The sequence below is a fragment of the Sorangium sp. So ce448 genome, assembly GCF_051520915.1.
Lineage (GTDB): Bacteria > Myxococcota_A > Polyangia > Polyangiales > Polyangiaceae > Sorangium > Sorangium cellulosum_B.
The window spans coordinates 2,647,731-2,763,073 of record NZ_CP150343.1; the positions used below are offsets into that span (position 1 = coordinate 2,647,731).

At 71.0% G+C, this 115,343-nt stretch carries 94 protein-coding genes and 3 pseudogenes (2 of these 97 cut by a window edge); 40 read left to right on the forward strand and 57 right to left on the reverse strand.

What is annotated here, in order from left to right:
- From WMF45_RS10205 to WMF45_RS10215, 3 genes are all read right to left on the reverse strand, one after another.
- Positions 1-878 carry the 5' portion of a tetratricopeptide repeat protein gene (locus WMF45_RS10205; RefSeq protein ID WP_437716724.1) on the reverse strand. 187 nt of this gene lie to the left of the window's left edge, so 878 of the gene's 1,065 nt are visible here — the first part of the coding sequence; it begins with the start codon at positions 876-878; its stop codon lies beyond the left edge, outside the window.
- 73 nt (positions 879-951) lie between these two features.
- The gene (locus tag WMF45_RS10210) at positions 952-2,655 is read right to left on the reverse strand and encodes a protein kinase domain-containing protein (protein ID WP_437716725.1); all 1,704 of its coding nucleotides are present in this window, start codon (positions 2,653-2,655) and stop codon (positions 952-954) included.
- 159 nt (positions 2,656-2,814) lie between these two features.
- The gene (locus WMF45_RS10215) at positions 2,815-3,354 is read right to left on the reverse strand and encodes a 2'-5' RNA ligase family protein (RefSeq protein ID WP_437716726.1); all 540 of its coding nucleotides are present in this window, start codon (positions 3,352-3,354) and stop codon (positions 2,815-2,817) included.
- Between the two features lie 407 nt (positions 3,355-3,761).
- On the opposite strand from WMF45_RS10215, the gene WMF45_RS10220 reads away from it, so the two are divergent.
- Positions 3,762-5,162 carry a helix-turn-helix domain-containing protein gene (locus WMF45_RS10220; RefSeq protein WP_437716727.1) on the forward strand — a complete coding sequence of 467 codons (1,401 nt, stop codon included), beginning with the start codon at positions 3,762-3,764 and terminating at the stop codon, positions 5,160-5,162.
- Positions 5,163-5,602: 440 nt separating this feature from the next.
- Here WMF45_RS10220 and WMF45_RS10225 read toward each other — a convergent pair whose 3' ends face one another.
- From WMF45_RS10225 to WMF45_RS10250, 6 genes are all read right to left on the reverse strand, one after another.
- Positions 5,603-6,508: an ATP-grasp domain-containing protein gene (locus tag WMF45_RS10225; protein WP_437716728.1), complete on the reverse strand. Its 906-nt coding sequence runs from the start codon at positions 6,506-6,508 to the stop codon at positions 5,603-5,605.
- A 259-nt stretch (positions 6,509-6,767) separates the two neighbouring features.
- The gene (locus WMF45_RS10230) at positions 6,768-7,778 is read right to left on the reverse strand and encodes a hypothetical protein (protein WP_437716729.1); all 1,011 of its coding nucleotides are present in this window, start codon (positions 7,776-7,778) and stop codon (positions 6,768-6,770) included.
- Between the two features lie 123 nt (positions 7,779-7,901).
- Positions 7,902-8,291 (reverse strand): VOC family protein, encoded by a 390-nt coding sequence (locus tag WMF45_RS10235; protein WP_437716730.1) that lies wholly within the window; start codon positions 8,289-8,291, stop codon positions 7,902-7,904.
- 26 nt (positions 8,292-8,317) lie between these two features.
- Positions 8,318-9,370 carry an NAD(P)H-dependent flavin oxidoreductase gene (locus WMF45_RS10240; protein WP_437716731.1) on the reverse strand — a complete coding sequence of 351 codons (1,053 nt, stop codon included), beginning with the start codon at positions 9,368-9,370 and terminating at the stop codon, positions 8,318-8,320.
- Between the two features lie 151 nt (positions 9,371-9,521).
- On the reverse strand, positions 9,522-10,166 hold the full coding sequence (locus WMF45_RS10245) for a hypothetical protein (protein WP_437716732.1): 645 nt from the start codon (positions 10,164-10,166) through the stop codon (positions 9,522-9,524).
- Between the two features lie 571 nt (positions 10,167-10,737).
- Positions 10,738-11,130, reverse strand: coding sequence for a hypothetical protein (locus tag WMF45_RS10250; protein ID WP_437716733.1), 393 nt, complete (start codon positions 11,128-11,130; stop codon positions 10,738-10,740).
- Between the two features lie 658 nt (positions 11,131-11,788).
- Here WMF45_RS10250 and WMF45_RS10255 point away from each other — a divergent pair.
- Positions 11,789-12,466 (forward strand): hypothetical protein, encoded by a 678-nt coding sequence (locus WMF45_RS10255; RefSeq protein ID WP_437716734.1) that lies wholly within the window; start codon positions 11,789-11,791, stop codon positions 12,464-12,466.
- Positions 12,467-12,551: 85 nt separating this feature from the next.
- Here WMF45_RS10255 and WMF45_RS10260 read toward each other — a convergent pair whose 3' ends face one another.
- The 6 genes from WMF45_RS10260 to WMF45_RS10285 all read right to left on the reverse strand — a co-directional run bounded on the left by WMF45_RS10260 (position 12,552) and on the right by WMF45_RS10285 (position 20,221).
- Positions 12,552-14,186, reverse strand: a complete 1,635-nt coding sequence (locus WMF45_RS10260) for a hypothetical protein (RefSeq protein WP_437716735.1) — start codon at positions 14,184-14,186, stop codon at positions 12,552-12,554.
- Positions 14,187-14,470: 284 nt separating this feature from the next.
- Positions 14,471-14,770, reverse strand: coding sequence for a type II toxin-antitoxin system RelE/ParE family toxin (locus WMF45_RS10265; protein WP_437716736.1), 300 nt, complete (start codon positions 14,768-14,770; stop codon positions 14,471-14,473).
- Positions 14,748-15,002, reverse strand: a complete 255-nt coding sequence (locus WMF45_RS10270) for an addiction module protein (RefSeq protein WP_437716737.1) — start codon at positions 15,000-15,002, stop codon at positions 14,748-14,750. The genes WMF45_RS10265 and WMF45_RS10270 overlap by 23 nt, the downstream gene beginning before the upstream one ends.
- A gap of 1,473 nt (positions 15,003-16,475) precedes the next feature.
- Positions 16,476-17,888: a cytochrome P450 gene (locus WMF45_RS10275; RefSeq protein WP_437716738.1), complete on the reverse strand. Its 1,413-nt coding sequence runs from the start codon at positions 17,886-17,888 to the stop codon at positions 16,476-16,478.
- Positions 17,889-18,122: 234 nt separating this feature from the next.
- Positions 18,123-19,403 (reverse strand): glycosyltransferase, encoded by a 1,281-nt coding sequence (locus tag WMF45_RS10280; protein WP_437716739.1) that lies wholly within the window; start codon positions 19,401-19,403, stop codon positions 18,123-18,125.
- A 14-nt stretch (positions 19,404-19,417) separates the two neighbouring features.
- Positions 19,418-20,221: an OmpA family protein gene (locus tag WMF45_RS10285; RefSeq protein WP_437716740.1), complete on the reverse strand. Its 804-nt coding sequence runs from the start codon at positions 20,219-20,221 to the stop codon at positions 19,418-19,420.
- Positions 20,222-20,435: 214 nt separating this feature from the next.
- Between WMF45_RS10285 and WMF45_RS10290 the strand changes: the two genes are divergently transcribed.
- Entirely contained in the window at positions 20,436-21,848 is a 1,413-nt protein-coding gene (locus tag WMF45_RS10290) for an L-serine ammonia-lyase (protein WP_437716741.1), read from the forward strand.
- Here the strand turns inward: WMF45_RS10290 and WMF45_RS10295 are convergent.
- Positions 21,829-27,804 carry an AAA family ATPase gene (locus WMF45_RS10295; RefSeq protein ID WP_437716742.1) on the reverse strand — a complete coding sequence of 1,992 codons (5,976 nt, stop codon included), beginning with the start codon at positions 27,802-27,804 and terminating at the stop codon, positions 21,829-21,831. The two genes, WMF45_RS10290 and WMF45_RS10295, sit on opposite strands and share 20 nt — an antisense overlap.
- 388 nt (positions 27,805-28,192) lie before the next feature.
- Between WMF45_RS10295 and WMF45_RS10300 the strand changes: the two genes are divergently transcribed.
- Positions 28,193-29,173 (forward strand): response regulator, encoded by a 981-nt coding sequence (locus tag WMF45_RS10300; protein ID WP_437716743.1) that lies wholly within the window; start codon positions 28,193-28,195, stop codon positions 29,171-29,173.
- Between the two features lie 156 nt (positions 29,174-29,329).
- On the opposite strand, the gene WMF45_RS10305 is transcribed toward WMF45_RS10300, so the two are convergent.
- Positions 29,330-29,812: a DoxX family protein gene (locus WMF45_RS10305; protein ID WP_437716744.1), complete on the reverse strand. Its 483-nt coding sequence runs from the start codon at positions 29,810-29,812 to the stop codon at positions 29,330-29,332.
- Positions 29,813-30,206: 394 nt separating this feature from the next.
- On the opposite strand from WMF45_RS10305, the gene WMF45_RS10310 reads away from it, so the two are divergent.
- Both WMF45_RS10310 and WMF45_RS10315 read left to right on the forward strand, forming a co-directional pair.
- Entirely contained in the window at positions 30,207-30,914 is a 708-nt protein-coding gene (locus WMF45_RS10310) for a hemerythrin domain-containing protein (RefSeq protein ID WP_437716745.1), read from the forward strand.
- Between the two features lie 49 nt (positions 30,915-30,963).
- Entirely contained in the window at positions 30,964-31,872 is a 909-nt protein-coding gene (locus WMF45_RS10315) for an AraC family transcriptional regulator (protein ID WP_437716746.1), read from the forward strand.
- A gap of 78 nt (positions 31,873-31,950) precedes the next feature.
- Here the strand turns inward: WMF45_RS10315 and WMF45_RS10320 are convergent, their stop codons facing one another.
- Positions 31,951-32,832, reverse strand: a complete 882-nt coding sequence (locus tag WMF45_RS10320; protein WP_437716747.1) for a VOC family protein — start codon at positions 32,830-32,832, stop codon at positions 31,951-31,953.
- A 284-nt stretch (positions 32,833-33,116) separates the two neighbouring features.
- Positions 33,117-33,521: a VOC family protein gene (locus WMF45_RS10325; RefSeq protein ID WP_437719517.1), complete on the reverse strand. Its 405-nt coding sequence runs from the start codon at positions 33,519-33,521 to the stop codon at positions 33,117-33,119.
- A gap of 311 nt (positions 33,522-33,832) precedes the next feature.
- Here WMF45_RS10325 and WMF45_RS10330 point away from each other — a divergent pair, with 311 nt between their 5' ends.
- Complete coding sequence (locus tag WMF45_RS10330; RefSeq protein ID WP_437716748.1) at positions 33,833-34,354, forward strand: hypothetical protein; 522 nt, start codon at positions 33,833-33,835, stop codon at positions 34,352-34,354.
- 86 nt (positions 34,355-34,440) lie between these two features.
- Here WMF45_RS10330 and WMF45_RS10335 read toward each other — a convergent pair whose 3' ends face one another.
- Positions 34,441-36,282 carry a DUF2169 family type VI secretion system accessory protein gene (locus tag WMF45_RS10335; RefSeq protein ID WP_437716749.1) on the reverse strand — a complete coding sequence of 614 codons (1,842 nt, stop codon included), beginning with the start codon at positions 36,280-36,282 and terminating at the stop codon, positions 34,441-34,443.
- 217 nt (positions 36,283-36,499) lie between these two features.
- On the opposite strand from WMF45_RS10335, the gene WMF45_RS10340 reads away from it, so the two are divergent.
- Genes WMF45_RS10340 through WMF45_RS10350 form a run of 3 tightly spaced genes read left to right on the forward strand, consistent with a single transcriptional unit; the run spans position 36,500 to position 39,468 of the window.
- Positions 36,500-36,718: a hypothetical protein gene (locus tag WMF45_RS10340; RefSeq protein ID WP_272101560.1), complete on the forward strand. Its 219-nt coding sequence runs from the start codon at positions 36,500-36,502 to the stop codon at positions 36,716-36,718.
- Positions 36,719-36,734: 16 nt separating this feature from the next.
- Positions 36,735-37,988 carry a DUF2169 domain-containing protein gene (locus WMF45_RS10345; RefSeq protein ID WP_437716750.1) on the forward strand — a complete coding sequence of 418 codons (1,254 nt, stop codon included), beginning with the start codon at positions 36,735-36,737 and terminating at the stop codon, positions 37,986-37,988.
- Between the two features lie 13 nt (positions 37,989-38,001).
- Positions 38,002-39,468, forward strand: a complete 1,467-nt coding sequence (locus tag WMF45_RS10350) for a hypothetical protein (RefSeq protein WP_437716751.1) — start codon at positions 38,002-38,004, stop codon at positions 39,466-39,468.
- A gap of 262 nt (positions 39,469-39,730) precedes the next feature.
- On the opposite strand, the gene WMF45_RS10355 is transcribed toward WMF45_RS10350, so the two are convergent.
- Together WMF45_RS10355 and WMF45_RS10360 are read right to left on the reverse strand one after the other, a co-directional pair.
- Complete coding sequence (locus WMF45_RS10355) at positions 39,731-39,949, reverse strand: hypothetical protein (protein ID WP_437716752.1); 219 nt, start codon at positions 39,947-39,949, stop codon at positions 39,731-39,733.
- On the reverse strand, positions 39,946-40,428 hold the full coding sequence (locus WMF45_RS10360) for a hypothetical protein (RefSeq protein WP_437716753.1): 483 nt from the start codon (positions 40,426-40,428) through the stop codon (positions 39,946-39,948). The genes WMF45_RS10355 and WMF45_RS10360 overlap by 4 nt, the downstream gene beginning before the upstream one ends.
- A 573-nt stretch (positions 40,429-41,001) precedes the next feature.
- Between WMF45_RS10360 and WMF45_RS10365 the strand changes: the two genes are divergently transcribed.
- On the forward strand, positions 41,002-41,433 hold the full coding sequence (locus tag WMF45_RS10365) for a CBS domain-containing protein (protein ID WP_437716754.1): 432 nt from the start codon (positions 41,002-41,004) through the stop codon (positions 41,431-41,433).
- Positions 41,434-41,445: 12 nt separating this feature from the next.
- Here WMF45_RS10365 and WMF45_RS10370 read toward each other — a convergent pair whose 3' ends face one another.
- The 10 genes from WMF45_RS10370 to WMF45_RS10415 form a co-directional block, all read right to left on the reverse strand.
- On the reverse strand, positions 41,446-42,648 hold the full coding sequence (locus WMF45_RS10370; RefSeq protein WP_437716755.1) for a hypothetical protein: 1,203 nt from the start codon (positions 42,646-42,648) through the stop codon (positions 41,446-41,448).
- Between the two features lie 167 nt (positions 42,649-42,815).
- Entirely contained in the window at positions 42,816-42,956 is a 141-nt protein-coding gene (locus tag WMF45_RS10375) for a hypothetical protein (protein WP_437716756.1), read from the reverse strand.
- 218 nt (positions 42,957-43,174) lie between these two features.
- On the reverse strand, positions 43,175-43,357 hold the full coding sequence (locus tag WMF45_RS10380; protein ID WP_437716757.1) for a hypothetical protein: 183 nt from the start codon (positions 43,355-43,357) through the stop codon (positions 43,175-43,177).
- A gap of 107 nt (positions 43,358-43,464) precedes the next feature.
- Positions 43,465-43,812: an RNA recognition motif domain-containing protein gene (locus WMF45_RS10385; protein ID WP_437716758.1), complete on the reverse strand. Its 348-nt coding sequence runs from the start codon at positions 43,810-43,812 to the stop codon at positions 43,465-43,467.
- 258 nt (positions 43,813-44,070) lie between these two features.
- The gene (locus WMF45_RS10390; RefSeq protein WP_437716759.1) at positions 44,071-45,141 is read right to left on the reverse strand and encodes a DUF2169 domain-containing protein; all 1,071 of its coding nucleotides are present in this window, start codon (positions 45,139-45,141) and stop codon (positions 44,071-44,073) included.
- A gap of 31 nt (positions 45,142-45,172) precedes the next feature.
- Entirely contained in the window at positions 45,173-47,353 is a 2,181-nt protein-coding gene (locus tag WMF45_RS10395; RefSeq protein ID WP_437716760.1) for a type VI secretion system Vgr family protein, read from the reverse strand.
- Positions 47,354-47,699: 346 nt separating this feature from the next.
- Positions 47,700-48,953: a hypothetical protein gene (locus WMF45_RS10400; protein WP_437716761.1), complete on the reverse strand. Its 1,254-nt coding sequence runs from the start codon at positions 48,951-48,953 to the stop codon at positions 47,700-47,702.
- Between the two features lie 148 nt (positions 48,954-49,101).
- Positions 49,102-50,373 carry a hypothetical protein gene (locus WMF45_RS10405; RefSeq protein ID WP_437716762.1) on the reverse strand — a complete coding sequence of 424 codons (1,272 nt, stop codon included), beginning with the start codon at positions 50,371-50,373 and terminating at the stop codon, positions 49,102-49,104.
- Positions 50,357-51,031: an RNA polymerase sigma factor gene (locus WMF45_RS10410; protein ID WP_437716763.1), complete on the reverse strand. Its 675-nt coding sequence runs from the start codon at positions 51,029-51,031 to the stop codon at positions 50,357-50,359. Before WMF45_RS10410 ends, WMF45_RS10405 begins: the two co-directional genes overlap by 17 nt.
- A 247-nt stretch (positions 51,032-51,278) precedes the next feature.
- Positions 51,279-51,839: an NADPH-dependent FMN reductase gene (locus tag WMF45_RS10415; protein WP_437716764.1), complete on the reverse strand. Its 561-nt coding sequence runs from the start codon at positions 51,837-51,839 to the stop codon at positions 51,279-51,281.
- Between WMF45_RS10415 and WMF45_RS10420 the strand changes: the two genes are divergently transcribed.
- A complete protein-coding gene (locus tag WMF45_RS10420; RefSeq protein WP_437716765.1) occupies positions 51,838-52,419 on the forward strand; it encodes a hypothetical protein in 582 nt (193 codons plus the stop codon). The genes WMF45_RS10415 and WMF45_RS10420 overlap by 2 nt on opposite strands.
- A 172-nt stretch (positions 52,420-52,591) precedes the next feature.
- On the forward strand, positions 52,592-53,563 hold the full coding sequence (locus WMF45_RS10425; RefSeq protein ID WP_437716766.1) for an alpha/beta fold hydrolase: 972 nt from the start codon (positions 52,592-52,594) through the stop codon (positions 53,561-53,563).
- A 79-nt stretch (positions 53,564-53,642) separates the two neighbouring features.
- Here WMF45_RS10425 and WMF45_RS10430 read toward each other — a convergent pair whose 3' ends face one another.
- Positions 53,643-54,074, reverse strand: coding sequence for a type II toxin-antitoxin system VapC family toxin (locus tag WMF45_RS10430; RefSeq protein WP_437716767.1), 432 nt, complete (start codon positions 54,072-54,074; stop codon positions 53,643-53,645).
- Positions 54,071-54,376, reverse strand: coding sequence for a type II toxin-antitoxin system Phd/YefM family antitoxin (locus WMF45_RS10435; RefSeq protein WP_437716768.1), 306 nt, complete (start codon positions 54,374-54,376; stop codon positions 54,071-54,073). The genes WMF45_RS10430 and WMF45_RS10435 overlap by 4 nt, the downstream gene beginning before the upstream one ends.
- Before the next feature lie 70 nt (positions 54,377-54,446).
- Here WMF45_RS10435 and WMF45_RS10440 point away from each other — a divergent pair, with 70 nt between their 5' ends.
- From WMF45_RS10440 to WMF45_RS10450, 3 genes are all read left to right on the forward strand, one after another.
- Positions 54,447-54,800 (forward strand): hypothetical protein, encoded by a 354-nt coding sequence (locus WMF45_RS10440; protein ID WP_437716769.1) that lies wholly within the window; start codon positions 54,447-54,449, stop codon positions 54,798-54,800.
- 347 nt (positions 54,801-55,147) lie between these two features.
- Positions 55,148-56,116: an NAD-dependent epimerase/dehydratase family protein gene (locus WMF45_RS10445; RefSeq protein WP_437716770.1), complete on the forward strand. Its 969-nt coding sequence runs from the start codon at positions 55,148-55,150 to the stop codon at positions 56,114-56,116.
- Positions 56,117-56,402: 286 nt separating this feature from the next.
- The gene (locus tag WMF45_RS10450; protein ID WP_437716771.1) at positions 56,403-57,326 is read left to right on the forward strand and encodes a Rieske 2Fe-2S domain-containing protein; all 924 of its coding nucleotides are present in this window, start codon (positions 56,403-56,405) and stop codon (positions 57,324-57,326) included.
- Between the two features lie 23 nt (positions 57,327-57,349).
- Here the strand turns inward: WMF45_RS10450 and WMF45_RS10455 are convergent, their stop codons facing one another.
- Together WMF45_RS10455 and WMF45_RS10460 are read right to left on the reverse strand one after the other, a co-directional pair.
- A complete protein-coding gene (locus WMF45_RS10455) occupies positions 57,350-57,496 on the reverse strand; it encodes a hypothetical protein (RefSeq protein ID WP_437719696.1) in 147 nt (48 codons plus the stop codon).
- A 39-nt stretch (positions 57,497-57,535) separates the two neighbouring features.
- Positions 57,536-57,748: pseudogene (locus WMF45_RS10460) on the reverse strand (NAD(P)-dependent oxidoreductase); the annotation flags it as partial.
- Here WMF45_RS10460 and WMF45_RS10465 point away from each other — a divergent pair.
- The 6 genes from WMF45_RS10465 (at position 57,729) to WMF45_RS10490 (ending at position 64,394) form a co-directional block, all read left to right on the forward strand.
- Complete coding sequence (locus WMF45_RS10465; protein ID WP_437716772.1) at positions 57,729-59,237, forward strand: multinuclear nonheme iron-dependent oxidase; 1,509 nt, start codon at positions 57,729-57,731, stop codon at positions 59,235-59,237. The pseudogene WMF45_RS10460 and the gene WMF45_RS10465 overlap by 20 nt on opposite strands.
- 3 nt (positions 59,238-59,240) lie before the next feature.
- Positions 59,241-59,987, forward strand: a complete 747-nt coding sequence (locus WMF45_RS10470) for a nucleotidyltransferase domain-containing protein (protein ID WP_437716773.1) — start codon at positions 59,241-59,243, stop codon at positions 59,985-59,987.
- A complete protein-coding gene (locus WMF45_RS10475) occupies positions 59,984-61,024 on the forward strand; it encodes a hypothetical protein (protein ID WP_437716774.1) in 1,041 nt (346 codons plus the stop codon). The genes WMF45_RS10470 and WMF45_RS10475 overlap by 4 nt, the downstream gene beginning before the upstream one ends.
- The gene (locus WMF45_RS10480; protein ID WP_437716775.1) at positions 60,963-62,507 is read left to right on the forward strand and encodes a hypothetical protein; all 1,545 of its coding nucleotides are present in this window, start codon (positions 60,963-60,965) and stop codon (positions 62,505-62,507) included. The genes WMF45_RS10475 and WMF45_RS10480 overlap by 62 nt, the downstream gene beginning before the upstream one ends.
- 87 nt (positions 62,508-62,594) lie before the next feature.
- Positions 62,595-63,617 carry a TauD/TfdA family dioxygenase gene (locus WMF45_RS10485; RefSeq protein WP_437716776.1) on the forward strand — a complete coding sequence of 341 codons (1,023 nt, stop codon included), beginning with the start codon at positions 62,595-62,597 and terminating at the stop codon, positions 63,615-63,617.
- A gap of 165 nt (positions 63,618-63,782) precedes the next feature.
- Positions 63,783-64,394: a hypothetical protein gene (locus tag WMF45_RS10490; RefSeq protein ID WP_437716777.1), complete on the forward strand. Its 612-nt coding sequence runs from the start codon at positions 63,783-63,785 to the stop codon at positions 64,392-64,394.
- Positions 64,395-64,711: 317 nt separating this feature from the next.
- Here WMF45_RS10490 and WMF45_RS10495 read toward each other — a convergent pair whose 3' ends face one another.
- The 4 genes from WMF45_RS10495 to WMF45_RS10510 all read right to left on the reverse strand — a co-directional run bounded on the left by WMF45_RS10495 (position 64,712) and on the right by WMF45_RS10510 (position 69,269).
- On the reverse strand, positions 64,712-65,755 hold the full coding sequence (locus tag WMF45_RS10495; RefSeq protein ID WP_437716778.1) for a hypothetical protein: 1,044 nt from the start codon (positions 65,753-65,755) through the stop codon (positions 64,712-64,714).
- Between the two features lie 314 nt (positions 65,756-66,069).
- Positions 66,070-67,116: an alpha/beta hydrolase gene (locus WMF45_RS10500; RefSeq protein ID WP_437716779.1), complete on the reverse strand. Its 1,047-nt coding sequence runs from the start codon at positions 67,114-67,116 to the stop codon at positions 66,070-66,072.
- Between the two features lie 644 nt (positions 67,117-67,760).
- Positions 67,761-67,991 (reverse strand): transposase, encoded by a 231-nt coding sequence (locus tag WMF45_RS10505; protein ID WP_437716780.1) that lies wholly within the window; start codon positions 67,989-67,991, stop codon positions 67,761-67,763.
- A 63-nt stretch (positions 67,992-68,054) separates the two neighbouring features.
- On the reverse strand, positions 68,055-69,269 hold the full coding sequence (locus tag WMF45_RS10510) for an alpha/beta hydrolase family esterase (RefSeq protein WP_437716781.1): 1,215 nt from the start codon (positions 69,267-69,269) through the stop codon (positions 68,055-68,057).
- 118 nt (positions 69,270-69,387) lie between these two features.
- Here WMF45_RS10510 and WMF45_RS10515 point away from each other — a divergent pair, with 118 nt between their 5' ends.
- On the forward strand, positions 69,388-69,543 hold the full coding sequence (locus WMF45_RS10515) for a recombinase family protein (RefSeq protein WP_373372284.1): 156 nt from the start codon (positions 69,388-69,390) through the stop codon (positions 69,541-69,543).
- A gap of 429 nt (positions 69,544-69,972) precedes the next feature.
- Here the strand turns inward: WMF45_RS10515 and WMF45_RS10520 are convergent, their stop codons facing one another.
- Positions 69,973-70,461: a transposase gene (locus WMF45_RS10520; protein WP_437716782.1), complete on the reverse strand. Its 489-nt coding sequence runs from the start codon at positions 70,459-70,461 to the stop codon at positions 69,973-69,975.
- A 1,062-nt stretch (positions 70,462-71,523) separates the two neighbouring features.
- Here WMF45_RS10520 and WMF45_RS10525 point away from each other — a divergent pair.
- Both WMF45_RS10525 and WMF45_RS10530 read left to right on the forward strand, forming a co-directional pair.
- Complete coding sequence (locus WMF45_RS10525) at positions 71,524-73,083, forward strand: hypothetical protein (RefSeq protein WP_437716783.1); 1,560 nt, start codon at positions 71,524-71,526, stop codon at positions 73,081-73,083.
- On the forward strand, positions 73,083-74,267 hold the full coding sequence (locus WMF45_RS10530; RefSeq protein ID WP_437716784.1) for an ARPP-2 domain-containing protein: 1,185 nt from the start codon (positions 73,083-73,085) through the stop codon (positions 74,265-74,267). The genes WMF45_RS10525 and WMF45_RS10530 overlap by 1 nt, the downstream gene beginning before the upstream one ends.
- A gap of 96 nt (positions 74,268-74,363) precedes the next feature.
- Here WMF45_RS10530 and WMF45_RS10535 read toward each other — a convergent pair whose 3' ends face one another.
- The gene (locus WMF45_RS10535; protein WP_437716785.1) at positions 74,364-74,981 is read right to left on the reverse strand and encodes an isochorismatase family protein; all 618 of its coding nucleotides are present in this window, start codon (positions 74,979-74,981) and stop codon (positions 74,364-74,366) included.
- A gap of 156 nt (positions 74,982-75,137) precedes the next feature.
- Here WMF45_RS10535 and WMF45_RS10540 point away from each other — a divergent pair, with 156 nt between their 5' ends.
- The 7 genes and pseudogenes from WMF45_RS10540 (at position 75,138) to WMF45_RS10570 (ending at position 81,442) form a co-directional block, all read left to right on the forward strand.
- A complete protein-coding gene (locus WMF45_RS10540) occupies positions 75,138-76,049 on the forward strand; it encodes a LysR substrate-binding domain-containing protein (RefSeq protein ID WP_437716786.1) in 912 nt (303 codons plus the stop codon).
- 179 nt (positions 76,050-76,228) lie between these two features.
- Positions 76,229-77,137, forward strand: a complete 909-nt coding sequence (locus WMF45_RS10545; protein ID WP_437716787.1) for an alpha/beta hydrolase — start codon at positions 76,229-76,231, stop codon at positions 77,135-77,137.
- Between the two features lie 37 nt (positions 77,138-77,174).
- Positions 77,175-77,297 (forward strand): annotated as a pseudogene (locus tag WMF45_RS10550) (hypothetical protein); the annotation flags it as partial.
- 9 nt (positions 77,298-77,306) lie between these two features.
- Positions 77,307-78,332, forward strand: coding sequence for a cupin domain-containing protein (locus tag WMF45_RS10555; protein WP_437719518.1), 1,026 nt, complete (start codon positions 77,307-77,309; stop codon positions 78,330-78,332).
- Between the two features lie 88 nt (positions 78,333-78,420).
- Positions 78,421-79,329 (forward strand): SDR family oxidoreductase, encoded by a 909-nt coding sequence (locus tag WMF45_RS10560; RefSeq protein ID WP_437716788.1) that lies wholly within the window; start codon positions 78,421-78,423, stop codon positions 79,327-79,329.
- Positions 79,330-79,498: 169 nt separating this feature from the next.
- Positions 79,499-80,764 (forward strand): kynureninase, encoded by a 1,266-nt coding sequence (kynU, locus tag WMF45_RS10565; RefSeq protein ID WP_437719519.1) that lies wholly within the window; start codon positions 79,499-79,501, stop codon positions 80,762-80,764.
- 138 nt (positions 80,765-80,902) lie between these two features.
- Positions 80,903-81,442, forward strand: a complete 540-nt coding sequence (locus WMF45_RS10570) for a hypothetical protein (protein ID WP_437716789.1) — start codon at positions 80,903-80,905, stop codon at positions 81,440-81,442.
- Positions 81,443-81,550: 108 nt separating this feature from the next.
- Here WMF45_RS10570 and WMF45_RS10575 read toward each other — a convergent pair whose 3' ends face one another.
- Positions 81,551-82,396 (reverse strand): class I SAM-dependent methyltransferase, encoded by an 846-nt coding sequence (locus tag WMF45_RS10575; RefSeq protein ID WP_437716790.1) that lies wholly within the window; start codon positions 82,394-82,396, stop codon positions 81,551-81,553.
- Between the two features lie 73 nt (positions 82,397-82,469).
- Here WMF45_RS10575 and WMF45_RS10580 point away from each other — a divergent pair.
- Positions 82,470-82,583, forward strand: a pseudogene (locus WMF45_RS10580) (MerR family DNA-binding transcriptional regulator); the annotation flags it as partial.
- A gap of 52 nt (positions 82,584-82,635) precedes the next feature.
- Here the strand turns inward: WMF45_RS10580 and WMF45_RS10585 are convergent.
- On the reverse strand, positions 82,636-84,030 hold the full coding sequence (locus WMF45_RS10585; protein ID WP_437716791.1) for a DUF2252 domain-containing protein: 1,395 nt from the start codon (positions 84,028-84,030) through the stop codon (positions 82,636-82,638).
- A gap of 422 nt (positions 84,031-84,452) precedes the next feature.
- On the opposite strand from WMF45_RS10585, the gene WMF45_RS10590 reads away from it, so the two are divergent.
- Entirely contained in the window at positions 84,453-84,971 is a 519-nt protein-coding gene (locus WMF45_RS10590) for a hypothetical protein (RefSeq protein ID WP_437716792.1), read from the forward strand.
- A 234-nt stretch (positions 84,972-85,205) separates the two neighbouring features.
- Here the strand turns inward: WMF45_RS10590 and WMF45_RS10595 are convergent, their stop codons facing one another.
- Positions 85,206-85,529 carry an H-type lectin domain-containing protein gene (locus WMF45_RS10595; RefSeq protein WP_437534569.1) on the reverse strand — a complete coding sequence of 108 codons (324 nt, stop codon included), beginning with the start codon at positions 85,527-85,529 and terminating at the stop codon, positions 85,206-85,208.
- 723 nt (positions 85,530-86,252) lie between these two features.
- On the opposite strand from WMF45_RS10595, the gene WMF45_RS10600 reads away from it, so the two are divergent.
- Together WMF45_RS10600 and WMF45_RS10605 are read left to right on the forward strand one after the other, a co-directional pair.
- Complete coding sequence (locus WMF45_RS10600) at positions 86,253-87,743, forward strand: hypothetical protein (protein ID WP_437716793.1); 1,491 nt, start codon at positions 86,253-86,255, stop codon at positions 87,741-87,743.
- 333 nt (positions 87,744-88,076) lie between these two features.
- On the forward strand, positions 88,077-89,264 hold the full coding sequence (locus WMF45_RS10605) for a PAS domain-containing protein (RefSeq protein WP_437716794.1): 1,188 nt from the start codon (positions 88,077-88,079) through the stop codon (positions 89,262-89,264).
- A 13-nt stretch (positions 89,265-89,277) separates the two neighbouring features.
- Here the strand turns inward: WMF45_RS10605 and WMF45_RS10610 are convergent, their stop codons facing one another.
- The 9 genes from WMF45_RS10610 to WMF45_RS10650 form a co-directional block, all read right to left on the reverse strand.
- The gene (locus WMF45_RS10610; protein WP_437716795.1) at positions 89,278-90,015 is read right to left on the reverse strand and encodes a hypothetical protein; all 738 of its coding nucleotides are present in this window, start codon (positions 90,013-90,015) and stop codon (positions 89,278-89,280) included.
- 615 nt (positions 90,016-90,630) lie between these two features.
- A complete protein-coding gene (locus WMF45_RS10615; RefSeq protein WP_437716796.1) occupies positions 90,631-92,133 on the reverse strand; it encodes a reverse transcriptase family protein in 1,503 nt (500 codons plus the stop codon).
- Positions 92,134-92,521: 388 nt separating this feature from the next.
- A complete protein-coding gene (locus WMF45_RS10620; RefSeq protein ID WP_437716797.1) occupies positions 92,522-94,411 on the reverse strand; it encodes an SWIM zinc finger family protein in 1,890 nt (629 codons plus the stop codon).
- Positions 94,408-101,253: a HEAT repeat domain-containing protein gene (locus WMF45_RS10625; RefSeq protein ID WP_437716798.1), complete on the reverse strand. Its 6,846-nt coding sequence runs from the start codon at positions 101,251-101,253 to the stop codon at positions 94,408-94,410. The genes WMF45_RS10620 and WMF45_RS10625 overlap by 4 nt, the downstream gene beginning before the upstream one ends.
- The gene (locus WMF45_RS10630) at positions 101,250-104,075 is read right to left on the reverse strand and encodes a hypothetical protein (protein WP_437716799.1); all 2,826 of its coding nucleotides are present in this window, start codon (positions 104,073-104,075) and stop codon (positions 101,250-101,252) included. Before WMF45_RS10630 ends, WMF45_RS10625 begins: the two co-directional genes overlap by 4 nt.
- A 242-nt stretch (positions 104,076-104,317) precedes the next feature.
- Positions 104,318-105,220: a WGR domain-containing protein gene (locus WMF45_RS10635; protein ID WP_437716800.1), complete on the reverse strand. Its 903-nt coding sequence runs from the start codon at positions 105,218-105,220 to the stop codon at positions 104,318-104,320.
- A gap of 36 nt (positions 105,221-105,256) precedes the next feature.
- A complete protein-coding gene (locus tag WMF45_RS10640; RefSeq protein WP_437716801.1) occupies positions 105,257-105,553 on the reverse strand; it encodes a DUF2288 domain-containing protein in 297 nt (98 codons plus the stop codon).
- A 124-nt stretch (positions 105,554-105,677) separates the two neighbouring features.
- Positions 105,678-106,679, reverse strand: a complete 1,002-nt coding sequence (locus tag WMF45_RS10645; RefSeq protein ID WP_437716802.1) for an alpha/beta hydrolase — start codon at positions 106,677-106,679, stop codon at positions 105,678-105,680.
- A gap of 612 nt (positions 106,680-107,291) precedes the next feature.
- Complete coding sequence (locus tag WMF45_RS10650) at positions 107,292-109,763, reverse strand: TonB-dependent receptor plug domain-containing protein (protein WP_437716803.1); 2,472 nt, start codon at positions 109,761-109,763, stop codon at positions 107,292-107,294.
- Between the two features lie 146 nt (positions 109,764-109,909).
- On the opposite strand from WMF45_RS10650, the gene WMF45_RS10655 reads away from it, so the two are divergent.
- Entirely contained in the window at positions 109,910-110,917 is a 1,008-nt protein-coding gene (locus WMF45_RS10655) for a DNA/RNA non-specific endonuclease (protein ID WP_437716804.1), read from the forward strand.
- A gap of 9 nt (positions 110,918-110,926) precedes the next feature.
- Here the strand turns inward: WMF45_RS10655 and WMF45_RS10660 are convergent, their stop codons facing one another.
- Positions 110,927-111,337, reverse strand: a complete 411-nt coding sequence (locus tag WMF45_RS10660; RefSeq protein ID WP_437716805.1) for a nuclease A inhibitor family protein — start codon at positions 111,335-111,337, stop codon at positions 110,927-110,929.
- A gap of 209 nt (positions 111,338-111,546) precedes the next feature.
- On the opposite strand from WMF45_RS10660, the gene fbaA reads away from it, so the two are divergent.
- The gene (gene fbaA, locus WMF45_RS10665; protein ID WP_437551623.1) at positions 111,547-112,620 is read left to right on the forward strand and encodes a class II fructose-bisphosphate aldolase; all 1,074 of its coding nucleotides are present in this window, start codon (positions 111,547-111,549) and stop codon (positions 112,618-112,620) included.
- A gap of 112 nt (positions 112,621-112,732) precedes the next feature.
- Here the strand turns inward: fbaA and WMF45_RS10670 are convergent, their stop codons facing one another.
- Positions 112,733-113,146 (reverse strand): hypothetical protein, encoded by a 414-nt coding sequence (locus WMF45_RS10670; protein ID WP_437716806.1) that lies wholly within the window; start codon positions 113,144-113,146, stop codon positions 112,733-112,735.
- Between the two features lie 128 nt (positions 113,147-113,274).
- Complete coding sequence (locus WMF45_RS10675; protein WP_437716807.1) at positions 113,275-113,640, reverse strand: hypothetical protein; 366 nt, start codon at positions 113,638-113,640, stop codon at positions 113,275-113,277.
- Between the two features lie 370 nt (positions 113,641-114,010).
- On the opposite strand from WMF45_RS10675, the gene WMF45_RS10680 reads away from it, so the two are divergent.
- Positions 114,011-114,232, forward strand: a complete 222-nt coding sequence (locus tag WMF45_RS10680) for a hypothetical protein (protein ID WP_437551629.1) — start codon at positions 114,011-114,013, stop codon at positions 114,230-114,232.
- Positions 114,233-114,341: 109 nt separating this feature from the next.
- A protein-coding gene (locus WMF45_RS10685; protein ID WP_437716808.1) for an AAA family ATPase crosses the window boundary here: on the forward strand, positions 114,342-115,343 show its 5' portion. Its footprint extends 276 nt past the window's final position; 1,002 of the gene's 1,278 nt are visible here — the first part of the coding sequence; it begins with the start codon at positions 114,342-114,344; its stop codon lies off the right edge, out of view.

Consider the following 115,343-nt stretch of genomic DNA (forward strand, 5'->3'; position numbering starts at 1 on the left):
ACGCCGCGCTCGTCCTCGCACGTGCTGCCGCCCTTGCAGTAGGCCTCCGCGTCGCTGTTCTTCGAGATGGCCTTCACGCCGAAGAACGTCCCGACGCCGAGCCCCACGACGCCCGCGCCGCCCACGACGAGGCCGATCAAGCGCGTCGTGTTGCCCCCGGACGCCGCGGGCGCCTGAGCCGGCGCAGGGGCGCCGGGCGCCGGCGCAGGGCCCGCCGCCTCGGGAGGCCGCGCATCGCCGGGCGCAGGCGGCGGCCCTGCGAGCCGCTTGAGCGCCGGGACATCGACGCTCGCAGGGCCCTTGCTGTCGCCCCCGAGCTTCACGGTGGTCGTCCAGGTCTCGTGGCCCGGGGCGCTCGCCTCGATCGTGATCTCGCCCGGATCCACGGGGATCGCGACGCCGAAGACCGCGGGATCGACCGCCTTTCCGGCGGAGCGCACCTTGAAGCCCTCGATCGCGAGGTTCTCCGCGGCGACGCCGATGCTCAGCTTCGACAGGCCCGGCTCCAGCCGGGCCGCCCTCGCCTGCGCCTTGCGGGCGCGGTCGGCCTGTCCAGCGGCCTGCGACTCCGACATGGCCTGCCGGAACGTGGCCCAGGCGCTCGCCGTGCGGCCGGTGTTCTCGTAACACTCGGCCAGGTAGAGGAGCGTGCCGATGCCCGGATCGATGCGCTGGCTCTGCTCCAGCCTGGGGCACGCCTCCGCGCTGCGCCCCTGCTTCATCAGGTCGAGCGCCGCGTCGAACAGCGCCTCCGCCGTCGCCTTGTCGGCGGCGCTCGGCTCCGCCCGCGCGGGGAGCCCCCCGGAGATCAACGCCGCGCACAGACCCAGGCCGACGCAGTGTGCGATGCTTCGCTGACGACGTTTCGTACGCCTCATACGTCCCGTGTTCTCCTCCAAGCTGGCCACGACGAGCCTCGGGGCCGTCGCCGGATCGACGCGAGCGCCACGCTCAGCGCCGCCCGCCGAAGTCGCTGATCGAATTGCCCCGCGTCGGCTCCTGGCGAGCCCCCGCGTCGGGCTGCGCGCGCTCGACGGGCCGGGTCGAGGCGGTCGCCCGAGGCGCGGCCGGGTGCGCGGCGAGCGGCGCCGCCGGGCCGGAGGACGCCGCCGGCGGCGCCGCGGGCGCGCTGGAGGAGGCCGCCGGCGCGGTCGGGGCCGGCGAACCGCCGGCCACCTCGGGCGCGGCGCCGGGAGCCTCGCGCGTGTCGCCCTTCGCCGTCGCCTCGGCGGTGGGCGCCGCCGTGGCTGCGGTGGGCGCAGCCGCGGCCTCGGCGCTGGGCGCAGCCGCCGCTGCCGGGGGCTGTCCCTGGTCGGTGGCGAGCCCGGAGCGCAGGAAGAACAGGGCGCCGAGCGAGGCCCCTACCAGCAAGGCGCCGGCGGCGATGGCCAGGACGACGCGCGCCCCGTTGCGGACCGTTCGCACCGGATGGCCCGAGTTGCTCCACGAGTTGACCGTGGGCCCCGTCTCCGCGTTGGGCACTGTCGGCGAGGCCGGCACGAAGGACGGCATGCCAGGCGCGAAGGGCGGCGTGCCCGGCGCGAAGGACGGCGTACCCGGCGCGAAGGACGGCGTGCCCGGCGCGAAGGACGGCGAAGACGGCGTGCCCGACGCGAAGGACGGCGAAGACGGCATGCCCGACGTGAACGGCGGGCCCCCGTGCGGTATGGACGGGCGCGAGCCGGTGCCCTGGGCGCCCCCGCTCGGCACGCCGGTCTGGAGGAGCGACGGCCGCGCGATGTCCGAGGAGCTGCCGAGCATGCGGCGCGCCCGGTCGACGTGCATGTGGCCCGTGGCGGGGCCGAACGGGAGCAGCGCGGCCGCCAGATCGCCGACGTTCGCCCACCGCTGCTCGCGCTCCTTGGCGAGGCAGTGCATCACCACGGCGTCCAGCTCGCGCGGGACGTCGGGGCGCAGCTGGGAGACCGGGGCCGCGTTGTCGTAGAGCAGCGCGTGGAAGAGCTGTGCGACGGAGTCGCCGTCGTACGGAGTCCGCCCGGTCAGCATCTCGTACAGGATGACGCCGAGAGACCAGATGTCCGCGCGCGTATCCACGTCCCGCGCGGAGCGCACCTGCTCGGGAGACATGTAGAGCGGCGACCCGAGGAGCGACGCTGTCTGGGTCAGCGCGACCTGGTCGCGCGATATGCCGAGCAGCGACTTCGAGATACCGAAATCGAGGACCTTGATGACCCGGTCGCCGTCGGGCCGGAGCGAGAGGAACAGGTTGGCCGGCTTGAGATCGCGGTGCACGATCCCCGTGGCGTGCGCCTCGGCCATCGCGTCGAGGGCCTGGAGCATGTACCCGACGGCCTCCATCACGGGCAGCGGACCGCGCGCCCGGATCTCGTGGGCGAGGTCGTTCCCCTCCAGGAACTCCATCACCATGTAGGGCATCCCGCCCTCCAGGGAGCCGACATCCAGGACGCGCGCTACGTGCTCGCTCTTGATCCTGGCCAGCGCGCGCGCCTCGCGCCGGAACCGCTCGGCCGGGTCGCCGCCGTCCGCCCGCAGCGAGTGCAGGAACTTCATCGCGACCCGCTGCTCCAGCTCCAGGTGCCACGCGGCGACGATCGTGCCCATCGCACCGGCGCCAACGATCTGCTCCACGCGGTACTTGCCCGCGAGAACGTCGCCCACAGCAACGGGAGCCATCGCCATGGGCCCTAGGCTAGCCGAGATCCACGAGATCACATACTTCGGCGCGCCGCGATCTGCGCGCAGGGCGGAATTCCCTCGTCGACGCTTCCCCTGCGGCGGAGCCGTGCGTCTGGGCGCGTGGTGGGCGGACATGACACCCGCGCCGGCGAGATCTCACCGGCGTTCCAGCGCGACGCCCTCGACGCAGCGCCAGCGCTCGGTCTGCCCCTCCACGGCCCACAGCTCCAGCCGGTCGGCCCACCACACCTGGTGCGCGAGCGCCAGCACCCGAGGATCCGCCGCGAGCTCCTCTCGGCGCGCGGCCGGCAGCTCGCCGTACACGAGGCTCACGTGCGGGCGAAAGGGGGCCTCCTTTGCGTTCGCGCCGAACGCCGCCTGGGCCGCGCGGCGCAGCGCCGCGAGCGGCTCGGACGGCGTCACGTCGAGGAACACGCACCGGTGGCGGGTGTCGCCGGTGGCGGGGCCGCGCGCCTCGAGCGCGACCGGGCGGAGCGTGCCGCCGTCGCCGCGCAGCCTGCCGAGCTTCGCGGCCAGCGCGCCGGCGTCGCCGCGCAGCCCGCCGAGCAGGGTGAGGTGAGGCGCGAACGCCGGGCCCCCGCTCTCCCGGGCGAGCGCCTCGATGAGCTCCTCGAGCCGCGCGGCCGGCGCTCCGCAGGGGATGAGCCACAGGGCGAACGCTGTCTCTTGGGCCATGGCCGGCATCCCTTGCGCCGCCGCGCCTCGCGGGCAAGCGCCGTGCGAAGGAGCCGGCGACGGCGCGCCATTGGTGCCGCGTGTCAGAGATCCCGCTGGCGGATTGCTGACACACGGAACGAGGGCGGCCGCGAAGCGGACGCCGGGGCTCGGAACCGAGCCGCGGGGAAACAAGTCCAGTGCCGCCCGCGCGAAGCGGCGCAGAGCTCGGGCCAACCCTGGCCAGACTTCTGGCGGGCGGGACTCGTCGCTGCGTTCTCATGGCAGGGTTGGTCGTCGTCACGACGGGATCCGCGGAGGCATGCCGCAGCAGTACAGGCTCTCCGCACCCTCCGGAGTGCGTGTAGTGATTTCCCTATGGTGGGATCGCGGTATCCACCGCGCACCAGGTGAGCTACATTCCCCGCATGAACGCGGTGACCCGAGCGCTCCGCTCCGCCAGGGAAGCGATGCGGCTCGACCAGGAAACTTTCGCCGCGCTGCTCGATGTCTGCCTCGCGGACGTGCAGGCGTGGGAGGCGGGAACGCGCAACGCGCGATCGAGCGCCCTCGTGCGCTGCGCACGCGCGTTAGCGCTCACGGTCGATGAGGTGCTGGCAGGAGAGATCGGTCACGCGTCCGTGCCCAGCTTGTTCTTACGGGCGACCGGGCACGAGGGCCGGCTCAGTGACCTACTCGAGTTCTCTCCGGATCTGGCGCTGTTCGTCGAGGTGGCCCGTGCCCTCGATCGCCTTCAGCTCGCTTCGCGCGCGCGTGTTCAGCCCCTGCCGGCACCCCCCGTGGACGCGCTGTGGGGCACTGGCGAGGCGCCCTACCGCGCCGACGAGCTCGCCATCTGGCTACGGACGGAGCTCGACATCACCACGGCGCACATCCCCTCGATGCGCGCCATCTATGAGCGTCTGGGCATCGAAATTGTCTGGGCGCGGCGGGAGGAGATGTCTCCATTCCTGGACGGCGCCTCACTCCGCACGCCACGGCCCACGGTGCTCGTCCATCTGGTCGAGGGCCCGGCGTGCTGGTGGCGCACGCGGATGACGCTAGCGCACGAACTCTGCCACCTTCTCTGCGACTTGACCCACGAGCACCGCAACCTGGCGCTCGTCAGTCCAGCGAGTACCGGTGACGCGGAGGCGGCACCGGACAGCCGGGCCGCGGGGGCGCGTAACTTTCGTCTGTTCCGAAATTTCGCCTGGATAGAACAACGCGCGAGCGCGTTCGCCTCGCACTTCCTCGTGCCGGATTACGCGCTCCGCAACGTGCTCTCCGGGCGCGATCCCGTAGCAGAGGACTCGGTCACCAAGGTGTGTACGGCCTTCGGTGTTGGGCGCATTACGGCCGTGTCGCGCATCAAGCACGTGTTCGGGCTCAGCGATGCTCTCCGGCTTCAGATGCTCCGCAGACCTCATGAGGAGCGACACGCCCGCAGACACCCCGATCTGGCGCCTCCGCGCTGTGGCCTTCGCGCAGGCGCCCTTCTCGACGAGGTCGCTGCCGCGCTCGCGGAGAAACGCATCGACCGGATAGAGGCGCATCGCGTGCTCGGCCTTGCCCTCCACGAGCCGCTGCCGGAGCACCCTAAGCTTCCCGCGTCGCTGCGCGACCCCCTTCGTTCAGTGCGCGACGATGTGCGCGACATCGCCCGTGTGGCGCTCATGCGCACCGGGGCCTGCGATCTGCGGCCGGGGGAGGTTCGCCGCGGTGACACCGGTTGGTGCGTGTCTATCGTCGACGCCTCAGGGAGCGCTGTGCGGGAGGACATCCTCTCCTTCGATCTCGATGCCGAGCGCGCCAAGCTTTCGGCATGAGCGCAGAGGCGCGGAAGCTCGCTCAGGGCTGGCACCGCCTTCAGAAGACGCGCGGTTCGTGCGTGGCCGCGTGCCTCGCCATCGTTGACGCCCAGCACGGCGGCGAAGGCGAAGAGCAGGAGAGTTATCCCGCGCTCGTCGGAGAGCTACTCGACGCTTCGCTCCCGGAGAGCTTCGACGTGCTCGTGGCCCGAGTGAACCGTGGTGCGCTCGCGATCGTGACGGTGAACGGGCCAAACTGGATGGCTTTGGCACGGTCGCGCACTCGACCCGACGGCCCGCGACGTTCCGCCCTCGCGAAACAGTCCCGCCAGGATCTGGGCTCGGAAGGGGAACAGGAAAACGACTGGAGGATGTCAATAATGTACCCCGTTGCTCACAGGGCGTGCGCTGGGTGACGGCTCGCGGCGGATGGTTCGGATCGAGTAACGAGACGCTCCTCAGCCGAGCGCCGCGCGCAGGTGCCGGTAGAACGCGTCCGCGGCCCCGCCCTCGGGGATGCCCGCCGACCCGCCATCGTTCAGCTCCACCAGCATCCAGCCGCCCCCTTCCTTCTCGGCGACGTCGGCCGCGTAGAAACGACTGCGCACGCGGCCGAGAACGGGCGCGAGGACGTCGGCGCTCGGCGGCTCACCCGGATAGGCACCGTCGGCCCAGTACGGCGCCGAGTAGAACGGCCGGCCGTCGAGCACGAAGAAGCGATGCTCGTTCACCAGCGGAAGCCTGCTCTTCGGGTGCAGCCCGATGCGTCGCAGCTCGACGAACTGCCGGAAGACGAGCCCGCCGACGACGTGGTCGTCCTGGAGGCGGAGGAAGTTGCCCACGACGCGCCGCACGTTGGCCTCGTCGTCCGCCGCCGGGATGAAGCAGGCGTCGAACCACTCGTGCTTGCGGGACTTCACATAGTCCTTGAGGATCACGGCGCCCGATCCGAACGCCTCTCGCACGTGGATTACGACGGCTTCGAGGTCGAACGTGGAGCCCGGGATCCAGATCGACCGCGCTGTGTGCTCGGCGCCGCCGATCGCCTCGTACCACTCGGGCAGGTGATAGCAGTGCTGGTACGCCGCCGGCTCCGTGATCAAGCGCCGGCCACGCGCGGCGACGACCTCGCTCATGCATCGATAAGCATCGAGGCCCAGGATCCAGCCGCGGTAGATCACGTCGCCCGGGCCTTCCGGCACCCGGCGGAGCTTCACGTCGCCGCCGAGGAACGCCTCGAGGTCGATGAGGCCGACGTCGAAGCCCGCGCTGGCGGCGTGCCGGGCTTCCTCCTCGAAGGCGCTGTCCGGCGCGGTCGGGTGCAGCGGGCTGCTCGGGAACAGGACGAGCGGGGCGGGGAGCATCTCGCAGACTCTATCCGACGGCGCGATGGTCGTCACGAGGGTATAGATCGGGCGATGACCGAGCGATTTTCAGCTCGGAGGTGGCCCCGTCCGCTTGTCGGGCGGGAGAGAGAGCAAGAGAGAGCGCACAGGGAGACGGGGAGACGGGGAGGAGATATATCGAGAGACCAAGGTGGAGAGGCGAGTGGTGGGGAACATCGTTCGCGTCTGCTTGCCTGGGGTCGATTGCTATCCGATCGCTCGTCCGTGGCCGTCGAGATCAGCTCTGGGCTGCTCCCTCGACATCGATCCACGTTCCGCATAGGGTGCAGAGCTTCGCCGACGCGTCGAGCAGGATCTCACAGTTCGAGCAGTACCTCGTTCCGCCGGGAGGCGGCGGCATCGGCCGGCGGGGGGGCGGCGGATTCCAGTTTGACACCATGGGCTCCGGCGGCAGCCAGGGCGGTGGAGCTCCCTCCCAGCCGTTCAGCGCGATGGGCACGCCTGCCCTGTCGCCCGGCACGCAACGCAGCGCCGGCCCGCCGAGCTGGTCGCGGCGCAACCAGAAATCGCCGTTGATCATCCGGGATTGCAGCTCCGTGCCGTGCGCGCTCGAGGGCAAGAGCGGTCGGTTCGCCCCCGCATCATCGCGGTAATGGACCCGCTGGCCCTCGGGCTTCAGGGCCGAGCCAAAGGCGATGTGGTGATCGACCTCGACCGTCGCCCGGAGATCGGGCGGGTTGCCGTCGTGGGCGTCGAGCGCGGGCGCGAACAGCCACTCCGGGTACCTGGGCTCGTACCACCACAGGAGCGGCTCGGGCTGGAGGTTGCCGTTCCAGCAACAGACCGCCACCGGCCAGCCGGGGTAATAGGCCTCGAACGCCTGAAGCATGCGGTCGTTGAGCGCAGGCCGCTTGGGCTTCGGGACCTGCCTGAGGACGGAGAGCACCGCGCGCGGCGACTCCGCGAGCACCACCGCATAGCTGCCCACGTCGAAGACCACGGCCTGATCGGCATCGAGCGTGCCGCCCAGCAGCGTGCCGTAGCTTCGCGGGACCGGCTCGCGCGTCGCCTCGCGGATGTCCTCGAGGAAGGTGCGGAACGGGCGCGTGTCGACAGCGTTCTGCGGGCCGAGCCGCGTGGCCGGGATCGGCAGGATCATGGCGTTCGGGCCGGAGGTCGACGCCGTGTTCTGGTAGGCGAGGACGTGGACGTAAAGGCCGTTCCACTGCGCATCGCCCGCATAGAGGAGGGTGCTGGAGAGCGTGGCGGGGGAGAAGGTGCAGCACATGGTCGCTGCAGGATACACGAACAGGAGCCGTTCACCCCATGGCCCCGGCGCGGTGCCCGGTCACCTGCCCGCGCGCGGGTCCAGCCGGCGCCCCTGCGCTGGCGGCACGCCGGGAGTGAACTGTCAGGCCGCGGCGAGCGCGCTGACCATGACGTAATACCCATCAGGATCACGGAGCGCGAACTCGCTGGTGCCGGTACCGGGGTTCAGACGGGGTTCCTCTTCCAGTCCGGCGACGAGGGCCCGTGCCCGAAGCAGCGTCTCATCGAAGTCGTCCACACGAAAGAACAAGAGCAGCCCATGGCCAGGCTGAGCGTGATCGGGGCTGGTCAGCGGTGGATGCTCGTGGGCTCCCCACTCGTGAAGGCAAAGCAGGACCGTTCCATCGGAGTCCAGTATTTGCCCGAAATCATCGTGGGCGGGCTTCGTCTCCGGTTGACCAAACAGCGACTGATACCACTTGAAGCTACGAGCAACATCCGCAACACCGATGATTGTCCACGTGCGTTTCATCGCTTCCTCCGGCAGGTCGGGCGGCGTCAGCGTGCACCTGGGAGTGCACCCGCGAGCTGTCGCGTGAGATCGGCCGCTGGCACTTGCTTGCACCCGCTGGCGTTCTGTCCCGCCCAGAGCGGCGAGAAGTCGCCGCTGCCCTGGCTTTCCGCCTTGGCGCGCAGGGGCGCGATGGCCGACGTCGCCAGGGGAAAAGCTGGCGCGGCGCCGCTCATCGGCCCAAGCTCCCTCATCAGGCGGTTCACGATGCCCCGAGCGGGTCGCCCGGTGAACAGGTTGGTGAGCGCCGTGATGCTGGCTGCGCCGCTCGCGAGGGCCGCGCGATGCACCCTGCTCGTGGTGGCCTCCGGGCACAAGAGGTAGGCCGTCCCGACCTGCACGCCGGCCGCACCGAGCGCGATGGCGGCTGCGACACCCCTCGCGTCCGCGATGCCGCCCGCGGCGATGACGGGGATCTTCACGGCGTCCACGATCTGCGGCACCAGCGCGAAGGTGCCGAGCTGGACGCTGAGATCGTCGGACAGGAAGCTGCCGCGATGACCGCCCGCCTCGATGCCCTGGGCGATGACCGCGTCGACGCCGCGCGCCTCCAGCCAGCGCGCCTCGTCGACCGTCGTCGCGGAGGACAGGATCTTCGCGCCCGAGCGGCGCACCCGCGAGAGCAAAGCCTCCGAAGGCAGGCCGAAGTGAAAGCTCACCACAGCAGGCCTGAGCTCGTCGAGCACATCAGCGGCCTCATCGCTGAAGGGCAACCGGCCGGGGCCGGTCGGGATCGCGCTTGCGTCGACGCCGAGCTCGGCGAAGTACGGCGAGAGCCGGGCACGCCAGATCGCTTCTTGCTCGGCGTCGGGCTCGGGCCGCGTGTGACAGAAGAAGTTCACGTTGAACGGCCGCGTGGTCTGCGCTCGGATGGTTGCCAGCTCCTTGCGCAGGGCGTCCGGGCCCAGCACGGCGCCGGGCAGCGAACCGAGCCCACCAGCGCTGGAGACGGCGACCGCGAGCGTGCTGCCCTGCACGCCGGCCATGGGGGCCTGGATGATGGGAAGATCGATCCCAAGGAGCTCCTGCAGCGTCGTCATGAGAATCTCCAGAGCCACGGCCGAGGCGGCGTCCAGCTTTTGTCCCCTTTTCGCCCAACAGAGAGCGTGCGGCCGTGGGACCCGAGCGTAAGCGAAGGGCCCATCGGTGGCAACGCCGAGTTGGACGGCACGTGCTCACCTGGGTGATGCGCTACTCGTTCCTCTGCCAGTACGAAGGTCGGCATGAGGTATCGGGGATGAGCGTGGCTCGTGCATTCGGGCCTGGATCTCCGAGGGCGCGCTGAACACCGTCAGTTCGCTCGCAACGAACCGGGGCCTCGCTCTTGCGGTAGGACTGGGAGCTGGCTTCATAGTCGAGGTGCCACGTGACGGACCACGTCGATCCATGGGTCCTTGCAAGCCAGTCCGGGGCGCCATCCGCCAGATGCTCGGATTCCAGAAAGTAGAGCCGCTTCCAGCCATGTTTCGATTCAGGCAGCGGCACTACATGGCCAACGCCGTCGAATACGGTGCGAACGCATGCCGGAGGCTCCTGGGACACCACCACGCGCGTTCCCATCTGTGTTGGCGACGCGCTGAATGTCACCCTGTGGTCCTCGCGGCCGTCCGCGTTGATGTCGCCGATCGACTCGACGCTGGGCGCTTCGCTGTCGAACGGAAGAACCCCAAATAGTGCGTCTTTCGCGGAGCATGGCGCCTCTGTGAGATACCGCGCCTGGAAGAAGACGGCACAGTTGCTGATGTTTCTGGGGGCAGCCGCGTCTGGCCAGCTGAACCCGAGTTGATAAACGCCCGCCGGGAGCTCAATCGTGCACTCTTCCTCGATTCTCGTCAATTCCGTGCTGTCTTGCCGAAGTGACGGCGTGATACCCGTGGCAGGGCACCCTGGCGCCTTGAGCCATACCAATGCTCGTTCGCGAAGTCGGAACGCGTGGGAGCCGGGGCTGCTCGCGACAGCGGTGATGTGCAGGCTGACAACGTCTTGCGCAGCAGCGCTTGGCGGGCTTGGCTGTCTCGATGCAGGTAAGCTGCTATTTGCTATCTCTTGGGCGGGGGCGGGCGGTCGAGTTGCAGAGCCGTGGGGCGGCGGCGACGGACCATTTGGGGCACAGCCGGCGTGCAACAGCAGTGTCACGAGTAGCGGTGCTTGTGTCGTCTTCATGTGCAAGTTGGTTAGTTTGTCTAACTATCGGTTGATTGGTCGTCCGAAGCCGCAGGGCGAGGTCTGTCCAGTGGACAGTTCGGTAAGTCGTTCAACATGGTCGTGGAGCAGAGCCGTCCGATCGCGGCTCGCCGCCCGGTGTGCGGGTTCGACCGGTCACCGCGGATGATGTTGAAAGATCTGTCGAACAGTCCACCAGCTCGTTGCCTTTCGTGGCCTCTCCACAGCCCGAGCGGCTCGCGACTCAGAAGGTGCCGCCGAGGCCGAAGGTGACGCCGCCGGGCGCGAAGCCGATCTGGGGCTCGAGCCGGATGCGGGTGGAACGATGGCTCTCCGGCTCGCTCTCCTCGTACGGGAGGACGGCGATATCGACGATGTTGGCCGCGAGCAGGCCGAGGCCGCCGCCGAAGATCGCACCGACGACCGAAGGATCGACCCAATCACCTTCATCGGCCTTGCCGGCGGTCTTCGCTCCGATCAGGCTGCCGACCAACGTGCCCCCGATGTTGAAGCCGAGGCTGGCCAGGGCCTTGCCGGAATTGTCGTGACCGCCATGGATGATCGGGCCGCCGACCATCATGCCGCTGAGGCTCACCACGAGGATCTCCGGGGTCTCGGCGGCGAGGGCGACGGGCACGAGCAGGAGACTCCCGCCGAGCACGATGGCGTGCTTCCAGCCATACCAGACGCGCTGCGACGTGCGCTCCGTGCCTGGGCCGTGATTCCCGGGCTGCCGTGGGCCAGCGCGCCAGCCGTCGGGCGGCGGGGCGTACCCGGGCGGCGGGTATCCCGCCTGTGGCATGCTCTTCACGCCGGACGGAGGCTGAGATGGTACGCCCCCCGCCTCGCCCGCAGGCTGCGCGAGCGGCGCGGGCGGGGCGGCGCCAGCAGCCGGCGGCACGACGACCGGCGGCGCCATGGTCGAGTCCGCCGCCGCAGGCCGAGACGGTGGTGCCGGCGAGATCTGCGGCGTCGAACCGGGAGGCGGTTCCATAGCGCCCGCCTGGCCCAGCGCCAACACCACGGCTGCTGCGCAGCAGCCCCCCAGTCCATCGCGCACCCAGATCGTCACCTCGCCGCTCCTCCCTCTTCTCTGCTCCTCTTCTTTTACCCGCAAGCGCGCAGCGTTTGTGCTCGGATGAGGGGCGTATTCATGCTCATGAGGCGAGCGAGCCCGGAGGACCTGATGCGCGATAGACGGCTCGTCCGGCGCCGTCCCTGCGGGGCTTGACACGGCCGAGAGCTCCGCGGTTTCAGATCCGCGGCGCGCGCGGCGCGGCTACACTGCGCGGCCCGTGGACTCCGTGATGGACAGCATCGAGGCGATGGTCGCCTGGCTCCGGCAGCGCCGGTGGGCGCACCTCGCCGTGGTGAACCTGCGCATCCTGATCGGCTTCGCGTTCCTGCCGGCGGGGCTGAAGAAGATCCTCGGCGAGCCGTTCACGGATCCGGGCAATCGCGGCCCGTTCCACGAGTTCTTGCACGCGTTCCACGCGACCGGGCACTTCTACACGTTCGTGGGCGTGGTCCAGCTGGTGGCCGCTACGCTGCTCATGACGCAGCGGTTCGCGACGGTCGGCGCATTCATGGCGCTGCCGGTGACGGGCGCGATCCTGGCGTTCTGCTGGAGCACGGCGGTCGTCCCGACGGCGACGGTCGTCACGCTGATGTTCGCGGGCCTGGTCGGGCTGGCGCTGTGGGACGTCGCGCGGTGGCGCGGCGTCCTCGACGCGCCGGACGCCACGCCTCGGGCCGCGCGTGCCTCGTCACCAGCGCCGATCGACCTGCGGCTGTGGAGCCTGTGCGGGGCGGCCATCCTGATGGCGTACCTCGCGACGTGTCTGCTCAGCGGCGGCATCTACCGGCCGCGGGGGCCCGCGTTCGATGAGCCGGGGTTCTACGTGCTGATGGCGCTGCCGCTGTTTCCGATCGTGACCGCGCTCATCGATCGTCGCCGGCGCGCGGGGCGCTGACGCCCCGGTGCCAGCCCGCCATGCACCGTCGGGTTGTTCGGTGTGCCGCTCATCGTGCCGCAGTAGAGGTGCCCCTGCGGTGGTGTCATGCGCCGGCGGCACCCTCCAGCGCCACGACGATGTCGCCGAGCGGCGCCGCGAGGCGGAGCCACGCCTCGCCGCCCACGCACAGCGCGGCGAGCACGTCGTCCGAGCGGCCGCGGAACGCGCCCAGCGAGCGGGCCGGGCCGCCCTCGTCGACCGCGAGCACGGCCACCTCGTTGTCAGCGCGCGCCACGACGATGAGCACGCCCGTATCGGTCGCGCCCAGCCAGACAGGGCGCCCGCCGAGCGCGACGCTCCGGGGAGCGCCGCGCTTCGGCACCTCGTGCAGGAGCCCGCGCGGAACGTCGCACCCCCAGAACGAGCGCAGCCGCAGCGCGGCCGGCAGCGGGCCGCCGAACGCCTCGTAGGCGTCGCAGGCGTCGTGGCCGGGGTCGAGCGGGAGCAGGTCGGCGTCGTTCGGGACGAAGCGGGCGAGCGCTGCGTCGCGCGCCTCCGCGAAGCGCCAGAGGGCGCGGCGCAGGCGGCCGGATGGCCAATTGAAGAGCGGGCCGACGCGGGCGCGGATCTCTCCGCCTTCCACCGAGATGCTGTGTACGCCGCTGCGCCGGAGAAAGAACAGGCTGCCCTCGCGAGCGGCGAGCGGGCTCCCGGGGGCGAGGAGCCTGGCCAGCTCGGTGGTGCCAAGGCCTCTCTCCAACCGCGCGAGCTCATGACCATCGATGCCGAATGCGCGGGCGCCATCCGTGCAAAGGCGATTGAACCGCCCCCCCGACGACGCTGCGACAAGCTCGGTTCCCGGCGGGGCCAGGTCGCCCTCGCCGAACAACAGGCGCCCGGCGCGAACGATGTTCTCCGGAGCGCCGGAGTCCCGAGCCGCTGCCAGGAGCGCCTCGCGCACCTCCAGCGGCATACGTTGCTCGATGCCCCATCGCGCGCGCCAGGTGATCTGTTCGACCAAGAATCTCGTGATCCCTGTGCGCGCCGCGGCGGGCACACCCGCGAGCGCTGCCTCGAACACCACGTGGGCATCGAGGCTGCGAAGCATCGCCTCAGGCACCGCCTCGAAGGAATACGCCTCGTCCCAGCGACCCCGGCGCGCGCCGTACCAGGCACCGAGCGCCCAGGCCATCTCGGCCGGCTCGCCTCGGGCTGCGCGTAAAGCCTTTAGGGCGGCGCCATACACCTCGGCATCGAACACGGCACGCCCGTCCCGCCAGAACGCATCCACGTATCGGCAGAGCTCGGGCGGCGCGGCGGCACGCCAGGTGCTCAGCACAGAGGCGATCTCGGGAGCGCAACTCCGCTCCTGCGCCCGCAGCGGATCGTCAACACCGTGCGTTGCGAGCCACGCCGCGAGCATCGCAGGCTCCTCCACATCGGCGAACTCACTCCACGAGAGCAGCCGCACGGTGCAATCCCCTTCGATCCAGAGCGTGCCAGACGGCCGACAGGCACGTTCGAACGTGAGGGTCACCCGGCGTGCGCAGGCCGCGAGGCTAGCGTGCGTGCTCTTGCGGAGGCGGAGCAACTGGCGGAGCGAGCCGAGTTCAGAGCGACTGATGCGGATCCAGCGCTGCTTGTCGCGGACGAGCCACGCCGCGGTGGCCTCATCGAGCACGCGATCGATGTCAGCCTGGTTCGGCGGCGGAGAAGGCGCTGTGGGCAACACGGCCATGATTTACCTTTTCGGCCTCACGGGAATGTAGCCCTCCGGACCGCGAAGGGAAATCGGCTTACCTTGCCCGGCGTGGCGCCGTTGCACGCGAGCAGGTCCATGCGCCTGCCCTTTCCTTTGCGGCCTGCGTTGCGTTGCTGCTCTCTCCCTGAGGCTGTCTGCCTGCAGCAAGTTTGCCCGATGCACTGCCGCTGTCCGATCCTGAGTGTACGAGACTGGCATTCACCCGCGGGCGCGTGCGCCTCGCACGCGGCCGTCAGGTGCAGTGCCCAGTTGGACGGGCCTCATCGCTTCCTCCAATAGCCCGGTCTCCTCTTGGCGTGCGCCACAGCCACCACGAGAACGCGCTCTGGCTCATCGCGATATACGACGAGGTACGGAAACCGTGCCAAACGTACGCGCTGCGTGCCGTGCTGGTGAGCGGGCCAGCGACCCGGGGCCTCGGCGATCCGCTCCAGCGCCGCCTCGAGCTCCGCCACGAACGCGCCTGCCACACGCGAATCCCGTTCAGCGTACCACACGACGGCCTCCTCGGCTTCGGCGAGGGCGGCTGGCTGTAGTTCAACGGCCTTGGCCACGGCCACCGGCTGCCGCGAGGAGGCGGCGGCGGGCCTCCGGCCATGGGATCGGCGTCACCGTTCCCGCATCCACCTCGTCCAGGCGGCGCTTGATCTCATCCGTCCAGGCTTCCTCGACATGATCGCCGTCTGCTTCGGCTTGGTCCAGGCTCTGGAGCAGCTCGGCTGCCAGAGCAGCCCGCGCGTGGTCAGGCAGGCGTAGCGCGGCAGCCAGCACGTCTTCCAGGTCGCTCGGCATGCCTGGAGCCTACCACACGGCACGCCGGTACGGCGCGTCGGGGGCCTGGCCTCCGCGCCGGCAGCCGTCAGGACCGGCGCGAACCAGCCAACCGGGGCTGGGGCCGGCGGGGCGAGCAGCGAGGCTCTCATCAGGGGGGCAGCGCCGTACCGGGGGCGCTAAAATCCAGGTTCCGGATTCCGGGGCCGGCTTCGGTCTCCTCCACTTCTCCGCCCAACAAGGGCTTCTGCTGCGGGTGGGTCCGCTGCGCACACCCACTGTTGCCGAGCGATGCCGCGACGGCGGCTGCCCTCTTTCGGAGTGAGGCGGACGGGCCCGGGTCGGGGGCATCCGAAAACAGACGTCGCTGCGCGACGTCGCGCGCCCACCGGCGCACCGTGGCTGGCGGGGCCCCAGACCTGGCGCTCGCGCCTGCCGTGGCCTTGGAGCCGGATGGCGCCGCCCAGCGGACAGCTCGCAGCGCCACAGACGGGGCAGCGCGCCGGCCGCGCTTCGACGACCGTGGGCGGCCGCTGCTACCAGCGCTTGATGTCGATGGCGCTCTGGATAACACTGCGACCGCTTCGATTGCTGGGCACAAGAACCGGAGCACGACGAGGAGGCTGTCCGCCAAGATCAGGTCTCCTCGTCGCCTATTTTGTGGTCGGCACCGCGCCGCTGCTCCGCTCCTGCGAGCGGCCTACCCCTTCGTGAGGCGGATGTGGGAGCGACGAGGGGGGTAATTCGGTCGGTGGACGGAAGGCGGGCGCCCGCGTGAAAAGGGCTTCTCTGAGCCGACGCAACCGTGCTCAGAGGGAACGGAGATGAGAATCCTGAGAGTCCGGAGGCAATGCGTCGTGCGCCGCGGCGCTCCGGAGTCGTCCTCCCAGGTCGCGTACGCGGAGCGAGCATTCTCCTTGATGGCCAGCCTCGTTGGGCGGAACCCCTCCCCTCAAGCATTGTGCTCGATGCGACGGCCTGCGGCATCGATGAGAGCGCGCGGTAATACCGCCCAGCTATCAGTCGATTGGTGAATCGAAACCGCCGGACCAGGTCTGTCTAGTTCGTCGCCTTTTGTGACCTCTATCCACGGAAAATCGCGCGGAGCGGTTCTGCGCCGCAAGGCCCAGATGCTGTCCAGCGCCATAGGATAGATCGGTCTAAGATAGGTGGCAGTCGGCACCTTTTCGAGGGGCCGGGGGCGCCAGGAGGGAGGGCGCGCGGCGGACGAGCAGCCAGATGCGTCGTGCCGCATCGCGCCTGAATGAGATAGCGCGGCCACATCATCAGGAGGGTGCGGGACGTCTACCGGTCCGTTTACAATCTCGGCCGAAGGCCCGTCGAGGGCGGGCAGTGGAACGACATACCTTGCGACGCCGAGCTGCCCTACGTGTGCAGCCTGCCTTGCTGCGCTACGGTTGCAGGCTGCCTTGACGAGGATCACGGCCACTCCATCCGCCGAGGCCGACAGAGCGGCTGCTCACCTCGATCCTCTCATCTGCCCGCGCGCGGCTCCAGCCGGAGCCACACGCCGCCGGACGTGCGCAGCGTGGTCGCGACGTGCAGCCGCGTCGTCCGCCCCGGCACCGCGCTGACGCGGTAGCGCTGGAGGAGCCGGGCGAGGATGAGCTGCCCTTCCATGAGCGCGAACTCCTTGCCGATGCACTGCCGCTGTCCGATCCCGAACGGGATGAACGCGAGCGGGTGCCGGGCGCGCGCGCGCTCGGGCGTGAACCGGCCCGGGTCGAAGCGCGTCGGGGCCTCCCAGTGGTCCGGGTGCCGGTGCAGGACATAACTCATGATGCCCACCAGGGTGCCTGCGGGGATGTGGAAGCCGTCGATCTCGTCGTCCTCGACCGCGGTGCGCGGTATCCAGTACGCCGGAGGGTAGATCCGGAGGGCCTCCTGCACGACCGCGAGCGCGAGCGGCAGCCTGGGGACGTCCGCGAAGGCGGGCCGCCTGTCGCCGAGCGCCGCGTCGACCTCCGCCGCGAGCGCCTGCAGGAGGTCGGGGTTCTCGACGAGGAAGTGGAGCGCCCACGCGAGGGTGACCGAGGTCGTCTCGTACCCCGCGAGGAACATCGACACCGCCTCGTCCCGCAGCTGCTGGTTGGACATCTGCTCGCCGGTCTCGGCGTCCACCGTGGCGAGGAGGATCGAGAGCAGATCGCCGCCCCGCCCCGGCTGCGCGCGGCGCTGCGCGATGAAGCGAAACACGTTCTCATCGATCGTCTTCACCGACCGCTCGAAGCGGCGCCGCCCGGGGGCCGGTATCCAGCTCGGCAGCGCCCGGAGCACGGCCCCGAAGAGCATGTAGTCGATCGCGTACTGCATCGAGCCGCCTACGGCGTCGGCTTCCTCTTTGGTGATCCCCGAGCCGAACATGGTGTTGAGGATGACCTTCATCGTGATGTGCGGGAGCTCCCGCTCGGCGTTGACAGGGCGCCCCGCGGCGGCGGCCACGCCGAAGCCGGCCATGCCGTCGTCGATCGCCTGCACCATGAGGTCGCACATCGCGGCGAGCCGGTCCCTGTGGAACTCCGGCTGGATCATCCGCCGCTGCCGCAGCCAGAGGTCACCCTCGCTCGTGGGCAGCCCATTGCCGATGAGCGCGCGGATGCTCTCCCATAGAGCCCCTCCCTTGCTGTAGTTGCGCGCGTTGTCGCGCAGGACGTGCTGCGCGTGCCTCGGGTGGTTCAGCGCGACGAGCCGCGCGAGCCCGAGATCGATCGTGTACAGATCGCCGAGCTGCTCTCTCGCCGAGACGAGGTAATCGAGCCGATCCTTCAGCAAATGCGGGAGCACGCCGACGAGCGGAAAGCCGCGCGCCGACGGCGGCGCGCCCGCGCGGGGGGCGGCGCCGGCGGTGGCGCGGGCAGGTGTGCTGGAGAGAAGATCCGGCTGCATCGTGGCCTCGTCAACGTAAGGGGCGTATCCGCGCGACGTGCGGTATCCGAGCCGCTAGGCAGCTGGAGCACCCGCCGCGCTGATCGGACGAGAGTACATGAGCGCGGATCCCGGCGACGAGACTTTGGAAAGATGCCTCTTCCCAGTACGCCCCCAACCGCCCACAGTGTGGACGCGCGAGGCCCAAGCGACGACGCGAGCGCCGGAGGGCCGATGTCCTCAGACGTTGTATTCCTACGCTGTCACGCGACCGCGCGCCGCGAGGTGCCGCTCGATGTGGCCTATCGCCGTGCCCACGCCGTCCTCGCCGCGGATCTTGCGTCCGAGCTCCTCGGCGCGCTCTTTCATGCCCGTGTCGGTGGCGGCGGTCCGGATCGCGGCCGCGAGCGCGTCGGCGGTGAGGCGCGGCCGCGGGATGGCGCGCGGGCCGACGCCGAGCTCCTCGACGCGGCGCCCCCAGAAGAGCTGGTCCCCGAGGTGCGGGACGACCACCGCGGGCCGCCCGGCGCGCAGGCACGCGGCCACGGTGCCCGCGCCGCCGTGGATCACCGCCGCGGCGACGCGCAGATAGAGCCAGTCGTGCGGCGCGGCGTCGATCCGGAGGATGCTGTCGGGCAGCGCCATGTCGCCGAGCGCGGCCCAGCCCGAGAGCAGGATGGCGCGCTGGCCGCTCCGCGCGACCGCGTCGACGAGGAGCCTCGTCGTGGCGCCGGGATCGTGGGACGTCATGCTGCCGAAGCCGAGGGCGACCGGCGGCTCGCCCGCCGCGAGGAACCGCTCGAGGGCCTCGGGCGGCCTGTACTCTTCGCCCTCGTCGAGGAACCAGTAGCCCGCCGTGTGGTAGCTGGGCGGCCAGTCCGGCGGGTGCGGGACGACGTGGGCGCTGTAGCCGTGGACGACCAGCATGCGGCGCAGCGCGGCCATGTACGCCCGCCGATCCTGCGGCGGCAGGCCGAGCCTCTGCCGCACGCGGGCCGTCACGCCGCCATACCAGCGCCACACCGTCGGCTCGATCAGGAGCTTGCCGAACAGGAGGTTGAGCAGGCTGTCGCGGCGCGGGAAGGGGGCTGCGACGGCGGTCGGCCCGTGGCGCGTCGCCAGGATGGAGGGCTGGAACGGGATGCTGACCTGCACTGCGCCGGAGGCCTCGGCGATGGAGGCCGCGTAGGTGTCCGAGGTGAAGCTGCTCAGGATGAGCTCGGCGCCCTCGCACGCGCGCAGGGCGTCGTCGGTCATCTCCGCGCCGAAGCGATCGATGAGCCGCTGCAGGATCCGCGACTGGGCCATCGGATCCGTGCCGCGCGACACCCACTCTTTGCCGAGGTCGCTCTCCATGATGTCGACCATGTCGAGGCTCCCCGGGATCGCCGTGAGCCCGTGCGCCTCGATCCAGCGCTGGAAGCTCTTGCCGGCGAGGACGCGGACCGCGTGGCCGCGGGCCGCGAGCGCCTTGCCGAGCGCGATCGCGGGCTGGACGTCGCCCCGGGTGCCCAGCGCGAGGACGGTGGTCTTCATGGGGCCGCCTCGCCTCAGAGCGCCTTCCAGGACGCGTCGCCCGACGGCAGCCGCGGCGGCTCGACCGACAGGATGTAGTCGACCCGGCGGTTGCGCGGCTCGTCCACCTGGTCCGCGGTCTTCACGAGCGGCGCCGACTCGCCGAGCCCCTCGAAGGCGATGGGGAGCTTCACGCCGCGGCCCTTGAACCAGGCGGCGATCGCGCGGGCGCGCTTCCGCGACAGGGTGAGGTTGTGCTCCGCGCCGCCGACGGTGTCCGTGTGGCCGACGATGAACAGCGTGATCTTGCCGAGCTCGCTGGTCTTCGCCACGACCTCCGAGATCTTCTGGAGGCTCGCCTCCAGCTTGGGCACCTCGGGGGCGCGGATGACGTCGGAGTTGGTCTCGAACTGCACCTCTTCGTGGGGGATGCTCACGTTCCAGGGGATGATCGCGATGCCCGCCCAGTACCCCTCTGTGTCGTGGCCGTACACCTCGATGCGCGCGACGGTCTCGTCGCTCGAGGGCGACCAGGTCACGGCGAGCGGCGAGCCGGCGGCGGCCCCGCCGAACGGCTTCTCCTCCTCGGCCAGGACCGCGCCCGACTGCCCGAGGACCTTGATGCGCACCTTGCTGGCGGCGCGCGACAGCTTCACCTCGATCTGGCGGCCCTTGAGGTCGACCTTGGACCTGTCGATCGTCACCTCGAGCGCGGGCGGCCTCGCCTGGGCGCTCCGTGGCGGTGAGGGCGCGGGGCGAGCGGGCGACGCGCCGTCGGCGCGCGCGGCGGCGGGGGCGAGCAGGGAGGCGGCGAGGAGCACGGCCGGGGCATGGCGCATGGGGATCCCCATCTCTGGAGGGTGAGGGAAGTGCGGGAAGACGTCCCCGAGCATACCAAAAGGCGCGCGTGGTGGAGCGGCGGGGTGACTCCTGTGTGTTCGCGGCGCGAGCCGCCCTGCGCGGCGGCCTGCACCGGTGTAGGGTGTACCGTCGAGCGTCGAGCGCGCTCCGGCAAAGGCGCCGGAGATCCAGCTGAACGGCGTTCCACGTCACATGGCAGTCACCATTTTCGACCTCTTCAAGATCGGTATCGGGCCCAGCAGCTCGCACACGGTCGGGCCGATGCGCGCGGCGCGCATGTTCGCGGTGGATCTCGACGAGGCGGGCCTGCTCGCCCGCACCGCGGCGGTGTCGGTGGAGCTGTTCGGGTCGCTCGGCGCCACCGGCCGCGGCCACGGCAGCGACAAGGCCGTGATCCTCGGGCTCCTGGGCGAGACGCCGGACGGGGTGGACGTCGAGCGGGCGGGCGCGATCGTCGAGGGCGTGCGGCAGAGCGGCCGGCTGTCGCTGCTCTCCCGCCACGAGATCGGCTTCCAGGTGAAAGGACACCTCGCCTTCCTGCACCGGAGCCTGCCGTTTCATCCGAACGGCATGCGCTTCACGGCGCTGGACGAGGGGGGCGCGCCGCTGCGCGCGCGCGTGTATTACTCGGTGGGCGGCGGCTTCGTGGTGAACGAGGCGGCGGCGAAGGGGGAGAACCCGATCGAAGCGGACACGACGCCGCTCCCGTATCCGTTTCACAGCGCCGCGGATCTGCTCGCGGCGTGCGCGGCGAGCGGCCTGTCGATAAGCCAGGTCATGCTGGAGAACGAGAAGGTCTTTCGCCCGGAGGCGGAGACCCGGGCGGGTCTGCTGCGCATCTGGGGGGTGATGCAGGAGTGCGTGCGGCGCGGCTTCCGGGCGGAGGGCGTGTTGCCCGGCGGCCTCAAGGTGGTGCGCCGCGCCCCGGCCCTGTACCGCAAGCTCATCGAGAGCCCCGAGGCGGGGCTCCGGGATCCGCTGACGGCGATGGACTGGGTGAGCCTCTACGCGCTCGCGGTGAGCGAGGAGAACGCCGCCGGGGGCCGCGTGGTGACCGCGCCGACGAACGGCGCTGCGGGGATCATCCCCGCGGTCCTGCACTATTACCGGCGCTTCGTGCCGACGTCGACGGACGAGGGGGTCATCCGTTTTCTACTCACGGCGGGCGCGATAGGCATCCTCTACAAGGAGAACGCGTCGATCAGCGGCGCGGAGGTGGGGTGTCAGGGCGAGGTGGGCTCCGCGTGCTCGATGGCCGCGGGCGCGCTGGCCGAGGGGCTGGGCGGCACGCCGGCGCAGGCGGAGAACGCGGCCGAGATCGCGATGGAGCACAACCTCGGATTGACGTGTGATCCGGTGGGCGGGCTCGTCCAGGTGCCGTGCATCGAGCGCAACGCGATGGCCGCGATCAAGGCCATCAGCGCGGCGCGCATGGCGATGCACGGCGATGGGGCCCACTTCGTGAGCCTCGACAAGGTGATCAAGACGATGCGCGACACCGGGGCAGACATGGAGTCGAAGTACAAGGAGACGGCGCGCGGGGGGCTCGCCGTCAACGTGCTCGAGCTGCCGGTGGAGGTGGGGGTCAATTTGCCGGAGTGCTAGCGCTCTTCCTGGACAGCGCCGCGCCCGCGGCATACCCGTCGACGAACTCTTGCAGCTTTCGCATCTGGTACGTCCGCACGAGCGCCCTGAGCTGCTCGATCCACGGGCCGAGCCGCGGGTCGGTCTCCTCCATCCGCACCGCCTCCGCGACCACGTTGCGGACGCGCCCCGACGCCACAAGCCGCGATAGAAGGGCGAGCTCCTCGGCCGAAGGCGGCACCAGCGGACCCTTCTCCCTCGCCGCCGTGACAGGGGCCTTCTCCTCGGCGTGAATCCATTCCACGCCGAGGAAGCGCTGGATCTTCTCGAAGAGCTCGCCCGCTTGCACGGGCTTGTGCAGGAAGTCGTTCCAGCCGGCGCCGACGCCGTCCTGCCGTTCGGCTCCGGATACGTTCGCCGACGAGATCAGGATGACGACCTCGCCGAGCTCGGGCATCTGCCGCAGGCGGCGCGTGGCCTCATGGCCGTCGATGCCCGGCATGACCAGGTCCATCAAGACGAGCGCCGGCCTCCGCTCCATGGCCAGCCGGAGCGCCGCCTCGCCGTCTTCGGCCTCCACGACCTCGAAGCCGATCGGGACCAGCAGATCGCTTATCAAGGCACGGTTATGCGGGTTGTCGTCCACGACGAGGATCGTGCGGCGCTCTCCGCGATACCCGGTGATCGTATGCCATCCGAGGGCCTTGTCGGCGCCCGCGGAGGCAGGCCCCTCCGCGAGCGTGAGCGTCACCGTGAAGGCGCTGCCTCGGCCGAGCTCGCTCTCGACCTCGATCGTGCCGCCCATCTGGTCGACGATCCTCTTCGTGATGGCGAGGCCGAGCCCTGTGCCGGCGCTCTTCGCCTTGTGATCTCCGACCTGTTCGAAGGGATCGAAGATGCGCGAGACGTGCTCCGCGGCGATCCCGGGGCCCGTGTCCTCGACCCGGAACCGCAACGTGCTCGCTTCACCGGGGCCGCGCTTCAGCTCGTCGACGACGAGGGCGATGCTTCCCCGCTCGGTGAACTTGATGGCGTTGCTCAGGAGGTTCAAGAGCACCTGCGTCAGGCGCTTCTCGTCGCCGTGGAACGAGGACGCCGTTCCGCCGCGTATCTCATGGGTGAAGGCGATGCCCTTCTGGTCCGCGCGCACGCGGCACAGATCGACCACCGTGCGCACCAGCGCCTGGAAATCGAACTTCTTCGCGACGAGCTCCATCTTGCCGGCCTCGATCTTCGCGAGGTCCAGCACGTCTTCCAGCAAGGAGAGGAGATGCTCGCCCGATTTCTTGATGACCTGCACCCCGTCACGGCTCTTCAGGGAGAGCTCGGGCGCGCGAGCGAGGACCTGGGCATAACCGAGGATGCCGTTGAGCGGCGTGCGCAGCTCGTGGCTCATGCTCGAGAGGAAATCGCTCTTCGCCCGGTTCGCCCGATCGGCCGCCTCCTTGGCGATCTGGAGCTCGGCCGTGCGTTCCTTGATCTTGGCCTCCAGGTCCCGGTACAGGACGGCGTTCTCGACGGCAATGGCCGCCTGCGAGGCCAGCACCGACAGGAACTCCACGCGCGCGGGAGGGAACGCCGAGGGCACGTCGCGGTGCTCGAGGTACAGCACGCCCACGAGATGGCCCCTGTGGGTCAAGGGCAGGGCCAGCAGCGAGCGCACCACGCGCGACGCGAGGTAAGGGTCGACGGCGAAGCGCGCCTCGCTCGTCGCGTCGTCTGTCACCACCGGCTCGCCCGTGCGGGCCGCGTACTGCACCATGGTCGCCGGCACATCGTGGCTTTGCCCGAGCGGCTCCGACAGCCCCGTCTCGATGCGAGCCCCCTCCACCGACAGCCGCGCCACGACGGAGAGCGCTTCCCCTTCGCGGAGGACGAGGGCGCCGCGCTGCGCCCCCGCGTTCGCCAGCAAAAGCTCCATCAGCCGGCCCACGACGCGCTCCGGGTCCCGCTCGCTCGAGAGCGCCTGCGCCGCGCGCACCGCGGTGTTCACGTCGAGGCTCGCGCCCGTGGAGGCGCCCGTCGTCGCCGTGGTCGCCGCCGCCGCCGTCGCGCGCTCGACAGGCGCCCCCTGCATGGCCGCCCTGAGCAGGGCAGGGTATTTCGCGTTCAGATGGGCGACGACGTTGACCGCGCCCCAGCGCGCATGGGCGTCGCGGGCCTCGCGCAGGTACATGGCGCCGATGTGCCTCTTGCCCGTCTGCAGCCGGAACTCGGCGGCGAGCTGGATCGAAAGAGCCTCGATGTGCAGGAAGCGGTGCTCGCGCGCGAGCTCGATGGCCTCGTCGTACCTGGCGATGGCGTCCTCGGTCTCGCCGCGGACGCGGGCGTCTTCGGCCTCGACGAGGCGCAGCTTGTGGAGGAAGTTCGGCGCGCAACCCTCCGCGAAGTACCGCAGCCGCTCGAGGCCGTGGTCGATGTGCTCCCGCAGCCTCGCCTGCTCCTCGGCGCCGGCGGCGTCATCCCAGCGCTTCGCCGCCGAGAGGGCGAGGAAGAACGGGATATCCGTGACCGGCGGCATGCCGAGGATGTCGGCTCGAGACTGGTCTGCCTCCCGCGCCCGCGACAACGCTCGCTCCCACCTGCCGGTGACACAGAAAAGATAGACTTCCAGGGTACGAGCGAGCCCTCCCGTGAACCCGTCCCCGTCGGCCAGGAGGGAGTGCGAGCCTCGCGAGAGCGGCTCGTCGTTCAGGAGCTTCGGGGCGCCGTCAGGGCTCATCAGCACGTCACAATAGGACGCGATCGCCTCGAAGTGGTGCCTCCCCACGGCGTCGCCCGCGCGCTGCACGAGATCCCAGCGCGCCTTGACCTGCGCGTCGACCTGGCCGAGCGGCAGGCCACGCCAGACGCGGTGATAGAACAGCTCGGCGAGGAGCCCCCAGCTCGTGCCCTGGAACGAACCGAGCTTCAGGCCGGCCGCCATGCCTTGCTCATAGAGGGCAGCCGTCTCGTCGACAGGCCTGGAATAGACCATGTAGATGCCGTGAAGCACCAGGCACTCGGGGAGCATCGGGGACCCCACGCGCTCCGCAGCGCGCACCCCGGGCTCGACCCACCGCAAGACCCGGCGATACATGCCCGTGGCCACCGACCACACGTTGGCGAAGCTGCAGAGCATGAGGGTGGCAGCTGGCGTGAGGGCCCCCCGTCGCACCGCCTCGGAGACAAGGCGAACGATGATGAGCGTGTAGAGCATCGGCCGGCCGCCGTAGATGGAGCAGAGCTGCGTCTGCGTCATCAGGGCGTCGATGAGCCGGTGCTCCGGGGACTGCTCGGGCGGCATTCGATCGAACGCGCCGAGGTCCTCCTCCAACCATCGATCCAGCGCGGCGGACTCCTCGAGGAGCGCCGGCTGACACGCCTCGTCCGTCTCGGGGAAGGCGAAGCCCCGCTCCGCGAGCGCCGCGATACCAAGCCCGATTCCCCGCGCGTACTGGCCCGTCGCCAGGCAGCAGCGGACGCGGATCTCCTGCGCCGACAGCCAGGGCACCGCCCCGAGAGGCCTCGCGAGCAAGTCGAGCGCACGCGCTTCGACGTCCTCGAAATCTCGCAGCAGATAGGCCGCCTCCAGCCGCTCCAGCGCTATCTCCACCGACAGCGCCAGCTCGTCGCTGGCGGCTCGCTCGCCGAGGAGCGCCTGCGCGTTCTCCAGGAGGCTGGCCATCAGGCGGTGGGAGCTCGCGGCCTTCGCGACGCGGGCGGCCTCCAGGTTCATCCGCGCGACGTCGTTGAGCTCCTCCACGGACGTGAGCCGCGCCGAACCCTGGTTCATGTGCCGCGCGAGCTCCAGGAGCTGCTGCGCCGTGCCCCCTTCCGCGCGATACCGCGCCCAGAGCCGCCGGCCGATCTCGAGGTGCGCGAGGACGCGCTGCTCCGGCGAGATCCGCTCGTAGCTCGCCTGCTGCACGCGGTCGTGCAAGAACCGGTACGAAGCGTCCAGCGCTCCGTCGCCCACCCCTCCGAGCGCCTGCGCGGGGCGATACGCCCCGTCGACCGGCACGACCAGCTCCTCCTGCAGCGCCGGCCATAACGCTCCCGTCACCCGGGCGGGCTCCCACCCGCTCAATCGCTCCAGATCATGGAGATGGAACGTGTGCCCCGCGCACGCCGCGAGCCCCATGAGCTGCTGTGTCGCGTCCGGCATTTCTCGCACTTTGTCCGTCAGCAACGACACCACGTTGTCAGTGATTTGCGCTCGCTCCAGGTCTGCTTGATTCCACTGCCATTCCCCGCTCTCCGCGTCCCTCGAGAGGAGCCTCTGCCGGTGCAGGGAGAACAGCAGTTGCTCCAGGAAAAACGGGTTTCCACGCGTCTTTTGCCACTGCACGCGCGCGAGCGGCTCCACGCGCTTCGGCTCGCTCTCGAGCGTGCGCGAGAGCCACTTCTTGACCTGCTCTTCCGACAGAGGGCCCACCGTCAGCCTCGATACCGTGGCCTCGCTCGCCTCCACGGCCTCCACGAGCTTCCACAGCGGATGCTCGGGCGGCGTCTCGTTGTCGCGGTAGGCTGCGATCACGAGCAGCGACCTCCGCTCCACGTCCGTCAGCAGCGTCTGCAGGATGATCAGCGTGGCGCTGTCCGCCCACTGCATGTCGTCCAGGAACATGACGAGCGGCGGGTTCGGTGTCGTGACGGTTCGAACGAAGTTCAACCACGTCAGCTTCTGCCGGTTGAGCACCTGCTCGCCCTCCGCCGGCGGCACCGGCGGCAGCTTGCCCATGACGAGGTCGAGCTCCGGCACCACGTCCGCGATCAGCCGCGCGTTGTCCCCGACCTCGCTCCGGATCCGATCCCGCCAGGTCTCCAGGACCGCCTTCGGGCTCGAGATCCATTGACGCATCAGCCCCCCGAACGCCTGGGCTATCGCGGCGTACGGCGTCGATCGCGCGAGCTGATCGTGCTTGCCTGCAATCAAGAGGCCGCGCCCCGCCTTCGCGATGTCGTGGTAGACCGTGCGCACCAGCGCCGTCTTGCCGATGCCCGACGGTCCGCCGACGAGCAAGAGCTCCGCCGCGCCTCGCTCGGCGCGGGCGAACGACTCGCCCACCCGCTCGACGTCCCGCTCCCGCCCCACGAGCACCTGCGGCAACCGCAGCTTCCGTGAGAAGTCTTTCCTTCCAAGCGAGAAGGGCGCCGCCGTGCCGCGCTGGTGGAGCGCGCGGAGCGCCTCCTCCAGATCCTCGGCCGCGCCTCTGGCTGTCTGGTACCGCCGCTCGGGATCCTTCGCCAGGAGCTTCGATATGATCGCCGACACGCCGCTCGGCACCTCCGGCGCGACCGTGTCGAGCGGAGGCGGGCTTTTGGCCAGATGCGCGTGCACCAGCGAGAGCGGATCGCGGTCCGTGAAGGGCCGCCGCCCCGAGAGCACCTCGAAGAGCGTCACGCCCAGCGAATAGAGATCCGTGCGCGTGTCGAGCGCGCGCGCCGTTCGCCCCGTCTGCTCGGGCGAGATATACGCCAGGGTCCCCTCCAGCGCTTCGGGAATGCTCGCCTCGGTCGCTTCCTGGGACAGCAGCGAGGCGATGCCGAAGTCGAGCAGGGTGACCTGCTCGTACGTGTCATCCACGAGCAGGTTCTGCGGTTTGACGTCCTTGTGCATCACGCCGGCGGCATGCACACCCTCGAGCACCTGAGCAAGGCGTTGCCCGAACCGCAGCCCGGCCGCCACCGACAAACGACCGTGTTTGGCGAGCACCTGATCGAGCGAGCTCGCTCCAGGGTTCTCGAGAACCAGCGCCGCCGTGCCGTTCCGCTGCTCGAACGCATGCACGCGCGCCACGCCTGGCACAGCCGCGAGCTGCTGGAGCACTTGATGCTCGTGGACCAGCCGCCCCATGACGCGAGGGGTGGGCACCTCGGCGAGCGGAAATTTGATCGCCACCTGCGCGCCCGAGGGGAGATGCACCGCGCGACAGACGCGCGTCTCGCTCCCCTCGTAGGCGATATCCCCCAGGGCATACTCCGTCAGTTCCATCACTGAACCCCTCCCGTGCACCCGCACCTCGGCGCGATAGCCGAGTGTTCGCTAAACTAGCCTGGGCGGGTCAACACAAGTCAATGCAATTGTGAAAGATGCTCCCCGACTGCCACATTTGCGCACCCTGCGCGCGTGCGCGGGCACACCCGCGTGCGCCGTTTCCAGATCGTGTTCAGCGTTGCGCAGAGCCGTACACGTTGGCACTCGTACAGTGTAATCTGTCTGGTGTTCTCGGCGTGAAGCACCTTACAGATACGTCGTGTGAGCACTTTGCAGGGAGCGTCGGAACAGCACTCCCGGGGCGACGCTGCCTGCGTGACCCTTTACAGTCGTCACGCTCCTTGATAGCGTCCACGCTGCGTATTTCAGGCACTGGGGGGACGATTTGACGCAATTCAATGGCTTCGTGGTCGCGGTCGACGACAACCCCGCCAACCTCGACACGCTCCTCGACGTCTTGTCGAGCGAGCATCTGGACCTCGCCGTGGCCACGGATGGCAACATGGCGATCAGCTTGATCGAGCGCGAGCAGCCGGATCTCGTCCTCCTCGACGTCATGTTGCCGGATATCGACGGTTTCGGGGTGTGCAGGCGGCTGAAGGCCAACCCGCAGACCGCCGACACGCAGATCGTCTTCATGACCGCCTTGAACAATCGGGAGCACCGGCTGCAAGGGTTGAAGGCGGGCGCCGTGGATTACATCAGCAAGCCCTTCGATACGGAGGAGCTCCTCGCGCGGATACGCCCGCACATCGCCGTCCGGCGCATGACGCGAGCGTTGCAGGAGAAGAATGCCATCCTGGAGTCGGAGGTCCGGCAGCGCGTGGCCGTCGAGGCCGCGCGCGAGGCGCTGCTCGTCGAGCTCATGGCCCGTACGGACGAGCTGCGCGAGGCCAAGGAGGGGCTCGAGCGCGAGCTCGTCGAGAAGGGGCACGTGAACGCGGAGAGGACCGCGCTGCACGAGCAGGTCATCGCCGCGCAGCGCAGCCGGCTCCTCGAGCTCTCCACGCCGCTCATTCCGATCACGGATCGCATCCTGGTCATGCCGCTCATCGGTACGATGGACAGCGACCGGGCTCAGCAGGCCAACCATGCGATGCTCCATGGCGCGAGCAGCCGGGGCGCCGAATTCGTCATCATCGATATCACGGGCCTCAAACATGTGGACGAGAGCGTCGCCGCCATGCTCCTCGTCGCGGCCAGGGGCCTGCGGCTCCTGGGGACGCGCACGGTGATCACCGGGATAGGCTCGGAGGTGGCTCGAACGCTCGTGCAGCTCGACGCGCCGCTGCAAGGCATCGTCACGAAGGGCACGCTCCAGGACGGCATCGCCGTCGCGATGCGCTCCTCCCGTCATCGAGGATAGGACCTCTGCTCCGCCGGGAGCCCCCGGCCGCCTGAAGCCGAATCCGCGTCAGCTGTCGTTCTTCTGGTCTTTCGGATGAAGGCTCGCGAGCGACGCCCAGGCGTCAGATCAGCCCCGTCCAGCGCCGGACCGACGCGGGAGAGGTGGTTGATTCATTCACGGCGGGCTCCGGCGCCGTGCCAGGCGCGCGTCGACGGACCAGCGCCCCGCGCCGACGACCACGAGAAAGAGCGCGCCCAGCAGCATCGCCCAGTCCGTCCTCGCCTCGTGGACCATGCTCCAGAAGCCGTAGTGCGGCAGCTTGCGCACGTGGAAGCCGAGGATGTCCCGGCCGAGCAGGATCGGGAGCTTGGTCGAGACCAGCGCCACGACCATGTCGATGACGAGCAGAGCGGCGGCGAACCGGGTCAGGAGCCCCGCGAGCACGAGCGCCCCGCAGACGATCTCGACCACCCCGACGAACGGTCCCATGGCTTCCGGCCAGGGGATGCCGATCTTGACGAACCGTCCGGCGCCGAGCTCCGCTGGATAGATGAACTTCTGGAGCCCTTCGGACAAGAAGACGGCCCCGACCGAGAGGCGGACAAGGAGCGTCGCCGCAGGCGCCTCGGAATCGAGCATCTTGCGCAGGTGTTTCATACTTCCGTTCCAGCCCTCGTCGAGGGAGTGTGGATGTGGATCTTCCGGAGGTTCACCCGGATCTCACGATCCGCCGTCGAGATCGTGGTTCGAAGCGCGTAGACGATCTTCGTGATCTCGTCAATCTCGACCCGCTGCCGTACGGACGCGGCCTGCGGCCTTCCGGCTCGGTCCTACGATCGAACCCGGCGCTTCCGCATCGGCCGGCTCGGTGCTGCTTGGTATCGTGGTCCATGGCTCGAACCGCTGGCATCGCAGGTCACGGGATGGCGCCGATTGCTGCGCTCGTGACCGGCGCCTCCAGGGGAATGGGCTGCTCGAGCGCACCACGCGCGTGGAGGGGCTGAAGCAAGGGGGTCACGTCGAGGCGCGCTGCGGAAGGGAGGCATCGCCCATGAACAACGACGGATTGTTGCGACGGACGCTGGTGCTCGCGACCAGCAGCATCGGCGTGAGCGCGGTCCTGGCTGCGTGCACCCGGCAGGGCGCTGCGGCCCGCGAACCGAAGCAGGACAGCGGCGCCGGCGAAGTCACCCCCGCGGAGGACCTGATGCGAGAGCACGGGGTCCTGCGCCGGGTCATGTTCCTGTATGACGAAGCGATCCGGCGCCTGGACGCGCGCGAAGAGGTCCCGGGCGGCGTGCTTCTATCGGCTGCGGGCGTCGTGCGCCGGGTGATCGAGGACTATCACGAGAAGCTCGAAGAAGACTTCCTGTTCCCCCGCTTCGAGAGGGCCGGCAAGCACACCGATCTCGTCGCGGTGCTCCGGCGCCAGCACCAGGCGGGGCGCCTCGTGACCGACGACGTGCTCGCGTTCGCGAGGGAGCCGCTTCGCGAGCAAGCCGCCCGCCGCAAGCTCGCCGACAGGCTGCGCGCGTTCAATCGGATGTACCGGCCGCACGCGGCGCGCGAGGACACGGTGCTCTTTCCCGCGCTTCGGGCGCTCGTCGGCGGGAAGGCGTATGCCGATCTCGGCGAGCAGTTCGAGGAAAAGGAGCACCGCATGCTGGGCGACGAGGGCTTCGAGAAGGCGGTCGCCGAGGTGAACGAGCTCGAGGCGGCGTTCGGGATTGCCGACCTCGCGAGCTTCACGCCGACATAGGCGAAGGTGCGACGGGGGTGCTCGGGCCTCGCGACCGCCGCGCGGCGATGTGGCCGGCGACGTGATCGTCGGCCATAGTGTCCACGTGTTGTATGTCCGCCACGTGCCGGGTCCGCCGCTCTCGGCGCACGTCGCCGAGCTCTGGTACCTTTCGGCTGCTCCGCCTCACGCGGCCGAGCGTATCCTGCCCTCCGGTACCCTCCAGCTGGTCGTCAACCTCGACCAGGACGAGGTTCGCGTCTACGACGGCCCCACCATTCGCCGCTACTCCGGTGCCGTCGTCTCGGGCGCGTACCAGTCCGCCTTCGGTGTCGACACACGCGAGCACGCGTCGATGGTCGGGGTCCAGTTCCGCGCCGGCGGCGCGTGGCCGTTCCTCGGCGCGCCGCCCGGCGCGCTGATCGACACGCACGCCGACCTCGCGGATCTCTGGGGGCAGCGAGCGGCGGAGCTCCGCGAGCGCCTGTGCGCGGCGCCGGAGCCGCGCGCTCGCTTCGCGCTGCTCGAGCGCGCGCTGCTCGACCGCCTTTCGAACGCGCGCCCCGGTCATCCCCTGGTGCCGCACGCGATCGCGGCGCTCGAGGGAGGCGAGAGGCGCGTCGCCGACGTGGCGGCCACGCTCGGCATCAGCCACCGCCGGCTCGTCGACGTGTTCACCGCCGAGACCGGCCTCGCCCCGAAGGCCTTCGCCCGGATCACACGCTTTCGGCGGGCGCTCTTGCAGGCCGAGAGGGAGCGCGAGCCGGACTGGGCCCGGCTCGCTGCCGTGTCAGGGTTCTGCGACCAGTCGCACCTGATCCGCGAGTTCGTGGCGCTCTCCGGCAATTCGCCGACCGCGCTCATCGCCCAGTCCTCCCGCGAACGCGTCAAGTTGCACCACATCGCCCTCGCCGCGCCGGAGGGGGCGCGCGGAAGGGACCGGCAACACGCGCGATCCCGAGGCGTCCCGACCCGATGACCGCGCAGGATCAGCGCGGTGTCGGGACGCACCGCGGCGCGACCGGCGATGAACCCGGTCGCCTCCGAGTCGTCATGATCAACCCGCCGATGGCTCGTGAAGCTCGATCGGGTTGCCGTCGGGATCTTCGAGTTGAATCTGTGCGCCTCCCACGCCGCGTTCGATGTCGTTCCGGAAGGGCGTGCCGGCCGCGCGGAGTCGTTCGATGATCGCGGAGAAGTCGTCGACGTAGAGGACGATGCGGTTCCAACCGCCCGCGACCTGAGCGCGGCCGTCGGGCATCGGGCGCGCGCCGGAGCTGCCGGGGCCGCTCAGGAGCAAGCGCAAGTCACCGCGCGAGACTGTCGCGAACGCCGTGCCGGACTGCAGGTTGAGCGTGAAGCCCAGTTGCTCGGTGTAGAAGCGAACGGCGCGATCGACGTCCGTGTTCTGGTAGCGGACGACGGCCGCGGTGGCATCGGGGCCTTCCGCGGCCGAGGTCGATTCCTCGGGCGCCTTGTGAAGCTCGACCGGGTTGCCGTCGGGATCCTCGAGCTGAATCTGCGCGCCCCCCACGCCGCTTTCGATGTCGTTTCGGAAGGGTGTGCCGGCCGCGCGGAGTCGCTCGATGATCGCGGCGAGGTCGTCGACGTAGAGGACGATGCGGTTCCAGCCGCCGGCGACCTGAGCGCGGCCATCGGGCATCGGGCGCGCGCCGGAGCTGCCGGGGCCGCTCAGGAGCAGGCGCAAGTCACCGCGGGAGACCGTCGCGAACGCCGTGCCGGCCTGCAGGTCGAGCGTGAAGCCGAGTCGCTCGGTGTAGAAGCGAACGGCGCGATCGACGTCCGTGACCTGGTAGCGGACGACGGCCGAGGTGGCATCGGGGACTTCCATGGCCGAGGTCGATTCGGTGGTACGGGACATGCAGCCTCCGAGAGAGAGGATGACCAGCATGAGGATGATCTTGAGGATGATCTTCATGCGCCGATCCTGTTGCCCGCGCGCGCCGCCGTATTGGACAAATTGGAAGCCGCGGCGGTCCAGGCTGAGCGGCGGGAACGTGGCTTCGGTGGGCGTCTTCGGAAGCCGGGCGACCCGGCCGGCCCGCGCTCTCGAGCGCGGCGCCGAAGGTCTCGATGGCGCACAGCTAAGCGCGCGCGTCGGCGTCGTTCTGCGACAGGGCGCGACCCCGATCGCCAAGGAGCCGCGGACGTCGGGGGACGACCGCTTCGCTGGCCCACCTCGCGCGCTCGCGCCGGGGCGAATCAGCGCTGCCTGTCGAACTTTTTGATCGCTTCCGGGCTGACGGGAGTGAAATAGTTCACGAGGTTGCCGTCCGGGTCGCGAAAGAGGAGCGAACGGTTGCCCCAGGGCATGGTGGTCGGTTCCTGCACGGCCTTGCCGATGACAGGAGCTAGCTTTCGATAGTCCGCGTCGACGTCGCTCACGCGAAACTCGACGATGACGGAGTGGTTGTCGGCCGGGTGCGCTGCTCCCGCCGCGAAGAGATCCATGGTGCGCCGGTGCGCGATGGCGAGGGTGCACGAAGGCGTCGTCAGCTCGGCGAAGTCCTCGGTGTACCAGGTCGCCGCGACGCCCGTGACCTGCTCGTAGAACGCGACCAGACGTCTGGTTGCATCCGTGATGATGCGGATCGAGACGAAATCCATGATGGCCTCCTTGCGCAGCCGGGCTGCGGGGTTGACGCGCATCCCATGTAGTTCGCGTCTGCTGACAGCGTGGCGTCAGCAGCGGTTTTCCAGGCCTCGTGGGCACGCGCCGCACCGAACGACGCTTCGCCCTCCTCCACGTGCTGTGTGCCAGCGTTCGACCCTGCGGGGAGCCGCAAGGCGGTGGAAGGGACCTGCGCCGTTGTGTCCGCGGTCGCACCCCGGGACGCTCAGATTGCGATTGCCCGGCGCGCCCGGGTGCGCTCTTCTTCTATCCAGGAAGCGGGAGACTCTCCCGCGAGCGCGCCGCGATGAAGCCCTCGTACGAAGCTCGTGCACCAGAGATCGTGACGGAGCCCGAGCAGGTGGACCAGCTGCCGGCGCTGATCGAGCGGATCGCGGAGCAGACGCGGCGCGGCGCCGAGGGCCGGCGGGTGGAGCTGCCGTCGGGGCGCGTCGTCGAGGTGCGACCCGCGGCAGGGGACGAGGAGCGGGTGACGATCCGGAGCGCGTCCGGGGAGATCGAGCTCGACGTCCGCCTCACCGAGCGCGGGCCGGTGCTGCGGATCCGGGCGGCGGAGCTCGAGCTGGAGTCGCCGGGCGCGGTGCGCGTCGACTGCGATCGTTTCCATGTGCGCGCCGAGCACGGGATCGTGCACGAGACCGGGGGCGACCTCGCGCAGACGGTCGCCGGCGACGTGACGACGCGGGCGCGCGGCGAGCTGCGCGCCGAGGCCCGTCAGGTGAACCTCGAGGCCACGCGCGGCGACGTGCAGATCGCGGCGAACGATGACGTGCAGCTGCTCGGCGAGCGAATCAAGCTGAACTGCTGAGGGCCGCGCGCGGACGGCGCGCGGTGGGCGGCGCCCGCGCTCACCGACGGCGTACCGCGGGCGGCGCGAGCAGGGTCGACCGCGCGTCAGAGGGCCGAGAGCGCGCGATCGACCTGCTCCGCCAGCGCGGACTGCGCGGCGACGCGCCGCTGCCACACGCGCTTCAGCCGCAGTCCGAGCGGCGCGTCGAGCCCCTGCTCGGCGATCTCGAGCGAGAGCTTGCCCCGCCGCTCGGCCCTGACGAGGCGGGCGTACTGCTCGGCCCCGAACCGGTCCGGGTGGCGCCGCTCCCAGGTGCTCACGTACGCGTCGTCGAAGCGCTCCCGCAGCGCGCGGTCGCCGTGCTTCAGCGCGCGCTCGAGCTCGTCACGCCAGCGCCGCTCGGCCTTCCGCCAGGTGCCATCGTCGAGGTCGTGCGCGGAGAGCACCTCGCCGCGCAGTGCGCCCCGCTCGGCGAGCGCCGCGCAGACGGTGGCGTACCGCTCGATCGTGACCTGCTCCTCCGGCCGCGCTGCGCTCGGCGCCGGCGGCTCCTTCAGCGGGGCCGGCGGTTGCGGCGCCGGGGCCGGCGCGGGGGTCGGGGCACGCGGCGCGGCGACCGCGGGGGCGGGCGGCTGCGACGGGGCTCCGGCGAGGTCGAGCGCCGCGAGCGCCGCTCCCGCCGCTGGGCCGGGCGTCGTGGCCGCGGGCGGGGTGGCGGGCAAGGTGCCCGACCCCGGCGCGCTGCCGGGCCCGTCGAGCGCCAGCGTGCCGCCCGCGGACCCCTCCCGCGGCAGCGGTCGTGGTTCGCCGGAGCGCGACGGCGCGGCCGGCGCGGCCGCCGCGGGGCGCTGGACCGGCGGACGCCGCGGCGGGACCGCTGGCGCGCTCCCGATGCCCACGCCGGCGACCGCCACCAGGCGCTCCCGCTGCGCCGGGTCGCGCAGCTCGACGTGGGCGCGCCAGGTGATCGTGCAGAGCCGCCGATCCGCGTCGACGTGGAGGCCGTCGGCGTGGAACGCGAGCCGCGCCGGGGCGTCGGGATCGGCGTCGTCGAGCCCGTACACCGCGCCGGCGACGCGCGCGTCCGGCAGCGCGCTCTGGATGCGCGGGCGATCCGGGTGGAAGCCCTCGAGCACGACGACCGTGTCCGGCTGCAGCGCGGAGACCCACTGGTCGCGCGGGGCGCACTGGAAGTACGACCAGTCGAAGGCGCCCGGCACCTCCATCACCTCGGCGTCGAGCCTGGCGCGGGCGCCGGCCGGGAGGCGGCGGCTGCGCGCCGGCCACGCCGCCGCGAGCGGACCGAAGCCGGCGGGCCTCTGCGGATCGACGGGATCGAGCACGTTCGGCAGCTCGCCGTCGCGCTCGCTGCACCCCAGGGGGTTCTCGGGCACGCCGACGCCGCCGGCGGCGCGCTCGTACACGATCGGCATCCGCACGAACGGCTCCGGCGCCGCCCCGGCCTCCTTGCGGCGGCCGACGACGCGCACCGTCTTGTCGAGGCCCTGCCCCTCGCGCTGGACGAGCGCGAACCGCGCGGTCATCTCGGCGACGGGGTGGCCGCCCGGCGCGGCGGCGTGCCCGAGGGCGGTCACGTCCACGTACTGGCGGTACGGCACCCGATCGCTCGCCGCGGTCACGTGGGTCATCGGGCCGCGGCGGTCGTGGACATCCTTCGTCTGGAACGGCGCCGCCACCACCGCAGGCCGCATCGGCGACGCGTCGAGCGAGAAGCTGGCCTTCACGACGACCGTCAGCCGGAGCTTGCCCTCGTGGCGCCAGGGGACCGTGTCCACGGTCGCCTGCGCCGCCGTCGCCGACGCCTCCGGCGTGAGCGACGCGCACGCGACGCCGCCCGCGGTGCCTGGCAAGAACGGCAAGGCGCGCGCCGCGAACTGCGCGGCCTGCGCGTCGTCGACCGGGAGTGTCCCCTTCGGCTCGCTCATGTCCCCGTCGTGCACGGTCGCAACCGCGCCTCCCGAGGTCAAGGGCTCATCCAGCGATCGCGGGCCGCAACGACCATGGGAGTCGTCGCCGGTGTGTGGCGGTGCGCGGATGGCTTCATCACCTGGCCGCCGAGCTCGGCCAGAGGTGCGCGCCGGCGGCGGGAGATCAAAACAAAATACCGAGTCGCCGCCCGCGCGCGCCACGTACCATGACCGCATGAAGAGGCTCACCGACCCCTTTCACGTGCTGCCGGAGGCGCAGCGCCACGAGCTCATGCGCGACACGGTGATGGCGATCTTCGGCCCCGCGGTGGGTCAGGGCTTCTGGGATCAGATGGAGCCGCTGCTCACCGACACACGGCGCCAGCCAGGCGACGCGGAGGAGCCGGAGAAGAACTTCTGGCGGGGCCGGTGGCGCATCTACGAGGCAGAGTGAGCGCGGAGCAGCGGCCGTGAGCAACGACCCGACGCCGCCCGCCGCGCGCGCGCCTGCGCACAGACCGCGCAGGCCGCGCCGCAAGACCGAGCTGCTCCTGCAGGGCGAGCCCGACGGGCGGCGGTGGATCGCCTGGATCTCGAAGCGCACCTACCGGATCCACAACGGGCGCTGCGAGCTCGACGCCCCCGCGCAGCAGGAGGTCCTGCACGACGACGAGATCCCGTACAGCGAGGATCGCAAGCCGCCGCGGGTCTCTCCGCCGATCGCCGTCGACGAGATGCTCCCTTTCCGGCGCGCGACCGACGTCGTCATCCAGGCCTTCGCCCACGCCTACAAGCCCGACACCCGCACGCTCACCGCGGGCGTCCGGTTCGGCAAGCACCACCGCGAGATCGTCGTCCACGGCGACCGCGTGGGGGAGATCGACCGCGCGGGCCGACCGCGCTTCTCCGAGCCTGCGCCGATCGAGGTGGTCCCGATCCGCTACGACTACGCCTACGGCGGCGTCGATCTGACGGCGCTCGGCCGGAACGGCGATATCCTCGGGCAGCTCGTCCAGGATGCCCGCCGAGGCATCGACCGGCTCTCCGATACCGTGTACCACTACCCGAGAAATCCTTGTGGTTACGGGTATTTGATGGAGCTCGACGCCGAGAGCTTCGCGGGGCGGCCGATCCCCAACCTCGAGTTCCCGTTCGACCCGCTGACGCCCCAGCGCCTCGCCGTGGGCAAGCCGTACCGGTGGATCCATGCGCCGCTGCCGGCAGGCTGGGATTACCAGTCCATGGCGTGGTTTCCCCGGCTCGCGTACCTCGGGCTGGCCCCGACTTGCCAGAGCGACGGCAAGCTCCCCGCCGAGGTCGAGCGCGGCTGGGCCGCCCGGGATGTCCTCTCGATTCCGCCGCTCTATCAGGATCCCGGCGGCCCGCTCCGGCCGGAGTACGCGCAGGTCGCGTCGCCCGGGATGAGCGTCTCCGACCTCGCTCCGGACGAGTACTTCGAGCTGCATCACGTGCACCCGAACCGGCAAGTCTACTCCTTCCACCTGCCCGGCGAGGTGCCCCGGGTGATGCTGGAGCTCGCGCCCGGCCGGGCGCTCACCGAGGCGGAGTCCCACCTCTGCTCGGTGGTCGTGCGGCCGGTCGCGGGCGAGGTCGTGGTGGTCTGGAGCGCCCGGGCCCCCGTGGCCCTGGATCTCACCGAGGAGCAGATGATGAACCTGCGGCGCGAGGTGCGCTGGACCTCGGCGGCTCGATCGACCCGATGAAGGAGCGCGGACAATGTCGTACGGCTGCCTGACCGTCACGCGGTGGAACGTGTTCCTCGGCCTCTCGTGGCACGAGGCCCTGTTCTGGTGGCCGATGCCGCCGCCCGGGGCCTACGTGCCCCAGAAGTACTGGCCTCATTTCCAGACGGGGCTCGTCAGCGGCACACACCTCTTCTCGTTCTGGTCGGAGCAGAACAAGCGCGAGATACAGCTCGACGGCGTGCACTGGATGGGGCGGGGGAGCGACGCGAGCCTCGTCGTCCCGCACGTGGATGTGGTCCAGGGGTGGAATCCGCTCCTGCCCTGGACCATCCTCTTCGGGAGCTCCATCTCGGTCTGGGGGACGAGCGGGGTCGCGATCGGATGCGATAACCCGATCTTCGGCGAGACGACCTGCGATCTCGCGTGCTCGCCGTTCAAGACCGTGCCGTTCTCGCTCCACCTCGCGTGCAACAGCCCGATCAGCCTGCCGCTCGATTTCACCATCGTCTGGGGCACCGCCAAGGCCGGCTTCACCTGGACCGATTTCATCGCGTGCCTCATCGACATCGCGATCGAGATCGCGATGGACATCCTGATGAAGTTCGGCGGCCAGATCGCGGGCAAGCTGTGGAAAGGCGCGAAGGCCGCGGGGAAGGGGCTGGTGAAGGGCGCGAAGATGGCCGCCGCCAGGAGCGCGGATCTCGCCCAGCCGTTCTTCAAGCGGGCCGGCAAGGCCCTCGCGCGGGAGAGCGCCGAGGAGACGCTCGCGAAGATCCTCAAGGAGTCCGCCGAGGAGGCGGCCGACGACGTCGCGTCGAAGGTGGGCAAGCAGGCGGCGGAGAGCTTTTCGGACTCGCTCAGCCGGCTGCGATCGCAGAGCGACGAGCTGCTCGAGGAGCTCGCGGAGGCCGCGGACGGCAGCGTGTGGAGGTCGTTCAAGCAGGGCGCCGCGGAGCTCGGCGAGAGCGCCGCCGATCGCATGAAGAAGCTCGGGAAGAGCGTTGGCGCCGCGGCGAAGTCGGTGAAGGACAGGATCATCGCCGTGAAGACGTGGAAGAAGGTGACCGAGGAGAACCTCCTCAAGTCGCGGAAGGTGAGCAGCATCCTCAAGTACACGGCCCTGGCGAACGGGTTCAAATACTCGAAGAAGGTCGGCGGGAAACTCTACAGCTCCATCGACGCGCAGTACCACGACCCCGGGGATCTCGACGCGGGCTCGGACGGGTACAGCTTCGGGCCGTTCGCGCTCGGGAGCAGGAGCGGCGTCTACGACGACCTCGGGGACCCCGTGGGGGACACGGATGATGACGACGACGATGACAAGACCACCAAGGCCGTGGTCGGCGATCGGTTCGGCTGGCGGGGCGACGCGAGCGCGAAGGCGCGCGTGAGCGAGCGCTTCTCGTGGTCGGATCAGAGCGCGGAGAGCGGCGGGAGCGCGGGTGTGGACGACCGCTTTGCCTGGATCGCGAGCGACGCCGCCACGTCCGGCGCGTAGCTCCACCCATCAGGAGTCAGGCCAGGGATCCGGGCGCCGCAGTTGACGGCCACGAACGGGCCCGCGGCGCGCGGTCCCGCGCAGCGCGTTGGGACCGGCTAGAGAGACAAACGGGTTGAAACCACGAGAAAGAGCAGGAATTTCACAGGGAGACGGGGAGGCGGGGAGCGAGAGACGGCAAGAGGGAGAAATTCATTTTTTCTTCCTCCCCGCCTCCCCGCCTCCCTGTGAAAATGCTCCGGGTTTCAACGTGATCGTTGTTCTAGCCGCGGCTCGATCGGGGCGCGCGATCCGCCGGGTACGGACGCACGTTCAGGCCGGTCCAGCGCATGAGGTAACCGAGGACGGCGCCGAACACCAGGTGACCGATCAGGCTCAGAACGAACGTCTTCGGCGTGAGCCGGAAGAGCAGCTCCTCGCCACGGGGCGCGGCGAGCACCGTGATGATGAGGCAAGTCCAGACGAAGACGCCGTACTTCACGGCAGCCTGGACGACCTCACGCCCTCTGGCGAAGATGGGGTAGACCATGAAGAACGCGACCCCCATGCCACCCCGTTTCCAAGCCAGCGCCAGGCATAACCGAGCGGCGCGTGGCCCTCGTGTCGATGGAGCAGCTGCGCGCCGATGTTCGGGATGAAGTCGTTCCATTGTCCGGTGAGGATCGAGAGCGCCCTCGTGACGTCGTACATCCACACCGCGACGAGCGCCATCAGGTACCCGCGGGCGGCGAGCCGCCCGTAGCGCGGGAAGCGGACGCCAAGCGCGATCGCCGCGAACGCTGCGGGGAGCGCCACGCCAGGACCCGAGAGGTGCAGCGGGACGATCTCGAACATCGCCAGCGCCAGGCAGACGATGGGCATGAACCCGAGCACCCCGAAGCTCAGCGGGACCCAGATGTCCCGGCGAAGCTTGACCCGATCCAGGAGCTGGATGTGCTGGTTGTCGCGAAGTCCTGTCAAAAGCCGGTGAGGCTCGTTTCCCTTCTCTCCGCCGATGTATGATATAGAGTCTTGCATCAGGCTACTCCAGTGTTGACGATGGACGTCGCAGGCGCGCGGGCGCTCCGCGTCGCGGCGCCGAGAACGCTGCGGCAAACCGACCCACCACGAGACGCGCAGCGATTCGATGCCGCTTGTGCGATGCGTGGCGCCGCTGCTCGTCTCGAAGGCGCCGCGAGCGCACGTCGAGATCGTTGCCGCTCGACCCTGACGAACCCCGCGTCGGAGGTTCTCGATAGATCCTGTGCTTGCGTAGAATCTTGAACGAATCTCTGGATTTCGTCTTATCCGCGTTCTACGGCCGGCGCACGACGCACGGCCGAGAGCACCTCCGGTGAGGCGTGAGGCGCAGCAATTTCACCGCGTCCGCAGGCCTTGCGCCCGCGGCCAGGCGACGCAGCGACGCAGCGGCTCCGGGGCGCGGGCGCTCGCTGGTCGGCCCCTTGCATGGTCCGTCGAGCGGGCACGGGGGAGCGGAGCTCGCAATGACGGCGGGCGTACTCATGCGTGCCGAGAGCGCAAGGAGTCTGTTCGATGAAGCTCAAGAAGAACTGCAGGGTCGAGGACTACATGAGCACCGCGGTCATCACGCTGAAGGAGGCCGACTCGATCAGCGCCGCAAACCTCGAGATGAAGCTCGCGGAGATCCGGCATATCCCCGTGGTCGACGCGAAGGGGCACGTCGTCGGGATCGTCTCCGATCGCGATTTGCTCCGCCACGTCAGCCGCCTGGACGGCAAGCCCATCCCGATCGAGTCGATCATGACCCGGCGTGTCCGCACCGTGCGAGCGACGACCCCGGCCGCCGACGCAGCCCAGATCCTCCTCGATCACAAGATCGGCTGTCTGCCCGTGGTCGGCGACGAGGAGCAGCTCGTCGGGATCATCACCGAGACGGATTTCCTGAGCATCGCCCAGCAGGCGCTGCGAGGCACCGACGTGACCCACGGCGCCGGAGATCGCTAGGCCAGCGACGCTTCAGAAGGCCGGGGAGCAGCTCTTGCCGTCGGTGGTGATCGGCTTGTCCTCGGGCTCGGCCTGCGTGAGGTCGATGGCGTGGAGATCCGTCACGTCGTCATGGCGCAGGCAGTAGACGAGGGACGTCGCGTCGGGGGCGATCGTCACGCTGTCGATGTAGGTGCCGGGCTCGGCGAGCACGAGGGGGGACATCATGGCCGTGGCCATGTCGTAGACCAGGAGGGCGCCTGTCTCTACCGTGGTGTCGTCGACCGGAATATTGATGGTTCCGGCGAAGACAAAGCCGCTTCCATCGCCGAGCCAGCTCGCCGGCGTAAGCGAGGGCCGCACCTGGCCTGCGCCGTAGCCCTCATCCACGAGCTTCACGGGGCTGGTGCCACCCGCTCTCGGATAGAGAAAGATGCCCTGATCTTCCGAATTCACGCACACGCTGTGAATGAGGAGGATCTCGCCGGTGGCCGGGTTGACCGAGGGCTCTATCACCGTGCAGCTCAACACCGTCGGGAAGGGCTCCGGCAAGCCGCCCCCCGCGGGCACCCGCCACGGGAACGAGCCTCCCTGGAGGCTCGTCCCCTCGTACCACCAGTTGCCAAAATCATAGAGAATGCCGGCGCCGTCGGCCGTGAACATCGGTGCGTCCACCGAGATTTGGAAGTTCGTACGGCCCCCGCCGTCGTTGGGAAACACCGGCGTGAGGCGGCGGAAGTCGGTCCCGTCGGTGGCGAGGCTCCAGAGGCGGCGGGTCGCGAGGTGGGTGTCGTTGTCTTCCTTGGTGGGGCCGTAGAGCGAAGCGAGGACGATGCGGGTGCGGTCGGGCGAGAGGGTGTGACCCCAGATCTCCCAACCTTCGCTGCCGTCGCCGCGCAGATCGGTGACCACGCGCTCGGCGCCGGTCGCGAAGTCTCGCGCGATGAGATGATCGTGATCGGCCGTCTCGGCGCGCACGTAGAGGAACGTGCCGGCGGGGAGGGCACCCGCGCCGGTGGGCGAGCCACCGCTGCCGGAAGCGCCCGTGCCGCCCGATGTGCCGGTGCTGCCGGAGGAGCCGCTCGAACCAGCGCCCCCGGCGCCGGAGGTGCCCGCGCCGCCGGAGGTGCCCGATGTGCCGGTGGACGACGCGGTCTCGATCGTGCACGCCGACGTCGAACTCGCGGCGATCGCAACGAGACTGAGAACTGGCCAACTGTTCTTCGTTGGAATCATGCGACCAGCCTAACAAACTCTACTCACGCGGATTCGCCTTTCGATCCGGCTGGATCTCAGGCTCGATCAGGTGCGCTCGACGCCTCCCCGGCGTTCGCCCTGATGCGGGAATTCCGCACGTCCGGATCTGTGGAGGGCCGGGGGGTAGTCGACCCCGGCCTACCCGACTAGGGGATTTCGGGGTCGGTGTGCCTTCGCCACTCGTCCCGCGCGCTTGAGTAGGCGGTCCGGGCGGCGAGCTCGCGCTCCACGCCGGTGATGGCGGGCATCTTGCGATGGCACAGCTCCCCGGGAAGGGTGATCTCCACCTGCGTTCGTGCTTCACGCAGCGTGCCGGGCCATCCGCCGGCGGCGGGGCGGCCTTCTCGATGGAGGTCTTGACGCCAACGCCTGGCCCACGCCTGGCCCAGCGCGTTTGCGCTCTGCTCGATGAATCGTTGCCGTACGGCCGCCTGCGCCGAGCCGTCCTGGTCGGCTCCTGGCTCTGACGGGGCGCGCTCGGCGCCCTGGCTCGGCGCTGCGCGCTTCACTCGATGACCGTAGGCTGAGGCCCCGGGACGATCCCTGCGATGTCCGGATCCTCTCCCGGCGTCCCGCTGACGGCGGGGCCCTTTTCCATGCGGCGCGCGAGACGGTTCGCGTCTTTCTCGCGCTGCTTCTCTTGCCTTTCGCGTTCCTTCTGACGCTTCAATGCTCCCTGTCTCTGCATGCCGAACCGGCCTTTCGGCGCCTCCAGGCGCGTTCTTCAGCACCTCATGGTGCGTCCTGAAAGCGCAGGCGTGGCGGCGCACGAGCGCCGCCATGCCGCGCCCGTGATCAGTACCGGCCGCGACCGCCGCCGCCGCCGCCGCCGCCGCCGAAGCCGCGCGCCGGACGCTCCTGCGCTTCGTTGACCTTCAGCGCGCGGCCATCGAGCAGGGCGCCGTTCAGCTGCGAGATGGCGCTGTTCGCGGCCTGGGCCGAGCCCATGGTCACGAACGCGAAGCCGCGCGGCTGCCCCGTCTCGCGGTCGGTCGGCATCGCGATCTCAAGGACCTCGCCGGCCGCAGCGAACGCGGACTCGAGGGTCTCGCGGGTGGTGCTGAACGAAAGATTTCCTACGTAGAGACGATTTCCCATGCCATCCTGCTCTTTTACGGCTTTCTGGTGCGCTCTGCGGCGCACTCGGCCTGCCATCCGACCAAACCGTGACGGATCGAACGGAGACGTGCGGCGCGGAACTCCCGCGCGATCACACGGTGCGTCGTCCAGTCGTCCGAGCGAGCTGCAACCTCCCTCACGAGAGGGAAGAGGGAAAGCGTCGTTATAGAGGGCCAGGGACGATCGTGAGGAGGGCATCCTAGCCCGGTGCATCGTCGTCCGCAAGCGCGCCGTTCCGTCTTCCTGGACCGGGGTTAGGCGGCAGGGGAGCGCGCGCCGGCCTCACCGGTCGTGCGCGATCCGGTAACTCGCCGGGATCACCGGCGGCGGCGGCCCGTCGTACAGCGTCGCGGTGCGCCGCTCCTCCTTGCGGACGTGGTACTCGAACACGCAGCGCAGGGAGAAGAACACCCGCCCTTCCCCCGCGACGATCCCTATCTGATCGAGGTGCATGGGAAAGACATACGCCCGCTCCTCGAGCTGCACATGGATGTGCATCCGCAGGTCGGGCATCGCGAACGCGAGGTCCCCGCCGCGCAGGCCGTGCGTGAGCCGGATCCCGTCGCCCGGCCTCGGCTCGCCGCCCGCCTCGATCATCATGCCCGGGTGCCCCATGTTGAAGAACGTGGGGAGGATGTCCCTGTGCCCCACCTTGAATTCAGGCGCCCTGTCGGGCGTGAGCCGGCTCGGGTCCGGCGCGGCGGCGCTCGTCGCCGCCTTCACGCGGAGCGCGCCCTCGCCAGGGTAATACCCAAGGCCGACGGGATCGGGGGAGTCGCCGAACGAGCGGAGCAGCCGGTTCGGGTCCTCGAGGTTGGGCAGCGGCTTCCCGAGCGCGCTCTTCGCGTCGAGGTAGAACCCTCGCCCCGCCGGGTTGGGCGTGAAGGGCATGTCGAGCCCGTAGTCGGTAGGGCAGGTCCCGCCGAAGGCGCGCCCGTAGTCGAGCTCCATCGAGACGAACGACTCCGGCTCGCTCGGGACCAGGGCGCCGCCGGCCCCGGGCACCCAGGAGCGGTCGCCGAAGACGGCGATCCGCCGCCGGAAGCTCCGCCCCACCTCCAGCTCGACGTCGAGGCGCGGCCTCGCCGCGCCGCCGGGCTGGCGCACCTTCCCGCCGAGCAGCACGTCGATCCCGCCCATGTAGAACGGCTTGTCCCCGGGCATCCTGCCGAGCGCCGTCGCGACGGGCTCGCCCGAGATCGGCCACGGCTCGTCGGGCGTTGCGACGAGCGCGCCGCCGGCGACCCGGAAGGTGGGCCGCACGATCGCGCAGCCCAGCATGTGGTCGTCGCTGCGCGCCGACGCTGTCCTGAGGAGCACCGCCGGGCGCCTTGTCTCGTTGCGAAGCTTCACGGATCGAGCCCTCTCCGCCGCGGCGCCGCGCTCAGCAGTTCAGGCGCACGGTGCCGCCGTCGAGCTTCTCCGTGGCGCTCCCGTTGGTCACGTAGATCCCGTCCGAGGTGATCTCGATCTTCGCGGACTTGCCCTCGGCGTCGGTCGAATTGCCGATCTCGAGGACGATCTTCTTCTGGGCCCGGATCCGGATCGTCGAGTCGGCGAACAGGGCGAGATCGGGCCCGCCGATCTGGACCTCCTGCTCGGACTCGACGCGCACCTCGCCGGCGCACGTCATCTCCAGCGCGCCGTCGGTGACCGCCCACTCGAGCGAGCCCGCGCTGAGCGTGCAGTGCCCGTCGACGACCTGCTGCATCGTGCCGCCGACCGAGAGGGTGAGGTTGCCCGCCACGCGCCTCGACTCGTCGTCCAGGGACGAGATCGCGTGCGCCCCGGTGACGAGTACCGTCCGATCACCGCTCACCTTGACCGACTCGTCCCCGCCGACGCACGCGCTGCGGTCCCCGGCGACGATGTCGCGGCGGTCCCCGACGACGCTCGCCGTGTGATCCCCCGCGACCGAGAGCCAGCTGTCGGCGCCGACCGAGGTGGTCTGATCCGCGGTCACCGTCCTGGTCTCGGCCGCGCCCACGGTCACGGTGCGCGCGCCCGCGACCGTCACCGTCTCCGCGCCGCCGACGGTCTTCGTGCGGTCGCCCGTCACCGCGAGCGCGTCGTCGCCGCCGACGTTGCGGCGCGCGTCGTTCAGGGCCTCGACCTTGAGGTCGCGCTGGGCGCGGAGGTAGACCTCTTCGCGGCCCGACTGGTCCTCGAAGCGGAGCTCGTTGTACCCGCCGCCTCCCGGCGTGGTCTGCGTCCGCAAGGCCGACTTGGTCTTCTCGGCAGGGAGCGCGTACGGGTAGGGGCTCACGACCGTGTACACCCGCCCGGTCACGATCGGCCGGTCCGGATCGCCGTCGAGGAACTCGACGAGCACCGCGCTCCCGACGCGCGGGATGTGCATCGCCCCGTAGCCGGCCCCCGACGCCATCTGCGCGACGTGGACCCAGCACGCGTTCTCCGAGGCGCTGCCGTTGCGATCCCAGTGCAGCCTGACCCTCACGCGCCCGTCGCTGTCCGTCTCGATCTCGGCCCCCTGCGTCCCGACCACGGTCGCGGCCTGCGGGCCGGCGATGCGCGGCTTGGGCGTCCTGCACGGGGGCCGGAAGGCGACGCCGGCCGGGACGCACTCGAACGTGCAGCGGTACCCCTCCTTGCTGTCGAACCGGGCCGCGTGCTGGAGCCGGGTGACGAGGTACTCCGCGTTGAAGCTCTCCCTCGGGTGGTCCTCGAGCCGGAACCGCGCGCCGGGCGCGAGCCGCACGGAGAAGGCCTCGCCCTGCCCCACGGCGGCGGTCGCCTGGAGCGCGTCGAGGCGGACCTCCGCCGCGGGGCTGGCCGGGTACGCGAACACGGCGAGGTCCGTGTGCCGCCCCTTCTCGGCCGCCGTGTCCACGACCGATGCGGGGTTCTCGAACGGCACGTCGCGCGTCGTGACCTTCCCCGGCCGGACCCGCTGCGCGAAGCGGAACGTATCGATGCCTTCTCCGGCGTGGATCGACCCCGTCACCGGCCGATACCGGAGCTCCTTCGGGGAGATGGGCGAGTGGACCTGCGCCGTGTCGGAGATCATCAGGGTCGCGCCAGCGTCGGTGTGCTCGAAGTAATAGAAGATGCCTTCTTCCTCCATCAGGCGGCCGAGGAACGCCCAGTCCGATTCGCGGTACTGGACGCAGACGTCGCGCGCCTCGTAGCCGCGCTGGAGCACGATCTGGTAACGCCGGACGCCGCCGAGCTTCAGCACGCGCTCGATGACCTCGGCCGTTGTGACGCCCTGGAAGATGCGGCAATCGTACCGCTGGTCGAGGAGCCAGACCTCCGGCACCAGCGTGGCGCGGTAGGCGGCGTGGTGCTCCGACGTGTGGACCTGCTCGAACCGGCTGACGATCCCGTGCAGGTGGCGGGCGCCGGCGCCGTGATCGAGCGTCAGCACGGCCGACTCGGCGACGAGCGCGTCGAGGTCGAGGTCGGTGTCGGCGCACTCGACGGTGATATCGAAGGCGTACAGCTCCGACATCGCCTCCGCGCCCGAGAGCTCCTTCACCTCGAGCGAGGTCTTGAGTCCATCGATCGTGAGTCGTGCGCGGACGAGGGGCGGTGCCACGGCCATGAGAACCTCGGAAGAAGTTCGGCCATCAGAGCCGATGCCGCGCCGATGTGCAAACACGTTGCGCGGCCAGCCGCGCCGGGCGAGCTGTGCGGTGCAGGTGCGATGTGCCGCCTGCCACCCGACCCTGCTGCGCCGGGCGCATGTCGCGGGCTGCGCATGCCTCGTCCAGCGACGCGGCCCGAGCGGCCGCCGTAGGCCGCACGACCCTGGGATGTACGCACGGCTCGATGGGCTCGCTCGGTACGCTCACCGGCGGCGCCGGCGGGTCACACGATCTGTCGACGGCAGCGGCGAGCGCTCGAGGATCGAGAGCGCTCGCCCGCGGTTCCGCGCTGTCGCGCCGGCGCTACCGAGGGGGCGGCGTCTTCGAGGCGCAGCAAGTGAACTTTGCGTAGCTCGACTCGTGGGCGGCGCAGCGACCATCGTACCCGGTGTCGAACGCCGCGAGCTCCGCGCCGTCGCTCGCGCACGTGGCGTAGGCCCGTTCCTTGAGGGCGGCCATGTCGATGCACGAGGAGCCGTCACCCAGAGAACCACCCCAGCAGGCCTCCGGCGGAGGAGGAGGCGGCTCGTTACCGCAGCACTCGAAGACGGCCTTGCTTGTCTCGTAGCCGGTGCAGCGCGGGTTGTCTTCCTCGTACGTGAAGGAGGTGAACCTGGCGCCCGCGCTCACGCACGTCGCATAGGCCCGATCCTTCATGACCGAGCGGTCGACGCAGGAGAGGCCATCGCCCAGCTCGCCCTTCCAGCACGCGCCGGACGGAGGAGGCGGTGGCGGAGGCGGCTCGCTACCGCAGCACTCGAAGTAACCCCAGGTGGTCTCGTAAGGTGCGCAGCTCGGGTTGTTCCGCTCGTAATCGAAGAAGGTGAGATCTGCGGCCGAGCGCGAGCACGCCGCATAGGCCTGGTCCTTGAGTGCGGAGGGGTCGACGCAGGATTTGCGATCGCCCAGCTCGCCCTTCCAGCAGGCGCGTGGCGGAGGGGGCGGCGGCGTGGAGCCGCAGCACTCGAAGGTGGCCTTGGTGGCCTCGTTCGGACCGCAGCGCCCGGGGTCCGGCACGGCGTCGAGCCAGGTGAGCTGGGCGCCCGCGCTCACGCACATCGCGTAAGCCCGATCCTTGATGGCGCCCATGTCGATGCAGGACGACCCGTCGCCCAGCTCGCCCTTCCAGCACGAGTTCGGCGGCGGCGGAGGAGGCGGCGGCTCGCCGCCGCAGCACTCGAAGACCACCTCGCTGCTCTCGTGCTCGGCGCAGCTCGGGTTGAGGGTGTCGCTCACGAAGCTCGCGAGCTCCGCGCCCATCCTCGCGCACCTCGCCTGGGCGTGATCCCGGAGCGTGGCCGTGTCGTGGCACGTGAAGCCGTCGCCCATGTCCCCGAGCCAGCACGCCGAGGGCGGGGGAGGCAACGTTCCCCCACCGCCCTCCGACCCCGGGTCCTCGCCGCCGCCCGTCCCTTGATTCGCGTCCCCGCCTTCCCCGCCCGTCGAGCCCGCTGGTGGATCGGGATCCGGCGCCAGGGTGATGGTGCACCCCGAGCCGACGAGGAGACTGGATATCGAGACGCTGAGCAATAGACCTATCGCAAGGGAAGTCCGCATCGTGATCCTCCGTGAAAGCCGGCGTTGCGCCGGACAGCTCCGAACGCGCGCCGCTCGAGCTCGGGTCAGCGCGCCCTCTCCGTCGTGTCGCTCTCCATCTATCAACCGCGACGAGGCCGGCGGTTTCCTCGGGCGGGCGATTTCGCGATCAGAAGGGGCAGCAGGTGTAGCTCAGGCTCGTGGCCGTGGCGTCCGTGCAGGCGACGTGTTTGTCCCCGAACACGCGACGGAAGAGATAGTGGCCATTGCCCCTGCAGAGCGCCGTGGCCTCGGCATCCAGCGTCTCGTACGGCTGGCATACCTCACCGAAGTCGATCTCGCTCGTCCAGCACGACGGCGAAGGCAGCGGATCTCCCAGGGGACAGCACTCGTAGTAGACCCTGGTCGTCTCGTGACCGGCGCAGTCCCCGTCCGGCTGCTCCTGATCGAGGGAGCGGAGCTCCGTGTTCCTTTCCCTGCACATCATGTAGACCTCGTCCTTGACGTACGTCGTGTCGAAGCACGTGACGCCGTCGCCGAGCACCCCTTTCCAGCACGTGGTCAGCGCCATCTTCCCGCACGTGTACTCGGCGTCGAGGTAGCTCCCGTGATCGCAGGGATCGAGCAGCGTCAAGTCCGCGACGATGAGGCCCTGCGCCTCGCACCGTGCCCTGGCCTCACGTCGCAACGCGTCCGCCGTCCGGCAGAGCGCCTCGTCCCGCGGGACCGCCGGATCTTCGGTCGCCGGTCCTTCGGCGTCCGTGGCTCGGGTGCCTTCTCCGCTCTCGCCCGCGTGCGCGGCCGCTTCCGCGGGGACGCCTCCGGCGCCTCGGCGAAGGGCGGCGTGAGGGCCGCGCTGCGCGAGAGGAGATAGCCCTTCCTGGCCATCAACCCATCTCCTGCCCAGCGTGTGCGGGGGGGTCAGCGGCTCGACGCGCCCGCGCGCCGGCGGAGGCGAGACGCGGTCGACCGGGAGCCGGCTGTCGTCCAGGAACCCTGGGGAGTCGTTCGCGTCCCGCGGCGGCACGGCGCTGCGCGGAACGGGCGGCGCCGGAGCGAGCCGGCGGGGAGGTTCCTGGAGGAGCGGGGCGCGGATCCGGGGAGGCGCCGCTGTCGGGCCGTGCGCCGGCGTGCGCTCCAGGAGCCCGCCGTCCGCGGGAGGCGGATCGCCCACGAGCTCGATCCCGTGTTCGACGGGGCGCTCTGTGAAGATCGAGCCGGGTGTGAGGCCCTGGAGCGCGGTGCCCAGGGTGACGGCGCCGGCGCCGGCGCCCAGCGCCAGCACGAGCGAGCGCCCCCCGCTCCCGGCCATGAAAGGCCGCCGCCCGCGCCGGTCGAGCTCCGCGACGAGGCGCGCCTCGAGCCGAGGGGACGGCTTCACCGCGGCGAGCTGCTCGTCCACCTCGCGCAGCAACGCGAGCAGATCACGGTTTCGCGTCATGGCCCACTTCCCATCCGGCGTCGCGGAGCTGCGCAACCGCCTTTTGAATCAGCTTGCAAACGTATCCCTTGGAGTGGCCGAGTATCTTCCCGATCTCCTCCTGCTCCTTGCCGTCGAGATAGAACATCGAGAAAGCGACCTGTTCTTTGGGAGGCAGCGTGCCCAGCGTCTCGAGCGCGCGGCGCAGATCGTCGCGCGCGATCGTCACTTCATCGAGGGCGCTGCGCTCGCCCTCGCCTTGCCCGAGCAGCCAGCGGATGGGCGGGAGCGCGAGGAACCGGTCCCGGCGCAGGCGGTTCAGGCAGCGATTCGAGGTCGTCCGGTACAGCCACCCCTCGAGGTTGTCTCGCTCGGTCAGGGTATCGAGCGCCTTCATCAGGTCGAGGAAGACGTCCTGCGTCACGTCCTCTGCCCAGGCCACGTTGCCGCGGCCGTAGCGGAGCGCGAGGCGGTACACAAGGCGATGGTGGTTGCGGTACAGCGCGCCGAGTTCGTGCGCCTCTTCGCCGGAGCGCTGCGTCACGGCGGGCGGGAGCTTCCGCTCCGAAGGCACGGCGATGTCGTCCGGCGGAGCGCTCCGGCCTCCGTCCCCCGGAGGGGGGAGCAGCTCCTCCGCCCGGGTCTGGCCCTCGCAATGAGGTCGCGCGGCGAGGTTCACCGGCGCCTCCGAGCGAGGGTCCCGTCCGCCGTGAAGCCCCACGAGCCGACCAAGGGTTGCGCCATCTGACACCCTACACAATCGAGGTCGGCGCTGGTTTCCTGTCGGCGGTCTCAGGCGCCGATTTCCCCTCCACGGGGTGCTCCTGGTACCCTCCTGCAACGTCCGCGGTAGAATCGGCGAACGCCACGAGAACCGCTGCGGATCGGCGTCGTCGGGCCCGTGAGGCTCCGCGAGCGCGCCTTGCTCACCCGGTGCGCAGCGTCTTCATCGCTCCGGCCCACGCGAGCAGCTGATCGAGCAAGCCGAAGGCCGACTTCTCGTGGCGGGGGCGGGGCTTGAACACGCTGAAATTTTCGAAGTCGTCGAACAGAGAGAGCATGACCTGCGAGCGCACGTCCGCGATCTGGAGCTCGGCCATCACGAGCCGGAGGTGCTCGACGGCGCGTGAGCCTCCCGCGCTCCCGTAGCTCACGAAGCCAGCCGCCTTGTTGTTCCACTCCTTGTACAGGTAATCGATCGCGTTCTTGAGCGCGCCCGATGTGCCGTGGTTGTACTCCGGCGTGACGAACACGAAGGCGTCGAACGAATCGATCTTCGCCGCCCACGCCTTGGTGTGAGGCTTCGTGTACTGACCCATCGACGGGGGCGCCGGCTCGTCGAGCAGCGGCAGGTCGAAATCCTTGATATCGACGAGCTCGTAGTCGGCGCCGCCCTTCTTCGTCGCCACGTCGTGCACCCACCTCGCGACAGCCTCGCCGTTGCGGCCCGGCCGCGTGCTCCCCAGGATGATCGCCACCTTCAACATGTCTGCTCTCCAGGGCAATAGCCCCTCTCCGATCGAGCCAGCGGGCGGCGTGATGCGCATTCCCACGACGCCGCGGTGGAGAGGAGGGGCCGCGCGAGGTTACACCCAGATCGAGGCCCCCACCAGCCTGCCAGGCTTCGGGCGACCGCCGCTCCGGACCGCTGCAGCCGCAGGCGCCGGGGCGGTGAGCCCGCTGCAGACGCCGGCCTATCCGCAGCAGCCCGAGGGCGTGACGGACTCCCTGCCGGACGGGCAGCCGTGGCCCTGGCGCCTCCAGCAGATCGGGTCGCTCGATGCGGCGCACCCGAGCCAGCCTGGCACGCTCTTCTGCCGCGCCATCCCGGGCGGGCTGTTCCGCTCGGACGACTGCGGCGCTTCCTGGATGCTCGTGCGCTCGCTCTGGATCACGGAGGATCAAGGCGATTCATGGCAGCTGATCTCACGCCGCCTCCCACCGATCTATCGCGTCCGGTTCATGGCATGTCACGGCGCGCGCCGTCGCGATCGCGGCGCCGCGCGGCCTGTCTCCTGTGTAGACACACGCCGGCGTCGGAGATTTGCTTGGATCGTTTATAATTAGTATTTACTTGCGGCCCTGGTCCGTTCGTGAACAATCTGCTCGACGGCGCGGTCGAGATGATCGTCAATCCGGGCGATCGCCGCGGTCGCGTCGAGACTCTTCCTTTTGGCCGTGGCAGCGCGTGATCGAGGGGCAGCCTCGCGCGCGGGGCCGGCAGTGGAGATCAAGAGCCATGACCGACAAGAAGCAAGGAGCACCTTCGTCCAGCTCGACCCCTACCCGTCGCCAGGTGCTGAAGCAGGCGGTGGGCCTCGGCGCGGGGCTGGCTGCCACGAGCCTGCTCGGCGGCGAGGCGTCGGCCGCGCCGCGCATCCGCTCCGGGACCTTCACGACGAGCGACGGGGTCGCCCTCAACTACCTGGAGGCGGGGAGGGGGAGGCCGCTGCTGCTCCTGCACGGGTGGTCCCAGTCGGCAGCGCTGTACAGGGCGCAGATCCTCGCCTTCGCGCGGCACCACCATGTCTTCGCGCTCGACTGGCGCGGACATGGCGAGTCGGAGAAGCCCGAGCACGGCTACCGCATCGCGCGCTTCAGCAGGGATCTTCACGAATTCATCTGCGGGATGAGGTTCAAGCACCTCTCCGTCCTCGGGCATTCGATGGGGTGCGGCGCGCTCTACAGCTACTGGGATAACTATGGGGGTCGCGACCTGGACCGCCTGGTCCTTGTCGACGTGGGCCCGGCGATGACGGCCTGGCCCGACTGGTCGGCGGAGGAGGCGGCCGAGGCGGGGGCCCTGTTCACCCCGCAGACGCTCCACGAGACGGCGGCCGCGCTGCGTGGGCCCGACGGGATCGCCACGACCTACGGGCTCGTGGCCACCATGTTCACCCCCGGCTACCCGGCGGATCAGCTCGCCCTGGTCGTCGAGCAGAACCTGAAGCTCCCGCGCGCGTACGCCGCCAAGCTGCTCGTGGACCAGGCCGAGCAGGACTGGAGGGACGTGATCCCGCGGATCGACGTGCCCACGCTCGTCGTCGGCGGAGAGGCGAGCATCTTCAACCCCATCTCCCAGCAGTGGGTCGCCGACCAGATCCCCGGCGCCGAGCTCGTCATCTTCGGCGCAGACGAGGGGGGCAGCCACTTCATGTGGCTCGAGAACCCCGAGAAGTTCAACGACGATGTCCTCGACTTCCTCGGCTGAGCTGCGCCGTCCCTGAGCGGCTGCCGCGCGCGGCTGCGCGGCGGCACCTGCCTTCGCTGTCGATACGATGACTCGGCGCCTACTGCTTCTTTCTGCTCGACCAGTTCTCGATCGGCAGGCCCTGAAATCGCCGAAAATCTCGGGTATTCACCGTTACCAGGATCAGGTCGTTGCTCTTCGCGATGGCGGCGATTTGGCCGTCCACGAACGGTGCCGGCGTTCCCTTTCCATCAAGCCGAGCGCGCTCGTCGGCATGCCATGCCGAGGCCGCGGCATCGTACGGCAGGATGGGAAGAGACAGGTAGACGACCTCGCGCAGGTACGCCTCCAGCGCCGTGCGCCGCTTGCCTGAGGGCAGGAGCCGACAGCCGTACCACAGCTCGTGCCACACGGGGGCGGCGAGCGCGCTCTCGTGCGCGTGGGCCTCGATCTTCGCGAGCATCGCCTCGTCGGGCGCCTGCTTCATCGGCTCCGAGATCGTGGAGGTGTCGAGCAAGAAGCGCGGGCTCACAGCTTGACCTGTCGACCCGGCGAACGGTCGCGAACGGACGCGGCGAAGTCGCGCTCCAGGCCCACCTCATCGAGGTCGTGCCTCTTCCGGAATGCACGGTACGCGTCGCCGAAGCTCGGTCGATCCGAGCGCAGCCGCTCGAACTCCTCCCGGGACAGGACGACCGCCACGGGGCGACCTCTCCGGGTGAGCTCGACGACCTCACCCGCTTCCGCTTGCTCGATGATGGAGGGGAGATGGGCCCGAGCTTCTGCGACGGAGTAGCGATGCGTCATCCCGTAGATGTACACCAACATGTACATCGTCGCCACCCTTCGCGAGCGCCGGCCGTTGCCCCGGCGATCCGAGCCTGGTATGGGTAGGGTGGCTGCCATGAGCTGGACCGAGGATGACCAGAGCAAGCTCGACCGCCTCCGTGACAGGGAGCTTTCCGGCACGCTGACACAGCCCGAGCAGGAGGAGCTCGCGGCGCTCATGGCGCGGATCGAGGCGGAGGAGGCGGCGGTGCTTGCCCCGGAGATGGCTCGGCTGCGTGCCGAGGCCGGCGACCTGACGGCCGAGCTGGTCAGCGTCGAGGGCGAGAACGAGCAGCTGGCCCAGATCATGGCACAGCAACAGGCCCTCGTAGTCGACGCGCGCAGGTTCCTCGAAGAGTTCGACCGGCGCCGCGCGTCCATCCTCGACGGACTCACCCGCGTCGCTGGCGGGCCGCTTCCCGCTGCATGAATGGCCGTCTCGACTGAAGCGCGCGCAATCGTGCGGGCCACCTTCGGTGGACGGTGGGTTACTGCGGCGTTCCCGAAACGTCCGTGGGAGGCGAGCTGGAGATTGATCATTTCCACCCGCTTGCTGCGGGTGGTTCCGACGACATCGGGCCGCGCGCGGCAGAAGCCCAGGTCGTCATGCGGGCGGACGTTGTGACAAAGGGTCCGGGAGAAATGCCTGATTGACCGCGGGTACATCGATTCAGTCAACTCCTCCCCGTGGTTCGAGCCGATCGACCACTGCGCCCGTCCCGGCGCCGCCGGTGGCCGCATTGGACATCCGGTGAGAGAGCGCGCATCGTGGCGGCCATGAAGGTCTTCGTTACAGGGGGCTCGGGGTTCATCGGAGGCCATCTCATCGAGGGGCTCGTGCGCGCCGGTCACGAGGTGAGCGCGCTGGCGCGCTCGCCCAGGAGCGCCGATGTCGTGCGACGTCATGGTGCGACGGCGGTCGCGGCCGACCTCGGGACGCTGAAGGGCGAGGACCTCGCGGGCGCCGAGGCCGCTGTGCACTGCGCCGCGGTTGTCGAGGAGTGGGGGACGCGCGCGCAGTTCTGGGAGGGCAACGTGGAGGGGACGGGGCGGGTGCTCGCCGCGGCGCGCGCCGCCGGTGTGCGCCGGTTCGTCCACGTGGGCACCGAGGCTGCGCTCTTCGATGGCCACGATCTCATCGATATCGACGAGACGCACCCTTATCCCGAGCGGCAGCGCTTCCTCTACTCGGAGACGAAGGCAGAGGCGGAGCGGCGCGTGCTCGCCGCGAACGAACCCGGCGGCATGACCACCGTCTCCATTCGCCCGCGCCTCGTCTGGGGTCCAAGGGACGCGACGGTGCTGCCCGTCGTGCTGCGCATGGCGCGGGAGGGGAGCTTCGCGTGGCTCGACGGCGGCGGCGCGCGCACGTCGACGACGCACGTCGCGAATCTCGTGCACGCGCTGCTGCTCGCCCTGGAGCGCGGCCAGGGCGGGCGCGCCTACTTCGTCGCCGACGACGGCACGCGCACGTTTCGCGAGTTCCTGACGGCGCTGGCGCGGACGCAAGGGGTGGCGCTGCCCGGGCGCAGCGTCCCGAGCGCCGTCGTCCTCCCGCTCGCGGCCGCGATCGAGGGCGCATGGCGCCTCCTCGGCGTCCGCCGGGCGCCGCCGATGACCCGCTTCGCCGCCGCCATGATGTCGCGTTCGGTGACCGTGAAAACCGACCGCGCCCGCGCCGAGCTCGGGTATGCGCCCGTCATCGGCGTGGACGAGGGGCTGGAGCAGCTCTCGGCGGCGCGCTGACAGGGGACGAGCCGCGGGCGGTGAACACCGGGGATCCCGCCGGCGGCGAGCGACAGAGAGCTCGCGGGCGGGCAGGGCAAGCGGCGGACAGGCGGCCTCCGCAGGAGCGCGGCCGTCCGCTCGGGCGCGCGAGGCCTGCAGGAGCCAGCTTGGCAGTACCTCGGCGCGTCCGGGTCTCGTAAGATGACGAGCTCAGGCCGCGATCACCGGCACGATCGAGCCCCTCCGCCCGGCGCTGCATGAGCGCGCGGGCGACCCCGACAGACGCTGAGCCGAGGAGACCCACGTGAGCGCTCGAATCCCTCTGCAGCCTTTCCCCCAAGGCTGGTTCCAGGTCGCCGCCTCGGACGAGCTGTCCACGGGCGCGCCGATGTCGCTCCGCTGCTTCGGGCAGGATCTGGTGCTGTTCCGGACGCAGGACGGACAGGCCCGGGTCCTCGACGCCCACTGCCCTCACATGGGCGCGCACCTCGGGGTGGGGGGCCGCGTCGAGCAGGGCGGCATCCGGTGCCCGTTCCACGGATGGGTCATCTCCGGCGAAGGGAAGTGCGTGCACATCCCTTATGCGGACACGATCCCGCCGAAAGCGAGGATCCGCGCCTGGGAGGTACGGGAGCTCGACGGCCTGATCCTTGTCCACCACGCGCTCGGCGGCGAGCCCGCCGCCTTCGAGATCCCGCCGCTCGCCGAGGCGCGCTCGACGGAGTGGTCCCTGAACCTGATCAAGCGCTGGAGGGTCCGGACGCACATCCAGGAGACCCTCGAGAACATCGTGGATCCGGCCCACTTCGTCACCGTGCACGGCATGCTCGAGCCGCCCCGGACCGAGATCGAGATCGACGGCCACATCCTCCGATCGCGGTCGACGGTGAAGCAGAAGGGCCCGGGAGGGCGGGTGGTCGACGGCACGATCACATGGGAAGGCCACGGCATGGGGTACGGGACGATCCGCTTCACCGGCATCGTCGAGCTCCTCTTCGTGAACACCGTCACGCCGATCGACGACGAGCTCGTCGACATCCGCTTCGCCTTCTGGCTGCGCAACGACGGCGCGCAGCGCCTCGGCCAGGCCCTCGCCGCGGAGGTCTGCCGGCAGCTCGAGGAGGACATCCCGATCTGGGAGAACAAGATCTACCGCGCTCAGCCCGTCCTGTGCGCCGGGGAGAAAGGCATCATGACGTTCCGCAAGTGGAGCAGCCAGTTCCTCTGACGCGCGGGGCGCGGCGGCGGCCTCTATCCGGGCGGGGCCACATCGACCGGGAGCTGGTTCAGGGGCCGCAGCGCCTTGCCATCGAGGAAGGCGCGGATGTCCTCGACCGCCTGGCCATAGACCAGGCGATAGCCCTCCTCGGTGACATAACCGAGGTGCGGCGTGATCACCGTGTTGTCGAGCGCGAGCAGCGGGTGATCCGCGGGCAGCGGCTCGGGCTCGAAGACGTCGAGCGCCGCGCCGGCGATGCGCCGCGCGCGCAGGGCGGCGAGCAGCGCCGCCTCGTCGATGCTACGCGCATGGGTGCTGCCTCTCGCATCTCGGGTGAGCTCGACTTCTAGCCGATCCCGATGGCCTCTGTTCCGAATCCCTCCGCGAGGGCAGACTGAGGCAGGTCCCCGCGTGCTCGTGCCCGCCCCCAGATCGCCCCTCTCCGGCGCCGTCGGCGTTGGATTCCGCCCCGAGCTCGCCGCCGACTTGCTGTCCGCGCCCGGCGCGGTGGACTTCGTCGAGGTCGTCGCCGAGGCGTGCTTCGCGAGCCCGGCCGCGCGGCGCGAGGCTTCGGCCATCGCGCGCATCTGGCCGGTGGTGCCCCACGGCGTGAAGCTCTCGCTCGGCAGCGCCTCGGGCATCGACATGGATCGCGCGCGCCGCCTCGGGGCGCTCTGCCGGGAGCTCTCGGCCCCGGTCGTGAGCGAGCACGTCGCGTTCGTGCGCGGCGGCGGCCGGGAGATCGGGCACCTCACCGCCCTGCCGTACACGCTCGAGGCGGCGCGCGCCGTCGCGCGGAACGTCGCCGCCGCCCGGCGGGCGCTCCCGGAAATCCCCCTGCTGCTCGAGAACGCGGCGTGCACGCTGCGGTTCCCGGGCGACGCCCTCGGGGAGGGGGACTTCTATGCCGAGGTCGTCGCCCGCACCGGGTGCGATCTGCTCCTCGACGTCGGCAATGTCTATGCGAACGCCGTCAACGCCGGCGTCGATCCGGGGGAGCTCCTCGGTTCCTACCCGCTCGAGCGCGTGGCGATGGTGCACATCGCCGGCGGCGTCGTGGAGCACGGCTTCTACTTCGACACGCATGCCCATCCGGTCCCCGCGCCGGTGTTCGCCCTGCTCGCCCAGGTTGTTGCTCGCGCCGGGCCGCTCCCGATCCTCCTCGAGCGCGACGGTGACTTCCCGCCCTTCGCTGCGCTCGCGGCCGAGATCGCGACCGCGCGGGCGATCGCCCTGTCCGCGCCGTCCCGAACGACGTTGACCCGACCCACGTTGGCCGGGCCCACACCGGCCGAACCCACGTTGGCGCCGACCCGACCGGGGTTGGGGTTGGCGCCGACCCGACCGGGGTTGGGGTTGGCGCCGACCCGACCGGGGTTGCCCGCCTCTCGCGCCACCTCGCTGCAAAATTCTTTTGATGCTTCACCCTCCGAGGCGTCGGCGCTCGCCGAGGTCCAGGCCCGCGTGGCCGAGCTGCTCACCTCACCCGTCGATCCGCCGCCGGAGGCCGTGGCTCCGTTCGACGTCGAGGACGTCGCCCGGTCGCGGGCGATCCTCCAGCGCAAGCGCGTCGACGACGCGCTCCCGCTCCTGCCGCGGCTCTCGTCTCACCGCGAGGCGGCCGCGCGCCTCGGGGCCCGGTGTGTCGAGGCGTCGCCGCGGGCCCCGAGCCTCACGGCGGTCGCCGACGCGCTCCGCATCGCCGCGGCGGCGGCGGGCGACGCCCGGCTCGCGCCCGAGGCGATCGTCGACCGCCTGCTGCTCCGCGCCCGCTTCGTCGGGCCCTCGGGCGACGGGAGCGTCAGGCCCAGGCTCCTGCCGTTCATTCGGCGAGAGCGGCTGCCGGGAGGTCGGGTAGTCTGGGCGATCAAGGGGATTGGCTCGAGCGCCGAGGTCCGGCTCATCGAGCCGCGAAGGTAGACAATGAACGAGGGATCCATCGCCACGGGGAGCGCCGTCTCCAGGTTGCCGGCGCCGGTGCAGGCGCGGCTCGTCGAGCTCAAGGAGAGCCTGGAGCGGACGCTCGGCGACGAGCTTTCGTGCCTGCTCGTGTACGGGAGCGCGGCGCGGGGCGGCTACCGCGATGGGCAGAGCGACGTCGATCTGATGGTGGTGCTCAAGGAGGCCTCCCGCCAGAGCCTCGACGCGATCGCCAACGCGCTCCAGATCGCGCGCTACGCGGCCCGCATCGAGGCGATGATCCTCACCGCCGCCGAGATCCCGCGGGCCGCGGACGTGTTCCCGCTGCTCTACGACGACATCCGCCGGTGCCACGTGCTCCTCTCCGGCAGCGATCCCTTCTCGGCGCTCGTGATCGACGGCAAGAACCGCCGCCTGCGCGTCGAGCAGGAGCTGCGCGAGGCGCAGATCCGCCTCCGGCGCGCGGTGGTGGACGGGATGGGCGCGGACGACGCCCTGAAGGGCGCGGTCTCCCGCAAGGTGAAGCAGATCCGCGGCCCGCTCCACGCCCTGCTCGGCCTGCACGGGATCGAGGGCGGCGACGATCTGGGCACGGTGCTCGCGGGAGCGGGCAAGCTCCTCGGCGTCGACGTGGCCCCGCTGCCGCGCGTCCACGAGGCGCCGGGCGCGGCCTACGCGGCGCTGGCGGAGCTGCTCGCGCGCGCGGTCGACGACGTCGACCGGCTGGAGCACCCGGAGGCGGCGCGATGATCCACGAGATCTTCGACTTCTTCCCGTTCGACATGGCGTCGGGGCCGGCGTTCCTGCTCTTCTATCTGGCGCTCTCGGTCGCCGGCCTCATCTTCGCCATCCTGGTGCGCAGCGCCGTCGGCGCCTCCCTGGATCGAGCGGGGCAGGCGAGCGTCCCCGCGGGGGGCGCGTCGTACCGCTCACCGGCGTGGCGGCAGCGGCTCTCGGCGGGCTGGATCCCGCAGCCGGACGAGTACTGGGCGATCGCGTACCTCCGCGACGGGAACAAGGGCGTGGCCGCCACGCTGATCGCGGTCGCGATGGGCGCGGGCTGGCTCGTGCCCGCCGGGGACGCGAAGGACGCGCCGCAGGCGCTCCACCTCCTGGTCGGCTCGCCCCCGCCGGACCGGGTGCTCGCGGCGTTCTTCAGCTCGCTCTCGTCGAGGGGCGCGCACGGCCAGCAGACGGTGACGCTCTCGCTCGATCAGGTGCGCGCCTCCGCCGACCAGATCGCGGCCCGCTTCGAGCAGGAGCTCCGCGGCGAGCTCGCCGCCGCGGGGATGCTCCGCCCGCGGGGGACGATGACGGCCCTCTCGGCCGTTGTGTGGGCGGTCGGCGCCGGCCTGCTCGGCGTGGGGCTGATCCGCGCCATCCGCGCGGAGGAGCTCGACCGGCCCTACTCGTTCCTGGTGGTGGAGATGATCGCGCTGCTCGTCGCCACGTGGATGGTGGCGCGGACCGCGAGCGCCTACAGCACCATGAAGTCGGACTACCTCCGGTGGCTCGACGACTCGACCGTCTCGCTCCGCTCCGACGTCGCGAGCGGCCGCCGCCGGGAGGCGGTGGACATCGGCTTGACGGTCGCCGCGAGCGGCACGGCGGCGCTCGCGATGTCGCCGCTCTTCGGGCCGATGGTCTACGCGATGACCCCGCCCCCGCCGGTCTCGACGGGGGGCGGCTCGTCCGGCGGATCGAGCTGCAGCTCGTCGAGCTGCGGTGGCGGCGGCGGCTGCGGCGGTGGCGGCGGCTGCGGCGGTGGTGGTGGCTGCGGCGGGTGACGCCCGCTTCGAGGTGCTCGACGCCCTCGGCCTGTGCCGGCTCACCCGGCGCACCGGCGATCTCGACGGCGCGGTGCCGCTCCGGGTGGCGAAGGCGTGCGTGCCGCTGCTCGAGGGCAACGCGTTCGGGCTCCAGATCACGCTGGCGCGGCCGATCGAGGTGCGGCGGCGCCTTGGGTCGCTCCGCGCCGAGCCGGCGGGAGAGCACCGCGAGGCGCTCGCCCGCGCCCACCGCGCCGCGCTGACGCGGCTGGTCTCGCAGGGGTTCCTGGCGCCGGAAGGGGCATGGCACCGGGCGCTGCGCGGCGGCCTCGCCTGGACGTGCCGGAAGGGGCTGGGGCCGCCTCGCCTGCGCCTGTGGACGGGCCTCCTGGTGCGCCCCGACCCGGGTCTGTGGCTGCGCGTCGCGGGGGCAGCCAACCGCCGGAACGCGCTGATCGAGGTGAGCGAGGCGTACCTCGCCGACGACGGCGCGTTCGTCCCGCTGGTTGTCGAGCTGCGCGTCCGCGACGAGGCCCCGCAGCGGCTGCAGCTCGAGGGGGAGATCGGCTGCATCGCGCCCGTGCTCCCCGACGTGCAGATCGAGGCGTGCTCGCTCGCGGACGCGCCCGAGGTGGGGCGGGCGCACGCGGAGTTCTACGACGCGAAGTACTTCGCGGTGAAGAAGGGCCAGGTGACCCGCAAGTACCGGCGGCTCGTCGGGGGCACGGCGGGTGGGCGGAACGCGAGCGCGGGCGGGGGGAGCGCGGGCGAGGGGAGTGCGGGCGAGGGGAGCGCGGACGAGGGGAGCGCGGGCGAGGGGAGTGCGGGCGAGGGGAGCGCGGACGAGGGGAGCGCGGGCGAGGGGAGCGCGGGCGGGGAGGGCACGGGCGAGGGGAGCGCAGGGCCGGCGCGCGTGCGGCTGGTCGTCGCCGGGCCAGCGGCGCCGGAGATCACCGAGGTGACCGAGGTCACGACCGCGGCCGGGCCGGATCCGGTCCTCTGGCGCGGGGGGGCTCGGCGGCTCGCGTCGATCGTGGTGAGGAACGCCGTCCCGTTCCGCGCGACGTTCGATGGGCACACGCTCGCCGTCGCGCCGGAGGCGCCGCGCCTCGCCGAAGGGGCGGCTGCGGTGGAGCGCGCGTTCGCGCGGACCTTCGGCGACGATTTCCTCGCCGCGAACCGCGGGGCGCTCTGGTACCTGACGAAGTACTTCACGCCGCATCCGCCGGGCGAGCCTCACTTCTTCGTGAAGCCCTGGGCCTTCACCCGGACGCCGCCGGGCTGGTCGAGCCTGCTCGACGGCGTCAACGGCGACGGCTACGACGTGATGCGCGGCGTTGTCGCGACCGACGCCTTCTTCGCGACCCCGGCGGTGTTCCACGTGCGCCGGCTCGGGGCGCCGATCGAGGTGCCCGAGGGCGCGGAGCTGCTCCGGATCGTGCCCATCCCGCGCGACCTGCTCCGGGCCGGCTTCCGGGAGGCCCGCTTCCTCGATGCGTGAGCGGGGTGGACCGCGCGGCCAGCGGGTCTCTATGTGCTGGATAAATAGGATGATTTTCCCCTTCGAGCCCCCTCGCGGAGCGCGCCCATGAGCGAGCGATGGATCTGGCCCGGGCCGGAGGGCGGTCCGGCGAGGCTCTTCGACGAGCTCGCGGCGCGCGGCTTCTCGGTCCTCCGCGGCGACGCGGCGCTGGCGCCGGAGGAGGCCGCGCGGGCGCCGTGGAGCTTCGCCGAGCGGCTCCTCGGGGCAAGGCCGCTCCTTGTGGAGCGGCAGCCGATCAAGGCCGTGCCGGGCGGCAGGTCGTTCGCCGCGAGCTCCGCGGCGGCGCCGCTCCACACCGACAGCCAGTGCTTCGCTGGCGCGCCTCCGGCGGTGCAGATCATGGCCTGCGTCAGGCCGGCGGAGCGCGGCGGCGGCTGTCTCCTGCTCGACGGCTGGCCGCTGCTCTCGGCGATCGAGCGCGCCGATCCCGGGCTCTTCCGCGCGCTCTTCACGGTGTACAGGCGCATCCCGTTCGTCTTCGGCGACTTCTTCGGGCCCACCGTGTCGCTCCGCGGCGGCGCGCTCGCGCTCACGCACGCGCCGGTCGTGCCGCCGGGGGACGCGCTCGCCGCGCGCCTCGCGCGGTTCGTCGAGGCGTCGCGACGCGAGGTGATCGAGCTGTCGCTCGGCCCGGCGGACATCCTGGTCGTCGACAACCGGCGCATGCTGCACGGGCGGCAGGCGTTCGAGGGGGCGCGCGAGTTCGTGCGGCTGCTCGTCTGGATGGAGGCGCGGCTCCCGTCGCCGCCGGCGTACAACGCGCTCGCCGCGGAGGTCGCCGAGGCTGCCGCGCGCCGCCTCGCCGGAGCGCCGCGGGCCACGCGGCGGCGGCTCGGCCTGGGCGCGCCGCCGCTGCCCGAGGCCCGCCGCCGCCTGGGCCTGGTCCTGGAGATGCTGCGCGGCGTCCCGCCGGGTGTGCTCGCCGCGCGCGAGCGCATCCCCGAGCCCGAGCTCTACCGCCTGCGCGACGCGGCGCTCGCCGCCGCGGAGGAGGCGCTCTCGGGCGACGCGGAGGGCGCGGACGACGGCGCTCTGGTCGAGGCGATCGCGCGGATGAGCTGGGGGTGAGCAGCGCCTGCGCCACGGCCACGACTTCCTCGATCTGATTTCCGCCCTGTGCGCGGTTGACGCGAAATTCATGGTGATCGGGGCCTACGCCGTCGGTGTGCATGGCCGCCCGCGCGCGACCAAGCACGTTGGTGCGGCGCGGCCGCCAGGATAGATTCTCGAGGCATGGCGTCACGTCCTCTCGGAGCGGCCGCGCTGTGCGGGATCGCCGTTGGCTGCGCGGCGTGCAAGCCGGCGGCGCCGCCGCTGCCGGCGCATGTCCGCATCTCCATCGACGGCGCGGTCATCAGCCCGGCCAAGGCGGACGGCCGTCAATGGGACGGCATGGGCGCGGTCCCGGCGGAGGCGCTCACCGCCATCGGCGGCCTGCTCCGCACGAAGCACCCTGTCGCCGCGGCCGCCAGCGTGGCCGGCTTCGCGGCGGAGGCGGCAGGGGCGGGGACCGAGCCGCCGGAGCCCTTCGGCTCGGCGGAGCTGTTCGTGGGCGGCCGATCGCTGGGGAGGCGCGCGCTGGATCGCCCGGGGCAACGCGACACCTGCGCGCCTGGATGGAACGGACCGCCGACCTGGTACCGCGTGCCGCTCACGCCGGATGTCCATCTGAGCGGTGAGCTCATCGACAGGGACCTCGTGAACGACGATTTCATCGGGCGGTTCGCGATCCACCACGGTCATCTCGTCGAGGCGCTCCGAGCCCGCACGGTCTATCCGGTGGCGGTCGACAACCAGGCCGCCGGACAGGTGCTGTTCGTCTGGATCGAGGTCTGGCCGGAGTAGAGCGGCGGTCACCCGCTTCGGAGACGGGCCCACCTCGACGTTTTCGGTGCTCAGCGCACCTTCGTACGCTTGCGCGCCGAAAACGCCGATCTGGGCCCGTCTCCTGTGCGGGAGACCGCCGCTCTGCTCTGCATGGTGCAGAGGCGGGCGGAAACCGCTGTAGGGCGACAAACGGGCTGAGGCTGCCTGAAAAGCGCAGATTTCGGACCGCCAAGGCGCCATAAGACGCCAAGATATTTCTATTCTTCTGGCGTCTTCTGGCGTCTTCTGGCGTCTTCTGGCGGTTCATTTCTCGCTTGAGCAACGTGAACAGTATTCTAGGGCAGCGCGGCGGGCACCGCTTCGACCCGCGTGCTGACGACCCTCCGGCGCTGCGCGCCGATGTTCGCGAGATCGAAGAGAAACGTCAGCTTGGGCAGCTTCACGCCCGGCGACGGCGCCAGATGAGGCGACCTGAAGCGATCGTCCAGCGAGTCTTCGCGGATGATCGACCTGCCGTCTCCAGGTCTCTTCGTCGGCGTCGGGATCCCGTGCGACGTCCCATCCGGCATGACGACCCGGCTGGTCACGTGGACCGTCACCCTGCTCCCGGCGGCAAAGTCGCCGTTCATCGCCAGCGCACGCGCGGAGAAGCGCTTCAACACGGCCTGGGCGACGCGCCGGAAGTCGTCGCCGTTCCCCGTGTTTGCCTCCAGGAAGCGCACCGAGACCAGCCGTCCCTTCGCGTCCAGCGTGAGCTCGAACGAGCTCTCGGAGTCCGGCGGCACGGCGGATGACGACACCTCCTCCGCGACAGCAGAGGCGAGCACGCCCGCCGCGGGGAAGACCAGGACCGGCTGTCGCCCCTCCTTGGCCGCGTCGCTCCGCGCGGAGCGCTCAGGGACGGGGCGCGCCGGGGCGAGGGGGCGCTCGGCAGCGCGGGGACGCACCGGAGGCTCCACCGGCAAGACACCTGGCAATGCCCAGATCGGCGCGCCGCCGAGGCCTGGAGGTGCCGCGGCGGGGGGAGGCGCGTCGGGCGCGTCCGGCGGCGCGTGGGCGGCGTCTGCCGGCGCGTGGGCGGCGTCCGGCAGCGCGTGAGCCGCGTCCGGCGGCGCGTGATCGTGGGTCGCCGCGCCGGAGCGCGATGCTCGCGCCGGAGGCGCCTCGGACAGCGCTCGGCCGCGCTCTCTCGGCGCGGCACGCGAGAAGCCGGGATCGACGCCCGTTGCCCGGGCGAGGACCTGGCGGGGCTCCGTCGCTCGGGCTTCCGGCGTCCTGGGTTCGTCCAGCAAGACATCGGTGTCCAGCACCAGGAGCGGCTCGAGCTGGTCGCTCGCGCCAGCCCGCGCCGGCGCCTCGAGGCCCTCCGGCACGAGCACACGAGCCGCGATGACGCCGCCCGCGTGGAGGAGGAATGCTGCGAGCAGAGAGAGGGAGCCCCGACCGCGCACTGGCCGGCGCGAGGGTATCACGTGGGCGCGCTTCCGATGGCCTCACACCGACGTCGGAAACTGGCTCCGTGCGCCGCATCGCGCGGGCGCTCCAGCCAGTTCTGCGAGGCGCCCGCTCGAGCTCAACCGTTTCTTATCCAGGCATCAACGGCGCCGCCTTCACACGCTGTGCCCTCCACGGGCCCGCCATGGCGCATCCGTCGTCTTCTACGCTGTGCAAGCGTCGAGCGACGCTCGGCCGCTCAGCCTCGATTCCTTCTTGCTCGCGCTCTGAAGAGGAGGGCTCCGATCGCCGCAAGATGGATCCCGAAGCGCCAAGGCGGCGTTCCGGGCTCGGACCCGGGGACCGAGACGCTGCAGCTACAGTCTTCCGTCGCGGGCGCCCCCTCGTCGGTGCCGCCGCTCGCGCTGCTCGAAACCTGCCCGCCAGTCGTTGCAGAACCGCCTGTCGTGACAGCACCGCTTCCGGGCACGCCCCCGCCGTTTCCGCTTCCTTCCCCTGCGCTACCGCCGTTGCCGCTCCCGTCCCCTGCGCCCGCGCCGTTGCCGCTCCCGTCCCCTGCGCTACCGCCGTCGCCCGCGGCCCCGCCGGCCCCTCCGGCGCCATCCGCCCCACCGGCCCCACCGCTGCCCGTCGTGCCCCGGTCGAGGAAGATGCGTTGGGCGAAGTTGTAAAAGCTGCGGTTCCAGACCGTCTTGGTATGGCCTTCGTTCGCCTCGATCTGGTAAATATGGTCGATGTTGTTCTGATCCAGGAAGTCGTGATAATTTCTGCTATTGCCGATCAGGTTGTCTGCGCTGCCGCAAGAGATGAAGATGAGCTTCACGTTGTTCTTGACCGCAGCCACATCCTTGATGGTCTGACTCGGCTGCTGGGTGTTGGGCGCAGCCGAGTACGGTCCGATGTAATGGAAGACATCGGTGTTGGGGAACCGGAAGTTGAAGGTCTGCCCCCCGCCCATCGACAGGCCGGAGATGGCCCGCGAATCGGCGTCGGTGGCGGCGGAGTAAGTCTTCTCGACCCAGGGGATCAGGTCGTTGAGCAGGACGTCCCCGAAGTTCGCGAAGCGCGCGAAATCGTCTCCTCCGTCCATCTTGCCGCTGGGCATCACGACGATCATGGGTTTGGCCATCTGCTTCGAGTACAGATAATCCATGATATTGTCGGCATTGCCTTCGTTGCTCCCCTGGCCGATCCAGGAGACCTCATTGCCGCCGATTCCATGATGCAGGTAAACGACAGGGTATTTCTGGCTCGTCGAATACCCCGGCGGCATATAAACCGTCAAACGCGTTCCGCAAAGTCAAGATTCTCGGAGCCGTTCCTGGCTCGTGCAGTCCGACTGTACGAGCTTATCGACAGAACGGGTCTTATGCGATCAGACAGGCCTTCCACTCGTGAAACGCCTGCGATTACCGCGACGTCGCACCAAGCGGAAGGCATCCTACCGTATAGCTGTACACTACTGGCACCAAGCGGAAGGCATCCTACCGTATAGCTGTACACTACTGGCTCTCTGCGCGAGCGCTGTCCACGCGTGCGTGGTGCTCGCCGAGCGCCGAAGGTCGCGGAAACGTGGGGGAGAAGCGCGATGGCCCCGGAGATCGCTCTCCGAGGCCGGTGCTAAGAAAGCGGGGTCGCGTTTCCGCGATCCCGCGTGAATGGCTCCGCATGGGGAGCCGAGCACCAACCCGTTCGCGGGGCTCTCGGCGGGACGGGTTCGCTCCGCTCGCGCGGTCCCGGAAATGCGAACGCCAGCGAATCTGGCAGGTTGCGCGACGCGAGCCGGGACGCGCTCGCTGATTCGCACCGTCCCGCGACCAAGGCGGGCGCTGCTCGCCGCCGCGGTTCGAGTCCAGGATGGGGCGAGGCCACCGGGCGGTGGAGACAAAAGCCCTTCACTCGCGCATCGTGACGCCGCTTTTCGCGCGGTCAGTCGGATTTGGGCCCGTGAGGTCCCCCTTTTGGCGCCTTCACCGAGGCGCTGTCGAGAGAGCTCCACTTCCAGGCGATGCCGCGACGACCGTCATACAGGATGCCGGCCATCACGACTCGCGCTGAGACTGGAGGGCGATCTCCCTTCGGCTTCGGCGGCTCCGCTCGTATCAGCGGCTCGATCCGACGCCACAGAGCGTCGGGCACGTCGGCAAACTTGGCTTCCACAAAGCACTGTAGCTCACACTCGATCCGACCTTTCAAGAGGTTTTAGGCTCGACTCTTGGCAGCCTAGAACTGACTGAAGAACTTCCAAACCTCTTGCGGTTGCCAACGTTGACCACCCTCTCGCGGCGGATCAGGCGTGTGCGGTCCCACGAAGGAGCAGAACTCGACCGGATAACCCGTCGTGCAGCCCATGAAGTTGGTGCACACGTGGTTTCCGGTGGCCCTTGTCGGCTCCTTCCAGGTGCAACCGTTCAGCCCGGCGTACGTCTGCGCCATCGAGACACCGGCACTGTACTGAAGGACGTTGTCGTTGGTGCCATGGGATGCGTAGAAGGCGACCGCTTCGCTCGGCTTGCAGTTGCCGGCACTGAGCTGCGCCATTCCGTTGTAGACGGCGACGGCGCGGACACCCCAAGTGCCGGTTCCATCGAGTGGACGCGAGCAAGCCGTCCGGTAGGACATGCTGCCGCCGTAACTCCAGCCGTTTGCGAAGATCTTGCTCTTGTCGATACAGAAATTTTGCTCGACCTGCTCTACCACGGCGTCCGCGAGTGCCACGTTCGAGCCGCTTGAGTCGGGCCACCCGCAGCCGCTTTCCCCGTTGCCATTCCCGGTGCACGGCGTTCCGTTCTTCTCCCCGTTGGGAGCCACGAAGATCGTACTGCTGGCGGCGTCGGGGATGTCCTTCAGCCAGTAGTAGTTCTGCTGATACATCTGCTTGTCGTTTCCATCGAGCTGATGCCAAGCGATGACCAATCTGTACGGCTTCGTATTGTCGTAGTTGGCCGGCACGCTCAGGATGTATCGACGTTGCCGATTCGCCGCCATAATCGAGATCGGGTTGCCGTTATTGTACATGCTGGCGGGAATGGTCGGCGCTTTGCCGCACCCGGCGGACAACGTACCCGTGTCCGAGCCTCCACCAGCGCCACCACCGGACCCGGCCCCGCCGGCTCCGCTACCACCTGAGCCAGCAGCCCCGCCCGTGTCCGAGCCGCCCGTGCCCGAGCCGCCCGTGTCCGAGCCGCCCGTGGCCGAGCCGCCCGTGTCCGAGCCGCCCGTGGCCGAGCCGCCCGTGTCCGAGCCGCCCGTGGCCGAGCCGCCCGTGGCCGAGCCGCCCGTGCCCGAGCCGCCCGTGGTCACGGCACCGGTGCCTGCGGAACCATTGGGAGCGCTACCTCCAGAGCCCTGCGTGTCGCCCGAATCGGACGAGCAACCGACGAGCGCCGAGGCACACGCGAACGAGGTGAGAATGACGACGAGGGAAGCGCGGTTCATTAGGCCTCTCCATAAAGGGGACGTACGGGTTTACCTACCGCTTGTAAGTACCGGAGTCACGGTCTAGAAATTTATTCCTTCGCTGTTCGCTCCCTCGGTCCGATCCGCGGGTGAGCACGTGGGCGCTCGTGGGCGACGCCGAGCTGGCGCGGGCTGGATGCACTCCGCCATTCGCGAGATGCTGCGAAACCCAAAGTACGTCGGCGAATTCTCGTTCGGTCGACGGAGGTGGAATCTGTCAACGCGGATGAGACAGCGGTCACGAGAATCCTAACTCGGCACGCGCTCTCGTATCGCCGGTGGCCGCGGCGGGCTCGTACCTCGGTACAACGTCGCACGGCTCACTCCCAGCGCGGCGCACGCGGCGACCACCGAGACCCCAGGCTCGGCGAAGTCTTCCACCAGGTCCATCAGCTGTCTCCGTGCGGATAGGACAAGCAAACGCGTTCCGCAAAGTCAAGATTCTCGGAGCCGTTCTTGGCTCGTGCAGTCCGACTGTACGAGCTTATCGACAGAACGGGCCTTATGCGATCAGACAGGCCTTCCACTCGTGAACCGCCTGCGATTACCGCGACGTCGCACCAAGCGGAAGGCATCCTACCGTATAGCTGTACACTACTGGCACCAAGCGGAAGGCATCCTACCGTATAGCTGTACACAATCGGCGTCATCACCCGATGCGTTCCTTTTCGCCGCGGGTATTTCACCTGATAGGCCACCCGACCGTCGCGGAGGATGCTGAGCCGCTCCAAAGCGAAGCGCGGCTGACGCCGAGTGTCGCGCACGCCTGCGCGATGGGGACGTGCGGGTCATCGAGCTCTTCGATAACGTCCATCAGCGCTCTTCGTCGCTCGTGAGGTTGATGCCCAGAATGGCAGAGACTTTTTTTGGAGATCGATGAGCTTCTCAGCGAGCGCGAGCTTCTCCTCGAGTCGGGCCGAGCGCTTCTCGAGCTCGGCGATGCGCCGGTCCTTCGCGTCCTGCTTCGGCTTGCGGCCGGGCTTGCGCCCGCGAGAGCCTCGCTGCCGTGGAGAGCGAGCTGCTTGCGCCACGCCGTCAGGAGGGAGCTGTAGATGCCCTCGCGGCGCAGCAGCGCCTCGATATCGCCGCGCTGGGTGCATGCGGCCGCCTCGCGAACGATGCGCAGCTTCTCCGCCGCCGAGAACTTCCGCCTCTTGCCCGCCTTCGGCATGGTCTCGACGGCGACGCCACTCGCGCGAGGAGCAGCGCCCTGCGCCGCTGGGGCAAGGGTAGGATCGACGGATCGGAGATGGGAAGGCTTGGGCACGGGTCAGGTCCATTCTCCGCCCTCTCACCACAGATTTCCAGGGGGAGCCTGTCTCACCCGACGTTGGCACAGAGGGCTTGCGCCCCCTCAACGGGAACAAGGGGCAGTTTGCGTTTGATGGCAAGGCGGTGTAACCGAATACGCGACGCCGCTGCTTGAGCATGGCGGCAAGGTGGCTGCGCCCTCGGCGGAGCTGCGAGAGGGCGGTCCCGATCGGCATCCCGAGGCTCCGGGCGATCTCGCTCACCTGCTCACCGCCGCCGACGAGGATCAACACCCAGCGCTCCCACTGATGCACCTCCCAGAGCAGGTCCACGATGGCGCGAACCTCTACCTCGCCGTAGGGAGACGGCGCCCGCTACCGACCGGCGACGTAGATCAGCGGAACGGCGACCTCCAGGCGGCAGACCCCGTCGTGGGACTTGCGACCTGGTGGACGGCGACGGCGTTCAGCCGGCCGCGGTGGCGTTCAGGATGGGCTCAGGATCGCGCGCGGCGCGCGCTGGCGAGGTCGACGACAGGCGCAACGTGGTTGGGCTGCTGTACCAGGAACTTTTCCGTGCGGGCACGCGTGCCAGGGGCGGCTCGCGCCCCACACGCCGCGTTGCCTCCCTCGGGGAAAGCGGTCAAGGGACAAGGAGTCCGCGGGACATCCAGGTCGCAACCACAGGCTTCGTGCCCTCCCAGGCGACGAGGGCCTGCTTCGTGAGGTCGATGTCTGTCCGTTTTTCGCCACCCTTGCCCTAACTGGGTTCGGAGCGGGGGACGAAGACATGGCAGGCAGGGTGGAGAGTTCAGCGCTGCCAGCGATGACCTTGTCGTCAAGGGAGATCTTGTCCTTCGAGAGGTGCCCCTCCAGGTGTATGCTGCCGGCCGCCGCCCGTGGGACTTCGGGGCGATTTCCGATCCCAGTCTGGAAACTGTCGTAGGTTGATCGCCCCACCATTCCCCGGGCGGCTCTTTGCCATGCCCCCCGCCCCTCCCGCGCCCCCCGCACGCTTCCACACCGAGCGCGTCGAGCGCGAGGACCTCGTCATGTTCATCAACGCCTGCTTCGCGTGCACCGGGCAGGCCGAGTTCTATGGCACCTCCGGCGGCCAGGCCGTCTCCATCGAGTTCCTCCACGAGTACATCCTCGGCAATTACCGCCGCCTCTACGCGCGCACGCTCGCCGCCGGCATCAACCACTTCAACCAGGCGCGCATCGCCGTGAACCTCCTCGCGACCGGCGCAGAGACGCCCGCTCCCGACCGGCGCGAGGAGGGCTCGCTCATCGCGGCGGCCCTCCGGGAGCTCCCCCCGCAGCGCGCGCTCCGGGCGCTGCGCGAGCTCCGGGAGCGCCGCGTGAACAACCGCCGCGCGCGCGCCGTCATCCGCGGCTACCTCGCCGGCCGGCCCGACCCGGCGTTCGACGCCGTGAAGTACCGCGCCCACCTCCGCGCGCTCGCGGTGCACGCCCACCTCCAGCTCCCCGGCGAGGTCGGGCCCTTCCTGTTCGAGCCCAAGCGCCGTGCGCCGTTCGAGACGCCGCTCCTCGAGCGCGCGCGGCAGGCGCGTTATGCGAAAGAGGCGATCTTCGACCTGCCGCTGACCGTCGCCGAGGGGCTCGCCGCCGCCCGCGGCGTCTCTCGCGAGGAGCTCCTGCGCCGCGCCGCGCCGCGCATGACCGAGGGCGAGCGCCTCCGGCTCCAGCGCGCCGCCGGGCGCGAGGACGTCGACCTCGCCGTCGACCTCGGCCGCGCCCCGCTCACGCGCGTCGCGCTCTATGCGCTCTCGCTGCCCGAGAAGGTGCGGCGCGAGCGCCGCGACGAGCTCCACGCGGGGCTCGAGCGCGCCGCCGCCCGCGCGCTCAGGAAGAGCCCAGCCGCGCTCGGGCGCGTCGCCGCCGTGCTCGACAGGAGCTACTCGGCGTCCGGATCGAGCGAGAAGCGCCGCCGCCCGCTCGCCGTCGCGCTCGGCGTGAGCTACCTGCTCCGCGCCGCCGCCCGCGAGTACCGCGCCTTCTGGACCGCACCCACGCCCGACGAGATCCTCGTCGGCGCGCGCGGCCAGACCGATCTCGCGACGCCGCTGCTCGACGCGCTCGCCTGGCGACCCGACGTCGTGGTCATCCTCTCGGACGGCTTCGAGAACGACCCGCCCGGCGCTGCCGCCGAGGTCGCGCGCTGCTTCCGGGCGCGGCTCGATCCGGGGCAGCGCACGTCGATCGTCCACATCAACCCCGTGTTCGACAGCGAGCGCTACGCGCCCCGCGCGCTCGGCCCGTCGATCCCGACGGTCGGCCTGCGCGACGCCGAGGACCTGCCGACGGTCCTCGGCTTCGCCCGCTTTGCCGAGGGCACGGCGCCGCTCGCGGAGCTCGAGCGCTACCTCGCGCAGCGCGCGGCCGCGCTGCTCTCGCGGCACGCCCGGACGCCGGGCGCCGCGGAGGCATCTGCGGACGCGGTGCCGGCAGACGCCGTGGCGCCGGCAGCAGACGCCGAGCTCGCAGAAGAGGCGCCCGCCGCGGCGCTCGAGGTGCCCTGATGGCCAAGGCGCCGGCCCTGCTCCGGTCGCTCTCGCTCCGGGGCCTCTCCGCGACGCACGCCCAGGTCTTCGCGGGCGTGCGCCTGGTCCCGCTCCTCCGGGACGCGCCGCGGGACGACCTGCGCATCGCCGGCCGCAGGCACGAGGACGCCTGGTCGATCGTCGATCTCGGCGACGGCACCGCCTACTGCTCCTATGTGCCGCACGCGCTCGTGATCGGGTGGACCGAGGACGGCTCGCCGGTCGCGTCCTACGGCGCGGCGCTCGCGGGGCCGGAGGTCCGAAACCCGCTCAGCAAGTGGGGCTGCGGCGTCCAGCTGCTCCACCGCATGGCCCGGCGCGAGGCGCGCGGCGAGGACCCGGCCGAGCGGAACCGCCTGCGCCTCCTGCCGCTTCACCTCGCGATGGAGGGCTTCCTCGCGCTGCACTTCAACGCCCCCGAGATCGCCTGGTCCGAGTACTCGCGGCGCGCCATCTCCCGCGGCCTCGACCCGCGCACCGAGATGTCGCTCTCCGGCCGGGCGATCCCGAGCCTGGAGGACGCGCTGCGCGTCTTCGAGATCCACGAGGGCCAGTGCGGCGTCCTGCTCTTCGTCGGCGAGCTGCTCGCGTCGGTGTTCGTTGTGTCGCACCCCGACGACTACCGCGCGCTGCACCGCACGCTGATCGAGGACTTCTACGAGCAAACGCTGCTCTACGCGGCCCGCCACAACGGCGACAGCCAGGCGCTGGAGCACCCCTTCGATGCCGCGCAGATCGGCTCGCTCGACGACCTGCGGGCCGCGCTCGGCCGGGCGCGGGCGGAGGCCGGCGCGCTGCACGTGGACACGGCCGCGGGGCTCCTCGGCCGGCCGATCACGGCGGAGCGCGTGTACCGGGCGGGGCCGTTCTCGCTGCAGCGGTTCATGACCGAGCTCGATCCGTCGCTGGACAACCACATCGGCGAGGCGATCGTGCGCGAGGACGGCACGCTGGAGTACGCGAAGACGTACCGGCTCGCGGCGGGGCAGGTGAGGCGTGCCCGGCTCCTCCAGCAGCTCGCGGCGCACGGGTGGAACCTGAACGCCACGGCGTCGGCGCTCCGGACCACGCGCGATCAGCTGATCCGGCGGATCGAGGGCGAGGGGTTCGGCTACCTCATCGCGGAGCACGTGCTCAAGGCGGCGCTGAAGCGGACGAAGTGAGCGCGCTGCTCGAGGCGCTGACCGAACAGGTCTGCAGCGGCTGATTTCACCCACCAGGAGTCGGCCAGGGGTCCAGAGAGAGATTTCCCGCCTCGTTCACCTGCGCAGAGCGCTGGCGACCTGGCCGACGAGCGTGGCCCAGGGCATGTCGAGCGCGGCGTAGACGTCGCCCGCCTCCGGACGGCCGTTGTCCTTGAGGATTTCGACAATCAGGGTCGCGTGGTCGGACAGGATGACGCCGGCCTGCTGCATGCGGAACAGGCTCACGTCGTGCTTGGTCTCGCTGAACGTTCCGGAGGCGTCGACGGCCACATACGCGTCCAGCCCGCGCGCGACGGCCGTCATCGCCGGGAAGCCCGCGCACACCTCGAGCGAGATACCCGCGAAGATCAGCTTCTTGCGGCCCGTGGCCTCGATGGCCCTGGCGACGCGCGGGTCGTCGTAGGCGTTCACGGTCGAGCGATCGATGATCTCGATGCCAGGCAAGGCGTCGACGAGCTCGGGGAAGGTCGGCCCCCACATGCTGTCGCGCGCCGTCGTGGTGACGACGATCGGCAGCTTGAGCGCCCTGGCGGCCTTCGCCAGGGCGACGACGTTGTGCTTCAGCTCGCCTGTCGAGTAGTCGCGGACGCCGGTCATGAGGCCGACTTGATGGTCGACAAGGATGACGGCGGCGTTGTCCTGGGTGAGCGGCTCGTACTTGCGAATGGTCATCGGGTCCTCCTGAGTTCGTCGCCGGATCCGGGTGGGTCCGGACGTTCGGTGTCACGGTCGTTTGCCGTGACGACGCGAGGGCTACCCGCTGGACGAACAGCCCAGAAGACGGCAAAATTCGAACTCAGCGTCCGGTCGGTTGGACGATGGTGAAGCATGCTGGATCTGAACGATTTCTTCCTGTTCGTGCAGGTCGTCGACCGGGGTGGATTCACGGCCGCGAGCCGTACGCTGCGGACCCCCAAATCGACGCTCAGCTACCGCATGCAGCAGCTCGAGAATAGCCTCGGGGTCCGGCTCCTCAACCGCACGTCGCGCAAGTTCGGGACGACGGATGCAGGCGAAGAGTTCTATCGGCACGCGGTCAGCATGCTTCGCGAAGCCGAGCTGGCCGAGGCCGCGATCCGCCAGCGCCTGGCCGAGCCGAGCGGCACGATCCGCTGCACCGGCGGCGTGGCGACGATGCAGTTTGCGATGTCCGACATCGTCGCGGACTTCCTTGTGCAGTACCCGAAGGTCAACCTCGTCGTGCATGCGGTCGACCGCGCCGTCGACATCGTCGGAGAGAACTTCGACGTCGCCATCCGAGCGCACTCCGATCCGCTGCTGGATTCCACTCTGGTCCAGCGGACGCTCGCGCCCGCCCCCTGGTACCTGTTCGCCGGATCCGACTACCTCGACGAGAAAGGCGAGCCGCAGAGACCCCAGGACCTGCGCGAGCATCCCTCGCTGTTCATGATGCGGACCGGGGTCGAACCGGTCTGGCGGCTGCGCCACGCGCGTCAGGCCAAGAGCGAGGCCGTGGTGCCGCTGACGCCGCGGCTGTTGAGCGACGACATGGTCGGCCTGCAGCAGGCGGCGATCCGAGGCCTCGGGATCGTCGCCCTGCCCGGCTACATCTGCCGGGCGGCCGTGAAGTCCGGCAAGCTGCGCCGGGTGCTGCCGAGCTGGATCGCGGGCGACTCCACGATCACCGCGCTCATCCCCTACAGGCAGGGGCTGCTTCCCTCGGTGCGCGCCTTCCTCGATCATCTGGCGGCCGAGCTTCCGAGAGCCGTGCTGATCTAGGTCGTCCAACCAGCTGGACGCTACGTCTCAAAAACGGCGTCTTTTCAGGTCGACGTTTCCCGCCCCTAGATGTCCCACGCCACGCGCGACACGTGGCTCCGCGCGGACGGCGGAGCCATGTCCAACGATGGAGAACGACGATGTCGGAAATGCAGTTGCAGGATCATCAGCGTAGCAAAATGGAAATCATCAAGCTCTCGTCCGAGGAGCGGCAGCGCGAAGCCGCGCTGCGCGAGCGGTTCGCCAACTTCTGGGCGACGGCGATGGGAGACCAGAGGACCGTCTACGATGCTTTCATCTCCGGCTCTCCTCTGACCAGCGACGTCACGCTCGAGGCTGTCGACGAGGCGGGCGTGCAGGGCTTTTTCATCCATCCGCCGCAGGCCGAGCCGAAGCGGGCGATCCTCTACCTGCACGGCGGCGGCTACGTCCTCGGCTCGGCGAAGGCATACCGCGGGTTCGTCAGCCAGATCGTCAGCCGCACGGAGATCCCGGCGCTCGTCATCGATTATCCTCTGGCGCCCGAAGCTTCGCTGCCGGCCGCTCCGGACGCGGCGCGGACTGCCTACATGTCTCTGGTCGCCAAGGGCTTCGACCGCATCGCGATCGTCGGCGACTCCGCGGGCGGCGGCCTCACGCTCGTGACGCTGGCGGGTTTGACCGGGAAGCCCGCTGGTCCGGCGCCGGTCGCGGGCGTCGTGTTCTCGCCGTGGGTGGATCTTTCCTTCACGGGCGCGTCGATGACGGACCCGGGCATCGTCGATCCGTTGATCGGCCACGACTACCTGCAGGACTGCGCCCGCAAGGTTGTCGGCGCCTATGGCACCTCCCATCCGCTCGCCTCGCCGCTGTTCGGCGACCTGAGAGGCCTGCCGCCGCTCCTCCTCCAGGTCGGCACCGACGAGCGCCTGCTCGACGATTCCAGACAGTACGCCGATCGCGCGGCGAAGGCCGGAGTCCCCGTCGAGCTCCAGATCTTCGAGCGCATGCACCACGTCTTCCAGCTCGACGTCGCGCACCTCGAGACCAGCAGGAACGCGCTCGATCGCGCCGCCCGCTTCCTCCGCGACGCCTTCGACCGCGGCTGAAAGGAGCCCGCCAGAAAAGGAGAAACCCCAGTGGCCAATGAAACCCCGAAATTCGACGTCGTCATCGTGGGCGGCGGATCCGCGGGCGCCGTGCTCGCGAACCGCCGTCGTCGATGCACGTGGCGCGGTTCGCGGCGTTGACGGACTTCACGTCGTCGATGCGTCGATCATGCCGGACATCATCTCGGCGCCGACGAACGTGACGACGATCATGATTCGCCTGGCAGCATGCGCCATAGTACGACGCGTGTCGCTCGACGCTGCGATCCACTCCCTTGCCGGCGATCCGCTCACCGACATCCTGCGGCTCACCCAGGCCACATCGGTCATGGCCGGAGGCATCGCCGCCGGTGGCCGCTGGGCCGTCCACTTCCCGCCGCCCGGCGAGATGAAGATCTCGGTCGTCGCCAAGGGAGGCTGCTGGTTCCGCCTGGACGGCCACAAGAAGGCGATCCGTGGTGAGCCGGGGGACGCGGTCCTCCTGCCCGGGAGAAAGGGGTTCCTCGTCGGCAGCGACCTCTCGGCCCCGCCCCTGGACGTGATGGGCCTGCTGGCCCAGAAGCGCCACCTCTTCTCCACCATCGGTGACGGCTCCGAGGTGCTGCTCCTCGCCGGCGGCGTGACCCTCGATCCGCGCCACGCCGACCTCGTGCAGGGCGCGCTTCCCCCTTTTCTGCACGTGCGCGCGACCGCACCCCAGGCAGCCCCCATCCGCTGGCTCATCGAGCAGCTGCTGGCGGAGCAGACCGCGCGCGGCGCGCCGGGGGCTTTCCTCTCGGCATCGATGCTGGCGCAGCTGCTGTTCGTCCAGATCCTGCGCGCCCACCTGGCCGCGGCGTCACGCCTGCCCGCGGGCTGGCTGCGGGCCATCCGCGACGAGCGGCTGGCGGCGGCGCTGCGCCTCCTCCACGGCGAGCCGGCGCGCGACTGGAAGCTCGAGGAGCTGGCCCGCGCCGCGGCCATGTCGCGCACCACCTTCGCCGTGCGCTTCAAGGAGGCCGCGGGGGTGGCGCCGCTCCAGTACCTCACGGCGTGGCGCATCCGGCTGGCGGAGCGGCGGCTGCGGGACGAGGCAGCGCCGATCTCGCAGATCGCCGCCGCGCTCGGCTACTCGTCGGAGAGCGCCTTCAGCCAGGCCTTCAAGCGCGTCACCGGCAAGCGGCCGCGGGACTACCGGAACGAAGCGCGCGGCTGAAGCTCGTCCGAGCGTTTCGTACGCTCGCGACAGTTATCGGCACGCTGGCGCATGGTGCGTTCGACAGGCCATCGCTATCGATGAGGACATGCGAACCGTGCTTGTCCTCGGCGGCACCGGGCTCACCGGCCGTCGCCTCGTCGAAGCGCTGCTCCAGGAAGGGTTCCTGGTCCGCTGCGCCGTGCGCAACCTCGACGCCGCCCGCGCCAGACTCCCCGCCGCCGCCGAGCTCGTGCGCGGCGACATCGCCGATCGCGCTGCCATCGAGGAGGCGGTTCGCGGCTGCGAGGCCGTGTTCAACTGCGTGCACACGCTCTCGCCGCAGAAGGCCGCCGCGCCCGGCGAGACCTTCGTGGACACCGAGCTGCGCGGCCTCGAGAACGTGGTGGCAGCCTGCCGGATCCACGGCGTGCGGCGCGTGCTCTACGTGACCTTCCTGGGCATCACGCCCGACACGCGCTCGATCTGGGCGCGCGGTCGCTGGAAGGCCGAGCAGATGCTGCTCGGCAGCGGGCTCGACGTGACCATCCTCCGGCCGGGGCAGATCGTCGGACGCGGCGGCTTCGGCTTCGACACCACGCTGGCCAACGCGCGGCGGCGCGTGGCGCTGATCCTCGGCAGCGGCCGGAGCCGCATGCAGAACATCGCGCTCGACGATCTCGTCCATTACCTCGTGCGCAGCCTCGACGAGCCGCGCACCTTCGGTCGGGCCTTCGACGTGGGCGGCGACGAGGCGTTCACCGCCGGCGAGATGGTCGACGTGGCGGCCCGCGTGCTCGGCCGGCGCCCGCCGTGGAAGCTGCACCTCCTGCCCTGGCTGCTGGCGCCGTTCGCCGGGCTCCTCGAGCGCATCGCTGGCCTGCCCCGCGGCGCCTTCGCCGACCTGCTGCTGGGCCTGGACGCCGACCTCGTCGGCGATGTGGGGCCGATCCGCGCCATCATCCCGCTCACGCCCATGCCGTACGCGCAGGCCGTCGAACGCGCGCTCGCCGACTGAGCACCTGCACGGGCGACCGGGCCCGCGTGTCGCTTGCAGCTGGATGCCATGCCGCCAGGCGACCGCGGACGGATCGCCCTGCCGCTCACGCTGGCCCCCTGGGCGCGAGTCCGGTCCGTGCCATGCTGCGCACCCTGCCCCGCGGAACCGAAGGACGCCTCACGTGAGCCTGCAGACCACGCGCGACACCTGCCTTGCCCGCGACGCAAGCGACCCGCTGCGCCGCCTGCGCGACGAGTTCGCGCTACCGGACGGTGTGATCTACCTGGACGGCAACTCGCTGGGCGCCCGCCCCAAGGCGTCGCTGGCCCGTGCCAGGGAAGTGATCGAAGCGGAATGGGGCGACGGCTTGATCCGTAGCTGGAACACGGCCGGCTGGGTGCACCTGTCCCGCCGCCTGGGCGACCTCCTGGCTCCGCTGATCGGCGCCGGCAGCGGTGAAGTGGTGGTCACCGACACCACGTCCATCAACCTGTTCAAGGTGCTGGCTGTCGCCCTGCGCCAGCAGCAGAGCAGCGCGCCCGAGCGCCGGGTGCTCGTGTCGGAGCGCGACAACTTCCCCACCGACCTGTACATCGCCGAGGGCCTGACCGAGCTGCTGAAGATGGGCGGCGGCGCAGCCTACGAGCTGCGCCTGATCGACTCGCCCAGGGAATTGCCGCAGGCGATCCGCGACGACGTGGCGGTGCTGATGCTCACCCATGTCAACTACAAGACCGGCACCATGCACGACATGGCCGCCGTCACGGCGCTCGCGCGCGAAGCCGGCGTGCTGACCGTGTGGGACCTGGCGCATTCCGCCGGCGCCGTGCCGGTGGACCTCCACGGCGCCCGCGCCGACTTCGCCGTCGGCTGCACCTACAAGTACCTGAACGGCGGACCCGGCGCGCCGGCCTTCCTGTGGGTGGCGCCGCGTCATCAGAGCCGCTTCGGGCAGCCGCTGTCGGGCTGGTTCGGCCATGCCCGGCAGTTCGCGATGGAACCCGCCTACACCCCCGCCGACGGCATCGGCCGCTTCCTGTGCGGCACCCAGCCGATCACCGCGCTTTCGCTGGTGGAATGCGGGCTTGCCATCTTCCGCCATACCGACATGGCCACGCTGCGCGCCAAGTCGCTGGCGCTGACGGAGCTGTTCATCCAGCTGGTGGAAGCCCGCTGCGGCCAGCATCCGCTGATCCTGGTCACCCCGCGCGACGCCGCCCGTCGCGGCAGCCAGGTCAGCTTCGAGCACCCGCAGGGCTACGCGGTGATGCAGGCGCTGATCGCCCGTGGCGTGATCGGCGACTACCGCGAGCCCCGCATCATGCGCTTCGGCTTCACCCCGCTGTATACCCGCTTCGTCGACGTATGGGATGCGGTGGAAGCGCTGCGCGACCTTCTGGACAGCGGCGCCTGGGACAAGCCGGAATTCCACCAGCGCGGCGCGGTGACCTGATCCTCCCGTGGCCTGGACGGGAAGCCGCCGGGGACGCGCTGGCCCGGCGCTCGCAGCCTGCTGCGATCGGGTAGCATGGGAGGTTCCGAATCGGGCACTCTCGGGCTGCGGGCGAGACATCTCCGAGGAGCACGGCTCATGGGCAAGACGGCCAAACTGTTCTCGGTTCCGAAAGAGCGGCAGATGGAGGCGCTCTGCGCGCGCAGCGCCGAGATACGGGACGAGTTTCGAGCGTGCTTCTCCGTGTCGCCCGGGCACCCGAAGACGCACGAGGAGCCGCGAGAGGCCGAAGCGCCCCATTTCGACGGCCTCTGGGTCTTCGGGGATGGGCCCGGTGTTGTGGTGGACGACACCGGCGCGCACGTCGAAGCCGAGCTCCTCTGCAATCGCGCGCTCGGGGAGCGCTCCTACGTGCAGTACGAGGTCCGCATCGAAGCGCTCGATCTTCGGTACAAGGGCGACTACGCGCCGTATTACAGGAGTCGCGGCAGGATCCTGAAGCACATCGGAAAGCGCCTCGAGCTCTTCTGCGCGTACTCGCTGCTCGAGCTCCACGAGCTGGTGCGGAGCCGCGGGGTCGAGGACACGACGCTCGGCGCGCTCTTCTCGCCCAGGCACGTGAAGGCCATGTTCATGGCGTTTCGCGTGCCGATCCGCTTCACCGGCGACCTTGGTTGAGGTGCGGCCCGGCGCCTCGCGACGCGCGGCATGTCGGTCTCGGCCCGGCGCCGGGCACGGCGCGCCGGGCGACGGTTCGTCATCGACCGGCTGTTCTGCAGGATTTCTCTAGGCGCGCGCGCTCACGAGCCAGCAGGCCGCGGTGAAGCGGGCAGCGCCCTCCTGGACGTACGCGTCGAAGGCAGCGCGAACCGCCTGGGCCGTCCGGGCGCGCGTCGGCTCGTCCGCGTCCCGCAGCGCCTGACCCACCGGTCCGAGCCTGGTGACGTAGGCGAGCAGGTCCTTCTCCGCGACGCCGATCGGCACGTCGATCGAGCGAATGTCGACGTCGGTCCAGCCGCTCGCGTCCAGGATCCGCTGCACCCGCGCTCTGTCCGCGAAGGCGAACGGGCCGGGGGCGTCGGGGTCCGGGACGCGCAAGCTCGGCAGGAGCGGGGCCGCAGCGCGCGCGGCCTCGGTCATGAACGGGTTCTCGTCCGCGCTGCGCCATGCCACGAACGAGAGCTTTGCCTCGCGCCGGGCGGCGCGCCGGATGTTGGCGAACGCCGCCGCGGGATCGTCGAAGAACATCACGCCGAAGCGCGAGATCACCGCGTCGAACGTGGCCTGCTCGAACGCATGGGTCTGCGCGTCCGCCTGGACGAACGCGGCGGACGCCAGCCCCTCGGCGGCGGCGCGTGCCCCGGCGGCCGCCACGAGCGGCCCGGAGATATCCACGCCGAGGCAGAGGCCCGCTGGCCCGAGGCGCCGCGCCATCGCGAGGGACGTGGCGCCCGCGCCGCAGCCGACGTCGAGGACCCGCCGGCCCTCGCCGGGGAAGCCCTCGTCGATGAGCCGCGTCGCGAGCGGCGCCATCATGCCGTCGAGCACTTCCTGCATTTCCACCCAGGTGCGCCCGCTGGCCTCGTTCCACAGCGTGGCCTGGTCGCGATTCGGTTGATGGGCTTCTGACATCGGCGTCTCCTTCGGTTTGCAGTCGGAACTCATGTGCCGTAGTCTGCAAGTTCAAGTCAACTTGAGGTCAAGCGTGAAACAGCTGGACATCGCGGAGGTGGCCCGGCGCTCCGGCGTGCCCGCCTCGACCCTGCGGTTTTACGAGGAGAAGGGGCTGAGCGCGTCCACCGGGCGGCGGGGCTTGCAGGCGCCCCGGCGGCGGTCCGCCTGAGTCTGGCCGGATGCCGCCGCCAGGCCGGTCAGAAGTTGGCGCAGAAGCTCGCGTAATCCAGCGCCACCTGGTCAGCGTAGTCGAGCGCGATCGCGCGGACCTTGGCGCGGAATCCCGTGTGATCGCCGTCGGTGAGCGCGTCGATCTCCCTGTCGACCGAGTCCGGGAACACCGCCGCGTCCCAGTCCTCGTCGGCGCGCGCGTGCTGCGTCGCCAGGATCTCGCCCCACTGCTCTGCGAGGTTGGTGAAGCGGGTCATCGTCGAGAGGTCTGCGGTGTCGAAGGTGTCCTTGTAGGGCGATCGCTCGCGCACGCTGTAGCTCTGGCCGTCGGAGAGCGTCATCCAGCCGAGCAGGTCATCGACGCGGTAGCCGAGCGCCTTGTACGCGAGCACGGTCCGGTACGCCTGGTTGCCGCCGCTCGCCGCGTTCGTCTGCGAGACGGCGGCGGCGGCGATGCCGGCGAACGCGCTCGGCGCGCCCTGGGCCTTGACGTCGAGGAGGCGGTCGTCGTCCTGCCCCGTGGTCGGCCCCTCGATCAGCACATAAAACCGCGTCACGCCGAGCGAGCCAATGCCGCTGTGAAGCCGCTGGGCCACGCCCTTCACCGCGAAGTAGGCGGCCGGCAGCCCGGCGCCGCCGCCGCTCAGGGTGGCGCGATAGGCCGACATGTGGCCCCGGACGTCGGTGTCGACGGCCGCGGTCACCGCGACGAGATCCGGATTGCCCGCCGTGTCGAGCGTGCGCACGCCGCCGACTTTGATCGTGAAATCATCGAGCATCTCGGTCCGGCTGTTCGACGCCTCGACGTCGTCGAGGAAGTCGTCGAGCAGGCCATAGGTGTTGCTCGACGTGAACTTCAGCGTGATCTCCTGGCTGTTCCCGGCGTAGCTCGCGATCGCGTCGAGGTACGCCTCGGTGAACGCGTCGAGGAGCGAGCTCTGGTTGGCGGCGCTGAAGCCGCCGTTTTCGCGCGCGACCAGGGCGAGGCTCGTGGCGAGCCTCCAGACGTCGAGCTGGTAGTCACCGATGACCGCCTCGTCGAAGTCGTTGATGGCATAAACGACGTCGCCCTGGTCGTCATCGAACGAGCCCATGTTGTTGACGTGCATGTCGCCGCCAAGCCACGTCCTGGTGGAGCTCGCGCCGCCATACGTGAGGAGCTGGGACGAGCTGCCGAGATCCTTCCAGTAAAGGTGGTTCGAGCCGCGGAAGAACGTGAACGGGGACGCCTTCATCTCCGCGTATTTCTCGGACCGAGCGCTCGAGGGCAGGCCTGCGCTGGCGCTCGTGATCTCGGCGACGACATAACTCGTGCGGCTCGAGGCCGCCGAGCCGGGGGCGACGGCGAGGGCGATGGCGGAGAAGGCAGCGGCGGCGCAGCCGCGGCGTGTGACGAGCGCTGGAATCGATGGTGTGGACATTGACTTGCTCCTGCGGGCGATCGCGCTGTCGTACGTCGAGCGCGGACTGCACAGCAAGCGCCCGCGCCGGGTGACACGAGCGCGATGCAGTGTCGTCATGCGACCGCCGAGGGAGGGACAACGGTGGTCTCTGGCAGCAGTGGCGACCGGCGCACGCCGCGCCCGGCCTGTGCTGTGCCTCCCGCCGGTCATTCCATCATTCCAGCAGGGTGGGGGAATTCCCACGCCACCCAACACAGGGCGCCGGCAGGGGGGCGGGACCGCTTCCCGTCGTCAGGCGGTGCGTGCGCAGGCGGCACCCTGCTCGGCAGAGCGCGGGGTGCTCCCCGGGGTGGCGGGATCGAGGCGCGTACCACGTTGTGGCCTGCTACCGTCGCGCTCGAGGCGAGCGCAGGCAGGAACGGGAGCGGGAAGAGGCCAAGTTGAAGCAGGGAGTGGAAGGAGTGGAAGAGGAGCGGCGGGCGGCCCAGGAGCGTGTGTCGCGGAGGCTGGGGGCGATTGCGGCCGTCGCCGCTGCGGCGGTGATGGCGACGATCGTCGTCTGGGCGCTGGAGCAGCGCGGCGCGGCACGGAATGCGGAGGCTGCAGCGCGAAGGGCGGAGGATGCGCAGCGAGAGGCGGCGGCCCAGGCGGCGCGAGCGCGAGCTTCTTCGCTGATGGCCGGCGCTCGTGAGCTGCTGGCGCGAAACCAGCCGGAGTCAGCGGTGCAGCTGCTGCTCGAGGTAAGGGACGCGGACGGAGTACGTGGCTGGACCGATCTGACACGTGATGTGCTGGCCTCGGCATCCTTCGATGCCCACGATGCGCGGCCATGGGGGCGACGTGTTGGTTGCCGATTCCAGCCCCGATGGGCGGCGCATCGTCACCGCCTCGAGCGACGAGACCGCGCGGGGGTGGAACGCGGCCCTTCGCGCCGCCACCAGCGACTGCATTTCTCCTGAAATGAGCCGGACCTACCTCGACGAGGGCGACGAAGACGCCCGTCTGGGCTACGAGTCCTGCGAGCGCTCGCCGGGTCCCGTTCTACGCAGACGTTGACCTGCCGTGAGCTGCAAGGGTGCCTGCTCGACATCGACCGGCCGGCCGGCAGCGAATCGGGCAGCTGCGGGACCCGCCGGTCGTAGAAGGACGCGGGGACGGGCTCGTCGGGAAGCACGCCTACGACGGGCGGCGCTCTAGGTGCCGAGCGCGATCCAGTTGACGTCGACGCCGTGCACCTGGCTGCCGAACCAGGTGCTGAGCAGCACCGTGAAGCCGGCGCGATCGATGTGGCGCGCGCGCACGCGCACGCGCACCGCGTCGCTGCCTTCCACGTCCAGACCGGCGATGCCGATGTGCACGACCGGCGGGCTGTTGAACTCGCGCTCGAACTCGACGCGTGCCGAGAACTCCCGATCGATGCCCTCGCTGGGCGGTCCGAGCAGGTTCCAGTGCGGCTGCGCCTTGCCAAAGTGGTTCGTGCCGGCGAGCATCTGCAGAGGGGTCACGGCGGTCGTCATGGCGGCGCATCGGAGTCGAGGCGCCGAGCCGGGTCAATCGCCTTTGCACGAGGCCCCTCGCGAGCCGGTGGACGACACGCGACGGAAACTCGGGAGATCACCGGAGCGCCTCGTGAGCGCTCCCGGCGCGCCGCCAGGTCGTGCTCCGCGGTGGATGCTCGGCAAGCGAGGAGCGCCTGCCCATGCTCGCGATCGAGCGCTCGCGCCGAGGCGCTGCGCGATCTCCTTGCGCAGGGAGTCCGGCGTGTCGCTGGGCGCATGGCGGCTGACGATGTCAACCCGCACGGTGGGGCGAGATGGCCCTGGATCGGCCAACCCTCTCTAGCACTCCCTACCTGCTCAGCGACATCGTCGGGCTGGCGTGCGAACGGCCGCTCGCCGGCGCTCGCCCCGTTTCCCCCGCATGGGCGTCGATCGCGCGGAAAATCGATACGGCTCGCCGGAATGCCGCCGGCGCATTCAACACGCGTTGGATTTGCGCTCCTATTTTTCTCACATCGGGAGCCGGTCACTCAGCGTGGATCCTGCGGTAGCCTGCGCGCGCATGCGGAAGGGCGAGCGGCGTTCGCGATCGCACGGCACGAGATCCAGGCCGTTCGCCTGGCCCCCGAGCACACCGAGCAGAGCGCGACGCAGGATGGAGCGTGGCGCGAAGAGAGAGGTTGAACCACACCTCCACGGCGCATTGACCCACCCGAATGCCGCTGGCACCCTGCCGCCTCCATGAACGCTGCCCTCAGCACCCTGGAGCTCCTGCTCGCGGACGCGACCGAGCTCCGCCCCACCCTCGCGGCGGGCCTGCCCGAGGTGACGGCGGGCATTGCGCCGCGGCCGGACAAGACGTCTCGTCGTGTGGACGCGCTCGTGCGCGAGATGCCGGACGCAGATCCCAACGATCTCGCCCTCCAGCGCTGGTCGGTGATCGCGCCCGAAGGCGCGCTGGGCGACGAGGCGCTCGAGGCGATCGCGCCGCTCCTCCGGCTCCGGGAGGCGGAGCAGGGGGCGCCCGTGAGACCCTACCGCGTCAAGCCTGGAATGGACATGGCCGAAGCGGCCCGCTGGAAGACCGATGTGCTGCGCGACGAGTCGATTCCGGAGGAGGAGAGGCCCCGGTATCTGCTCCTCCTCGGGGATCTCGACGCCGTCTCCGCCGAGCTCCAGCACGTCCTCGCCAACGGCGCGTTCGTCGGCCGCCTCCACATCGCGGGCGCCGACGGCAAGCCGGATCCCAGCGGCTATGCCGCGTACGCAGACAAGGTGGTGCGCTGGGGCAAGGAGCCTTCTGGCCACGACCGGCCCGATGCGCTGTTCTTCGTCGCGGACGACGGCACCGCCGCTACCCAGCTCGGCCGCAGCCTGCTCATCGCGCCTTGCGTCGCGATGGCGCAGAGGCAAGGCAGGCGACCGTTCCCGGCCGCGAACGTCGTCGAGATCCCCGGCGCCGGCAGCGCAGACGATCTCCTCCGCGCGGGGAGCACGCCGAGGCCTTCCGTGCTCCTGTCCGTGAGCCACGGGCTCGGCCGGCCCCGCGGCGGGTGGGCCTCCGTCGATCAGCAGCGCGCGCTCCAGGGGGCGCTGCTCGTGGGCGCACAGGGCAGCTCCGCGCCGCTGCTCACGGCGGACATGCTGCAACACGCGCCCTTCCTCCCAGGCGGCCTGTGGTTCTGTCTGGCCTGCTTCGGGGCCGGGACGCCGAAGGAGAGCGCGTTCTATCCCTGGCTCTCGCTCCTCGCGCGCGAGGGCGCCTACGGCGGCCAGGTCCAGCGGGTGCTGGCGAGCTTGCCTCAGGGCGGCGAGCGTCCGTTCCTCGCCGCGCTGCCGCAGGCCGCGCTCCGGAATCCAGAGGGGCCGCTCTCGGTGATAGCGCACCTGGATCTGGCCTGGACCTTTGGCTTCGTCGATCCCAGCAGGATGACCCAGAGCCGCGCCTCCCGGATCTTTGGCAGCATCCAGGCCATGGCCCGCGGCAGCCGCGCCGGCGTGGCGCTCGACGCGCTGATGCGCTCCTACCGCGAGGTCAACGATGAGCTGCTCGCCGGCTACCACGCCGAGGAGGACGCGCGCGCGTGGAAACGGCCCTCCCCGGTCGATCCCATGCAGCGCGGCAGCGCCTTCATGCTGCGCAACGATCTGCGGGGTTATGTGCTCCTCGGCGATCCCGCGGCGCGGCTGCCCCTGAAGGGGAGCCAGGCCCCGCACCCGACAGCGCCGTAGTCGGCAATCGCGAACCCGGCGCGCGCGTCGCTCTCCTGACTCGCGCAGATGCGAGCACGCCCACGCTTACGACGTACTCCACAGCCGTGGATGGGAACGCCGTGGACGGGCAGAGTCCTGGGCCTTCATGGTCTGTCGCTCTACACGCGAACCAGGCCCAGTCCGTCCAGCGCCGCTCGCCCGTCCGTCACTCACGGAACCTCCGATGTGAGGGACGGTGGCTTTCGTCGCGGGCACCGGCGCGCGCCGTAGACAAGGCGCTGAAGCACAGGCATCTTCGACGATGCGGCATGGTGCGTCTGCTGCGCCGCACGGGCCGCGGGGGAGGTATGGATGCACGCAAACTTGGATTCATTTCCTGAACCGCTCGCGGTGCTCGACGCGAACCTCCGGTTGCGGGAGGCCAACCTGGCCTGGCGCAACGCGTTCGGAGAGGCGGCGCTGCTTGTGCCCGAGGCGGAGGAGGCCGCTCGCGCGGTGCTCGGCGGGGTCCAGAGCCGGGCGGAGATCGACGCCACGGCGGGCAGCGGGGCGAGCCCGCAGCGCTGGACGCTCCTGCGGTGCTCGAGATCCGAGGGAGAGCCGCTCGTCTTCGTCCACGCTCATGCGGCCGACGACGCCGCGCAGCGCCGCCGCGAGGAGGCGCTCGCCGAGGAGCTGGAGCTCCTGCGCAACTTCATCGATCTCGCGCCCAACCTCATGTTCATCAAGGACCGGCGCAGCCGCTTCGTCATGGCGAACAGCGCCCTCGCGAGCTGCTACGGGATGACGCCGGCGCAGGTCGTCCACGCGTCCCAGCACGAGCTCACCACGAGCGCGGACGAGGCCTCGGGCTTCACCAGCGTCGACCGGCAGGTCATCGACACGGGACAACCCGCCGTCATCGAGGAGAAGGAGACGCGGCCGAACGGCGATGTGCACTGGTACGAGACGGTCAAGAAGCCCATCCTCCGCAGGAGCGGCGAGGTGCAGGTCGCCTGCTTCTGCGTGGATGTCACCGAGCGCCAGCGGGCGCAGGACGCGCTCCAGAGCTCGGCGCGCGAGCTCGAGGCCATGGCCGCGGCGGCCCGGCGCGAGGCGGACGAGAAGTCGGCGCTCGCGGCGGAGCTCGACCGGAGGCTCGCCGTCATCCAGGCGCAGCACCGGCAGATCCTGGCGCTCTCCGCGCCCATCCTGGAGGTCGCAGATGGCGTCGTCGGCGTGCCGCTCATCGGCGCCATGGATGAGGAGCGGACGGCGACGCTCACCGAGCGCCTTCTCAACATCATCGCGACGCGGCAGGTGCGCAGCGTCGTGCTCGACCTCTCGGCGCTCGAGACGATCGACACGCGCACCGCCGATCGGCTGGTCGGCATCGTCCGCGCGATAGGCCTGCTCGGCGCGCGCGCGGCGATCACGGGGATCCAGCCGGCGGTCGCGCACACGATCACCTCGCTGGGCATCGATCTGTCGAGCATGGTCACGATGCGCACCCCGAAGGACGCGATCCGCCTCTTCTCGACGCCCGGCCCAGCCCGCTAGTCCGGCGGGCGCGTCACATCGGCTCTTGAAGGTCCTTGTAGCTCGGCAGTCCGCCGAAGTTGAACCCGATGCCGAAGTTGTAGACGAGCCCCCGGCCCTCGAGGCTCTTCATCATCGTGAGCTCCGGGTGGATCGCGAAGTTGTCGGAGGTCCGGAACTGGAACCCGAGGCTGCCTCGGAGGAGGAGGCCATCCGCGCTCGAAGCGGCCTCGCCGTCGTCCACGATATTGCCCGAGGCGAGGCCGTAGGTGATGCCAGGGGTCACCACGATCGAGAACCAGTCCGTCGGGTTCACGCCGAGCATCACCGGCGCGTGAAGGTAGACGATGTGGACCGACGCCTCGTCGGACGCGAGGTAGAAGTACTGAACCCCTGGATCGACGGCGAGATCAAAGACGCCGCGGACCGGGTTCACCTTGAGATCGACGCCGAACGAGCTGAGGTTATGGACGTGGGCGCCGACGTCGAGGATGTCCGTCAAGCCGGAACGGAGCTGATACGAGGGCAGCGTCGGCATGAACCCGCTGGTCGTCCTCCTCCTCGCCTCCGCCTGGCCGGTCTCTGGATTCACCTCGTCCTCGGTGATCTCGCCGATGTAGCCGAAGCTTTCGAGTGACACCGAATGCGCGACCTTGCCGGGCGCCACGGTCCGCGGGGTTCCGTAGGAGTTCGGGTTGGGGCAGCCCGAGAGCAGGGCGCCGAAGAGCAGGACGGCCGGAAGCGCAAGGAGCCGAGCAGAGGGCTTTCGCATAGCCGATCATCCTATCCATTCCACACTCGCGATGTCCAGGCACCTCGCGGGGAAAGCAGCATTGCAGCGGCATGGCCTCACGCATCGTTCTCGCATTCGCATGGTTCGCGCACGCCAGGTGCCGCCCGTTCGGCGCTGTCTCGGGTGTCCTGGAGCAGCGTGGGAGCGCTGTTGTCTCATCGCGCAACGGCCGTGATGGGTCGATTCGCCGCTCCCTTGTCGAGATCGGGCCATGGAGCGTATACGTCGGCGGCATCTCGCTCCTTCCTTGCCACCCGCGACGGCGTGAACCTGCAGTACCTCGAAGCTGGCAGAGGCCTCTGGTCATGAACCCGGGATGGTCACAGACGGCGATCATGGTCGCGCAGCAAGTCGAGGCATTCTCGCGCCACCACCGCGTCATCGCGCTGGAGTTGCGAGGGCACGAGACTCGGACAAGCTGTCGTACGGCGACCGGATGGCGCGCGCCGAGCCGGCGTTGGACCTCGACATCGAGACCGGGCGAGTCACGGTGCGAGACGAGGGGAGAGGCGCTTCCTGGACGGTCGGCGCGCCGGTGGCGCTCGTGGGGGCGCCGTCGTCGGCATCGCAGATCGAACGACCAGCGCCCTTGCGCTACGTGAGCACGGGGCGCGCGTCGGGAGAGCCCGCCTCGCCGGCCGGCGTGGGCTGGTTCCGCTCGAGGGCCTCGATGCGCCCGAGGAACGCGCGCCCCTTGGCCGGATCCGTCATGTACACGAACGCCGCGAGCCCCTTGAGCTGCGCGAGCGTCTCGCCCTTGCCCGGCCTCCCGAGCTCCCGGTTGCGGATCGCCGCGCGCAGCGCGCGCACCCGCTCGCGCGGGACCCGCGCCTCCGGCGCCCCCTCGCTCGCCTGGTTGACGACGAGGCCTGTCACCTTCTGCCGGCTGCCCCTGCGCATCACCACGGTCTTGCTCGGGTGCAGCCGGAAGCCCTCCGAGCTCAGGATCTCCCGGAGCCCGCGGAGCAGCGCGCCCACCGGCGCGCGCGGCCGCGCGGCGCCGGCGAGGCCGGGCGCCTCGGGCGCGCGGAAGGAGAACGTGAGATCGTCAGCATACCGCGTGTAACGAAGCCCCAGCTTGCGGGCGAGGCCGGACGCGCGCCGATCGAGCCGCAGGCAGATCGCGTTCGTGATCGCCGGGGAGGTGGGCGCGCCCTGCGGGAGCACGCGCGGGCCCGTCGCCACGTAGAGCGTCTGCCCTCGGAACTGCACGACGTCCCGCGGCGCCTCCGTCGAGAGGAGCGCCACCAGCGTCGCGGGACCCTCGGCCACGCCCGCCTTGCGGAGCAGGCCGCGCACCCGGCGCCACGTGATCGTCGGGAAGAAGTCCTTGATGTCCACCTTGACGATCGTGTCGGCGCCGGCGTGCGCGGCGGCGTTCGTGACGATGGATCGGCTCGCCAGGAAGCCGTGCGCCGCGGCGTGGACCGGCAGCTTCTCGAACAGGTTGCGGAGCGCCCAGCGCTGCGCGCGCTTCAGGTCCCGCTTCGGCGACGAGATGGTGCGCGCGCTGCCGTCGCGCTTCGGGATGTGCCACCGCCGGTAATGGGTGCCCGTGTCGACCTCGCGGTGGTACGCGAGCCAGCGGAGCCGCGGGATCGACAGCCCCAGCGCGCTCGCGAGCTCGGCCGCGCCCGGCAGGTCGGGGAGGCCGTGCGCCCGCGCGCGCTCGCTCAGCCCGGGCACATCGAGCCTGTCCGGCCCGCCACGGTCGCTCCAGTGCACGCCCGCGCCGAGGTGATTGACGTGCGTGGCGACGTAGGCCTCCCAGGCCAGGCGGCGCAGCGAGCGGCGCTCCCTGGCCTCGACCTTCTTGCGCTCCTTCCACTGGGCGCGCTCCCTGTCGGACATCGCCTTGGGATCGCCGGTCGCGAGGGCGCCCTTCGACGTGAGCTCCGCGCTCACCCACGCGTCGATCCCGCCCGCCTCGTCGATCGCCTTCCAGCGGGCGACGCGCTCCTCGTGGGCCAGCCGGCGCGCTTCTGCGCCTGCGGCGGCGTGGAAGCGCGCCGCCGCGCCGCCGGGGGCAGGCGGCGTCGTGATGGGGAGAACGACGGGGGCTCGGGCTTGAACGGTCGCGTCGATCTTCGCGGTCATGTCTCGGTGGGAGCGTGGTGGTGAGTCACGATGGGAGCGATCTGTCCCGGGGACACCGGACCGTCGATCGCTGTCTCATGTCGCCAAGAGAGGCTCCAAGCGCATCACCTTCATCGCTTGGTGCACGGTAGCCTCACCGGTTCTCTTCGGCTAGACGAGCCCTACGGCGTCGGGAGAAACGGCGTTTGCGAGGTTGTCTCAGCTCTCCCGACGCCGTAGGGCTCGTCTAGCCGAAGAGAACCAAGAACAGGCTACCTTGCGGAGAGTGACTGGCGGTTCCTCCAGAGCGGCGCGACGCCGCTCCTACGCTCGAGGCGTGGAGGCTGGTGCGTTCAGAACCTCTCCTGGCAACACGAACAATCTCTTTTTCTTGACCTCCTTTCCTCTCTCATGCTGACGACGCGTCGGCGTCCACGAACCCGGAGGACGTCAATGCATCCAGTCTCTTGAAATACGCGTCGCGCGCTTCGCCGTCCGTGTCAAACCAAATGCGCTGGTGTCGCGGCGCTTCGGCGCGCGCCCCCCACGACAGGTGTACTACGCGGTCGTCCAGGGAGACACGGTAGACGACCTCCGCGCCCGAGGCCTCGCGGCGCACGTACGTGCGCGTCTCGGCGCGGATGAGCGACCGCCCCTCGGCCGTCTGGCGCAGGGCGTCCCGCTCGGCGCGCTCGCGGGCGTAGGCGACGCGGAGCGCGATCATGTGCTCGCACGGACCTTCGCGGAGGCCGCTCCGGCGGAACGTGGGGCAGCTGCACCACGCGTCGGAGACGCGGCCCTCGAGATCCATCGTGAACCGCGGGGCGAAGTCGCGGTGGGCCTCCCGGTCCGCGACCTCTCCGTGGATCTCGGTGCCCTCTCCGGCGATCTCGTGCACCTTGGTCGGCCTGACCGCGCCGGGCGCGCCGAGCAGGCGGTGGGCCGCGGCCTCGCGGGGCGAGCTGTAGCGGATGTCGCGCTCGTCCACCGGATCGGCGAACAGCTCGCGCGGGCGGTAGACGCGGCGCGCGACGTCGTAGAGCACCCGGCCGCGCAGGCACTCGAGCTGGAGCGCCGCGCGGGCGTCCTCGGCGCCGCCGCCGGCCGCGAGCGCCGCGAGCGGGAGCGGCCCGCGCTCGCGGAGGAGGGCGATCTGCCTGCCCGCGAGCGCGTCGAGCGCCGCGCGCGCCTTGTCGCCGCCTTTCCCCTCGCGGGGCATCAGGGCGTCGAACGAGGCGGCGCTGGCCCAGCTGCTGTCGGTCCAGCCCGTGAGCGCGATCGTCAGCGTCGCGCGGCCCAGATCGAGCACCCAGAAGACCGGCAGCCCGGGGCCCCGGAGCTCGGCGCGCACGCGCTGCACGTGCGGCAGGAGCCGCGACAGCGCGAGCAGCCGCTGCCGGCCGAAGGTCCGGACCACGCGCGCCGGGCCCTCGTACGGAGGGCCGTGGCCCTCGATCAAGATCTCCCAGGGCTCCAGGATGAGGCGCGGCGGCTTGCCGGGGACGAGCTCGAAGCGCAGGCCGCGCGGCGGCTTCTTCGCCTTGCGGGTGCGGAGCACGAAGAGCGCGTTGTAGAGATCGATCGGCGCGAGCTCGCAGGAGACCGCGGGGAGCGTCGCCGCCGACTGCACCTGCAGGAAGCCGCGGAGCCAGGTCGTCGGGACCTCGAGCGAGCGCTCGATCGGCGTCGCGCGGGCTGCCGCGGCGTCGCCGCGCGCCACGCCTGCGTCGAGCTCCACCTTGGCGTAGGCGCGAAGGCGATCGATCTGCTCGACGATGCGCGGCGAGAGATCGACGAAGGCGGTGCCGTGGGCGGCCTCGCGGCCCTCGAAGAGGTCGCTGGAGAAGGCGAGCCGGGCGTAGGCGCTCTCGTCGCGCGAGAAGACCTCGATCGAGACCTCGTCCGGGTGCACGGTGAGCACGGGATCGAGCGCGCCGGAGGCCCTCGGCTTCGCGGCGGAGCCGTCGCCCTGGGTCGCCGCGTCGTCGGGGAAGGCGCCCTCCAGGAACGCCTTCTGCGCCTCCCAGATGGCCGCCGTCGCCTTCTTGCCCTGCTTCATCAGGTAGGCGAGGTACGCGGTCCGATCCCGGCCCTTGTACCGGAGATCGCTCTCCAGGATGGTCGCCAGCGCGGCCATCGCGTCGCGGAAGAGCGCCGCGTCGCGGACGGTGCCGCGCACGCCGACCGGGCCGCGGGCGCCGTCGAGGGAGAGGCGCACGCTCGAGTGGAGCGGGGCGGCGGCGAGCTCGCTCGGCGCGGCGTACCGGAGGAGGATCGGGCGGGCGAGTGCGGCCGTCATGCGTTGACTCCTTCGGGGGTCTCGGGCGATGCGGGGGAGGGCGCGGCCGCGAGCCGCGCCGCGCGGGGATCCGCCGCCTTGCGCTTCGCGCGGCGGTACGCTCGGTACGCGGCCTTGCGGAGGGCGACGTCGGCCTTCTCTTTGGCCTTCTCCTTGTCGAAGGCGAGCGCGGCGAGCGCCTCGAGCGCGCGCTCGCCACCGGCGCGGCCGAGCGCCGCGATGGCGTCGAGGCGCGCGGAGGCGTCGCCGCCGCTGCCCTGCGCGAGCGCGATCAGCGGGGCGAGCGCGGCGACGTCGTGGCGCGCGAGGATCGACGGCAGCGCGAGGCGCCGGCCCGGCTCGGTCGCGGTGAGCGCCGCGAGCGCCTCGGGCGAGGCGACGCGCGCGGTCGGCCCGAAGGCGACCGGGTCGAACGGCCTCACCGCCACGGCGATCGCGGCCGAGCCGTCCGGCGCGAGCGCGGCGAGCGCGGCCGACGCCGAGGCCCGGACGCCGGCGTCCATGTCCTTGAGGGCCGCCGTGAGCGCCTCCACGGCGCCCGCGGGCGGCGCGGCCCCTGCGGACCTCGCTGCCGACTCGAGCGCGCCGAGGGCGCGCGCGGCCTCGCGGCGGACCTCGCCGGGAGCGCTGTCGTTCGAGAGGAGCGCGCGCAGCGCGGGCGCCGTCGCGGTCGCGCCGGCGCGGCCCGCGGCCCAGAGGAGCTCGCGCCACGCCGCGGCCTCGGCGCTGCGCTCGTCGCCGTGCGCGGCCGACCAGCGCTCCGCGGTGCGCTGCGCCGCGGCGGCGAGCGCGCCCGCGAGGGCCCCGCGATCGCCGGTCACGGTGCCGGCGGCGATGAGCCGCGCGGCCTCCTGCCGCGCCGGGGCGCGCTCGTCCTCGAGCATGCGCAGGAGCGCGGCCACCGGCAGCGCGCCGCGGCGGAGCAGGCCCATGGCGAGGCGCTGCCGCAGGTCCTCGTCCTTGAGCGCGGCGAGCCGCGGCAAGAGCTCGGCCGGGTCGGCCTCCGCGGCGAGGTAGCTCGCCGCCGGGCCCGCGATGTCATCGTACTCGCTCCCGACCGCGAGGAGCTCGACGCGCGTCCGCTCGCCGGGGAAGAGCTTCTCCAGCGCCTTGCGCGCGTTCTTGCGGACCTCGCTGCTCCGCGCGTCGAGCGCGCGGGCGAGCGCGGGCTCGGCCGCGCCGTCTCCGAGCAGGCCGAGCTCGTTCACCGCGACGATGCGGAGCCTGTCGGGCGTGTCGCCGGCCCGCACGAGCTCCTCGAGCAGCACGCGGGCGCGCTCGCCGCCGATCCAGCGCACGCCCTTCGCCGCCGACTCGCGGAGATCGATGGAGTCCGCGTGGAGCGCCTGCTCGACGCGCTCCGAGGCCCGCTTGCGGAGCTCGGCGCTCCCGAGCTTCGGGGCCATGCGGCCGAGCGCCTCGGTGGCGGCGGCCTGCATGCTCGGCTCGATGGGCGCTTCCTTGGTGCCGCCGGCGGCCACCGCCTCGAGCTCCTCCAGGGCGCGGGCGTCGCCGAGCGTACCGAGCGCGAGCAGCGCGCGCTCCCGCTCCCCGGGCTCGCCCGCGCGCACGACGAGGAGGAGCGGCCGGAGCGCTGACGCGAGGCCCCGCTCGGCCACCCCCTCCGCGGCGGGCAGCACGAGCTCGCGGGCGCCCGCGCGCAGCACGGCCTCGAGCGGCCCGGAAGGCGCGCGCTCCTGTCGATCGCCCTTCACCCGCTTCGCGTAGGACGTCACGGCCGCGACGCGCGTGGGGAGATCGCGATCCCCGAAGAGCGCGACAAGGAGGTCGTTCTGCGCGGGATCGTCGCCGAGATCGAGCTCGCGCGCCGCGGCGAGGCGGAGCGCCGGGTCCTTCGCGCGCGCGGCGGCGGCGAGGAAGGCGAGCGCGAGCGCCGTCTCGCGCTTCTCGCGCTCGCGCCCCTTGTCGACGATCTCGAGGCACGCCTTGAGCGCGGCGCTCCGGACCTCGGCCGCCTCGTCGTCGAAGCGCGCCGCGAGCGGCGCGGTGGCCGCGGGGTTCCGCGTGCTCCCGAGCGCGCTCGCCAGCGCGGCGCGGTCCGCCGGCGTGGCGGCCTCATCCATGCGCGCCGCGAGCGCCCGCACCGCCGCGTCGCTCGCGAGCGCGACGAGCGCCTTGCGCGCGCGCGCCGCCGGCGCGGCCGCCCCCTCGCGCAGGAACGCCGAGAGCACGTCGACCGCGCGATCGTCGCGGCTGCGGGCGAGGAGCTCCGCGGCGCGCAGGCGCAGGTCGTCGTGATCGCTCTCCATCGCGCGGCACAGGGCGGGCACGATGCGCGGATCGCTCGACGACGCGAGGCGCTCGAGAACGCCGAGGCGCAGGTCGGCGTGCTCGCTGCCGAGCGCCGCGAGGAGCGGGTCGAGGCTGCCCTTCGGGGAGAGCCGCTCCAGGAGCTCGAAGGCGTAGCGGCGCACGTCGGGCAGCGCGGAGCTGAGCGCGCGCACGATCTCGGGGCGGGCGTCGCCGCCCCGCGCGGCGATCTCGTCGAGCGCGGTCCGCGCCACGTCGGCCGACGCCGACGCGAGCCCGAGCGCGAGCGGCTCGCCCGCCCCCGCCGGGAAGAGCGCCTTGAGCCCCGCGAACGCCGCCTTGCGCACGAGGTGGTGCGGGTCGTCGAGCGCCCGGACGAGCGGCGGGACGGCGGCCGTGCTGCTGACGTGCCCCTTGGCGCAGACGTCGACGATGCGATCGATGGCGTCGCGGCGCGTGCGGTGCGCCTCGTCGTCGCCCGCCGAGACCTGCCGGAGGAGGCCCATGTACGCGCCGAACGCGAGCCAGCGCAGCCGCCGCTGCTCGCCCTCCGGGACCGCGTCGCCGGCCGGCTTGTCGCTCTGCTTCTGGGCGCTCTGCCCGCCCGGCTCGGGCTGCGCGAAGAGGCGGCGGAGCCACCCCTTCGCGGGCTTCGTGTCGCTCTCCTCCGCGGCGCGCGGGGTCGTGTCCGCCACGACGTGGGCGCCCGCGGGGCGCAGCGCGGCCACGCGCTTCGCCTCGCGGAAGTACTCGACCGGCTTGCGCCGGATGCGGAGCACCTGCGCGGCCGCGTAGCGCTGCTGCGGGTCGTCGCTGGCGAGCGCCTCGGCGAGGCCGACGAGGATGCGCCCGCGCGCGACCTCGGGCGGCCAGTCCTTCGTGCCGGCGGGCTTCTCGCCGTCGGCCGCGCGGCCCTGCTCCGCCGTGTCGGGGCGCGGGGGTATGAGCGCCTCGATGAGGTGGGCGAGGTACAGCTCCGGATCGGTGCGGAGCTCCAGCGCGCGCGCCGCGGCGAAGCGCACGTCGGAGCGCTGCGACGAGAGCGCGCTCGTCAGGAGGTCCGGCGGGTCGCCGCGGCGGAAGGCCCTGAGGTCGCGCGCGAGCACGATCGCGAAGACGATCTCCTGGACCTCGCGCGAGCTGTCCTCGAGGCCCTGCAGCATGCCGCCGTAGCCCTCGGGCCCGAGCGCGGCGAACGACATGATCGTGGCGACGCGGATGGGCGGGTGCTCGTGGCGCAGCGTGCCCGTGAGCACCGGCAGCGCCCGCACGTCGCCGAGCCGCGCGAGCCCGTCGGCGGCCCACGACCGCACCGCGACGTCGGCGTGGCCCATGGCGTCGAGCAGGTAGCCCTCCTCGCCGCGGCGGGCGGCCATCGCGAGCCCGCGCGCGGCCTGCTCGCGCACGTCGGGGTACTCGTCCTTGAGCAGCTCGGTGGCGAAGTATTTGACGAGGCGCGGCGATCCCAGCGTCGCCAGCGCGGTCGCTGCGCGGGCGCGCAGCGGGCCGAGGACCTGGATCGGCATCTGCTTGAAGAGGGACTGATCGGCGAGGAGCGCGCGCATCGGGTTGATCAGCTGCTCGTCACGCCGGACGGCGCAGAGCTCGGCCGCGCGCACCCGGAGGTCGAGGTGGCTCGACTGGAGGCCGATGTGGAGCGGCCCCGCCTCTCCCGGCAGGAGCTTGTCGAGCGCCTCGATCGCGGCGATGCGCGGCCCCGCGTGCTCGTCCTCGAGCAGCTTGCTCAGGGCGCTGCGCGCGGCCTCGCCCACCGGCACGCGCGTGGCGAGCAGCCGGAGCAGGGTGTTGCGCGTGTCGTCGCCCGCCGGCATGCCCGCGGCCCCGCGCGCGCCGCTCTCCCGGACCGAGGGGTGGATCGACGCCATGGCGGCGAGGTGCGGCTCCGCGGCCTCCTTGCCGCGCAGCTTGACGATGGCGTCGTACGCGGCCTGGGCCACGCTCGCGTCGCGGTCGCCGATGGCCGCGTGCAGCCGCTCCGCGGCCCACGGCTGCTCGCCGTGCGCCTTGAGCTCCTCGACGGCGCGCAGGCGCAGGTCGGGGAAGCGCGCGAGCTGCGCGCGGTCGAGCGCCGTCTGCGGATCCGAGGCGTGCCACGACCAGAGCGTCCGGAACGCCTCGCGGCGGACCTTGGGCGACTCGTCCTCGATCGCGTCGGCGAGCAGCGCCTCGGCCTCGGGCGGCCTCGGTCCCTTGCCCTCGCCGGCGAGCGCCACGAGCCGGTCGAGCCCGCGGACGCGGATGTCCTCCTGCGACGAGCGGAGCGACGCCTCGGCGACGGTGAGCGGGGCCGACGGCTGGAGCCGCGCGTAGGCGTCGTGCGCCGCGGCGCGCACCGCCCCGTCCGCGTCGTCGAGCATCCAGATGAGGCGCTTCTCGGCGCGGGTGTCCCGGAGCTCGGCGAGCGCGGTCGCCGCCTGCCTTCTCAGCGACGGGTCCTGCTCGCGCGTGAGCTGCAGCAGCGCGCCGAGGGCGCGCGTGTCGCCTAGCTGCGCGAGGCCGCGCGCCCCACGCACCGCCGTGTCCGGCGTGCGGCACGCCATCGCGGTGAGCAGCGGCTCGAGGTCGGCCTCGGCGGGCTCGGCCCCCGGGCTGCCCACGCCGGGGATCCGGGCGCGCGCCGCCTTGATGGCCGCCTCTTCGGCCGCCTTCGCGGCGTCCTTCGCCCCATCCTTCGCGTTCGCCGCGGGTTTCTCCGCGCCGCCCGCGCCGGCGCGCCGCAGGACCTCGGCCGCCCGCCGCGCGATGTCGATCGCCGCGCGGCCGAGATCCTCGTCGCGCGCCTCGAGCGCGTGGGCGAGCGCGCGCCGCTCGATGACCTTCGCCGCGAACGCGATGCGGCGCACCTCGGCGTCCTCGTCGTCGAGCGCGCGCGCCGCGATCGGCGCGAACTCCGGCGCCGAGAGCCAGCCGGCGAGCGCCGCCCGGATGAGCGCCTCGACCCGGAGGTCGGCCGGGCCGCGCTCGAACGCGGTGCGGAGAGGCTGCGGGCCGTCCGGGTAGATCTGCTGGAGCTGGTCGAGCGCCGTGAGCCGCACCGACGCGTCGCGGCCGGCGAGCTTCTCGGCGATGAGCCCCGGGACGAGCGGCGAGCTGCCGTAGAGCTTCCGGAGCTCGAGGAGCGCCCGGCGCTGCACGTCCGCGGCGCGGGCATCGAGCGCCGCCCGGAGCGGGGCGAGCGGCGTGTCGCGCTCGATCGCGCGGAGCGCCTCGAGCGCGGCCATGCGGACGTTCGGGCTCTCGTCGTCGAGCGCCTCGCGCAGCTTCGCGCGCGCGCCGCGGCGCCCTTTTTCCCCGAGCTCGCGGGCGGCGAGCGCGCGCACCTCGGCGTCGCGGTCCGATCGGAGCGCGGAGAGCGCGGCCTCGAGCGCCTCGGGCTCGTCGAGCGAGGCGAGCGTCTTGACGGCGCTCTCGCGCGCCGGCCGCGCGCCCGAGAGCGCCTGGGCGAGGACGTCGAAGCCGTGCGCGAGCTCGGCGGTGCCGTCCGCGGGCGCGCCGGCGGCGTCGATCGGGAAGCGCCATACCGTGCGCCGGTCCCCTGCGGCGAAGACGGCGCCGAGCCCGTCCTTCGCGTCCGCGCCGCCGCGGGCGGCCTGCCCGCGCGCGCCTTTGCGCGCGGCGGCCGGCGCGAGCGCCAGCGCGTGGAGCGCCAGCGCGCTCGTCTCCAGCGTGCGCGGCTTGCGTTTGTCCTCGAGCCGGTGGATGCGGATCGCGCCGTCCGCGCCTGCGGACAGCAGGCGGTCGCCGCTCTCCTTGCCGTCTTCCTGCGGCGGCGGGGTGGGCAGGCACAGGAGCGCGCGGACGCCGCCCGCGTGACCGCTCCCGTCCGCGCCGCGCACCTCGCACTCGACGTCGCCGACGAGGTACCAGAGGCGCACGGTGCCGTCGTCGCCGCCCGACGCCAGCCGCCCGTCGCGCGGCGTGAACGCGAGCGCCGTGACCGGCCCGTCGTGCCCCGGCATGGCGCGGACGGCGCCCGTCGACAGCGTGACCACGCGGACGACGCCGTCGTCGCCTGCCGCCGCGCAGAGCTCGCCGGCAGGATCGAAGGCGACGGCGCGGAGCGGCGCCGCCGAGAGCGCGAACGACGCGATCTCGACGGCGGCGCCGGGCTGCGGGGCAGGGGAGCCGGCGGCCTCGCCGACGCGGAACACCCGCAGCGCGCCGTCGACCCCCACGGTCGCGAGGCGCGCGCCGGCGTTCTGCGACACGCCCGCGGCGATCGCCGTTGCGCCGCCCGGGTGCGCGTCGATCGCCCGCACATCGGCCACGCCGCCCGCGACGAGGCGCAGCGCCCCGTCGGAGCACGCCGCGGCGAGCAGGTCGCCCGCGAAGGCGAGGCCCAGCACGTGCGCGGGCACGTCGATCGAGCGCACCGGCTTGTTCGCCACGTGATCGAACAGCGTCACCTGGCTCGCGCCGGCGGGGGATGGCGTGGTCTGCGTCCCGCGCGCCTCGCCCGGCGCCGGCGCGCGCACGCCGCCGACCGCGAGGAGCCGCGGGCCGATCGCGAGCGCGCGGACCTTCTCGTAATGGCCGATCGCGTGGCTCATGCGGTCTCCTGTCCGACGCCGGGGAGCGCCCGGCCTTCGCCGACGGCTCCGAGGCCTTCGAGCTCGAGCCCCGGGTGCGCGTGCCTGAGCCGCAGGAGCGCCGCCAGGCACGCCTGCCACTCGCCCTTCGCGATCGACCCGGTGAACTCGGCGATGACGGGGGCGACGAGCGCCGCGAACGCCGCGTCCTCGACCGCCAGATCGCGCACGACCTCGATCACGTGCCGCTTGGCCTCGCTCGCCGAGAGGCGCCTGCGCGAGCCCGCGTCGTCGCCCGGCTCCGGCGACCTCCCTGCGGGGATCCCGGACAGCACGTACCGCAGGAAGCGCCGGAGCGCCTCGACGTCCGCGAACCGCCCGGCGTCCTCGGGCAGCTCCGCCGCGGGGCGCGCGTCGTCTCCGCGCGCACCGCGCGGCCGCCAGCCCGGCGGTAGATGGCGCGGACGGTGCTTCTCCCAGAGCATCCGCACGGCGAAGAGGCGCACCTCGCGGTCGGCGCTCTGCATCAGCCAGCCGAGGCGCTCCGGGCCGCCGAGCCGCGCGTAGTGCTTCAGGATGAGCGAGAGGCCGAGCTCGCGCGCGCTCTTCTTCAGGCTCTCCGTGAGCGCGAAGACCTGCGCCGGATCGAGCTCCTCCGGCGTGAGCGCGATCGCCGGATCGGCCGAGGGATCGCCGACCTTGCGGAGCGCGTCGAAGGCGATGTTGCGCACCTCCTTCGCGTCGCTGTGCGCGAGCTCGTAGACGCGGGTCTGGTAGCCCCACGCCCGGAGCTCGGCGCGCGTGATGAGCGCGGCGAAGCGCCGGACGTCGTCCCGCTTGTCGGAGAGCGCGGGCCAGATGCGCTCGGCGGTGAACGCGCCTCGCTTGAGCGCCGGCTTCAGCTCGAGCTCCTTGGCCTCGCCCTGCTCGGGCCCGAGGACGGGGTGGTGGCAGCGCAGGTACGTCTGCGCGAACGCCCGCATCGGCTCGGGCTCCTTCTCGCCGAGCGCGAGCGCGAACAGCCTCGCCGTGCCCGCCTCGCGGTCGCCGCGGCCGCTCGCGTCCTGCCCCGCGTCGAAGTCCTGCGGCTTCATGTGCGAGAGGAGGTAGCGGCGCGCGAAGCCGTTCAGCGTCGGATCGGCGCGCCGCGCGAGCGCGAGCAGCCAGGGCAGCGTGAGCTGCCGCGGCGACACGATCTTCGGGTTGCCGAGCACCTCCAGCGCCACCGCGCGCGTCTCGGCGCTGAAGACGAGCCCCTTCAGGCGCTCGACGCCCTCGGCCGTCAGGTCGGGCAGGGCGTCGGCCTTCTGGAGCCAGGTCGCGACCGTGGACCCGAGGCGCTTGCGCGTGAGCGCGCCGAGCAGCCACGGCGTCCCGATCGCCGCGATCGGGCACTTGCCGAGCGCGTCGAGCGCGGACTTCGTCGCCTGGTAGTCGTCCTCGTGGCGCGGGTCGTCGAGCACGCGCACCCAGAAGGCCGCCCCGGGCTCGCCGGGCCGGTACTTGGACTTGAAGTACGCGGCGGCCCACTTCTTCTGCTCGGACTCGCCGTAGAGCATGTCGATGAGGAAGCCCTCGGGCAGCTCGGCGCGGTCGAAGCTCTCGCTCAGGGCCTTGCTGGCCCACGCCTCGGTCTCGCTGTGCGTGAGCAGCCGCCCCAGGAACGCGTGGCCGAGCGCGCGCGGGCTCTTGCCCTGGAGCGCCGACGCCGCGAAGGCGCGCGTGTCCTTGTGCTCGGAGTCGAGCAGCGCGGCGAGGCGCTCCGGGTCGAGGTCCGTCGCGTGCGCGCGGGCGTACTCGATCGCGAACGTGCGCGCCTTCGGGCTCGGGGAGCCGAGCAGCGCGAGCGCCGCGTCGTGCAGCCCGAGGCCCCGCAGCTTGCTCTGGTGGAGCTCCGGCGAGCCGAGCAGCGTCTCGATCAGGAACTCGTGCGCGCTCGCGAGCGGCCGGTACGCGAGGCGCGAAAGCCACGCGGGCGTGACGCTCCGCAGGGTGTCGGCGAAGTCCTTCTTGAGCCCCTGGATCGCGAACTTGGCAGGCGGATCGGCCTGGCAGGCCGAGAGCAGGAGCATCAGCGGATCGGGCGATCGCTTCCACGCCTCGTCGAAGGCGCGGTGCTTCACCATGTCGTTCGGCGGGACGTTGCCGTGGAACGAGCGCCCGTCGTACTTGCCCGTGCCGTGCGCCCAGATGTGGTTCGCGACCCAGAGGTCGCTGAAGCTCGTGCCCGGCGCGTAGTGCCGGAGGACCTCGACCGCGAACTGCGGGTAGAGCTCCGGCGTGCTCCGCCCGAGCTCGCGCAGGAAACGCCACGCGCGGCGGCGCATGTAGATCAACGTCCCCCTGGAGACCTCGCGCCGCCGGCTGCGGGAGAGCTCGACGTCGAAGCGGAAGGCGAGCGCGCCGAAGATCTCCGCGTCGAGCCGCGCCTCGGCCAGCTTGTAGATGCGCTTGAGCCCGCCCCACGCGCCGAAGACCAGCGGCGCGCTCGTGGCGATGTCGCGCAGCGCGCTGCGCCCTGCGTCCGTGCCCTCGTCGTAGATGCGCACGAGCAGGTCCGCGAGCTCGAGCCGCGGCGGCGGCGCGGCGTCGACCTGCGCGAGGAAGCGCTTCCACGCGTCGGTCGACTGCTCTCGCCGCTGCTCGGGGGAGCGCATGCCCTGCGCGCGCGAGAGCAGCTGCAGGAACGCCGCGAAGGTGAGCGCCCCCTCGCGCGGCGGCGTCTCCGGTTTTGGATCCGGCTGCTCGAGGTACGCCTCGACGACCTCGGCCAGGGTGGGTGAGCCGCTCGTGGCGAGCTGCTTGACGTTCGCGATGTCGATCGGGTTCGGTGAGCTCGTCAAGGCGCCCTCCCGCGGCGGGATGGCCTGGGAGAATCGCGAGCCCCGCGGTGCAGGTCAAGCCAGAGTCGATCTGACGATGACGGAAGCGTCGTCGCTTCCACCCGGTGTGCGCCTGTGGGTGGGGCGCGTTCGCGGCTGCCGGGGGGCCGCGCGGCGCGGCGCCCGGAGCGTCGCCTCGAGGCGCGCGCCGGACGCGCAGCTCAGGCCTCGAAGCTCACTCAGCGCAGCTCAGGCCGGGCAGCTCACGCCGCGCGCATCCGCGCGACCCGCTCGGTGACGTGCGGGTCGCCGCCCGCGTCGATGCTCGCGAGGAGCTCCTTCAGCGAGCGCCCGCGATGGGCGAGGTGCGCCTCGAGGTGCGGCGAGAGCGCCTTCCAGCGCCGCGCCCACCCGGCCTCGGCGCTCATCGAGCCGTTGTGTGGCCGATCGACGAGCAGGGCGCCGAGCCGGAGGCCGAGCTCGGGGTCGTCGAGCTCCTCGAGCTGCCGCTTCAGGAGGGCGAGCGCTCCGGCGGCAGGAGAGGTCGCCGGCGGGGCCTTCCAGGTGTCGCGCACCGCGCGCGCGAACGCCGCGGCGTCGAGCTCCGAGAGCAGCTCGATCGCGCGCACCAGCGGCAGGCGATCGCGCGCGTTCGGCGCGACGACGCGGTCGAGGAGCGCGTCCAGCGCGGCGGCCAGCGCCCCGTCGGTCGCGGGATCGAGCCCGCCGAGCGACTCGAGCGCCCGGCGGGCGCGTCGGACGGCGCGCCCGAGCACCCAGCTCCGCCGGCCGCGCGCGGCCGAGACCGCGGCGAGCGCGTGGACAGCGGCCTTGCGCCGCGCCTCGGTGGCCTCGCCGGGCTGGACGCGCGGCGGCAGATCGAGCTTCGGCGGCTGCGGGGGCGCGGCCGCTCCGGAGGTGGCTGCGGGGGCGCCGCCGGCGGGCGCGCCGCCCCCGGCGGCGGCCACTTCCTGGTAGCCCTCCCTGAGCTTCTCCGCGATCTTCTTGTCGCACTCGCGCTGCGCGGCCTCCGCCGTGGGGAACGCCTTCTCCTTGCGTTGCCCGGCGGTCCCCAGCCGCCCGTAGACGACGATGAAGGTCGCGTCGTCCACGTCGGCCATCCAGAACTTGGCGCTCGTCCCCTGCACGAACTCGAACCGGCGCATGCGGGCGACGATATCACGTCGCGCCGGCGGCGCGCTTCAAGAGGGCGGCGGCGAGGGCGGCTGGCGGATCAGCACGAACGGCGCGACCACGAGCGACAGGAAGCGCAGATCGTGCTGCTGCGGCCAGCGCGCGAGATCGGCGGCCGTCGGCTTGGCCAGCTTGCCGGCCGCGATCCAGGCCTCCACCGCGGCCGTGTCGTTCGCGGCCATGGCCTCGCCGACGTCCAGGAGATCGAGATCGGCGGCGACGACGATGACCGCGTCGCGCGCTGTATGGGTGCGGAGATCGGTCCAGAAGACCTCCCCGAGCGTCTTGGCGAGCTGTTCGCGCATGGGGGCAGCATAGGCCCAGGACAGCGGCCGCCAAGCCTTCGAGCCGCCGCCCGGGCAAGGAGGGCGGCGGCCGCCGGCCGCGGCGGTCCGGGCAGGCGGCGCTGCCCGAGGCGCCAATCGCGCCCTACCAGCCCATGGTGTGGTGGACCCAGCAGTCGATCTGCTCCCAGCCGACCCGCGCCTTGCGATGGCCGTTCAGGATATGGCCCGTGTCGGGGACGATCGCGGTCGTGACGCTCTCGGCGCTGGCATAGAGCGCCGCGTCGGAGTCCGCGTACGCCGCCGGCTGCAGCGCGTCGGTCTCCCCGAACTGGATGAACACCGGGCTCGTCACCTCGTCGATGCCGGCGAGCGTCGGGTCCTCGGAGACGGCGAGGAGGTTCAGGAACTGCCCGCGCGTGAACGTGTCGGCGATGGTGGCGTTGTCGAAATCGATGAGCGCCGGCGGCGCGTTCGCGGTGTCGTAGAAGATGGCGGTGCGCATGTCCGGCGGGATCGCGATATAGGGCGTCTGCAGCAGCGCGGAGATCGCCTCCGGGGGGACGGGGATCGGGTGCGGCGTGAAGGCGAGGCCGGTGTTCACGAGGACGTCGGCGTCATTGTAGGTGCTCTGAGTGAACGTGTTGATGATGGCGCCGTTCGAGTGACCGACGAGCGCGACGCGCGTGAAAGGCGTTTTGTAGACGCCGCCAGGCGTGCGCATCTCGGTGATGATCTGATGGACGCTGTCGGCGGTCTTGGCCAGGTCGAGGGAGTCGCCGTCGGGCCGGCTGCTCTCTCCGGCCCCGAGCATGTCGAGCGCCAGGACGGCGTATCCCTCCTTCGCCATGTGCCGGGCATAGGAGTAATCGTGTCCGCCGAACGACGGGAGATCCCAGTACTCGTGCGTGTAGGTCAGGCCGTGCACGAGCACCTGAAGGGGGCGGTACTTGGTATGACCCTGATAATAGAGGTATCCGACGACGTCGTACGTGTTGCCGTCGGAGAGGGTCACCGGGAACACCAGGCGCTCGACCTTGGTGGGCTGCCTCGACGACGACGCCTCGGCATCGACCGGAGAGAGCGCGGCGGCCGCGAGCGTCGCCGAGAAGAGTACCGTGCTGAGTGCGCGATAATACAAGTTCATGAATTGACCCTCATGGTTACGGCAGGTGATTGGAGGTGAGGCAACGTCTATCGCGGTGCGATATCCCGTGGTCTCTCAGCTCCAGCGCCGCCACGCCATGTTCGCAAACATTGGACCAGAAAGCGTCCACGTCAACAGGATAGCGCACGATCTCCGCCCGCGCCGCCGTGCGCCGCCATTTCGGAGCGATGTTTGATCTCCAGCGCGTTGACCGCGGGCTCGCCGGGCCCTCGCGGCCCGTCGTGAGGAGTGGACGCTGCACGAGGCTTTGCGTGATGCCGCAATGATTTGCACGGGTGTGACGCCGGCTGCCGGTCCCGGCACATGTGCCAGGGAAGGCGTCATCACGACGACTTCTGTGCTGACGAACAAATCTCCCCGTGCTTTACCGCTCTTGCCGGACGTCATGGCCAGGAGACGCCATCGCGCCACGAAGGTTGTTTGATGAATCGATATGGGATTTTTGTGGCTCCACTGCATTGTGCTCGCCGTTGCACGGCCGATCGCGCCCCCGCGGGTGAGCCGGGCGATCGCCGGCGCGGCGCGGGGGCGCAGCCGCGGCGCCCCGGGTGAGCGCGAGCGCTGCTCGCGGCGCGATGACGTCAATGCCGGTCAGAAGGTCGCTTCGGCGCCGATGCTCGGCAGGATGATGGGGCCGAGCGTCTCCGGCTCGCATCCGCGCAGGAGTGAGCACTCGTATTGCAGCGTCTCTTTTCCAGCGGTGGCGTTGAGCACCTCGACCGTGAGCGAGACGGTCCGTCCTTCGCGGAGGATCCACCGCTTCTCGAGCCGCAGGTCCAGCCGGAAGAACGCCGGCAGCCGCTCCGGCAGGCTCAGCCGACGGACCACCTGGGCGATCCGCTCGCGCAGCTGCTCGCGGCGCCGGATGTCCTGCTCCGTGTCGGGGCGGTCGTCGTTGCCATCCGGGCGCTGCCCGTCGACGCCGTCGTTGTCCCAGAGGTCGTAATCGACCGTCATCGGAATGCCGCTGTAGAACACCGCCCTGCCCCCGAGCTTCCAGCCGCGGCCCACGTCGACCGCGGCCGCCATGTTGAGCACATGGCGGCGGTCGAACGCCGAGTCGAAGCTCTCCCGGCCGACATGGCGGACGGAGCGGGAGAGTGTGTAGGACACGAACCCTCCGATGCGCTTCGACAGGCTGCGGTGCGCGTGGATCTCCAGCCCATGGGCGCTGCCGGCGCCGCGCAGCTCGGCCCGCTGCGCGAGGCCAGCGTCGGTGCCGGGAGGCCGGTTGCCGAGGGCGTCGCTCAGGTCGAGGAAGCCGCTCCGGAACCCGGTGATCGTGGCCTTGATCTCCCCGGGGAGGCGGAGCTCGACGCCGGCGCTCGCCAGGAGCCCCGTCTGCACGCCGCCGCGCAGGCCGCCCACCTGCATGCCGGGCACCGCGCCGAGGAAGCTCGGCGGCTGGTGGGTCACGCCGAAGGCGCTGAGCAGGGCGACGCGCGGGGTCGCTTGCAGCCGCGTCGCGAGCCGCGGATCCACCGTGGCCCTCGTCGCGCCGCCGGACGCGAAGAGGTCGCCGCGCAGGCCTGGGACCACCTCGAACCCGGGCGCGGCGCGGACGACGACGTCGGCCCAGAGCCCCGCGGTGAGGTCCTCCCGGCTCGTGAAGAGGCGCGCGAGCGCCCTGTCGTTCCGGGTCGGGAAGTCGCCGTCGTTCTCGCGGATGTCGATGTCGAACCGCTCCAGCTGTGCGTCGGCGCCGGCGCGCACCGTCAGCCGCTCGGAGACCGGCGCGGACAGCTCCACGCGCGCGCCGAGGAGGCGGGCGCGCCCGGCCCGCTCCCCGTCCTGGTTCTCGCTCTCCTCGTGGCCGAGCGTGATCGCGTGCCGGAGGCGGCCGCCGCGCGCGAAGAACCTGTCGTAGCGGAGGTCGAGCCGGTGGAAGTCGCCGGCGAGCACCACGTCCTTGTCGCCGTCGTCCTCGATCTGGGCGAGGTAGTCGTGCGACCCGAAGGCGAAGAGGCCGACCCGGTCGTACGGCGAGGCATCGTAGGTGACGCGCGCCTGGTAGTCCCAGTAGCCGAGCTCGATGCCGGGCGAGAAGAGCGCGAGCAGCGCGCCCGGGTACGCGTAGCGCCCGCCGACGAGCGCCGTGCCGCGGCCGTCGGCCCAGGGCGCCTCGACAAGGGCGCCCGCGTCGAAGAGCCGGAGGTTGGCCTCGCCGTGGAGCAGGCGCGCCGGCTCCCGGGTCTCGCCGGCGATGACGCCGCCGGTGTAGCGCCCGAAGCGCGCCGGGAAGCCGCCGGGGTAGAGATCGACCCGCTCGACGAGCGCCGGGTGGATCACGCTGGGGCCGAGCGCCACGTGATAGAGCAGCGGGACGCGCACGCCGTCGATGAAGTAGCCGACGTTGCCCGGCGGCGCGCCGCGCACGAAGAAGTACGGCACGCCGGACGCGATGGGCGTCACGCCGGGCATCGCCTCGATCGCGCGGAAAGGATCGCCGAACGCGCCGGGCACCTGGCGAACCTCCTCGCGCGTCATCGAGGTCGTCATCGGCGCCGCGCGTTCGCCCACCACCACCACGTCGATGGCCTGCCCGGCAGCCGGCGGCGAGGGCGGCATCGTCGCGACGCTCCCGCGGGGCGGCGCGGGCCCGGCGGGCGCCGCAGGAGGCGCGGCCGGCGCCCCGGCGCGAGGATCGCGGAACCTCACGGGGAACAGGATGCGCGCGCCGATGGGCCGCCCGTCGCGCCGGGCGGGCTCGAACCGCCACGACGGCGCCGCGCGCGCGGCCGCGCTCGCGAACGGCTCCTCGCCCTCCACCTCGACCGCGCCCACGGTGCCGTCCGGGTACACCGTGATGCGGGCGACCACGGTCGCATCGCCGACGCCGCCGGGCGGGTAAGGCGGCTCGGTGGGGCCGATCGGCGACGGCATGGTGACCCGGGCGCCCTGCGTGGCCGCCGCGGGCGCCGCAGGGGCCTGCTCCTGCGCGGGAGTCGCCGTGGCCTCGCCGTCGGTGAAGGCGACGAGGGCGCCGGTCGCCGCGGCCACCGCGACGGCCGCGGAGCCGCGCGTCCTCCGGCGTCGCAGATCGCTGTGCTCCGGCTCCTCCATCGGCGCTCCGGAAACCATGGAGAGTCGCGGCGGCACGCTCAAGCAAAACGTACCGGCGCGCCTTTCGGGCCGAGCGCTGCCGTGCCTCACCCAGGTCGCGCTGGACGACCGCGCCATCCCTGCCGTAGATAGCTGGCAGCGTCGACGTGGGCTCGAACAGGAAGCGACAACAGAAGTCCTGGGGTTCGCGCGTGCTCGTCGCGCTCCTCGTGACCGGGCTCAGCGCGGTGGGGGTCAAGTGCGGCTTCGAGCGCGTGCTCGAGGAGCTCGGCCTCGACCTCGGCGGCGACCGCCCCTCCAAACCATCGCCGACGCCCGGCCGATCCGGCAGCGCCTCGCCGCCGAAGGGCGCTCCGCCGAAGGACGCGCCCTCCTCGCGCCCGCCCGCGCCGAGCCCGCATCTCGAGCTCGGCGTCCCGGCCCGCACGGGAGCGCGCGCCGCGCGGGCCGACGCGTCCGACGATCACCTGATGATCAAGCCCCAGTACGCCCTCTCCTACAACCGCTCCAGGAACGTGGCGAACTGGGTCAGCTGGAGGCTCGACGCCGCGTCGTTCGGGGACGCGCCCCGCCACCGTGGCAAGTTCCTGGCCGACAGCGCGCTGCCGGACGGCTGGTACCGCGTGCAGCACGACGACTACACCGGCTCCGGCTTCGATCGAGGCCACATGGTCCGCTCCGAGGAGCGGACGCGGAACCCCGACGACAACAAGGCGACGTTCCTCCTCACGAACATCCTGCCGCAGCGGCACGAGCTCAACGCCGGTCCGTGGCTGAGGCTCGAGGAGGCGTGCCAGGAGCTCGCGCAGAAGGAGCGGCGGGTGCTGTTCCTGATCGCCGGCGGCCTCTTCGACGAGCGCGAGCGACCGGCCGCCACCATCGGCAAGGACGTCGCCGTGCCGGACGCGTTCTTCAAGGTCGCCGTGGTCCTCGAGCCGGGGCAGGGGTCCGGCGACATCGGCCCGGCGACGCGGGTCATCGCGGTGGTGATGCCGAACGAGACGGGCATCCTCGATCAGGGCTGGGGGCAGTACCGGACGACGGTGGACGAGATCGAGCGGCGCGCGGGCTACGACCTCATGACCGCGCTCCCCGAGGCCACGCAGCGGACGCTGGAGGCGCGCGTCGACGACGGGCCCGCCGGCGGTCGCTGAGCGGCGCGCTCAGGTCTCGACGACCTTCGTCACGAGGCCGAGCCACGCGCCCGACGGATGGCGGCCGACGACGTAGACATCGATCGTGACGCGCCCGACGCGGTAGACCCGGACGTCGGTCAGGTGGCGCTCCAGCAGGTCCACGAGCCGCCGGTACCGCCCCGCCTCGGCCAGCGCCGCGTCGCCGGCGTCCCCGGGCACGTCGATCACGGGCGCGAAGAGGTCGCCCGCCGTCGTGACCTCGACCGGCGTCGCCGCGCCGAGGCCCTCGGCCGCGAGCAGCGCGGCCGGCGAGGACGCGTCCCCGCGCGACCGGAACGGACGCAGCTCGTGATCGGACTCGCTGGGGAACAGCAGGCCCTGCGCGGCCTCCGCGAGGGATGCGAGGAGCTCTTCGGGCGACATGGATGAGGCCTGCATGCGGATCTCCGGGCGGCTGCTCGGCGAGGGCAAGCTCGCCGTGGGGTGATCATTCCCCCGTGGAGCCAGCGGAGAATCCGCTTGCTCCCTGGGCTTTGGCGATGGTACCCGGACCCGCCCGCCCTGCGGATCCGATCCACCCTTCCGCTTTCCTTCGCCGCGTTGCATGCTCGGGCGAGACCCGAGCAACGAACAAGGATTCAAGTGCCATGTCCAAGATGAAGCTCAAGCCCGGCGTGATCACTGGCTCCGCTCTTCAGGAGCTGTTCGAGTACATGAAGAGCGTCGAGTGTGCGCTGCCGGCCGTGAACGTGATCGGCTCGCACAGCACGACCGCCGCGCTCCAGGCGGCCCGGGAGGCCAAGTGCCCCATCATCATCCAGTTCTCGAACGGCGGCGCCCACTTCTTCGGCGGCAAGTTCCTGGACAACAAGGGTGAGAAGGCCGCCATCGCGGGCGCCGTCGCGGGCGCGCACTACGTGCGGAACCTGGCCGAGGCCTACGGCGTCCCGGTCATCCTGCACACCGATCACGCCGCGAAGAAGCTCCTGCCGTGGATCGACGGCCTGCTGGAGCACGGCAAGAAGTTCTTCGAGAAGAATGGAGAGCCCCTGTTCTCCTCTCACATGCTCGATCTGTCCGAGGAGCCGCTCCACGAGAACCTCGAGATCTGCCAGAAGTACCTGCGGCAGATGGCGGCGCTCAAGATGACGCTCGAGATCGAGCTCGGCGTCACGGGCGGCGAGGAGGACGGCGTCGACAACAGCGGCATCGACAACTCCAAGCTGTACACCCAGCCCGCGGAGGTGCTCGCCGCGTACGACGCGCTGAAGCCGATCGGCAACTTCACGATCGCCGCGTCGTTCGGCAACACGCACGGCGTCTACAAGCCGGGCAACGTGCAGCTCCGGCCGCCCATCCTGAAGAACTCCCAGGACGCGATCCAGAAGGAGCGCAAGACGGGCCCGAAGCCTGTCGACTTCGTGTTCCACGGCGGCTCCGGCTCGTCGCGCGAGGAGATCCGCGAGGCGGTGTCCTACGGCGTCATCAAGATGAACATCGACACGGACACGCAGTGGGCCTTCACGCAGCCCATCAAGAAGTACATGGACGACAAGGGCGCCTACCTGAAGTCGCAGCTCGGCAACCCCGAGGGCGAGGACAAGCCCAACAAGAAGTACATCGACCCGCGCGGCTGGCTCCACCTCGGCGAGAAGGGCGTGGCGGCGCGCCTCGTCGATGCGTGCAAGGATCTGAACTCGTTCGACAAGTTCGAGTTCTGATCCGCGGCGAAAGCGACGGCCCCGCTCGCACGGGTGGGGCCGGAGCGACGCCTGTAGAACCGCGCCGCGGCGACACCGCGGCGCGTCGCTCAACCCGCAAGCGGCTGGCTGTTCACGAGGGCGACGGGTGCGCCGCGCTCAGCGAGCGCGCCGGCACCGTCACGGCAGGGCGGCGGCGAGGCAGCCGGGAGAGCGGCAGGCCGAAGAGGCCGAACGCGGTGAGCTCGATCCCCAGCACGGGCAGGAAAGCGGAGCCCGAGCCCCCGGTGGCAAGGAACTGCACGAGGGCGATGGGGGCCGCGATCGACAGGAGCGCTGTCGGGTACGTGACGCCGTGAAGCAACGCGAGCAGCACGCCGACGATCCCCACCGTGAGGCAGCCGTCGACGCTGGGGGTCATGTCCAGCGCGCCCGGCGTGCGCAGCGCGGCGCGGATCCACAGCAGGGAGCCAGTCGCCAGGAGGACCATCGCGATCGGCAGGTTGGCCGAGGAGCGGGTCGTCATCTTCGGTATCTGGAAAGCCATGGTTCCGGCCATGACAGCACGCGATGTGCCATCAGGGCTCCCGGGCGGCGGCGGGCCGGCCGGCGCGTTGCGTGATGCAGGGAGTGCGGGGCGGCGCACGCCTTGCGCGTCGCGAGCCCCCGGTCCCATCAGGGCGAGGGCGGGCCGGGCTCGTCGCCGGCGCCGGGCTCGCCCGCGTCAGGGCGCTCGTGCGTTCGTGATGGACGCGCCGGATCGAGGGGCGCGAGCCGGATGCCCAGGTTCAGGAGCTTCACACAGTCCTGCTCGCACGTGGGCCGCCCGCCGGGGAGAAGCGAGCAGTGTGCGACCTCGACGGACTCCTCGGAGCGGCCGTCGACGACGAGTCGGCACCGCACGGGAGCCCCGGTCCTTGGGCAGACCAGGGTGGTCTCCGAGGTGTGGTAATGCCGCCGGGCGAGCAGGCTTCTCGTCCCGACGATCAACGCCGCGACGCCTCCAGCAGCCGCCAGCAGCACGACGAGCCAGTCTGCCATCGCGACCCCCTGTGAAGAGCGCTGCGGCGTCCACCGCAGCAGGTACGACGCAGCAAGGGATGCGCCACGCGCTTCGCCGAGGCGTGGGCCTGGCCGGCGCGGCAGGGCCCGTCCCTCGTGCATCGCAGATGCACTCCGCGCGCCTCTCGGCGCAGGGCGTGCGCCCCGGAGCCCGGGGCGAGGCGCAGCAGCCCGCCCCGCCGCCGAGCGGCGACGTGAGGAGCCGTGAAGAAGCATGGGAATCGACGGCAACAGGCGCGAGCCGGGTGCGGTCCTGGCGGCTCGCCATGGCGGCGCCGCGGGTCGACATCTTCCGGCTCGATGATTGCAAACCTCCTTTCATCGGCGGATGCCGCGGGAGGAGGGCGCCATGGCCTGTCATCTGGAGGAATCGGACAAGCTGGTGTGGATCGAGGTCGAGGGGGGAGGCACCGAACCACGGAGGGTGCGCTGCCCGCGGCGGGCGGCGACGGTGGACGCGCGGGAGTGCTTCGCCTGCCCGCGCTACGCGACGCTCGCGATCCATCCGAGCGGGAAGAAGGTCTATCTCGTCTGCGAGCCGTTCGACGAGGAGCCGGTCGAGCCCTCGTAGCGGCGCGCGAGCGTGGGGAGGCGGGCGGACGGGGCGCGGCGCACCTTGAACGCCGGGCGAGGACGTGCGAAAGCCTGGCGAGCCACGAAGGTGTCCGGAGAGCGTCTCGATGACCCCTCGCCCCAAGCCCACCCGCTCGGCCTGCTTCCAACCGGACAATTACGTCGATCTGGCGCTGTTCACGAACCGGGAGGAGCTCCTTAGCGACTTGGTGGAGAGGCTGAAGAGCGTCCTGGAGCCCGGGGGGCCGGGGCAGGCGAGGATCCTGGTTCGCGGGCATCGCGGGGTCGGAAAATCGATCCTGACCCGCAAGGCGCTCGACACGGTCATCTCGTCGCCCGGGGCGCTCCGGGTCATCGTGGACGGTGCCCAGACAGGGCACGGCCCTGACGCCGTTCTCAAGCGGATCGCAGGCGACCTCGGCCGCGAGGCCACGGAGAACGCGAACGACCAGGCGCTGCAGAAGGGCGCGGAGCTGCTCCAGCGGTTCGCCGTGCTCACGAAGGTCAGCGTCAAGGAGGTTCGCCAGTGGTCGCGCAACATCCAGCTCGGCGCTGCGGTGAAGTCCAAGCTCGTCGAGAGCGTGCAGGTCGAGTTCGGCATCAGCGGCGCCGCCGGCCGGGTCCGGACCGTCGAGGAGTCGTACGAGCGCGCGGTCGACGCCGATTTCCTCAGGGACAAGGTGCAGGACTTCCTCAGCGATTGCCGCGCCGCCGGGGAGCACGTGGTCCTCTTCGTCGACAACCTCGATCAGGTCGGCTACGCCGAGATCGAGGAGGACGTGCGTCGGGTCACCGACCTGGCGAAGGCCATCCTCGGCTTCCGGGACTGCGTGGTCGTCGCGAACCTCCGGACCGAGTTCGTGTCTGCGGACCTGCGCAAGCTGTATTCGAACGAGGTCGTCGTGAGAGGTTTGGAGCCCGAGGAGCTCCTCCGGATCGCGAAGACGCGGATGAGCACGGCGGGCCCGGACAAGCGCCTGGCCCTCAAGGAAGCCGGCTTCGAGCGGCTGGCAGCGAAGCTTGCCTCGTGGACGACGAACGCCTGGGGGTATCTCTCGTGGCTCGCGGATCTCGACTACGAGCGGATCGACTTCCCGCCCGAGGACGGG

Bases quoted from the DNA above. Each gene is read 5' to 3' on its own strand.
- WMF45_RS10310 (WP_437716745.1), top strand. From the start codon at position 30,207: ATGAACAACGACGGATTGTTGCGACGGACGCTGGTGCTCGCGACCAGC.
- WMF45_RS10650 (WP_437716803.1), bottom strand. From the start codon at position 109,763: ATGGAGGAGCCGGAGCACAGCGATCTGCGACGCCGGAGGACGCGCGGC.
- WMF45_RS10260 (WP_437716735.1), bottom strand. From the start codon at position 14,186: ATGGCCGTGTTGCCCACAGCGCCTTCTCCGCCGCCGAACCAGGCTGAC.
- WMF45_RS10415 (WP_437716764.1), bottom strand. From the start codon at position 51,839: ATGTTGAAGGTGGCGATCATCCTGGGGAGCACGCGGCCGGGCCGCAAC.
- WMF45_RS10595 (WP_437534569.1), bottom strand. From the start codon at position 85,529: ATGACGACCGCCGTGACCCCTCTGCAGATGCTCGCCGGCACGAACCAC.
- WMF45_RS10235 (WP_437716730.1), bottom strand. From the start codon at position 8,291: ATGAAACGCACGTGGACAATCATCGGTGTTGCGGATGTTGCTCGTAGC.
- WMF45_RS10620 (WP_437716797.1), bottom strand. From the start codon at position 94,411: ATGACGGCCGCACTCGCCCGCCCGATCCTCCTCCGGTACGCCGCGCCG.
- WMF45_RS10445 (WP_437716770.1), top strand. From the start codon at position 55,148: ATGAAGGTCTTCGTTACAGGGGGCTCGGGGTTCATCGGAGGCCATCTC.
- WMF45_RS10320 (WP_437716747.1), bottom strand. From the start codon at position 32,832: ATGAAGATCATCCTCAAGATCATCCTCATGCTGGTCATCCTCTCTCTC.
- WMF45_RS10290 (WP_437716741.1), top strand. From the start codon at position 20,436: ATGGCAGTCACCATTTTCGACCTCTTCAAGATCGGTATCGGGCCCAGC.
- WMF45_RS10280 (WP_437716739.1), bottom strand. From the start codon at position 19,403: ATGAAGACCACCGTCCTCGCGCTGGGCACCCGGGGCGACGTCCAGCCC.
- WMF45_RS10395 (WP_437716760.1), bottom strand. From the start codon at position 47,353: ATGGCCGTGGCACCGCCCCTCGTCCGCGCACGACTCACGATCGATGGA.
- WMF45_RS10545 (WP_437716787.1), top strand. From the start codon at position 76,229: ATGGAAATCATCAAGCTCTCGTCCGAGGAGCGGCAGCGCGAAGCCGCG.
- WMF45_RS10675 (WP_437716807.1), bottom strand. From the start codon at position 113,640: ATGGCAGACTGGCTCGTCGTGCTGCTGGCGGCTGCTGGAGGCGTCGCG.
- WMF45_RS10485 (WP_437716776.1), top strand. From the start codon at position 62,595: ATGAGCGAGCGATGGATCTGGCCCGGGCCGGAGGGCGGTCCGGCGAGG.
- WMF45_RS10555 (WP_437719518.1), top strand. From the start codon at position 77,307: ATGCCGGACATCATCTCGGCGCCGACGAACGTGACGACGATCATGATT.
- WMF45_RS10210 (WP_437716725.1), bottom strand. From the start codon at position 2,655: ATGGCTCCCGTTGCTGTGGGCGACGTTCTCGCGGGCAAGTACCGCGTG.
- WMF45_RS10240 (WP_437716731.1), bottom strand. From the start codon at position 9,370: ATGACGACGCTGCAGGAGCTCCTTGGGATCGATCTTCCCATCATCCAG.
- WMF45_RS10400 (WP_437716761.1), bottom strand. From the start codon at position 48,953: ATGCGGACTTCCCTTGCGATAGGTCTATTGCTCAGCGTCTCGATATCC.
- WMF45_RS10305 (WP_437716744.1), bottom strand. From the start codon at position 29,812: ATGAAACACCTGCGCAAGATGCTCGATTCCGAGGCGCCTGCGGCGACG.
- WMF45_RS10215 (WP_437716726.1), bottom strand. From the start codon at position 3,354: ATGGCCCAAGAGACAGCGTTCGCCCTGTGGCTCATCCCCTGCGGAGCG.
- WMF45_RS10615 (WP_437716796.1), bottom strand. From the start codon at position 92,133: ATGACCGCGAAGATCGACGCGACCGTTCAAGCCCGAGCCCCCGTCGTT.
- WMF45_RS10340 (WP_272101560.1), top strand. From the start codon at position 36,500: ATGAAGAGGCTCACCGACCCCTTTCACGTGCTGCCGGAGGCGCAGCGC.
- WMF45_RS10230 (WP_437716729.1), bottom strand. From the start codon at position 7,778: ATGTGCTGCACCTTCTCCCCCGCCACGCTCTCCAGCACCCTCCTCTAT.
- WMF45_RS10530 (WP_437716784.1), top strand. From the start codon at position 73,083: ATGGCCAAGGCGCCGGCCCTGCTCCGGTCGCTCTCGCTCCGGGGCCTC.
- WMF45_RS10625 (WP_437716798.1), bottom strand. From the start codon at position 101,253: ATGAGCCACGCGATCGGCCATTACGAGAAGGTCCGCGCGCTCGCGATC.
- WMF45_RS10270 (WP_437716737.1), bottom strand. From the start codon at position 15,002: ATGCCGAGCGACCTGGAAGACGTGCTGGCTGCCGCGCTACGCCTGCCT.
- WMF45_RS10295 (WP_437716742.1), bottom strand. From the start codon at position 27,804: ATGGAACTGACGGAGTATGCCCTGGGGGATATCGCCTACGAGGGGAGC.
- WMF45_RS10285 (WP_437716740.1), bottom strand. From the start codon at position 20,221: ATGCGCCATGCCCCGGCCGTGCTCCTCGCCGCCTCCCTGCTCGCCCCC.
- WMF45_RS10510 (WP_437716781.1), bottom strand. From the start codon at position 69,269: ATGAACCGCGCTTCCCTCGTCGTCATTCTCACCTCGTTCGCGTGTGCC.
- WMF45_RS10680 (WP_437551629.1), top strand. From the start codon at position 114,011: ATGGCCTGTCATCTGGAGGAATCGGACAAGCTGGTGTGGATCGAGGTC.
- WMF45_RS10470 (WP_437716773.1), top strand. From the start codon at position 59,241: ATGAACGAGGGATCCATCGCCACGGGGAGCGCCGTCTCCAGGTTGCCG.
- WMF45_RS10380 (WP_437716757.1), bottom strand. From the start codon at position 43,357: ATGCAGAGACAGGGAGCATTGAAGCGTCAGAAGGAACGCGAAAGGCAA.
- WMF45_RS10325 (WP_437719517.1), bottom strand. From the start codon at position 33,521: ATGGATTTCGTCTCGATCCGCATCATCACGGATGCAACCAGACGTCTG.
- WMF45_RS10635 (WP_437716800.1), bottom strand. From the start codon at position 105,220: ATGCGCCGGTTCGAGTTCGTGCAGGGGACGAGCGCCAAGTTCTGGATG.
- WMF45_RS10585 (WP_437716791.1), bottom strand. From the start codon at position 84,030: ATGTCCACACCATCGATTCCAGCGCTCGTCACACGCCGCGGCTGCGCC.
- WMF45_RS10640 (WP_437716801.1), bottom strand. From the start codon at position 105,553: ATGCGCGAACAGCTCGCCAAGACGCTCGGGGAGGTCTTCTGGACCGAT.
- WMF45_RS10645 (WP_437716802.1), bottom strand. From the start codon at position 106,679: ATGAACTTGTATTATCGCGCACTCAGCACGGTACTCTTCTCGGCGACG.
- WMF45_RS10420 (WP_437716765.1), top strand. From the start codon at position 51,838: ATGTCTGCTCTCCAGGGCAATAGCCCCTCTCCGATCGAGCCAGCGGGC.
- WMF45_RS10370 (WP_437716755.1), bottom strand. From the start codon at position 42,648: ATGATTCCAACGAAGAACAGTTGGCCAGTTCTCAGTCTCGTTGCGATC.
- WMF45_RS10575 (WP_437716790.1), bottom strand. From the start codon at position 82,396: ATGTCAGAAGCCCATCAACCGAATCGCGACCAGGCCACGCTGTGGAAC.
- WMF45_RS10365 (WP_437716754.1), top strand. From the start codon at position 41,002: ATGAAGCTCAAGAAGAACTGCAGGGTCGAGGACTACATGAGCACCGCG.
- WMF45_RS10525 (WP_437716783.1), top strand. From the start codon at position 71,524: ATGCCCCCCGCCCCTCCCGCGCCCCCCGCACGCTTCCACACCGAGCGC.
- WMF45_RS10605 (WP_437716794.1), top strand. From the start codon at position 88,077: ATGCACGCAAACTTGGATTCATTTCCTGAACCGCTCGCGGTGCTCGAC.
- WMF45_RS10560 (WP_437716788.1), top strand. From the start codon at position 78,421: ATGCGAACCGTGCTTGTCCTCGGCGGCACCGGGCTCACCGGCCGTCGC.
- WMF45_RS10440 (WP_437716769.1), top strand. From the start codon at position 54,447: ATGAGCTGGACCGAGGATGACCAGAGCAAGCTCGACCGCCTCCGTGAC.
- WMF45_RS10275 (WP_437716738.1), bottom strand. From the start codon at position 17,888: ATGCAGCCGGATCTTCTCTCCAGCACACCTGCCCGCGCCACCGCCGGC.
- WMF45_RS10600 (WP_437716793.1), top strand. From the start codon at position 86,253: ATGAACGCTGCCCTCAGCACCCTGGAGCTCCTGCTCGCGGACGCGACC.
- WMF45_RS10475 (WP_437716774.1), top strand. From the start codon at position 59,984: ATGATCCACGAGATCTTCGACTTCTTCCCGTTCGACATGGCGTCGGGG.
- WMF45_RS10425 (WP_437716766.1), top strand. From the start codon at position 52,592: ATGACCGACAAGAAGCAAGGAGCACCTTCGTCCAGCTCGACCCCTACC.
- fbaA (WP_437551623.1), top strand. From the start codon at position 111,547: ATGTCCAAGATGAAGCTCAAGCCCGGCGTGATCACTGGCTCCGCTCTT.
- WMF45_RS10535 (WP_437716785.1), bottom strand. From the start codon at position 74,981: ATGACCATTCGCAAGTACGAGCCGCTCACCCAGGACAACGCCGCCGTC.
- WMF45_RS10540 (WP_437716786.1), top strand. From the start codon at position 75,138: ATGCTGGATCTGAACGATTTCTTCCTGTTCGTGCAGGTCGTCGACCGG.
- WMF45_RS10670 (WP_437716806.1), bottom strand. From the start codon at position 113,146: ATGGCTTTCCAGATACCGAAGATGACGACCCGCTCCTCGGCCAACCTG.
- WMF45_RS10435 (WP_437716768.1), bottom strand. From the start codon at position 54,376: ATGTACATGTTGGTGTACATCTACGGGATGACGCATCGCTACTCCGTC.
- WMF45_RS10660 (WP_437716805.1), bottom strand. From the start codon at position 111,337: ATGCAGGCCTCATCCATGTCGCCCGAAGAGCTCCTCGCATCCCTCGCG.
- WMF45_RS10610 (WP_437716795.1), bottom strand. From the start codon at position 90,015: ATGCGAAAGCCCTCTGCTCGGCTCCTTGCGCTTCCGGCCGTCCTGCTC.
- WMF45_RS10520 (WP_437716782.1), bottom strand. From the start codon at position 70,461: ATGCCGAAGGCGGGCAAGAGGCGGAAGTTCTCGGCGGCGGAGAAGCTG.
- WMF45_RS10330 (WP_437716748.1), top strand. From the start codon at position 33,833: ATGAAGCCCTCGTACGAAGCTCGTGCACCAGAGATCGTGACGGAGCCC.
- WMF45_RS10490 (WP_437716777.1), top strand. From the start codon at position 63,783: ATGGCGTCACGTCCTCTCGGAGCGGCCGCGCTGTGCGGGATCGCCGTT.
- WMF45_RS10220 (WP_437716727.1), top strand. From the start codon at position 3,762: ATGAACGCGGTGACCCGAGCGCTCCGCTCCGCCAGGGAAGCGATGCGG.
- WMF45_RS10570 (WP_437716789.1), top strand. From the start codon at position 80,903: ATGGGCAAGACGGCCAAACTGTTCTCGGTTCCGAAAGAGCGGCAGATG.
- WMF45_RS10335 (WP_437716749.1), bottom strand. From the start codon at position 36,282: ATGAGCGAGCCGAAGGGGACACTCCCGGTCGACGACGCGCAGGCCGCG.
- WMF45_RS10225 (WP_437716728.1), bottom strand. From the start codon at position 6,508: ATGCTCCCCGCCCCGCTCGTCCTGTTCCCGAGCAGCCCGCTGCACCCG.
- WMF45_RS10350 (WP_437716751.1), top strand. From the start codon at position 38,002: ATGTCGTACGGCTGCCTGACCGTCACGCGGTGGAACGTGTTCCTCGGC.
- WMF45_RS10405 (WP_437716762.1), bottom strand. From the start codon at position 50,373: ATGACGCGAAACCGTGATCTGCTCGCGTTGCTGCGCGAGGTGGACGAG.